Origin of the sequence: Aeromonas sp. QDB11 (assembly GCF_027705265.1) — a bacterium.
GTDB classification, from domain to species: domain Bacteria; phylum Pseudomonadota; class Gammaproteobacteria; order Enterobacterales; family Aeromonadaceae; genus Aeromonas; species Aeromonas allosaccharophila.
Genome location: NZ_JAPDBM010000013.1, coordinates 1 through 83,224, shown reverse-complemented (window position 1 = coordinate 83,224; position 83,224 = coordinate 1). Strand labels below are relative to the sequence as shown.

79 protein-coding genes, 1 tRNA gene and 1 rRNA gene are annotated in these 83,224 nt (G+C 59.2%); 46 read left to right on the top strand and 35 right to left on the bottom strand.

Annotated elements, in window-relative coordinates:
• Window positions 1-174 precede the first annotated feature (174 nt).
• Window positions 175-456: a type IVa secretion system protein TapY2 gene (gene tapY2 / locus OKC40_RS06655; protein ID WP_058053944.1), complete on the top strand. Its 282-nt coding sequence runs from the start codon at window positions 175-177 to the stop codon at window positions 454-456.
• A 27-nt stretch (window positions 457-483) separates the two neighbouring features.
• Here the strand turns inward: tapY2 and OKC40_RS06650 are convergent, their stop codons facing one another.
• Window positions 484-1,011 carry a GspH/FimT family protein gene (locus OKC40_RS06650; protein ID WP_058053945.1) on the bottom strand — a complete coding sequence of 176 codons (528 nt, stop codon included), beginning with the start codon at window positions 1,009-1,011 and terminating at the stop codon, window positions 484-486.
• Between the two features lie 98 nt (window positions 1,012-1,109).
• Complete coding sequence (locus OKC40_RS06645; RefSeq protein WP_270794551.1) at window positions 1,110-1,763, bottom strand: GspH/FimT family pseudopilin; 654 nt, start codon at window positions 1,761-1,763, stop codon at window positions 1,110-1,112.
• A gap of 11 nt (window positions 1,764-1,774) precedes the next feature.
• On the opposite strand from OKC40_RS06645, the gene OKC40_RS06640 reads away from it, so the two are divergent.
• From OKC40_RS06640 to luxS, 4 genes are read left to right on the top strand one after another with little or no spacing between them, the layout of a single operon-like run.
• Window positions 1,775-3,397 carry an NAD+ synthase gene (locus tag OKC40_RS06640; protein ID WP_270794549.1) on the top strand — a complete coding sequence of 541 codons (1,623 nt, stop codon included), beginning with the start codon at window positions 1,775-1,777 and terminating at the stop codon, window positions 3,395-3,397.
• A gap of 9 nt (window positions 3,398-3,406) precedes the next feature.
• Window positions 3,407-3,745, top strand: coding sequence for a nitrogen regulatory protein P-II (glnB, locus tag OKC40_RS06635; RefSeq protein WP_005308848.1), 339 nt, complete (start codon window positions 3,407-3,409; stop codon window positions 3,743-3,745).
• Between the two features lie 59 nt (window positions 3,746-3,804).
• Complete coding sequence (locus tag OKC40_RS06630; RefSeq protein WP_322112510.1) at window positions 3,805-4,398, top strand: transglycosylase SLT domain-containing protein; 594 nt, start codon at window positions 3,805-3,807, stop codon at window positions 4,396-4,398.
• Between the two features lie 18 nt (window positions 4,399-4,416).
• On the top strand, window positions 4,417-4,926 hold the full coding sequence (gene luxS / locus OKC40_RS06625; RefSeq protein ID WP_005340462.1) for an S-ribosylhomocysteine lyase: 510 nt from the start codon (window positions 4,417-4,419) through the stop codon (window positions 4,924-4,926).
• Between the two features lie 324 nt (window positions 4,927-5,250).
• Here the strand turns inward: luxS and OKC40_RS06620 are convergent, their stop codons facing one another.
• Window positions 5,251-5,892 carry a type II secretion system protein gene (locus tag OKC40_RS06620; RefSeq protein ID WP_270794548.1) on the bottom strand — a complete coding sequence of 214 codons (642 nt, stop codon included), beginning with the start codon at window positions 5,890-5,892 and terminating at the stop codon, window positions 5,251-5,253.
• A gap of 41 nt (window positions 5,893-5,933) precedes the next feature.
• On the opposite strand from OKC40_RS06620, the gene OKC40_RS06615 reads away from it, so the two are divergent.
• The 7 genes from OKC40_RS06615 to deoD all read left to right on the top strand — a co-directional run bounded on the left by OKC40_RS06615 (window position 5,934) and on the right by deoD (window position 13,154).
• On the top strand, window positions 5,934-6,713 hold the full coding sequence (locus OKC40_RS06615) for a TatD family hydrolase (protein ID WP_270794546.1): 780 nt from the start codon (window positions 5,934-5,936) through the stop codon (window positions 6,711-6,713).
• A 216-nt stretch (window positions 6,714-6,929) separates the two neighbouring features.
• On the top strand, window positions 6,930-8,204 hold the full coding sequence (locus tag OKC40_RS06610; protein ID WP_058053950.1) for a NupC/NupG family nucleoside CNT transporter: 1,275 nt from the start codon (window positions 6,930-6,932) through the stop codon (window positions 8,202-8,204).
• A 125-nt stretch (window positions 8,205-8,329) separates the two neighbouring features.
• Entirely contained in the window at window positions 8,330-8,500 is a 171-nt protein-coding gene (locus OKC40_RS06605) for a XapX domain-containing protein (RefSeq protein WP_005340467.1), read from the top strand.
• A gap of 424 nt (window positions 8,501-8,924) precedes the next feature.
• Complete coding sequence (gene deoC, locus OKC40_RS06600; RefSeq protein WP_058053951.1) at window positions 8,925-9,698, top strand: deoxyribose-phosphate aldolase; 774 nt, start codon at window positions 8,925-8,927, stop codon at window positions 9,696-9,698.
• Window positions 9,699-9,807: 109 nt separating this feature from the next.
• Window positions 9,808-11,139, top strand: coding sequence for a thymidine phosphorylase (deoA, locus tag OKC40_RS06595; protein WP_042656279.1), 1,332 nt, complete (start codon window positions 9,808-9,810; stop codon window positions 11,137-11,139).
• A 14-nt stretch (window positions 11,140-11,153) separates the two neighbouring features.
• Window positions 11,154-12,362: a phosphopentomutase gene (locus OKC40_RS06590; protein WP_270794545.1), complete on the top strand. Its 1,209-nt coding sequence runs from the start codon at window positions 11,154-11,156 to the stop codon at window positions 12,360-12,362.
• Between the two features lie 75 nt (window positions 12,363-12,437).
• Window positions 12,438-13,154, top strand: coding sequence for a purine-nucleoside phosphorylase (gene deoD / locus OKC40_RS06585; protein ID WP_033135484.1), 717 nt, complete (start codon window positions 12,438-12,440; stop codon window positions 13,152-13,154).
• A gap of 75 nt (window positions 13,155-13,229) precedes the next feature.
• Here the strand turns inward: deoD and OKC40_RS06580 are convergent, their stop codons facing one another.
• Window positions 13,230-15,095 carry a sensor domain-containing diguanylate cyclase gene (locus tag OKC40_RS06580; RefSeq protein ID WP_270794544.1) on the bottom strand — a complete coding sequence of 622 codons (1,866 nt, stop codon included), beginning with the start codon at window positions 15,093-15,095 and terminating at the stop codon, window positions 13,230-13,232.
• A 66-nt stretch (window positions 15,096-15,161) separates the two neighbouring features.
• A complete protein-coding gene (locus tag OKC40_RS06575) occupies window positions 15,162-15,773 on the bottom strand; it encodes an AhpA/YtjB family protein (protein WP_042656282.1) in 612 nt (203 codons plus the stop codon).
• Window positions 15,774-15,893: 120 nt separating this feature from the next.
• Here OKC40_RS06575 and serB point away from each other — a divergent pair, with 120 nt between their 5' ends.
• Window positions 15,894-16,904: a phosphoserine phosphatase SerB gene (gene serB / locus OKC40_RS06570; RefSeq protein ID WP_270794543.1), complete on the top strand. Its 1,011-nt coding sequence runs from the start codon at window positions 15,894-15,896 to the stop codon at window positions 16,902-16,904.
• A 28-nt stretch (window positions 16,905-16,932) separates the two neighbouring features.
• Window positions 16,933-17,838 carry an alpha/beta fold hydrolase gene (locus OKC40_RS06565; RefSeq protein ID WP_270794542.1) on the top strand — a complete coding sequence of 302 codons (906 nt, stop codon included), beginning with the start codon at window positions 16,933-16,935 and terminating at the stop codon, window positions 17,836-17,838.
• A 55-nt stretch (window positions 17,839-17,893) separates the two neighbouring features.
• Here the strand turns inward: OKC40_RS06565 and OKC40_RS06560 are convergent, their stop codons facing one another.
• Entirely contained in the window at window positions 17,894-20,272 is a 2,379-nt protein-coding gene (locus OKC40_RS06560) for a PilZ domain-containing protein (RefSeq protein ID WP_270794540.1), read from the bottom strand.
• Window positions 20,273-20,372: 100 nt separating this feature from the next.
• Here OKC40_RS06560 and radA point away from each other — a divergent pair, with 100 nt between their 5' ends.
• On the top strand, window positions 20,373-21,740 hold the full coding sequence (radA, locus tag OKC40_RS06555) for a DNA repair protein RadA (protein WP_270794539.1): 1,368 nt from the start codon (window positions 20,373-20,375) through the stop codon (window positions 21,738-21,740).
• Window positions 21,741-21,819: 79 nt separating this feature from the next.
• On the opposite strand, the gene OKC40_RS06550 is transcribed toward radA, so the two are convergent.
• On the bottom strand, window positions 21,820-22,200 hold the full coding sequence (locus tag OKC40_RS06550; protein ID WP_042063002.1) for a PilZ domain-containing protein: 381 nt from the start codon (window positions 22,198-22,200) through the stop codon (window positions 21,820-21,822).
• A gap of 100 nt (window positions 22,201-22,300) precedes the next feature.
• Window positions 22,301-22,783 (bottom strand): Rsd/AlgQ family anti-sigma factor, encoded by a 483-nt coding sequence (locus OKC40_RS06545; RefSeq protein WP_042063003.1) that lies wholly within the window; start codon window positions 22,781-22,783, stop codon window positions 22,301-22,303.
• A 330-nt stretch (window positions 22,784-23,113) separates the two neighbouring features.
• Between OKC40_RS06545 and OKC40_RS06540 the strand changes: the two genes are divergently transcribed.
• A complete protein-coding gene (locus tag OKC40_RS06540) occupies window positions 23,114-23,386 on the top strand; it encodes an HU family DNA-binding protein (protein ID WP_033135475.1) in 273 nt (90 codons plus the stop codon).
• Between the two features lie 142 nt (window positions 23,387-23,528).
• On the opposite strand, the gene OKC40_RS06535 is transcribed toward OKC40_RS06540, so the two are convergent.
• The 3 genes from OKC40_RS06535 to OKC40_RS06525 all read right to left on the bottom strand — a co-directional run bounded on the left by OKC40_RS06535 (window position 23,529) and on the right by OKC40_RS06525 (window position 26,328).
• On the bottom strand, window positions 23,529-23,972 hold the full coding sequence (locus OKC40_RS06535; protein WP_270794537.1) for a PACE efflux transporter: 444 nt from the start codon (window positions 23,970-23,972) through the stop codon (window positions 23,529-23,531).
• A 165-nt stretch (window positions 23,973-24,137) separates the two neighbouring features.
• Window positions 24,138-24,995, bottom strand: coding sequence for a hypothetical protein (locus OKC40_RS06530; RefSeq protein ID WP_270794536.1), 858 nt, complete (start codon window positions 24,993-24,995; stop codon window positions 24,138-24,140).
• Between the two features lie 109 nt (window positions 24,996-25,104).
• Window positions 25,105-26,328, bottom strand: coding sequence for an Nramp family divalent metal transporter (locus tag OKC40_RS06525; protein ID WP_182938784.1), 1,224 nt, complete (start codon window positions 26,326-26,328; stop codon window positions 25,105-25,107).
• Between the two features lie 237 nt (window positions 26,329-26,565).
• On the opposite strand from OKC40_RS06525, the gene rpsF reads away from it, so the two are divergent.
• From rpsF to OKC40_RS06505, 4 genes are all read left to right on the top strand, one after another.
• Complete coding sequence (gene rpsF, locus OKC40_RS06520; RefSeq protein WP_033135470.1) at window positions 26,566-26,952, top strand: 30S ribosomal protein S6; 387 nt, start codon at window positions 26,566-26,568, stop codon at window positions 26,950-26,952.
• Window positions 26,953-26,982: 30 nt separating this feature from the next.
• Window positions 26,983-27,213: a 30S ribosomal protein S18 gene (gene rpsR, locus OKC40_RS06515; protein WP_005313392.1), complete on the top strand. Its 231-nt coding sequence runs from the start codon at window positions 26,983-26,985 to the stop codon at window positions 27,211-27,213.
• Between the two features lie 49 nt (window positions 27,214-27,262).
• Entirely contained in the window at window positions 27,263-27,709 is a 447-nt protein-coding gene (gene rplI / locus OKC40_RS06510; RefSeq protein ID WP_042063007.1) for a 50S ribosomal protein L9, read from the top strand.
• A gap of 101 nt (window positions 27,710-27,810) precedes the next feature.
• The gene (locus OKC40_RS06505; RefSeq protein WP_139707683.1) at window positions 27,811-28,554 is read left to right on the top strand and encodes a ferredoxin--NADP reductase; all 744 of its coding nucleotides are present in this window, start codon (window positions 27,811-27,813) and stop codon (window positions 28,552-28,554) included.
• A 48-nt stretch (window positions 28,555-28,602) separates the two neighbouring features.
• On the opposite strand, the gene OKC40_RS06500 is transcribed toward OKC40_RS06505, so the two are convergent.
• Both OKC40_RS06500 and OKC40_RS06495 read right to left on the bottom strand, forming a co-directional pair.
• Window positions 28,603-28,929, bottom strand: a complete 327-nt coding sequence (locus tag OKC40_RS06500) for a hypothetical protein (protein WP_082034798.1) — start codon at window positions 28,927-28,929, stop codon at window positions 28,603-28,605.
• Window positions 28,930-28,969: 40 nt separating this feature from the next.
• Entirely contained in the window at window positions 28,970-29,266 is a 297-nt protein-coding gene (locus OKC40_RS06495) for a hypothetical protein (RefSeq protein WP_111807709.1), read from the bottom strand.
• Window positions 29,267-29,521: 255 nt separating this feature from the next.
• Here OKC40_RS06495 and OKC40_RS06490 point away from each other — a divergent pair, with 255 nt between their 5' ends.
• Window positions 29,522-30,532 carry a Preprotein translocase subunit SecY gene (locus OKC40_RS06490; protein WP_139707681.1) on the top strand — a complete coding sequence of 337 codons (1,011 nt, stop codon included), beginning with the start codon at window positions 29,522-29,524 and terminating at the stop codon, window positions 30,530-30,532.
• Between the two features lie 54 nt (window positions 30,533-30,586).
• Here OKC40_RS06490 and OKC40_RS06485 read toward each other — a convergent pair whose 3' ends face one another.
• Complete coding sequence (locus tag OKC40_RS06485) at window positions 30,587-30,754, bottom strand: hypothetical protein (RefSeq protein ID WP_005308905.1); 168 nt, start codon at window positions 30,752-30,754, stop codon at window positions 30,587-30,589.
• A gap of 56 nt (window positions 30,755-30,810) precedes the next feature.
• On the opposite strand from OKC40_RS06485, the gene OKC40_RS06480 reads away from it, so the two are divergent.
• The 4 genes from OKC40_RS06480 (at window position 30,811) to gshA (ending at window position 36,723) form a co-directional block, all read left to right on the top strand.
• Entirely contained in the window at window positions 30,811-31,788 is a 978-nt protein-coding gene (locus tag OKC40_RS06480) for an NADP-dependent oxidoreductase (protein WP_270794535.1), read from the top strand.
• A complete protein-coding gene (locus OKC40_RS06475) occupies window positions 31,785-32,222 on the top strand; it encodes a YqaA family protein (RefSeq protein ID WP_005340498.1) in 438 nt (145 codons plus the stop codon). Before OKC40_RS06480 ends, OKC40_RS06475 begins: the two co-directional genes overlap by 4 nt.
• A gap of 27 nt (window positions 32,223-32,249) precedes the next feature.
• The gene (locus tag OKC40_RS06470) at window positions 32,250-35,063 is read left to right on the top strand and encodes a M16 family metallopeptidase (protein WP_270794533.1); all 2,814 of its coding nucleotides are present in this window, start codon (window positions 32,250-32,252) and stop codon (window positions 35,061-35,063) included.
• 61 nt (window positions 35,064-35,124) lie between these two features.
• The gene (gshA, locus tag OKC40_RS06465) at window positions 35,125-36,723 is read left to right on the top strand and encodes a glutamate--cysteine ligase (RefSeq protein WP_270794531.1); all 1,599 of its coding nucleotides are present in this window, start codon (window positions 35,125-35,127) and stop codon (window positions 36,721-36,723) included.
• A gap of 46 nt (window positions 36,724-36,769) precedes the next feature.
• Here the strand turns inward: gshA and OKC40_RS06460 are convergent, their stop codons facing one another.
• On the bottom strand, window positions 36,770-37,492 hold the full coding sequence (locus tag OKC40_RS06460; RefSeq protein ID WP_270794530.1) for a lipopolysaccharide kinase InaA family protein: 723 nt from the start codon (window positions 37,490-37,492) through the stop codon (window positions 36,770-36,772).
• 155 nt (window positions 37,493-37,647) lie between these two features.
• Window positions 37,648-39,438 (bottom strand): AMP-dependent synthetase/ligase, encoded by a 1,791-nt coding sequence (locus OKC40_RS06455; RefSeq protein WP_270794529.1) that lies wholly within the window; start codon window positions 39,436-39,438, stop codon window positions 37,648-37,650.
• Window positions 39,439-39,623: 185 nt separating this feature from the next.
• On the opposite strand from OKC40_RS06455, the gene OKC40_RS06450 reads away from it, so the two are divergent.
• Window positions 39,624-40,169 (top strand): hypothetical protein, encoded by a 546-nt coding sequence (locus OKC40_RS06450; RefSeq protein ID WP_270794528.1) that lies wholly within the window; start codon window positions 39,624-39,626, stop codon window positions 40,167-40,169.
• A 37-nt stretch (window positions 40,170-40,206) separates the two neighbouring features.
• Here OKC40_RS06450 and rimI read toward each other — a convergent pair whose 3' ends face one another.
• Window positions 40,207-40,656, bottom strand: coding sequence for a ribosomal protein S18-alanine N-acetyltransferase (rimI, locus tag OKC40_RS06445; protein ID WP_042656300.1), 450 nt, complete (start codon window positions 40,654-40,656; stop codon window positions 40,207-40,209).
• A gap of 121 nt (window positions 40,657-40,777) precedes the next feature.
• Window positions 40,778-41,212, bottom strand: coding sequence for a DNA polymerase III subunit psi (locus OKC40_RS06440; protein WP_270794552.1), 435 nt, complete (start codon window positions 41,210-41,212; stop codon window positions 40,778-40,780).
• A gap of 318 nt (window positions 41,213-41,530) precedes the next feature.
• On the opposite strand from OKC40_RS06440, the gene OKC40_RS06435 reads away from it, so the two are divergent.
• The 4 genes from OKC40_RS06435 (at window position 41,531) to prfC (ending at window position 48,475) form a co-directional block, all read left to right on the top strand.
• Window positions 41,531-43,144 (top strand): ATPase RavA domain-containing protein, encoded by a 1,614-nt coding sequence (locus OKC40_RS06435; RefSeq protein WP_042656301.1) that lies wholly within the window; start codon window positions 41,531-41,533, stop codon window positions 43,142-43,144.
• A 9-nt stretch (window positions 43,145-43,153) separates the two neighbouring features.
• Window positions 43,154-44,608: an ATPase RavA stimulator ViaA gene (gene viaA / locus OKC40_RS06430; protein ID WP_270794525.1), complete on the top strand. Its 1,455-nt coding sequence runs from the start codon at window positions 43,154-43,156 to the stop codon at window positions 44,606-44,608.
• Between the two features lie 213 nt (window positions 44,609-44,821).
• On the top strand, window positions 44,822-46,669 hold the full coding sequence (locus OKC40_RS06425; RefSeq protein ID WP_270794523.1) for a diguanylate cyclase: 1,848 nt from the start codon (window positions 44,822-44,824) through the stop codon (window positions 46,667-46,669).
• A 216-nt stretch (window positions 46,670-46,885) separates the two neighbouring features.
• Window positions 46,886-48,475: a peptide chain release factor 3 gene (gene prfC / locus OKC40_RS06420; RefSeq protein WP_139406888.1), complete on the top strand. Its 1,590-nt coding sequence runs from the start codon at window positions 46,886-46,888 to the stop codon at window positions 48,473-48,475.
• Between the two features lie 243 nt (window positions 48,476-48,718).
• Here the strand turns inward: prfC and OKC40_RS06415 are convergent, their stop codons facing one another.
• The 4 genes from OKC40_RS06415 to mdtH form a co-directional block, all read right to left on the bottom strand.
• Window positions 48,719-49,630: a bifunctional helix-turn-helix transcriptional regulator/GNAT family N-acetyltransferase gene (locus tag OKC40_RS06415; RefSeq protein ID WP_270794521.1), complete on the bottom strand. Its 912-nt coding sequence runs from the start codon at window positions 49,628-49,630 to the stop codon at window positions 48,719-48,721.
• A gap of 157 nt (window positions 49,631-49,787) precedes the next feature.
• Window positions 49,788-51,467, bottom strand: coding sequence for a hypothetical protein (locus OKC40_RS06410; protein WP_270794519.1), 1,680 nt, complete (start codon window positions 51,465-51,467; stop codon window positions 49,788-49,790).
• A 17-nt stretch (window positions 51,468-51,484) separates the two neighbouring features.
• Window positions 51,485-51,892, bottom strand: coding sequence for a type III secretion system chaperone (locus OKC40_RS06405; RefSeq protein WP_270794518.1), 408 nt, complete (start codon window positions 51,890-51,892; stop codon window positions 51,485-51,487).
• A gap of 138 nt (window positions 51,893-52,030) precedes the next feature.
• On the bottom strand, window positions 52,031-53,227 hold the full coding sequence (gene mdtH, locus OKC40_RS06400; protein ID WP_042063034.1) for a multidrug efflux MFS transporter MdtH: 1,197 nt from the start codon (window positions 53,225-53,227) through the stop codon (window positions 52,031-52,033).
• 92 nt (window positions 53,228-53,319) lie between these two features.
• On the opposite strand from mdtH, the gene OKC40_RS06395 reads away from it, so the two are divergent.
• From OKC40_RS06395 to rimJ, 3 genes are all read left to right on the top strand, one after another.
• On the top strand, window positions 53,320-54,216 hold the full coding sequence (locus tag OKC40_RS06395) for a LysR family transcriptional regulator (RefSeq protein ID WP_234601964.1): 897 nt from the start codon (window positions 53,320-53,322) through the stop codon (window positions 54,214-54,216).
• 107 nt (window positions 54,217-54,323) lie between these two features.
• Window positions 54,324-54,878 (top strand): GNAT family N-acetyltransferase, encoded by a 555-nt coding sequence (locus OKC40_RS06390; RefSeq protein WP_111807561.1) that lies wholly within the window; start codon window positions 54,324-54,326, stop codon window positions 54,876-54,878.
• Window positions 54,878-55,429, top strand: coding sequence for a ribosomal protein S5-alanine N-acetyltransferase (gene rimJ, locus OKC40_RS06385; RefSeq protein ID WP_270794516.1), 552 nt, complete (start codon window positions 54,878-54,880; stop codon window positions 55,427-55,429). The genes OKC40_RS06390 and rimJ overlap by 1 nt, the downstream gene beginning before the upstream one ends.
• A gap of 62 nt (window positions 55,430-55,491) precedes the next feature.
• On the opposite strand, the gene OKC40_RS06380 is transcribed toward rimJ, so the two are convergent.
• The 3 genes from OKC40_RS06380 to OKC40_RS06370 form a co-directional block, all read right to left on the bottom strand.
• Window positions 55,492-55,740 carry a hypothetical protein gene (locus OKC40_RS06380; protein ID WP_042063080.1) on the bottom strand — a complete coding sequence of 83 codons (249 nt, stop codon included), beginning with the start codon at window positions 55,738-55,740 and terminating at the stop codon, window positions 55,492-55,494.
• Window positions 55,741-56,039: 299 nt separating this feature from the next.
• Window positions 56,040-57,101 (bottom strand): oxidoreductase, encoded by a 1,062-nt coding sequence (locus tag OKC40_RS06375; RefSeq protein ID WP_270794514.1) that lies wholly within the window; start codon window positions 57,099-57,101, stop codon window positions 56,040-56,042.
• A 135-nt stretch (window positions 57,102-57,236) separates the two neighbouring features.
• Window positions 57,237-58,400 (bottom strand): multidrug effflux MFS transporter, encoded by a 1,164-nt coding sequence (locus OKC40_RS06370; protein ID WP_270794513.1) that lies wholly within the window; start codon window positions 58,398-58,400, stop codon window positions 57,237-57,239.
• Window positions 58,401-58,638: 238 nt separating this feature from the next.
• Between OKC40_RS06370 and rdgB the strand changes: the two genes are divergently transcribed.
• Both rdgB and hemW read left to right on the top strand, forming a co-directional pair.
• On the top strand, window positions 58,639-59,235 hold the full coding sequence (gene rdgB, locus OKC40_RS06365) for an RdgB/HAM1 family non-canonical purine NTP pyrophosphatase (protein ID WP_005340539.1): 597 nt from the start codon (window positions 58,639-58,641) through the stop codon (window positions 59,233-59,235).
• 90 nt (window positions 59,236-59,325) lie between these two features.
• Window positions 59,326-60,471 (top strand): radical SAM family heme chaperone HemW, encoded by a 1,146-nt coding sequence (gene hemW, locus OKC40_RS06360; RefSeq protein WP_270794511.1) that lies wholly within the window; start codon window positions 59,326-59,328, stop codon window positions 60,469-60,471.
• Between the two features lie 226 nt (window positions 60,472-60,697).
• Here the strand turns inward: hemW and OKC40_RS06355 are convergent, their stop codons facing one another.
• Together OKC40_RS06355 and zntR are read right to left on the bottom strand one after the other, a co-directional pair.
• Window positions 60,698-60,937: an alternative ribosome-rescue factor A gene (locus OKC40_RS06355; RefSeq protein ID WP_163129758.1), complete on the bottom strand. Its 240-nt coding sequence runs from the start codon at window positions 60,935-60,937 to the stop codon at window positions 60,698-60,700.
• A gap of 214 nt (window positions 60,938-61,151) precedes the next feature.
• Window positions 61,152-61,607 carry a Zn(2+)-responsive transcriptional regulator gene (zntR, locus tag OKC40_RS06350; protein ID WP_005341244.1) on the bottom strand — a complete coding sequence of 152 codons (456 nt, stop codon included), beginning with the start codon at window positions 61,605-61,607 and terminating at the stop codon, window positions 61,152-61,154.
• A gap of 415 nt (window positions 61,608-62,022) precedes the next feature.
• Between zntR and purH the strand changes: the two genes are divergently transcribed.
• The 4 genes from purH (at window position 62,023) to OKC40_RS06330 (ending at window position 66,205) form a co-directional block, all read left to right on the top strand.
• The gene (purH, locus tag OKC40_RS06345) at window positions 62,023-63,615 is read left to right on the top strand and encodes a bifunctional phosphoribosylaminoimidazolecarboxamide formyltransferase/IMP cyclohydrolase (RefSeq protein WP_270794508.1); all 1,593 of its coding nucleotides are present in this window, start codon (window positions 62,023-62,025) and stop codon (window positions 63,613-63,615) included.
• A gap of 114 nt (window positions 63,616-63,729) precedes the next feature.
• Window positions 63,730-65,016 carry a phosphoribosylamine--glycine ligase gene (purD, locus tag OKC40_RS06340; protein ID WP_167573629.1) on the top strand — a complete coding sequence of 429 codons (1,287 nt, stop codon included), beginning with the start codon at window positions 63,730-63,732 and terminating at the stop codon, window positions 65,014-65,016.
• 276 nt (window positions 65,017-65,292) lie between these two features.
• A complete protein-coding gene (locus OKC40_RS06335) occupies window positions 65,293-65,667 on the top strand; it encodes a cytochrome b562 (RefSeq protein ID WP_167573630.1) in 375 nt (124 codons plus the stop codon).
• Window positions 65,648-66,205 (top strand): cytochrome b/b6 domain-containing protein, encoded by a 558-nt coding sequence (locus tag OKC40_RS06330; protein ID WP_058053985.1) that lies wholly within the window; start codon window positions 65,648-65,650, stop codon window positions 66,203-66,205. Before OKC40_RS06335 ends, OKC40_RS06330 begins: the two co-directional genes overlap by 20 nt.
• Before the next feature lie 164 nt (window positions 66,206-66,369).
• On the opposite strand, the gene OKC40_RS06325 is transcribed toward OKC40_RS06330, so the two are convergent.
• The 5 genes from OKC40_RS06325 to rpsU all read right to left on the bottom strand — a co-directional run bounded on the left by OKC40_RS06325 (window position 66,370) and on the right by rpsU (window position 71,263).
• Window positions 66,370-66,446, bottom strand: a tRNA-Ile gene (locus tag OKC40_RS06325).
• A 187-nt stretch (window positions 66,447-66,633) separates the two neighbouring features.
• A complete protein-coding gene (gene rpoD, locus OKC40_RS06320; protein ID WP_263718854.1) occupies window positions 66,634-68,529 on the bottom strand; it encodes an RNA polymerase sigma factor RpoD in 1,896 nt (631 codons plus the stop codon).
• Window positions 68,530-68,712: 183 nt separating this feature from the next.
• Window positions 68,713-70,500, bottom strand: a complete 1,788-nt coding sequence (gene dnaG, locus OKC40_RS06315) for a DNA primase (RefSeq protein ID WP_270794507.1) — start codon at window positions 70,498-70,500, stop codon at window positions 68,713-68,715.
• A gap of 88 nt (window positions 70,501-70,588) precedes the next feature.
• Window positions 70,589-71,032 (bottom strand): GatB/YqeY domain-containing protein, encoded by a 444-nt coding sequence (locus OKC40_RS06310; protein WP_005349081.1) that lies wholly within the window; start codon window positions 71,030-71,032, stop codon window positions 70,589-70,591.
• Window positions 71,033-71,047: 15 nt separating this feature from the next.
• The gene (rpsU, locus tag OKC40_RS06305; RefSeq protein ID WP_005309452.1) at window positions 71,048-71,263 is read right to left on the bottom strand and encodes a 30S ribosomal protein S21; all 216 of its coding nucleotides are present in this window, start codon (window positions 71,261-71,263) and stop codon (window positions 71,048-71,050) included.
• A gap of 179 nt (window positions 71,264-71,442) precedes the next feature.
• Here rpsU and tsaD point away from each other — a divergent pair, with 179 nt between their 5' ends.
• Complete coding sequence (gene tsaD, locus OKC40_RS06300; protein ID WP_139406915.1) at window positions 71,443-72,456, top strand: tRNA (adenosine(37)-N6)-threonylcarbamoyltransferase complex transferase subunit TsaD; 1,014 nt, start codon at window positions 71,443-71,445, stop codon at window positions 72,454-72,456.
• Between the two features lie 242 nt (window positions 72,457-72,698).
• On the opposite strand, the gene OKC40_RS06295 is transcribed toward tsaD, so the two are convergent.
• Both OKC40_RS06295 and aspA read right to left on the bottom strand, forming a co-directional pair.
• Window positions 72,699-74,018, bottom strand: a complete 1,320-nt coding sequence (locus tag OKC40_RS06295; protein ID WP_042063057.1) for an anaerobic C4-dicarboxylate transporter — start codon at window positions 74,016-74,018, stop codon at window positions 72,699-72,701.
• A 126-nt stretch (window positions 74,019-74,144) separates the two neighbouring features.
• Window positions 74,145-75,587, bottom strand: a complete 1,443-nt coding sequence (aspA, locus tag OKC40_RS06290; protein WP_042063058.1) for an aspartate ammonia-lyase — start codon at window positions 75,585-75,587, stop codon at window positions 74,145-74,147.
• Between the two features lie 442 nt (window positions 75,588-76,029).
• Here aspA and OKC40_RS06285 point away from each other — a divergent pair, with 442 nt between their 5' ends.
• Window positions 76,030-76,509: an FxsA family protein gene (locus OKC40_RS06285; RefSeq protein ID WP_075113974.1), complete on the top strand. Its 480-nt coding sequence runs from the start codon at window positions 76,030-76,032 to the stop codon at window positions 76,507-76,509.
• 46 nt (window positions 76,510-76,555) lie between these two features.
• Here OKC40_RS06285 and OKC40_RS06280 read toward each other — a convergent pair whose 3' ends face one another.
• Complete coding sequence (locus tag OKC40_RS06280; protein ID WP_232093648.1) at window positions 76,556-77,890, bottom strand: MATE family efflux transporter; 1,335 nt, start codon at window positions 77,888-77,890, stop codon at window positions 76,556-76,558.
• 260 nt (window positions 77,891-78,150) lie between these two features.
• Between OKC40_RS06280 and OKC40_RS06275 the strand changes: the two genes are divergently transcribed.
• The 5 genes from OKC40_RS06275 to OKC40_RS06255 form a co-directional block, all read left to right on the top strand.
• Window positions 78,151-78,444, top strand: a complete 294-nt coding sequence (locus tag OKC40_RS06275) for a co-chaperone GroES (protein WP_005340573.1) — start codon at window positions 78,151-78,153, stop codon at window positions 78,442-78,444.
• A gap of 43 nt (window positions 78,445-78,487) precedes the next feature.
• Complete coding sequence (gene groL / locus OKC40_RS06270) at window positions 78,488-80,122, top strand: chaperonin GroEL (protein ID WP_270794504.1); 1,635 nt, start codon at window positions 78,488-78,490, stop codon at window positions 80,120-80,122.
• Between the two features lie 101 nt (window positions 80,123-80,223).
• Complete coding sequence (locus OKC40_RS06265; RefSeq protein WP_162626883.1) at window positions 80,224-80,724, top strand: molybdopterin-binding oxidoreductase; 501 nt, start codon at window positions 80,224-80,226, stop codon at window positions 80,722-80,724.
• 23 nt (window positions 80,725-80,747) lie between these two features.
• Window positions 80,748-82,679 (top strand): putative bifunctional diguanylate cyclase/phosphodiesterase, encoded by a 1,932-nt coding sequence (locus OKC40_RS06260; RefSeq protein WP_111807542.1) that lies wholly within the window; start codon window positions 80,748-80,750, stop codon window positions 82,677-82,679.
• Window positions 82,680-83,157: 478 nt separating this feature from the next.
• Window positions 83,158-83,224 (top strand): 16S ribosomal RNA (locus OKC40_RS06255); the annotation flags it as partial.

Below are 83,224 nucleotides of genomic sequence, written 5' to 3'. Positions count from 1 at the left end.
CTCTGCTGTCTGAATGAACAATATTTGTTCGAATGTATGGGGTTGTTCAAAGTATAAACACTGATGCGTCAGCCCTGAACGTTGTACCGGCGAAGGTGAATGCTCTCAAGGTGCAGAGGAGGCAAAAATGGATATGTCTCCCAAGAAAATTTATCTCTATGAAGGAGAACAGGGATGAAACGCATGCTGCTCTGGTGTGTGGGCCTACCCTTGTTGGTTCAGGCTCAAACTGAAGACATAAAATGTTATGTCACTCTGGAAGGTGGCGTGCAGATGGTGTTGCAGCAACCGGTCGCTGATACCAGCAAGGCAAATCTGGTCAGGGTGTTTAAACAGAAAGGTTATGAAATTGATGGAGTAGTGCATCTTGTCACAGAGGTAATCGAGTGTGTTCCTTTGGCCGCCACTTTTTCGCTGGCTGATGCAAAAAAACAAGATGAAATCCAACCCAGATAACGCTGCTGGAAGAGTAGGGTATAGGGGCTAAGAACAACTCAGCCCCTTTTTTTCGCTTCTGTTTCTACCGGATGGCGAGATGATGATATCGACTCGGGGTGCCTGGTCGCTACAAAACTGGAGTGTCATGTTGGTGCCAATCGCAGTGCCATCTGGGCTAAAGCGTACAAATTGTCGATTTGCAGTGACGGTATGTTTTTCAAGAAAGGGTTCTGTTGCTGATAACAAGATATCGCCACTTGCAATATCGAATTGGCGATCCTGATTGGTGTCGATAAAAACAAGCATGCGCTGGGCGCCTGTTTGATTTGCGAGTACACAACCTTCTTTTGTGGAGTTCCTGACTGGCATGGCAAGACATGCTGTCACTGGTTGCTGCTGTGTGATGGCTTGCCGTTGACCGAAAATCAGATGATCCTGCAGGTTTCTGGTGTAGATGTCGCTGTCGGTTGTTGTCAGCAGATTCGCCAATGACGGCAGTCCCAAGGTCAGCAGGATGGTTGTCAGGCTTGCCGATATCAAAAACTCGAGTAAGGTAAATCCATTTCGTACCATAGCGTATGAGTCCTTGTTCAAAGGAGACTCTAATCATAGTTATTGGATTGAAATGGATCCTTTTGCGCTGGTGTGTTTTTAGCTGTAGCCAAATCCTGTCATGGGCATACAGCACCACTTGCCTGGCTATGGGCACGTCCGGCAGGCATAACTTCAATCTCAATGCCCTTTTCACCGCTGATACAGAGTGAAAAAGTGACTGTATTGTCAGAAGTAATGGTGCCATCCGGGATGAAGTGCAGTGCCTGTGCATCTGCAGAAATGGCCAGCTCTGCGGGAAACTCGGGACTTGCCGCAAGCGTAACCTCGCTGCCATTAAGCTTCAGATCACTATTGCTATCGATAAAGGCGAGTAGCCGATTCGCACCATGTTGAGCTGCTGGTATGCACTCCTCAGTAGCATTGTTGAGAGTGGTCAGGCAAAGAGTGACTGTCTGCTGGTTGGAGATGGCTTGTTGTCTGGCGTAGTTTAAGTGGTTGAGAAGGCTCTTTTCTTGGGTCGCCAAATTATTGCTGCCAAGCAGGTTGGAGAGGGAAGGAATACCAATCCCCAGCAGAATGACGCCCAGCGCAATGGCTATCATCAATTCCATAAGGGTAAATCCGGCGTTTTTCATATCTGCGAAGGCCTGTCGTTCCGTGACTACATACAGCTTATCTCTCCCGCTGATTGCTGTCACATGGTTACGCCCGTCTTGAACTGGCAGATTGCCCCCCTTTTCTTTATCATTCCCCATCATTTTCGAATTCAAGATGCATCGCCATGGCAAAAGCCCTCTCTCTGATGCTTGCCCAGTTGAATCTGACGGTAGGCGCCATCGAAGATAACACTGACAAAGTGCTCGCTGCGGCGGCTCAGGCCGAGCAGCAAGGCGCTGATCTGCTGGTCTGTTCCGAGCTGGCCCTGACCGGCTATCCGCCGGAAGATCTGCTGCTGCGTGCCGATCTGATGATCCGGGTGGAGGCCGCCTTAGCCCGCATCGCAGCATGGCAAGGGGCTTGCGCCATTCTGGTGGGTCACCCCTGGCGCGACGGGGAGGCACTCTACAACGCCGCCTCCTTCTACGAGCAAAGCAAGCTGGTCGCACGCTACTTCAAGCAGGATTTGCCGAACTACGGCGTGTTTGACGAGAAGCGTTACTTCACCGCTGCAAGCGAGACCTGCGTGGTGCCGTTCCGTGGTCACCAGCTGGGGCTGCTTATCTGTGAAGACCTGTGGCAGCCGGGCCCGGCGCTGGCCGCCAAGGCGGCTGGGGCAGAGTTGCTGCTCACCATCAATGCGTCGCCCTACGATCAGGAGAAACCCTGGATCCGCCGCGAGCTGATGGCTGAGCGCTGCGATCAGACCGGTCTGCCGCTGGTCTACCTCAATCAGGTCTGTGGCCAGGATGAGCTGATCTTCGACGGCTGCTCCAAGGTGTTCAGCAGTCAGGGTGAGTTAACCCACAAGCTCGCCCCGTTTGCCGAAGAGCTGGCGCTGGTGCGCTTTGTCGATGGTCAGCCGGTGAAAGAGTGTGAACCGGCTGCGCCGCTGGAGCCGTTGGCCGAAACCTATCAGGCGCTGGTGCTGGCGGTGCGCGACTATATAACCAAGAACGGCTTCCACGGCGCCGTGCTGGGCCTCTCCGGCGGCATCGACTCGGCTCTGACACTCGCTATCGCGGCCGATGCCATCGGCGCCGACAAGGTGCAGGCGGTGATGATGCCGTTCCGCTACACCGCCCAGATGAGTGTGGAAGATGCCAAAGAGCAGGCCGAGCGGATGGGGGTTGAATTCAACATCATCTCCATCGAGCCGATGTTCGAAGGGTTTATGACCCAGCTGGCGCCGCTGTTTGAAGGCACGGCCCGTGATACTACCGAAGAGAACCTGCAGGCGCGCTGCCGCGGTGTGCTGCTGATGGCGCTTTCCAACAAACGTCGTCGTATCGTGCTGACCACCGGCAACAAGAGTGAGATGGCGGTGGGCTACGCCACCCTGTACGGCGACATGGCCGGCGGTTTCGACGTGCTGAAAGATGTGCCCAAGACGCTGGTCTTCAAATTGTGCGAATATCGCAACTCTGTTGACTACGTGATCCCGCAGCGGGTTATCGACCGTCCTCCTTCAGCGGAGCTGGCGCCGGATCAGGTGGATCAGGACAGTCTGCCCCCTTACGACATTCTCGATGCGATCCTCAAGCGTTATGTGGAAGAGGATGCCTCGGTCGCCGACATGGTGGCAGAAGGCTTCGAGGAAGCGGTGGTGCGCAAGGTGATCCGGCTGGTGGATCTCAACGAATACAAGCGCCGTCAGGCGGCGGTCGGGCCCCGTATTACGGCTCGCAACTTTGGTAAGGATCGCCGTTACCCCATTACATCCGGGTTCGGCAAACAGAACTGGTAAGGAGTCACCATGAAGAAGATTGAAGCCATCATCAAACCGTTCAAGCTGGACGATGTGCGCGAGGCCCTGGCCGAGATCGGCATCAACGGCATGACCGTATCCGAAGTCAAAGGCTTCGGCCGCCAGAAGGGTCATACCGAGCTCTATCGCGGCGCCGAATATATGGTCGACTTCCTGCCGAAAGTGAAGGTGGAGCTGGTGGTGCAGGACGAGGATCTCGACGCCTGTCTGGAAGCCATCCAGAACACCGCCCGTACCGGCAAGATTGGTGATGGCAAGATCTTCGTCTGCGAGGTGGAGCGCGTCATTCGTATCCGTACCGGCGAAGAGAACGAAGACGCGATTTGACTTTGGCGATCTCTTTACCTGACCAGAGGTGCGAAGTGCGGCCTCATTTGATGGGGTGGATGCGCTTCGTGGTGGTGGCCAGCCTGTTGGCGGGCCTGACCGCCTGCAGTACCCGACCACCGGCTCAGCCGGAGAATCTGTGCCAGATCTTTCGCGAGAAGCCGGAGTGGCACAAGGCCGCGCTCAAGATGAACGAGAAGTGGGGGACGCCGATCCATGTGGTGATGGCAATGATGTATCAGGAGTCCTCTTACGTACATGATGCCCAGCCGCCGATGCAGTATTTCCTCTTCATCCCGACCGGGCGGGCCAGTTCGGCTTATGGTTATGCTCAGGTCAAAGATGAAACCTGGGCGGATTACCAGCGGGAAACCGGCAACAGCTGGAGTGACCGCGATGACTTTGCCGACGCCATCGATTTTATGGGTTGGTACACTAACAAAGCCCAGCGGCTCAATGGCACCTCCAAGTGGGATGCCTATGGCCAGTACCTCAACTATCACGAAGGGTGGGGTGGCTACCGGCGTGGCAGCTATCGCAGCAAGGGGTGGTTGATGAAGACCTCTCGCAAGGTGGAAGCTCGCGCCCAGCGCTACGGCGCCCAGTACCGTCAATGCAAGGAGCAGCTCTCCCGTGGGGGCTGGTTCTGGTAACCAAATCAGGAGTCAGAAATGCCGTTATTGGACAGTTTTACCGTTGACCACACCCGTATGGAAGCGCCAGCGGTGCGTGTGGCCAAGACCATGCAGACCCCGAACAAGGACACCATTACTGTGTTCGACCTGCGTTTCTGTGTGCCGAACCAGGAGATCCTCTCCGAGCGCGGTATCCATACGCTGGAGCACCTGTTCGCCGGTTTTATGCGTGACCACCTGAACGGCAACGGCGTGGAGATCATCGATATCTCCCCCATGGGTTGCCGTACCGGCTTCTACATGAGCCTGATCGGTGCGCCGGACGAAGCCCGTGTTGGCGCCGCCTGGCAGGCCGCCATGAGCGACGTGCTGACCGTGCAGGATCAGGCCAAGATCCCCGAGCTGAACGAGTATCAGTGCGGCACCTACAGCATGCACTCGCTGGAAGAAGCTCACGCCATCGCCCGTCATGTGCTGGAGCGCGGGATCGGTGTTAACCACAACGACGAGCTGGCCCTGCCGGAAGAGAAGCTGAAGAGCCTGTGAGGCGGATGAGTCGTAGCTCATCGGGTAATCTCTTCGTGGACTGTTAAAAGAGCCGGTCAGCTATGCTGACCGGCTCTTTTTATCTTGCCCGATCGCAAAAATGGGGATGACTTGCTCCCCTTGCTGACTCTGATTAGGATGGTTTTTGACCTGAACCTGTTGGCGGAGGTGTGACGATGAAAGGGGTATTGCTGCGTTGGCTGGCCCGTTACGACGCATGGTGCGAAGAGTGGGGGCTCACTCAGGAGAACCGGCGCTGCTGCACGCCGGTTCGTTATGATGATGATTCAAGCAAAGAGCGAGTTTGCGCTGAAGAGGCTGAACTCAATCAAAATTGCGGGTCACGACGCCGGTAACGCTGTTGTATTCAAAGCCGAGGCCGTTTCGATAATCCGAGCTGGTCTGGAAGCGGTTGATTGAGTCGCGCAGGATATAGCGGCAGTTGTTGTGTTTCTCGTTGTCTTCATCCTCATCTGGATGACCTGAACCAACTTGGGTGGATAGATAATCAAACCCTTCTGGGATATTCACAGCATTGGGAGCTATGGGTGTGACTGTTTGATCTCCATCAAGTAGGTCGTTGAATAGCAATTCACAGTCATCATCATTGCTGACTGATATATGGTTACCTGAGCCCGGCTGATATGGTTTATCGTTTCCCGCGCTCCCTTGGTCTTCCTTCGAGCCCGTTGGCCAACCATATCGATTAATATCCACTTCGCCTTTACCAAAGCTGCTCAGGTTGTAGAGCGCGATCGCTTGCCCCTGCACTTTCACCGCCCAGCCAGCATGAGCAAGCTGTACCGCACTGGCAAAGCTGCCAGCGGTCGCTGAGACCGTGCTTTTCAGGGCATCATCCTTGATATTGATAAAGCGGGGCAGGGCGGTGACGGCCAGGATCCCCAGCACTATGATCACCAGCACCAGTTCAATCAGGGTAAAGCCGTTGTTTCTGTTGTTCATCATGTTCAATGACCCATTAAAGACCGCAAACAGGTGTGAGTGATATGCAGCTGATAGATACCCATTGCCATCTCGACTTTCCGGTGTTTGACCATGACAGGGAGGCGCTGCTGGCCCGTTGTCGGGCATTGGGGGTGATGGAGTATATCATTCCTGCCATCGCAGAGGATAACTGGACTCGTGTGATGGCACTGGTAGATCAGCATGACGGCCTCTTTTATGGCCTGGGCATTCATCCCTGGTATGCCGGTGAGCAGCGGGAAGGGGTGATGGATCGGCTGCGAACGCTGGTGATGAGCCAGCCTGCCGGGTTGGTGGCCATTGGCGAGTGCGGGCTGGATCTGCGCTCTCAGGTGCCGCAGGAAGGGCAATTTGCGCTGTTTGAGGCTCAGATCCGGCTGGCCGCCGATGCCGGGCTACCCCTGATGATCCACTCGGTGCGCGCCAATGACACTGTGGTCAAGGTCTTGCGCCGCTTCAAGCCGCCATGTGGCGGGGTGATCCACGCCTTCAGCGGTTCGTTGCAGCAGGCGGAGGCCTTCTGGCAACTGGGCTTTCGACTCGGAGTGGGCGGGGTGATCAGTTTTGAGCGCGCGAACAAGACGCGAGAGGTATTTCGGGCCATGCCGCTTGAGGCCCTGGTGCTGGAAACCGACTCGCCCGATATGCCGCTGCAAGGTGAACAAGGCACCCGAAATACCCCGGAAGCGCTGCCGAAAATAGCGGAAATATTGATGACGTTGCGGAGGGAATCATCGGCGGATGTTGCAAAGGTGTTATTTGAAACTGCCCGGCATATTTTCCATCATGATCAATTGCCATGAAACAAACCCGCAACACATGATTAAGTTATCAGGAAAAAAAACGAGCGTAAAAATCGTTTGCTGTCTAATTTTGTGACGCTTGGACATTTTGATAACGATAAAATGTGACCAGCATTCTATTTTATCGGACTTTAATTAGTATAATGCGCTCCCCTTGATTAGTTGGGTTTAATAACAACTCGCTAACAAGCCAGGTGCTACTAGAGGAAGATAATAATGAATTTGTTCATGGGTCTGGTAGGGATGGCGACGCTCGTCCTTATCGCGGTGCTGTTCTCCAGCAATCGCAAGGCAATCAACGTGCGTACCGTTGTCGGTGCGTTCGTAATTCAAGCCGGTCTGGGTGCGTTCGTACTCTATGTGCCGGTTGGTCGCGATATCCTGGTCGGTGTGTCCGACGCGGTATCCAGCGTGATCAGCTACGGCCAGAACGGGATCGAATTCCTGTTCGGCGGTCTGGTCAGCAACAAGATGTTTGAAGTGTTCGGTGGCGGCGGCTTTATCTTTGCCTTCCGTGTTCTGCCGGTCATCATCTTCTTCTCTTCCCTGATTGCCGTGCTCTACTACCTGGGCATCATGCAGGTGGTCATCAAGTTGCTGGGCGGTGGCCTGCAGAAAGTGCTGGGTACTTCCCGCACCGAATCCCTCTCTGCAACTGCCAACATCTTCGTCGGTCAGACCGAAGCGCCGCTGGTGGTTCGTCCCTACATCTCCAAGATGACTGACTCCGAGCTGTTCGCCGTCATGTGTGGTGGTCTGGCTTCCGTTGCCGGTTCCGTACTGGCTGGTTACGCCTCCATGGGCGTCAAGATGGAGTACCTGATTGCTGCCTCCTTCATGGCTGCTCCGGGTGGTCTGCTGTTTGCCAAGCTGCTGGTTCCCGAGACCGAGACCCCGAACTACGACGAAAGCTCTGCCGATGCCGAGCTGGACGACAAGCCTGCCAACGTCATTGACGCTGCCGCTGCTGGCGCCTCTGCCGGTATGCAACTGGCCCTGAACGTCGGCGCCATGCTGCTGGCCTTCATCGGTCTGATCGCCATGATCAACGGCATCTTCTCCGGTGTGGGTGGCTGGTTCGGTTATCCGCAACTCTCCCTGGAACTGCTGCTGGGCTGGATCTTCTCCCCGCTGGCCTTCCTGATCGGTGTGCCCTGGAATGAAGCCATCGTGGCGGGTTCCTTCATCGGTCAGAAGCTGGTGGTGAACGAGTTTGTTGCCTACCTGAACTTCGCTCCGTACCTGAAAGATGAAGTGCTGATCAACGGCGTGGCCATGTCTGCCCACACCAAGGCGATCATCTCCTTTGCCCTGTGTGGTTTTGCCAACCTCTCCTCCGTTGCCATCCTGCTGGGTGGTCTGGGGTCGATGGCACCGAACCGCCGCGGCACCATTGCACGTTTTGGTCTGAAAGCCGTACTGGCTGGCTCTCTGTCCAACCTGATGTCTGCCACTATCGCAGGCTTCTTCCTGGCTCTCTCCGCTATGTAATAGCGGCCTGATTGACAGGGTATAAACACGAACGCCACGGCATCTGCCGTGGCGTTCGCGTATGGATCGGTGACAACCGTTTTCCTATCTAAACTAATAATAAAATGAGTCAAATCGGAGGTTATATGAATGAAGTGCTACTGGCGATGGTGGCTGGCTTTATAGTCGGTTTGTTGTTTTCTTTCCTCAAATTACCGATCCCTGCACCACCCGTTTTGTCCGGGGTAATGGGGATCGTCGGGGTCTATCTGGGGGGATTGGCCTACTCCTGGATCCTGACTCGCTTCTTTTCGTAAGGCTTTTTTAGACCTGGATTTGCCAGATGTGAGGTACCTCTGAAATTGGCAAATCCGGCTTGCAAACAGGGGGTATCTCGGCTGAAATAGGCGTTGCCAGCAGGGTGCTGGCAATGACTAATACTCGATGAAATCGGGTGTTGGCGGTCAAATGGAATTGATTGGGAAGTCGGGTCAGATGTTGTCGGCCTTTCTCAAGTCTTCATGGAACCAAGTCCGCACTTTTGTAAGAAAGTGACAGGGCTCTTGCCTTATTTACAGTCGCAGTGCCTGCAGGGTGCTTTGAATGGCATCCGGATAGTGGCGGTGCCTTCGCACTGTAATTCCATTCCCGTATAGCTGGGGATTACTGCCTGTGCATCCATCGCTGGATGGTCTGGTGGTGCCCGGTTATCTGGATTAAATCGAGACTTTGGAGAACAGAATGACTGATCTGAAAGTGGCCGCCCAGCGCGCCCTGAACCTGATGGACCTGACCACCCTGAACGATGACGACACCGATCAGAAGGTGATCGACCTGTGCCGCAAGGCCAAGTCACCGGCTGGCCTGACTGCCGCCGTCTGCATCTATCCCCGTTTTATCCCTATCGCTCGCAAGACCCTGCGTGAGATCGGCGCTGCCGACGTGCGCATTGCGACCGTGACCAACTTCCCTCACGGCAACGACGACATCGAGATCGCCGTGGCCGAAACCCGTGCCGCTGTCGCCTACGGTGCCGACGAAGTGGACGTGGTATTCCCGTACCGTGCCTTCATGGCGGGCAATGAACAGATCGGTTTTGATCTGGTCAAAGCTTGTAAAGAAGCCTGTGGCGCCAAGGTGCTGCTGAAAGTGATCATCGAAACTGGCGAGCTGAAAGAAGAGGCGCTGATCCGTCGCGCTTCCGAGATCTGTATCGATGCCGGTGCCGACTTCATCAAGACCTCCACCGGCAAGGTGCCGGTCAATGCGACTCCGGAAGCGGCGCGCATCATGATGGAAGTGATCAAGGCCAAGAATCCGAAAGTCGGCTTCAAGCCTGCTGGTGGCGTGAAAGACGCAGCCGTTGCCGGTCAGTACCTGGCCATGGCCGAAGAGATCCTCGGCAAGGACTGGGTATCCGCCCGCACCTTCCGCTTCGGCGCATCCAGCCTGCTGGCCAGCTTGCTGGCAACACTGGGGCACGGCGACAAGCCGGCCAACACCAGCGGTTACTAATAAGTTGATGAGAGGGCGGGGGACTCCCGCCCTGTCTAGCCCCCACCATGCGGTGTGCGGGCAAGGATCCAGGCTTGTTTGACGCCAGCAATGGCGGAGGGAATGAAAGATGTTTTTGCCTCAAGAAATTATTCGCAAGAAGCGCAACGGTGAAGCGCTCAGTACCCAAGAAATTCAATTCTTCATTCAGGGCATTACCAACAACACCATCGGCGAGGGGCAGATTGCCGCGCTGGCGATGGCGGTCTACTTCAAAGACATGACCATGGATGAGCGGGTTGCCCTGACCTGTGCCATGCGTGACTCCGGCATGGTACTGACCTGGGATCACCTGAACCTGGGTGGCCCGATTGTCGACAAGCACTCCACCGGCGGTGTGGGTGATGTGGTCTCTCTGATGCTTGGCCCGATGGTTGCGGCGTGCGGCGGTTTCGTGCCGATGATCTCCGGTCGTGGCCTGGGCCACACCGGCGGTACACTGGACAAGCTGGATGCCATTCCCGGCTACCAGACCTCGGTCGATAACGATCGTTTCCTGAAAGTGGTGAAAGAGGCGGGTGTCGCCATCATCGGCCAGACCGGCGATCTCGCCCCCGCTGACAAGCGTATCTATGCAGTACGGGACATCACCGCCACCGTTGAATCCATCGCGATGATCACCGGCTCCATCCTCTCCAAGAAGCTTGCCTCCGGGCTCGAAGCACTGGTAATGGATGTGAAAGTGGGTTCCGGCGCCTTTATGCCGACCTTCGAAGCGTCCGAAGAGCTGGCCAAGAGCATCGTGGCCGTGGCCAACGGTGCCGGTTGCCGCACCTCTGCGCTGCTCACCGACATGAACCAGGTGCTGGCCTCCAGCGCCGGTAACGCGGTGGAAGTGCGCGAAGCGGTGCGCTACCTGACCGGTGAATACCGCAACCCGCGCATCCACGAAGTGACCATGGCGCTGTGCGCCGAGATGCTGATCTCCGCCGGTCTAGCCAGCGACGACAGCGATGCCCGCCGCAAACTGCAGGCGGTGCTGGATAACGGCAAGGCGGCCGAGATCTTCGGTCGCATGGTGACTGGCCTCGGTGGTCCGGCCGATTTCATGGAGCGTTATGACGCTTACCTGCCGAAAGCGGCCATCGTGCGCCCGGTCTTTGCGGCCAACAGCGGTTTCGTGACCGCCATGGATACCCGCGAGCTGGGTCTGGCCGTGGTCGCAATGGGCGGTGGTCGCCGCGCTGCCGGTGACAAACTTGATTATGCGGTCGGTCTGACCGACTTTATCCGCCTGGGTCAAAGCGTCGATGCTGACAAGCCGATCGCGATGATCCACGCTCAGACTGAAGAGCAATATGCTCAGGCTGCCAGCATGGTGCAGGCGGCTGTCCGGATTGGTGGCGAGCGGCCACAGGCACTGCCTGAAGTGTACCGCCGTATCACCCTGGCTGATTTGTAACAAGGGGAAGACCCATGAAACGTACCTTTATTCTGATGATGGACTCTTTCGGTATTGGCGCTGCTGCCGACGCCGAGAAGTTCGGAGATGTGGGCGCCAACACCCTTGGCCATATCGCCAAGGCGTGTGCGGCAGGTGACATTGAAGGCCGCGGTGCCCTCAATCTGCCGAACCTCAACAAGCTGGGTTTGGGCCACGCCTGTGAGCAGGCCTCCGGCTACTTCCCGGAAGGACTGAACAAAGATATCGAGGTGGTCGGTGCCTATGGCTTTGCTCAGGAGCTCTCCTCCGGCAAGGACACCCCGTCCGGTCACTGGGAGATCGCCGGTGTGCCCGTGCTGTTCGAGTGGGGCTACTTCAAGGATCACCACAACAGCTTCCCGCAGGAGCTGCTGGACGCCATCGTCGAGAAGGCCGGTCTGCCGGGCTATCTGGGCAACTGCCACGCCTCCGGTACCCAGGTGCTGGATGATCTGGGCGAAGAGCACATGAAGACCGGCAAGCCGATCCTCTACACCTCTGCCGACTCCGTGTTCCAGATTGCCTGCCACGAAGAGACCTACGGCCTCGAGAAGCTCTATGAGCTGTGCCACATCGTGCGCGAGCTGCTGGAGCCCTACAACATCGGGCGCGTGATTGCGCGTCCGTTCGTGGGCACTGGCAAGGGCAACTTCAAGCGTACCGGCAACCGTCACGACTACTCAGTGCTGCCGCCGGCGCCGACCGTGCTGGACTACATGAAAGATGCGGGTGGCCAGGTGGTCTCCATCGGCAAGATCGCCGACATCTATGCCGAGCAGGGCATCACCAAGAAGGTGAAAGGTACAGGTCTGGTTGAGCTATGGGATCGTACTCTGGAAGAGGTGAAAGCCGCCGGTGACAACACCATCGTCTTCACCAACTTTGTGGACTTCGACTCCTCTTACGGCCACCGTCGTGACGTGAAGGGTTACGCCGATGCGCTGGAGTACTTCGACTCCCGCCTGCCGGAGCTGTTCGAGCAGATGCAGGATGGCGACGTGGTGGTGCTGACCGCTGACCACGGTTGCGACCCGACCTGGGGTGGCACCGACCACACCCGTGAATACATTCCGGTGCTGTTCTTCGGCAAGCCGGTCAAGGCCGGCTCCGTCGGTCGTCGCGAGACCTTTGCCGATATCGGCCAGAGCATCGCGGCTTACCACGGTCTGCCGAAACTGGCATACGGTACCAGCTTCCTGTAATTTACCCGCCCGCCACTTCGGCGGCGGGCAATTTATAAAACAATAAAACTCAACCTGTGTGAAGGAATCAAGAGAATGGCAACTCCTCATATCAATGCGAAAGATGGCGCCTTTGCTGATACCGTGCTGATGCCGGGCGACCCCCTGCGCGCCAAGTACATCGCTGAAACTTTCCTGGAGAACGTCGAGCAGATCTGCGACGTGCGCAACATGTTCGGCTTTACCGGTACCTACAAGGGCCGTCGTATCTCCGTCATGGGTCACGGCATGGGTATCCCGTCCTGCTCCATCTACGCAAAAGAGCTGATCACCGATTACGGTGTTAAGACCCTGATCCGCGTGGGCTCCTGCGGTGCCGTGCGTGAAGATGTGAAACTGCGTGACGTGGTGATCGGTATGGGTGCCTGCACCGATTCCAAAGTAAACCGTCTGCGTTTCAAGGATCACGACTTCGCTGCCATCGCCGACTTCGACCTGGTTGCCAATGCTGTTCAGGCTGCCAAGAACAAGGGCACTCCGGTGCGCGTTGGTAACATCTTCTCCGCCGACCTGTTCTACACCCCGGATCCCTCCATGTTCGACGTCATGGAAAAATACGGCATCCTGGGTGTCGAGATGGAAGCGGCCGGTATCTACGGCGTGGCTGCAGAGTACGGTGCCAAGGCTCTGACCATCTGTACCGTCTCCGACCATATCCGTACCGGCGAGCAGACCACTGCCGAAGAGCGTCAGCTGACCTTCAACGACATGATCGAGATCGCGCTGGACTCCGTCCTGCTGGGCGACAAGTAATCTGTCGTAGTGGCATGACAAGTTGAATGAAAACGGCGGCCTTCGGGCCGCCGTTTTGCATTTCTGAGGCTGGAGTCATAGGTCGAGGGCGAAGCGCCCCTTGCCTGCCAGCTTGGCCCGATACATGGCGGCATCCGCCCGATGCAGCAGCTCGTCGATGTGGCAGTGCTGCCCTGAACGGCAGAGCGCCCCGCCAATGCTGCCCGCCAGCGGCAACCGGTGGCCAGCCACATCCCAGGGTTCGGCCATGGCGGTCAGCAGCCGCTCGCAGAGGGCTGGCAGCTCCTGCTCCGGGTGGCGCAAGTCGGGCAGTATGATGGTGAATTCGTCGCCTGCGAGGCGGGCCACCATGTCGCCGGGACGCACTTCGGCACAGAGCACGCTGGCGAAGCGGTGCAGCAGGGCGTCCCCCACATGGTGTCCCAGCCGGTCGTTGATCTCCTTGAAGCCATCCAGATCGAGAAACAGCAGGCCGAGCGCCTCCCCGTCATGGTGTACCCGCTCCAGCTCGCGGGTCAGGCGCAGGGTGAACGCGCGCCGGTTGGGCAGGGTGGTGAGCGGGTCGTGGCTGGCATCATGTTCAAGCTGGCTCTGCAGCGCCTTGAACTGGGTGATATCGGCACCCAGGATATAGATCCCGGCCTCGTCGCCCCGGCTCGGGATCATGGTGATCTTGAGATCGCGCGGGCCGATGGGCAGCTCGAAGCGGTATTCGAAGCTCACCTGCTCCCCCGCCTGTGCCCGGGCGAGATAGGTCATGGCATTGGCATAGGCGGCTTCACCGATCACTTCCCGCGCGCTCATATCCAGCATACGTTCGGGATCGAGCCCGAAATAGCGGCAGTAAGCCTGATTGGCAAACAGGTAGCGCCCCTCTGGCGAGAGCATGCTGATGGTGACCGGCAGGCCGTCGGTGATGGCGCGCAGTCGGGCACGGTTGCGCTCCACCTCGGCCACTGCGATGTGCAGTTGCTCGACGGTTGCCGACTGCTCGCGGGTGCGTTCTCGCACCTGCATCGCCAGCCCCAGCTGCAGCTGTAGCAGCTTCTCTTCGGCCAGCTTGCGCTCGGTGAGATCGGCAAACACGGCGATCAGATGGGGGGCCACGGTGCGGCTCTTGCACAGGGTTACGCTCAGTTGTACCCAACAGTGGCGGCCATCGGCACGCAACATCCGCTTCTCCAGCCGGTAGTGCTGGCGCTTGCCATCGATCAGCTCTTGAAAGAGCGGCAACTCTCGCGGCAGATCGTCGGGATGGGTCATGGCTTGCCAGGTTTGATTCAGCATCTCCTGTTCGCGATAACCGAGCAGCTGTTGCAGTCCCGGATTGGCTTTGAGCCACACCCCCTCCATAGAGGAGAGCGCCATGCCGACCGCCGACTGGTTGAAGGTCTGGGTGAAGAGATGCTCCTGATCTTCCAGCACGTTGCTGAGGCTGCGTACCTGATGGCGCCGCTCGAGATCGTGCAGGGTGCTCTCTACCAGCAGGCCGAAATCATCGAGATCCTGGCGCTGCGCCTCATCGAGGGTGCGCGGCTTGCTGTCTACCAGACAGAGGGTGCCGAGCACCACCCCGTCCAGCGCCCGCAGGGGGCGACCGGCGTAGAACACCACATGGGGTGGGCCGAGCACCAGCGGGTTGTCGGCAAAGCGGGGATCGATACGGGCATCCGGCACCTGCATGATGCCGGGCTGCAAAATGGCGTGGCCACAGAAGGAGTGCTCCCGGCTGATTTCGCACAGCGGGATGCCGGTGTGGGAGAGAAACCACTGGCGATCCACATCGGTCAGGGAGACCAGTGCCACGGGCAGATCAAAATGGCGGCTGATGAGGCGGGTCAGGCGATCCAGCTGGGCGATGGGCTCGCGGTCGAGCAGCCCGAGGATCCGCAGTCGTGCCAGCCGACTCTCTTCATCCACGGGTAAAGTGGGGGCAATCATGCAGCTCTCCTGCTGGTTGTGCCATCAAGGATATATATACAAGGTGGCAGGGGGATCTGCGCCGGTCTACGGCTGATCGGCAGGTTTGCTCTTTTTCTTGTGTTTGCGCACCCGCATGTAGTTGCGACGCACGCCATAGGAGATGAGTAGCCCGGCCAGCAGGGCAACCAGCAGCATCAGCCGCTGTTTCTCCTGCACAACTTTGAGCCGGGTATCCTTGTCTGCCAGCAGCTTTTGCTCTTCCAGGGTGATGCGCAGGTAGCCGATGGTCTGAGCGCCATCGAGGATCTCCTGTACGAACTGGATCCGCCCCTTGCCCAGATCCGGCAGCGACTTGTTGTCACTGCCGATGGGCAGCAGGCTCTCCAGCGGCACCGCTTGCTCAGACTGGGCGAGGGGAATGCCGCGTCCGTCATAGAGGGTGACATCGAGGATCTCCGGCTCGGCCGCCAGATCCCGCGCCAGCCGCTCCAGCTCGCTGCTTTTGTCTTCCTTGATCCAGCGTTTCATGTCGCGGGCGGCATAGGCGACCAGCGCCTGCGCCCGGTTGCGCGCTTCGCTGTGCAGTGACGCCTGGCTTTCACCCTGCATATGGATGAGCACGCCGAGTACCCAGCAGCCGAGCAAAATGCCGGCGGCCAGGCTGAGAACACGTTTGATGGGAAGATGACGCTGCAAGCGTGAGACCTCATGGTGACAAGGAGTGGCGGGATCTTGGCGCTTGCCTGTACAAAAAGCAATACGCTACTCTGGGCCAGCATTGTTAACCCCCTGATCACCAAGGAAGGCGTATCCCTTATGTTGTTGTCCCGGCTCCCCCCTCAGTTATCCGATTGGCCCGCGTTGTTGTCCGGCGCACCCTGCTGGCAGCTCAGCGCAGATGCGTTGCAGCCGACAGAGACCCCGCAGGCAGACGGCTGGCTGGTGCTGTTTGGCAAGGGGCTGGGCGCATCCCATCTGGCGCGGCTGTCGCCACTGTTGGCCGCGCAGGGGCTGGCGGCCACCCTCTATCCTCCCACCGAGGTGGCGGGCGTGCCGCTGCTGCTGTTTGGCTGCGATCGCTTCTCCCCCGAGCTGGTAGCCGAGCTCAAGGGCGGTGAGTGGGAGATCGATCTCTGTCATTTGCCCGCGCTTCCGACCCTGAGCGAGCCCGGCCTGTTGGTGATGGACATGGATTCCACCGCGATCCGCATCGAGTGTATCGACGAGATTGCCTGCCTTGCCGGGGTGGGGGAGCAGGTGGCGGCGGTAACGGCCGCGGCCATGCAGGGCAAGCTGGAGTTCTCCGACAGCCTGCGCAATCGGGTGGCCCTGTTGGCAGGGGCGCCGGTCACTATTCTCGATGAGGTGGCCGCCAACATGCCGTGGATGCCCGGCTTGCAGTTGATGGTCGATACCCTCAAAGGGGCGGGTTGGAAGGTGGCCATCGCCTCCGGTGGTTTTACCCGTTTTGCCGGTGAGCTGCAGCAGGCACTTGGGCTCGACGCCATCTTCGCCAACGAGCTGGCGGTGGAAGGGGGTCAGTTGAGCGGCGAGGTGAGCGGGCGCATCGTCGATGCCAGCGTCAAGGCCGAGGTGTTGCTGCAGTTGGCGCAGGAGTATGGTATTGCTGCCGCCCAGACCGTGGCCATCGGTGATGGCGCCAACGATCTCAAGATGATGGGGGTGGCCGGGCTTGGCATCGCCATTCACGCCAAACCGCTGGTGCGGGCGCAGGCGGCGGCCACCCTCAATCATCACGATCTGGAAGGGGTGATCTGCCTGTTGGCGGCACGGGCCTGCAGCGAGCGAGGTTGGGACCAGCGCTGATCGTGTTTCAAGGAGGAAACCCATAAAAATGGAATTGTTGCAGCAGTCTCTGTTTATCCCCTGTGGCGCCCATCAACTGCATGTTCGCCACATCAAACCCCGGGTCGCCGTGCATGGCGACCCGATCCTGATGGTGCACGGCGCCATCGAGAACGGCCGGATCTTCTACACCGAATCTGGCAAGGGGCTGGCCTGCTTTCTGGCCCGCCACGGCTATCAGGTCTATGTGGCTGATTTGCGGGGGCGGGGGCTCAGCACTCCGGCCATCGCCGAGCAGGCGGAGCACGGTCAGCACGAACTGATCACCGAGGATCTGCCCGCCCTGCACCGCTGGATTGCCGCGCGCCATGGCGGCTTCAAGGTGCACTGGGTGGCCCACTCCTGGGGCGGTGTCATCATGGCCTCGACTCTGGTGCGTTTCCCCGAGTTGGCAGATCAGGTGGCCAGCCTGCTGTTCTTTGGTACCAAGCGCGGAGTATCGGTGCACAATCCCGAGCGCTGGCTGAAGGTGGATCTGATCTGGAACCGGTTGGCCCCCTGGCTGGCCCTCCGCCGCGGTTTTCTGGCGGCTCGCAATCTGAAGATCGGGGCTGACGACGAGCCGCTGCGCTATCTGCAGGAGACCATCCCCTGGGTCAAGTGCGGCCCCTGGCAGGATCCCTACGACGGTTTTGCCTATGACGAGGCGGCAGTACGGGTCAACTGGCCGCCACTCTGGATGATTTCGGCCAAAGCAGACAAGGTGCTGGGGCATCCGACCGATGTGCGCCGTTTCAGCGCCGAGATGGGCTCGGCCACCCGCCACACCCGTCTGGGGCGGGATAATGGTAACCGCCTCGATTATGACCACATCAACATGCTGACCGCCCCGCAGGCGCAGGAGGATCACTTCCCCCAGATCCTTGACTGGCTGCTCAATCCACAGGCGGCATGACAAGAAACAGGGCGCATCGTGCGCTCTGTTTCATTTGGGGGGGGGGGCGGGATGTTCAGTTCAGCGGCGGCGTGATGCCAAAGCGGAACAGGGTGGCCCGGGTAGTATCGGTCAGCTCGCCGACACCCACCACGCTCCACAGCTCCTCTTCCAGCTTTTTGGCCTTGTGGATGGCGAACTTGGCTATGTAGTCCAGCTCGTTGGCGATGAAGTTGGTGTCGGGCCGCCCGGTGCGGGAGATACCGACCAGTACCGAGTAGAACTCTCCCTGTTGTTGTGCCAGTTCGATGAACTGGCGCTTCTCCTTGCTGCTGACAAAGCTGCTGGCCAGTCGGCTGTTGAAGATGGGCAGGCCTGCCTTGGTCTGGATGCTGGCGATGTAGACCTCGTCTTCTCTCGGTTTGTCCTCCCGCTCGATGGCGCGCAGCGGGTTCATCAGCAGCTCCTTGAGCAGCTCCCCCTGAAACAGCGGGTAGAGGTTCTCCTGCTCCGGCAGCTCGGCACAGGCTTGCAGCAGCCGCTGCAGACTGCGCGGTTGCAGGGACTTGCCGATGGAGGCGGGTTTGGGCGCCCCTTTCAGCTTGTTGACGTAGACCGGCGAGTTGAACAGGTGATGGGTGTAGATGTTGCGCAGTGCGCGCGCCAGCCCACGATAGCGGCGCTGCTCCTGGGCCGCCTTGAGCTTGTTCTGGTTGCTCTCGATCAGCAGGCTGAAGAATTGGCGGCCGGTGTGGCGATCTGAATCCCCCTCGATGCAGAGGTGCAGCACGGTGCGGGTCATGTTGAGGCTGACCAGCCGGTAGGAGAGGTGCTGCAGATCCATGCTCTTGGAGAGCTCCTGCAAGCGGGGTAGGGCGATAGTCACCACATCATTTTTCTCGCCGACGAAGGCCTCTTCCAGCTCGATTTGCAGGCCGTGAGTCGAGATGTCGCGGGTCCAGCCGATCCAGGATTTGCCATTGTGGTGGATGGCGACCGCCGTCTTGTGGATGTAGCGCAGCTCCTTGCGCAACTGGACATAGTGCAGGGTTTCGAGCTCGAACGGGGCGACGCCCTGTTCGTGGCCAAAGCGCTGCAGCTCGTTGGCATTGTTGCTGACCCCTTCCTGATGGAACTCTTCCCGCTGGGACTCCTGGCCTATCTCCTGTAGCAGGCCGCAGTAGCCGATCTGCTTGAGCCGCTCGAGCAGCAGGATATCTTGCAACTGCGGGTTGTCCTGCCCCTGCAGTTGGCCCACATCTGCCTCGACCAAATCGCACGCCTCCAGCGAGAATTTGTAGACGCGCCAGCTGGGGCGGCGCGAGCCCACCTGGAAGAAGAGGGCGGTAAGGCCACTCTGGCGCAGCTCCTCGGCGGTCGCGGAGAAGAAGTAGATATGGCTGCGCACCGTGTGGGTAAAGCAGTAGATGATGGCCTCGGTGGTGGTGCCGGGGGCCGGGCAGAGCCGTTTCATCCGCTCGGCGTTGAAGAGGCCCGCGAGGGCATCGCGGTTCTTTTCGTCGCGCCAATACTCCAGCAGGTGCTGGTTGTTCTCGGTACGCAGGGCGATCTCGAGGTTGGGGCTGTCGCCGGTGCCGAAGAAGAGCGGCATGCCGGTCATCCGCGGCAGGTAGAACTGCTCATACCCCTTGATGATGGCGGCGGAGAGCAGGTAGTCGACGCTGACCCGATAGCGGATCTTGTTGGCCTCGATAAAGTCGCTGAGGAAGGCATCGAAGGCGGGCTGCTCGCCGGAGCGCACCAGTCTCAGCCAGTATTTTCCCTCTTTGCTCTCTTCGCCGAGGATCTGGTAGCCGACCGGTTGGTGCAGCACCGGATTGGGGGTGTCCCGCTCCAGCCCGGTAAAGAAAACCTCTACCTGGGCGCCGGTGTGGTAGTTGGGCAGATAGGGGACCGAGACCCGCATGCCCCCCAGCGAGAGATCGGAACTCTTGGCGAACAGTTTCTCCCCGTCCCGAAGCTTGATCAGCACCGGCGAGCTGAAGTGCATCCGTTCCTGACGGCGGCCGTAGTAGCTGGCAAAGGCGATAGTATTGACGTCATATTGCCGGAAGGGGCTGGCCGGGGGAGAGAGCTGACCATCCACGCGGGCGTGGTGGTGCTGTTTTTGCCACTGTTGCAGCGCCTCGTAGACGCCGAGAGTATAGATATCGCGGTAGAGATAGCATTGGGACTGAAACAGGCCGATCGCCTCGGCAGGCATGAAGTGGGTGATGCCGTCGAATTCATGCACCAGGCACTCATCCCCCAGCTCATCGCGCATGTCGATGACCCTGCGGCAGGGGGAGCACTTGCGCTTGAGCTCCATCTTGATCAGAAAACGGCTGTTGCTATTTTCCGCTTGGGTCATGCGGTTGAAGATCTCGTCGAAATCTTTCTCCCGCAACAAGGGGACGAGTTGTTCAATCAGATGTTGCTGGTGTTCTGAATCCATGTGTTCCTGCCACGGAAAGTCACTTTTCCGATTCTGGGTTTGATCTGTCGGTCGCAAACAAGTATATCAAGCAGGAATTCATCCTGTCCCCGAGTTATCAATGGCCAAAAATAAAACTGCTTATGTTTGTTCCGAATGTGGTGCCGACTTCACACGCTGGCAAGGTCAATGCAGCGAGTGCAAGGAGTGGAATACCATCACCGAGGTGCGTCTCGGGTCGGTGAGCCCCGCTGGCAAGAGTGCCCGATACACCGGTTATGCCGGCGCGGTCGGCAGTCAGGTACAAACACTGGCAGAGATCGCCACCACCGAAATCCCCCGTTTTACCTCAGGTTTCAAGGAGCTGGATCGGGTGCTTGGCGGTGGCGTGGTGCCCGGTTCGGCCATTCTGATCGGCGGCAACCCGGGGGCGGGCAAGTCGACCCTGCTGCTGCAGACCATGTGTGGTCTGGCTGAACGGATGAAAACCCTCTATGTCACCGGCGAGGAGTCGCTCCAGCAGGTAGCGATGCGGGCCAACCGCCTCGGGTTGCCCACCGACAAGCTGCGAATGCTCTCCGAAACCAGCGTCGAGCAGATCTGCCTGATTGCCCAGCAGGAGCAGCCGCAGATCATGGTGATCGACTCCATTCAGGTGATGCATGTGGCGGATGTGCAATCATCCCCCGGTTCGGTCTCACAGGTGCGTGAGGCGGCAGCGCTGCTGACCCGCTACGCCAAGCAGAACCATGTGGCCATCTTCATGGTGGGCCACGTGACCAAGGATGGCAGTCTGGCGGGCCCCAAGGTTCTGGAGCACTGCATCGACTGTTCTGTGTTGCTCGATGGCGGCCATGATTCCCGTTTTCGGACTTTGCGCTCCCACAAGAACCGCTTTGGGGCGGTCAACGAGCTGGGAGTCTTTGCCATGACCGAGCAGGGGATGCGCGAGGTGAGCAACCCCTCCGCCATCTTCCTCAGTCGGGGTCAGGAGCAGGCGCCCGGCTCCATCGTCATGGTGATCTGGGAGGGAACCCGGCCGCTGCTGGTGGAGTTGCAGGCGCTGGTGGACTACTCCCAGCTCTCCAACCCGCGCCGGGTGGCGGTGGGGATGGATCACAACCGACTCGCCATGCTGCTGGCGGTGCTGCACCGTCACGGCGGGCTGCAGATGGCGGATCAGGATGTCTTCATCAACGTGGTCGGCGGGGTCAAGGTCGAGGAGACCAGTGCGGATCTGGCGCTGCTGCTGGCGATGGTTTCCAGCTTCCGGGATCAGGCACTGCCCAAGGATCTGGTGGTGTTCGGCGAAGTGGGTCTTTCCGGTGAAATTCGCCCGGTGCCGTCCGGTCAGGAGCGGTTGCAGGAGGCGGCCAAGCACGGCTTCAGTCGCGCCATCGTGCCGCACGCCAATGCCCCCAAACACCCCATCGAAGGGATGGAAGTGGTGCCGGTCAAGAAGCTGTCCGAGGCACTCGAGGCGCTGTAATCGTCCCGCATTGCAATCGCGAGAGCAGAACCACGAAAAAGAGCGCCTCGGCGCTCTTTTTACGGGGCGGGACCTGCTATCAGGGTTGGCTATGTTCCAGATGCTCGCTCAGCAGTTGCTCCAGCTCGCGGTGGAGCAGCTCTTCGTCGCCGACGTTGAGCTCGATCATCCGCTTGAGGTGGGTGGCGCTGTCGATGTCGATGTGGTGGCAATAGAAACCCAGCTTCTTGCTGGCCTCGTGGGTCAGCTCGACCTGCATCTTGATCTCGATATCGCTACCGCTTAGCACAAAGCTGAGTTGGTACTCCTTGTTGTCACGACTCTCCCAGTCGTCGGGGCGGATCAACAGGGCTCCCTGCAAGGAGACATCGACCAGCTGAGTCTGCCACTTCTGTTCCCCCTGAGTTAGTTCTGCCATGGTCAAGTAGAGGATCCGTGCAAAACGGCGGCGCTCAGACATGCTCATCTCCTGTATGCAATAAGTGTGGACGCTAGGGTCATTGCTCTGAGTGTAATCCACCTTGGTTGCCAGTATCTTGAACTTGCTCCGAAAATGGCGTTCAGGCTTGCTGGGTAGTCAAGGATTCCACCACATGGAGCGCCTTGACCAGACGATCTTCCTGTTTGAAGCGCTCTTCCAGTACCGGGCCCAGCTCGTTGAGATCGTCATCCAGCAGCAGCAATTGTGCTTCGTCGGCATCACTGTATTTGTCATTGAACTCGAGAGCGAATTCGGTGCTGGTACGAATGTGGGGATAGATGCGCTTGGCCAGCTCCAGCGTTTCGCCGCTGGCTTGCTCGAAGGCGGTGACCACATGGTGGTAGATCTCGAAATGACCTGCGCTGACATAGTCGACCAGCTTTTCGCAAAAGTGCTGCAGCTCTTCCGTTTTTGGCAGGTTGCGCTGCTTGGTGCGGGCCGGGGTGAGGCCTGCCAGCCGCATATACTCGACCAGCAAGGCTTGCCTTGCATCCAGCCAGTCATCGATAGCCTTATGCTTGCCAGCCAGCGCCTGTTTGGTCTGTTCCAGTTTCGTCAACATAATCCCTCCGTGGGGCAAAGGCTGGGCGTTTGATGGGCTTCCGAGCCGTTTGAGCAGTGACATTACCTATAACTAGGGAAAATCTGACCAAGCGTCAATAGCCATGCCGGGATATTGTTAAGTGACGAAGAAATAGGCTCTCTATCGTTTCCCCATGCCTGCAGCTTTCAGGCCGGTCCGCGGTTTTTCTGGTGTGGAATGTGACTATTTCCGCAGATCTTGATGAAAACCCCAGCGTTTGACGCGTTCGGCTCGATAAAGGCTTTGCCTGTGCGTTTTTTTTTGCATAGAGTGACCCAGCGCTAAATGCCCGATCATAAAGGAAATGTTATGAACAAAGCTCAACTTGTCGATGCGATTGCCGCCAAAGCAGATCTGAGCAAAGCTCAGGCCAAAGTGGCTCTGGAAGAGATCATCAATGGTATTACCCAGAGCTTGAAAGAAGGCGATGCTGTGCAACTGGTCGGTTTTGGCACCTTCAAGGTCACCCACCGCGCAGGCCGCACCGGTCGTAACCCGCAAACTGGTAACGAGATCCAGATTGCTGCTGCCAACGTGCCTTCATTCGTGGCTGGCAAGGCTCTGAAAGACGCCGTCAAGTAAGTCCGAAAGTCTGTTTTGTCCAATGCCAGTCAGCTTGCTGACTGGCATTGTTTTTATGGGGTTCTCCCATCCTTCCTATTAGTTCTTCCTGACTTTTCCTGCTGTGCCAGTTCCTTCTGTCAGCCTTGCTGTGGCTGAGGATTCATGCCGTCTGCGGGCGGGATGGCAGCGGCCAGATCCGCTCATAGGCCCAGGTAAAGAGCATGATGTAGACGAGGTAGAAGGCGACGAAGCCGAGATCCAGCATCAGGGCGTCCCACACTCCCAGATCGAGCCAGAACATGACGCAGGGGAGGGAGAGCATCATAAAGCTCGCCTCATAGCCAAATGCGTGCAGGAAGCGGTCGAGGGGGCGCTTGTTGGTGCGCCCGCAAAGTTTGAGCAACCCCTTGTCGAACAACAGGTTCCAGCCGTAGGTCCAGGCGGTGGCGACGATGGAGAAGAAGATGGCCAGCGAACCGACCTCTGCGACGCTCTGACCGAACAGTTGGCTGATCAGCGGTGCGACCAGCGCCAGCCCGATGCCTTCGTAGAGAACCAGATAACGAAGTCGATCCGGGGTGGTGCGCAGTTGGGTACTACTCATGTGATGTGCCTCCTGTGGGAGGCGCATTCTAATCAGGGAGCGGTTAAAAGAGAAGCACCCCGGCCCGTCATGGCTGGTGTTGAGGGGGCATGATGATGCCCCCTCTTTGCGGTACTTCTCTATTGCCAAATCTGAGTGTTTACCCCAGGTGGTGAAGTCTGCGACTCAGGCGCCGGTTGGCGTGACCCGGGTCAGCATGGCAAAGCCCTCTTCCACTTGAGTGAGCTCTACCCTGACCTCTCCCAACTCGGCGAGCGAGGCGACATGGGTGCCGCCACAGGGGATGGTCACCTCCTGGCCTTCCAGCGTGCAGTGCCAGTAGCGGGAATCGATGATTGCCTCACCAGCGCGGCTACGGCGGATCTCGCCCCCGGCGGCGATCCAGTCGGCCAGTTGCTGATTGATCTTCTCTTCAATCAGCGCCAGATCCGCCAGCAGCGCTTCGCTGTTGACCCCCTTCTTGCGCAGGCTCTTGCCGATGCGGTACTGCTCGCGTGAGCCCATGGGCTCGACCCGTGAACTCTGGATGGCAAGGCGGTCGAAGTCGGGTTGGCCCAGCGCATCACGCTCGCTTACCTCCTTGCGCCAGTAGGGGATAAGTACCCGATTGAGTGCCAGCGCGGCCAGATGGCAGCCGCTATGGCCCAGACTCAGGGCGTGGCGGGCAGCGCTATCCACTTGCAACTCGACCAGGCTGCCGGCGGCCAGTGTGTGGTCACCGGTCAGCGGATGGACCACCACGAAACGCCACCCTTCTGCGCCCCGTTTGACCGGAATGGCAGTATCGACAAACAGCTCGCCATCCGGGCTGATGGCTCCCATCCGGCAAGGGCCAATCGTGGCTTCGCCCCCTTCCCAGCGAACATGGCCCACATCCCCCGGCTGATCGGGCCAGAGATGGCTCTGGGGATGAAAGGGGGTGAGGTCGGTGACCAGCAGCGTGGTATCACCGCGCTGGCAGCAGACCACGCTGGCCTGCTCCTGATGATGGCCCAGCACGAAGCTGGATCGAGTATGTTCCATGGCAAGGCTCCCGCAACGAGAAATGAGAAGAGAAAGCGGCAGCATACGCCAAAGTGCGAAGGGGCTCATTAACCAGCGTTAATGAGCCCCTCTGTTGCTTGACGGTTTGCTAGATCATGGCAACCAGCAGGTAGGCGTTGAGGCCGATCACCAGCGCGACGATAAGGCGGCCTACCGCCTGGGTGACGGGGTGGTTGCGATGTTCCCCCATCAGCGCCCGATCGCCGGTCAGCATCAACAGCGGAATGAGGGCCAGTGCGATACCAAAGCTCAGGACCACCTGACTCAGCACCAGAATGTCGGTGGTGTTGAGCCCCATGGCGATCACCACGAAGGCGGGAGCCATGGTGATTGCGCGACGCAGCCAGAGTGGGATGGTAAAGCGGACAAAGCCCTGCATCACCACTTGCCCGGCCAGGGTGCCCACCACAGTAGAGCTGATGCCGGAGGCGACCAGAGAGAGGCCAAACAGGGTGGCAGCCGCCTGACCCAGCAGCGGGGTGAGGGTCTGGTAGGCAGATTCCAGCTCCGCAACCTGCTGGTGGCCCGAACTGTGGAACGCTGCAGCCGCCATCGCCATCATCGCCAGATTGACGAAGCCTGCGATGGTCATGGCAATCGCCACATCGACCCGGGTGGTGTGCAGCCGCTGGCTGACCGAGCCCTGATCCTGCGTGTGCTGGGTCAGTGCCGAGTGCAGGTAGATGACGTGGGGCATCACGGTGGCACCGAGCACCCCGGCGGCCAGATAGACGGCATCGCTGTTGGGCAGGCCGGGGAAGAGGGCGCCCTCCAGCAGGCTGGGCAGATGGGGGCGGGAGAAGATCAGCTCAACGATGTAGGCTGCCGCAACGAACAGCAGCAGGCCACCGACTACGAACTCCAGCGGTTTCTGGCCGCGGGATTGCAACATCAGGATCCCCCAGGTCACCACGGCGGTGATGCAGGCCCCCTCCAGCAGGGTGACGCCAAGCAGCAGCTTGAAGCCTACTGCGGCGCCAATGAATTCGGCGAGATCGGTGGCTATGGCGATGATCTCTGCCTGCACCCAGTAGGCCCACACCGCCGGCTTCGGCAGTCGGTCGCGAATGTGCTCCGCCAGATTCTTGCCGGTGACGATGCCGAGCTTGGCCGAGAGGGTCTGCACCACCATGGCCATCAGGTTCGCCCACACCACCACCCACAGTAGCTGGTAGCCGAAGGTAGAGCCCGCCTGGATATTGGTGGCGAAGTTGCCCGGATCGATGTAACCGATGGCGGCGATAAAGGCAGGCCCGAGCAGGGTCAGTTTGAATTTGCGGGCCGGGATCGTTGTCGTCAGTGCGGGTTGCATGGCATCACCCTCCATAAGGATATGGAGAGAGAATAGATCTAAATGATAATTATTATCAATTGGTCTTTTGTATCATTTCCATCGGGAAAAACATTTGAGGCAGTCAGTTGCAGTGAAGGATGTGATTTTGTACAATATGCCGCCCTAGAAAAGCAGCGACTAAACACCTTTATGTTCCTTGCCTCCGAGGTCTGGCTGCACCCGGGCGGAGGCTGAATTAATCCGTAAGGAGCTAAAATGCGTCATTACGAAATCGTCTTCATGGTTCATCCGGACCAGAGCGAGCAAGTACCCGGCATGATCGAGCGTTACACCGGCGCTATCACCACCTCCGGTGGCACCATTCATCGCCTGGAAGATTGGGGCCGTCGTCAGCTGGCTTACCCGATCGACAAACTGCACAAAGCCCACTACGTTCTGATGAACGTAGAAGCAGAGCAAGCCGTTATCGATGAGCTGGAAACCAACTTCCGCTTCAACGATGCCGTTATCCGCAACATGATCATGCGCACCAAGCACGCTGTGACTGAAGTTTCTCCGATGGCCAAGGCCAAGGAAGAGCGTTTTGTCCGTCGTGACGACGAGCGCCGTGAAGAAGCTACTGAAGCTGCTTCCGAAGAGTAATTCTGGATCACTGAATAGAGGATAAAGGCCATGGCACGTTATTTCCGTCGTCGTAAGTTCTGCCGCTTCACCGCCGAGAACGTTACCGAGATCGACTACAAAGATATCGTTACTCTGAAAAACTACGTCACTGAATCTGGCAAGATCGTACCGAGCCGTATCACCGGTACCCGCGCCAAGTATCAGCGTCAGCTGGCACGCGCCATCAAGCGTGCTCGTTACCTGGCTCTGCTGCCGTACACCGATCTGCACAACAAGTAAGAATCGGTCCGGCACTTAAGCCTAACTCAACTTCTCTAGAGGAAAGGTAATGCAAGTTATCCTGCTCGACAAAATCGCCAAACTGGGCGGTCTGGGTGATCAAGTCGCTGTTAAAGCTGGCTACGCCCGTAACTATCTGATCCCGCAAGGCAAAGCTGTTATGGCTACCAAGGCTAACATCGAATCTTTCGATGCTCGCCGTGCTGAACTGGAAGCCAAACTGGCTGCCGGTAAAGCTGCCGCTGAAGAGCGCGCTGCCAAGCTGGCCGAACTGGCTGCCGTTGTTATCGCCTCCAAATCTGGCGACGAAGGCAAGCTGTTCGGTTCCATCGGTACCCGTGACGTGGCTGAAGCCATCACTGCTGCTGGTGTTGCTGTTGCCAAGAGCGAAGTCCGTATGGGCAACGTTCTGCGTAACACCGGTGAGTACGAAGTTGCCGTTCAGCTGCACGCTGACGTTAAAGCAACCGTACAGATCCAGGTTGTTGCCCTGTAATAGCGATTCGCTTTTGCAGAAAAAACCCGCGCTCTTGCGCGGGTTTTTTATTTTGGGGCCCGGGGGTAGAGTGAAGGTCTGTTCCACTGGAGGAGATCCTTATGGCAGCCTGGGTCGAAGGTCGCGTCATCGAACGCATCGAATGGACACCCACCCTGTTCTCCCTGCGCGTAGCGGCCGATCTGGCCCCCTATAAGGCAGGTCAATTCACCAAGCTGGCCCTCGAGCAGGGCGATCGCCGCATTCAGCGCGCCTACTCCTTCGTCAATCCTCCCTCTGCGCCATACCACGAGTTCTATCTGGTCGAGATCCCGAGCGGTGAACTGACCCCCTCGCTCGGCTCGCTGCAAGCCGGTGATACCCTGCTGGTGCAATCCCAGGCGACCGGCTTCCTGACGCTCGATGAGGTGCCCGCCGGGCGCGATCTCTGGCTGCTCTCGACCGGCACTGCCATCGGCCCTTTCCTCTCCATGCTGGCCGATGGCGAGGCCTTCAACCGTTTCGAGAATCTGGTACTGGTACACGGGGTGCGCAAAGGCGAAGAGCTGAGCTATCAGGCTTTGATCGCCAGCTTTGCCGAGCAGCATGGCGAGTGCTTTCGCTATGTCCCCTTTGTCAGCCGCGAGCCATGGCCCGACGCGATGGCAGGGCGGATCCCGGCTGCCATCGCCGAAGGTCGGTTGCAGGCGCGAGTAGGGTTGGATTTTGCACCCGAACGGAGTCAGGTGCTGATCTGTGGCAACCCGGAGATGGTGAAAGAGACCCAGCAGACCTTGCTGGCGCTGGGGTTGGCCAAGAATCTGCGGCGGGCGCCGGGCAATATCAGTGCGGAGAATTACTGGTAAAACAACAAGCACAGGGGCATCAAGCCCCTGCTGCATACAAACCGGGGGTCAGTTTTTCTTGCCGTTGCCCTTGTTCTTGTCATGGTGTTTGTCGTGACCCTGTCCCGGGTTATTGCCGCTGTGGATACTGCGGTTGTAGTGATCCCGGTACTTGCCATCCATCTTGTCGCAGTTGAGCTTGATCCGGCTGTCGCCAATGCCAAGATCCAGGCAGTTGTCCTGCCACCAGTCGTACTCTTTGTCATCCCAGTCGAGATTGAGCTTGATATCATCGCCGGAGATCTTGATACCATCACCACTCTTGTTGGGCGGGGCTGCAACAGCGATACCGTGCGCCATCAGCAGGGAGAGCAGCAGGGCGTTTTTGTTCAGCATGGTTCTGGTCGGTGCGCTCATATTGCAATACTCCATGACATTACTGGTTATTACCCTGAGGGGCGGAGAGCTGGTTGGTGCTGGGTGGCTGATTGCGGTTCTCTTCATCTTCCAGATTGAATTTGACCGCCTTGCAGTCGGCCGGAGCGGTTTCGCCGATCCCCAGATCGAGGCAGTCGTTCTGGGTCCAGCCGAACTGCTTGTCATCCCAGTCCAGATTGAATTTAAGCTCATCGACGGAGAATTCGGAGCCACTGCTCTCTTGATATTGCTGTGTCGCAGCGGCGCTGCCGGTAATCAGAAGAAGGGAGAGTAGCAAAGTGGTCTTACTGTTCATGATGGCCTCGGATAATTGCAACGGTGGATGAGTCTACTGATCGGGGCTGAACCCGAGCGGAACCGTAGTGCATCTCACCATTCGATTAAGTCAGGAGGGGATTGTATCGCGTTTCTGCTGCCGATTTGTCCGTTTTGGTCGCACTCTGGGCAGCTGGTTGTCAATCTGAAGGAATTCAGTCATTTGCCCTTCTCTACGCGGGCTCGACGACTATAATCGGCAGCCAACTTTTCCTGCACAGCACACCCCTTCATCATGACCACACAGGACTCCTCCGCGCTGCGCTACCCCAAGGGGTGGTTTGCTCTGACGACGGTATACAGTTTCACCGGGTTGGCCATTCTGGCCTCCATCATCTTCTCCCTGCTGCTGTTCCTCTCCATCGATGACAATCCGCTGATGAAGTGGCTGTTTGGCGGGCTGGCCATCATCTTCGAACTGGGCAAGTTTTACGTCTGGTACGAGTACGGTGAGCGCAAGGCGCGGCGGGATCTGGGCGGCGCTTTCTGGTCGCTGCTGTTCTACAGCGTGCTGGCGGCCATCTCCATTGGCGGCAGTATCGGCGGCATTAACAGCGCCACCAACACGGTACTGAGCCAGCAGGCGCGCCACGAGCGGGAGCTTGCTCGCTTCGACGAGCAGATCGCCAGCATCGAGCGGCAGATCCAGCTCAACGAAGAGGCGGCCCGCAAATATATCGAGCTGGAGCGCATCTCCAGCGGCGTCTCCTCGTTGCAGCACGCCAACACCAAGCTGCGCTTGCAGCAGGATGAGCTGCGCCAGCAGCGCGATGCCAGGCCGGTCAACGAACAATCCTCCATGCTGGGGCTGATGAGCAGTCTGGCGGACGGGGTGGGGATGAGCATCAGTCAGGTGCAGTTCCTGCTGGTCTGCTTCCTCTCGGTGCTGCTCGACGTGTTCGGCGCCTTCTTCGTCAGCCTGATCGGAGAGGAGAACCGCTTTCGCCGGATGTGGCGCTGGCAGCAGGAGCAAGCCCGCCTTGAGGCGCAGGAAGCACTGGCGATGGCGGCCCAGCACGAACCCATGATGCCCCCCGAGCCCGCCCCCGAGATGCTGGCGCAGGTGCGCGGTGCGCTGGTGAGCGGTGAGCTCAAGTGCAGCAAGCGCTCGGTGGCGCAGGCGCTGTCACTCTCGCTGGAGGAGGTGGATCGGGTGTTCCACCATCTGCTGTCGCAAGGGGTACTGGGGCAGGGGAGTAATCGCCACTACTACCTCAATCCGGCGCTGGAGCAGCAACCCGGATAATGAGAAGGCCACCGGAATGCGGTGGCCTTTGTCGTTATAAAGTGGTTGTGGCACTCAGTGAGTCAGCACCATCATCAGGCTGAGGAAGGCGGCCAGTCCGCCACCGATGCCGATTATCCAGTAAAACCCCTTGGCCCCCTGTTTGAGCGGGATGCGGAAGTAGAGCAGAAACGCCCACCACCCCAGTGCCAGCAACAGAGGAATAAGAAACATTCGAGCCATGGTGTCCTCGCTGTTATTCTGTTAACCCTTGATCAATCAACAGGATGGATTGTGCAATGACGCAACTACAGATTACCGCATTCGGTGACCCCTCGGTACTCAAGCTCAACCCTTCCCTCGATAAGGTGCCAGCCGATGGCGAAGTGCGGGTGCGCATCTGCTTTGCGGGGGTCAACCCCATCGATGCCAAAACCCGCGCTGGTCTTGGCTGGGCGGCGGCCCAGAACAAGGACAAGCTGCCCTGGACGCCGGGTTATGACGTCTCCGGCGTGGTGGAGAAGGTGGGCCTCGGCGTGACCTCGCTGGTCGAAGGGGATCGGGTGTGCGGCATGGTTGGGTTTCCCCTCACCGCCGGTGGCTACGGGGAGTCTGTGGTGGCAAGCGAGAGCGAGCTGGTCAAACTCGACGGGGTGAGCCTGCAGCAGGGGGCGGCGCTGCCGCTGGCCGGTCTCACCGCCTGGCAAGGGCTGCTTGAGCACGGCGCCCTCCAGAGCGGCCAGCGGGTGTTGATCCTCGCCGGTGCCGGTGGCGTCGGCCATCTGGCGGTGCAGTTTGCCAGCGCTTATGGCGCCGAGGTGGTGGCCACAGCCAGCCCGGACAACCATGGCTTCCTGCACGCTCTGGGGGCGCGCTGGATGGTGGACTACCACGACGCAAACTGGCCAGCACGGGTGGTGGCAGAGGCCGGTCAGGTCGATCTGGTGCTGGATCTGGTGGGCGGCGAGAGCGGCAAGGCGGCGCTCGCCTGCGTCAAGCCGGATGGCCGTCTGGTGACGGTGCCCACCATTACTGCTCAGCTGATCAAGGATGCTGGAGCTGCGGCGGGTATCGAAGTGATCGGCATGCTGGTGCACCCCGATCAGAAGCAGTTGAGTCAGATGTTGATGCTGCTGCGTCAGGGGGAGGTGAAGGTCACCCTCGCCGGTGAGTTCGCTCTGGCCGAGGGATCGCTGGCCCACCAGGCCATCGAAGGGGGCCATGTGCGTGGCAAGCTGTTGCTGCGGATGCCTGCGGCCGACGGCCTGCCCGGATGAATGGCATTACCGAGATGGGGCTGGGGTGGCTCTTTTTAAGCGCCTTTACCTCTGCCACTCTGCTGCCCGGTAGCTCCGAAGTGCTGCTGGGGGCCATGGCAGCCAAGGGGGAGTGGAGCATGGCGAGCCTGCTGCTGTGGGCGACGCTGGGCAATACCCTCGGCTCCATGACCACCTGGTGGCTCGGCTGGCTCGCCACCTTCAAGAAGAAACCGGAAGATTTTCAAGGCCGTGGGGAACAAAAAGCCTTAGGCTGGCTCAAACAACATGGTCACTGGTGTCTGCTGCTTGCCTGGACGCCGGTGGTCGGTGATGGTCTCTGTCTGTTGGCCGGTTGGCTGCGCCTCTCTTTCTGGCGCTCTCTCATCCTGATCGGGCTCGGCAAATTGTTCCGTTATGCCCTGGTTTTTCTGCTGGCCAGTCACATTTTCTAGCCTGTTTTTGTCACTCACGAGGTTACCGTGAACAAAGTCATACCTTTAACGATTCTGCTGGGCTTCACCCTGCCGGTGCTGGCGGCACCGACCCTGATCGCCGAACAGGGCAAGGAGGAGGGCAAGCTCGCCATCCCCTACCAGATGTACAAGCTGGACAACGGCCTGACCGTGATCCTGGCCCCCGACCGCTCCGATCCGCTGGTGCACCTCGATGTGACCTATCACGTCGGCTCATCCCGCGAGACGGTCGGCAAGTCCGGTTTCGCCCACTTCTTCGAGCACATGATGTTCCAGGGCTCGAAACACGTCGGTGATCAGGAGCATATGCGGATCATCAACGAGGCCGGTGGCGACATGAACGGCACCACCAACAAGGACCGCACCAACTACTACGAGACTGTGCCTGCCAACCAGCTGGAAAAAGTGCTCTGGCTGGAGGCGGATCGGATGGGCTTCCTGCTCGATGCGGTGAGCCAGAAGAAGTTCGAGATCCAGCGTGCCACCGTCAAGAACGAGCGGGCCCAGCGGGTCGATAACCAGCCATACGGGCTGGTGAGCGAGAAGGTGGGGGAGGCGCTCTATCCGCGCACTCACCCCTACTCCTGGCAGCCGATCGGTTACGTGGAAGATCTCGATCGGGTCGATGTGAACGACCTCAAGCAGTTCTTCCTGCGCTGGTATGGCCCCAACAACGCCACCCTGACTCTGGGCGGCGACTTTGACAGCAAGCAGGCCCTCGCGTGGATTGAGCAGTACTTCGGCGCCATCCCGCGCGGCCCGGATGTGGCCGAGCCGACGCCAAAGCCGGTGACTCTGCCCGAGACCCGCTACGTGACGCTGCAGGACAAGGTGCACCTGCCGCTGCTCTATATCAGCTACCCCACCGTCTCCCTTGGCGATCCGCAGGAGCCAGCGCTCGACATGTTTGCCGACGTGCTCGGCGGCTCGGCCAGCTCCATGCTCTACCAGTCGCTGGTGAAAACCGGCAAGGCGATCGATGTGGGGGCGTCCCATTACTGTGAAGAGCTGGCCTGTACCCTGACCGTCTACGCCTATCCCAACCCGTCGCAGGATGGCAGCCTCAAGACCCTCAAGGGGGAGGTGGACAAGGTGATCGGCGAGTTTGCCCAGCGCGGTCTCAAGCCGGAAGATCTGGAGAAGGCGATCGCCAAGTACCGTGCCTCCGCCATTTGGGGTCTGGACAGCGTCTCCGGCAAGGTGAGCCAGCTCGCCATGGGTCAGGTGTTTACCCAGGATCCCAACTATGTGTTCAAGACCCTCGATGCCATCGGCAAGGTGACCCCGGAGCAGGTGAAAGCCGCCTACGACCAGTTCATCGCCGGCAAGCCTGCGGTGGTGCTGAGCGTGGTGCCCAAGGGCAAGACCGAGTGGCAGGTCGCCACCCCGAACTTTACCCCCGCCAAGCGCGAGCTGCCGGATTACAGCAAGCATGATGAGGCGCTGGCCGAACGACCGGTAAAAGACAATTTCGATCGCAGCGTGCAGCCCAAGGCGAGCGAGGCGGTGAGCGTCAAGGTGCCCGCCATCTGGCACGGCAAGCTCGACAAGAACATCGAGATTATTGGCACCAAAAGTGACGAGATCCCCGCCGTCTCCATCATGATCGCCCTGCCGGGCGGCATTCGTGCCGAAGATAAGGGGCAACTGGGGCTGGCCAATCTGACCGCCGCCATGATGGGGCAGGGCACGGTGCGCCTGACCGAGGCTCAGCTCAGCGACGAGCTGCAAAAGCTGGGCTCTTCCATCGATGTCTCCAGCGCCCAGTACAACAACCTGATCACCGTCAGCTCTCTGGCGGACAAGTTGCCCCAGACGCTGGCGCTGGTGCGCGAGGTGCTGGAGCGTCCGGGCATGCGGGAGGCGGACTTCGAGCGGGTCAAGGCGCAGCTGCTGCAAGGGATGCAGCAGGCCCAGCAGCAGCCCGAGTGGCTGGCCGGGCAGGCGTTCCGCGAGCTGGTCTACGGCAAGCAGAACCGCCTCGGTCAACCTACCGACGGGGTAGCGGCTGATGTGGCCAAGCTGACCCTGGCGGACGTGAAGCACTTCTATCAGGCCTACTACAACCCCACCAACGCCAAAGTGGTGGTGGTCGGTGATGTGGACCAGAAGCAGATCGAGGAGCAACTTGGCTTCCTGACCGAGTGGAAGGGGGCCACGCCGACTCTGGGGGATCTCAAGCTCAAGGGTGAGCAGGCCAAGCCGGGCATCTATCTGGTCGACAAGCCGGGAGCACCCCAGTCGGTGATCCGTATCGGTCGTCGCGCCATGCCGTTCGATACCACGGGTGACTACTTCACCGCCGGGCTGATGAACTTCAACCTGGGTGGCAACTTCAACAGCCGCATCAACCTCAACCTGCGGGAAGACAAGGGCTACACCTACGGCGCCAGCTCCGGTTTCTCCGCCAACCGCGAGGTGGGCACCTTCGCCACCGGCGCCAATGTGCGGGCCGATGCGACCGTGGATGCCATCCGCCAGTTCCTCAAGGAGATGGACAACTACCGCAAGAGCGGCCCGACCCCGGTCGAGCTGGCCTATATGCGCAGCGCTGTCTCCCAGCAGGATGCTCTCTCTTACGAGACCTTGGGCCAGAAGGCGGGCTTCCTGCTGCAGATGGTGATGTATGACCTGAAACCGGACTATGTTCAGGCCCAGAACAACCTCATCAAGACGGTGTCGCCCGAGGTGCTGAAAGCCAGTGCCGCCCGTTGGCTCAATCCGGCCGACATGGTGATCGTGGTGGTGGGAGACAAGCAAAAGCTTGAAAAACTCCTGAAGGAGCTTCATCTTCCCATCTATCCGCTGCAGTTGCCGTAACTGACGCTTTATAAAAATCAAGAGCCGCCCCGGATGGGGCGGCCTCACATGAGCCGTGAATATGACTACAACAAGCTTGTCGCTCACCGAGTTGCTGAATGCGTTGGGATCACCGGAGCGCCTCACCGCGCTCAAGGGGATCCGGCGCGGGATCGAGCGTGAATGCCTGCGCATCACGCCGGATGGCCGACTCGCCCAGAGTGACCATCCACGGGCGCTGGGCTCGGCCCTGACCCATCCCAATATCACCACCGACTACTCGGAGAGCCTGCTGGAGTTCATCACCCCGGCCACCGACTCCATCGACAGCCTGATGGAGCAGCTCGGCGACATCCATCACCATGTGATTCAGCATCTGGGTGACGAGCGGATTTGGCCGCTCTCCATGCCCTGCTTCGTCGGCGGGGAAGAGAGCATCCGGCTGGCCCAGTACGGCAGCTCCAATATCGGCAAGATGAAGACTCTCTACCGTCAGGGCTTGAAGAACCGCTACGGCAGCCTGATGCAGGTGATCGCCGGGGTGCACTTCAACTTCTCCATGCCAGACAGCTTCTGGAGCGAGTGGCAGGATCTGGTGTGCGAAGGGTGCTGCAGCCAGCGCTTTATCTCCGACAAGTACATGGGGCTTATTCGCAACGTCTACCGCTTCGGCTGGCTGGTGCCCTACCTGTTCGGTGCCTCGCCGGCCATCTGCGAATCCTTCCTCAAAGGGCGCCAGAGCAACCTGCCGTTCGAGAAGACCGGCAAGGGCACCCTCTATCTGCCTTACGCCACCGCGCTGCGTCTCTCCGATCTGGGCTATACCAACAGCTCCCAGGCGGGGCTCAAGATCAGCCACGACAACCTGCCGGCCTATGTCAGCAGTCTGCGCCGCGCCATCAATACCCATGATCCCGAGTTCGCCAAGATCGGGGTCAAGGTGAATGGGGAGTATCGCCAGCTCAACGACAACGTGCTGCAGCTGGAGAATGAGCTGTATGCTCCGATCCGGCCCAAGCGTACCCCGCGCAGCGGCGAGAAGCCCTCGGATGCGCTGGAGCAGCGCGGCATCGAATACATCGAGCTGCGCACCGTGGACGTCAACCCCTTCACCCCTCTCGGCATCGATGCCGACCAGATCCGCTTCTTCGATCTGTTCCTGGTCTGGTGCCTGCTGCGCCCCTCTCCGGTGCTGAGTGACGAGGAGATTGCCCGCAACCGCCGCAACCAGAACAAGGTGGTGCTGGAAGGGCGTCGTCCCGGCCTGACGCTTGAAGATGAGCAGGGCAATGCCATTGGCCTCAAAGAGTACGGCCTCAAACTGTTTGACGAGCTGGCTCAGGTGGCCGACTTGCTGGATCGCTGCTGTGGCCGCAACCGCTATCGCGAGACGCTGGCGATGCACCGCGAGAAGCTGCTCAACCCCGAGCTCACCTATTCCGCCCGCATGCTCAAGGAGTTGCTGGAGAGCGGCAAGGACAACGGCTGCTATGGCGACAAGCTGGCGACCCGCTATCGCGAGGAGCTGCTGGCAGGGGAGCTGCAGTACTGGGATGAGGCCTACTTTGCCGGTGAGGCGAAGGATTCGCTGGCCAAGCAGCGCGAACGCGAGCGCAGCGACAGCGTGTCGTTTGACGACTTCCTGGCCGATTACTTCGGGACCAGCAAGACCCCGGCCTGACGGGATCCGCTGCTGCAAGCCGCTCGATGAGCGGCTTTTTTATTGGTTAAGGCTTTATGGATTGTGGCTGAGGCAGACCAGCCAGACGGCGCAGTTGGGCTAGCAGATAATCCCGGTAGAACTGCCCGAACAATTTTTTTGGCTCTAGTGAGTCTAAAAATGTCTGGCGCAGCCGCTCCAGATTGCTGGGCAGTCGGCGCACATGGGTATCGATCCAGACGATATTGCCGACAGGGGATAGCATCAGGTTGCCCAGATGAAGATCCCGATGATAGTAACCGTGCTTTGCCAGGTGATAGAGATCCTGGGCGAGCCGATGCAGCAGGGCCAGGCGATCGTTCTCCCCTGCCTGTTTGAAGTAGTGTTCGCCGGAGCAGTGCTCCGCCAGGTAGTGCACTGCCAGAAAAGAGGCATGGGGATTGAGCGGGTTGAGGGCGATCCCGGCGGCCTTGCAGGGAACCACCTGTAGCCCGGCCTTGCGCAGACGACGATTACTCTGCCACTCGCGCAGTGCATCGATATGACCCACCAGACGCTTGCCGAGCAGATCCCGACGCCACCAGCCAAGGCTCCAGCGCGGGTACTTGTCTGGCACTATCTTGCACAGGCTGTTGCTGGCGGGATGTAGCCAGAATTGGCTGCTGGCAATGGACTCCAGCCTGCGGGTCAGCTCGCTCTGTTGCAGGGCCCAGTGATCCAGACCGAGCTCGTCGTGGAGCAGCAGGTAATAGCGTTTCTTGCCGTGCAAGTCGAGAGTGGTCAGCGTCATGGCATCGGGCGTCAAATGGGGGGGTGAATATCATCCATGAGGGATGATGAATATCTGAACCACTTTATGCCCCCCTTGCTGACCGAGGCTGAATGAGCAACAAAAAAGCCATCCCGGGAGGGGACGGCTTTTTTGAGGAGGACGCAGAGGCGATATCAGACGTGGTTATACATGGCCTCGATCTCGCTCTGGTACTTGGCCTCGATGATCTTGCGGCGCAGCTTCATGGTGGGGGTGAGTTCACCCAGCTCCATGGAGAAGGCGCTCGGCAGCAGGGTGAACTTTTTCACCTGCTCGAACTTGGCCAGCTCTTTTTGCAAGTCGGCGATGCGTGCTTCGAAGAACTCCTTCACCCGGGAGTTGCGCAGCAGCTCGCTCTTGCACTGGTACTGCAGGTTGATGGAGCGGGCGTACTCTTCCAGCGACTCGAAGCAGGGGACGATCAGTGCCGAGACAAAGTGGCGGGCATCGGCGACGATGGCGATCTGCTCGATAAAGCGATCCTTGCCGATGGTCCCTTCCACCAGTTGCGGGGCCACATACTTGCCGTTGGAGGTCTTCATCAGCTCCTTGAGGCGCTCGGTGAAGTAGATATTGCCCTGGCTATCGAGCTCACCGGCATCGCCGGTACGCAGGAAGCCATCTTCGGTCATCACCTCGGCAGTGGCGTCCGGTTTGTTGTAGTAGCCGCGCATCACGGTGGGCGAGCGCACCAGCAACTCGTTGTTCTCACCCAGCTTCACTTCGATGCCGTTCAGTGCCGTGCCGATGGAGCCGAGCTTGAACTGGCTGTCTTCATAGCAGCAGACGGTGGCGGTGGTTTCGGTCATGCCGTAGCCGTACTTGAGATTGAGCCCCATCGCCTGGAAGAAGAGGTTCACATCGTCAGCCAGACGGGCGCCCGCCACCGGCAGGAAGCGGGTGCGGCCACCAAAGCGGGCACGCAGCTTGCGAAACACCAGTCGCTCCGCCAGCCAGAGCTGGGCATAGAGCAGCGGGGAGGCGGATTTGCCCGCCTGACGGGTAGCAACCATCTGCTTGCCAACTCGGGTCGCCCAGCCAAACAGGGCACGACGCAGGGCCGGCGCCTGAGCCACCTTGGCCTGAATCATGGCGTAGGCCTTCTCGTAGAGGCGCGGTACGGCGCACATCACGGTCGGTTGCACTTCGCCAATCACATCCATCACTTTCTGCGGGTCGCGGATATAGACGTTTTCACCACCGCAGTAGAGCACGTAGAAACTCCAGACCCGCTCGAACACATGGCTAAGCGGCAGCATGCAGAGCGACACATCCTGCGGATTGAGGTCGAGGCGGCTGTTGTGCATCTCGAAACAGGCGGCAACGTTGGCAAAATCGAGCATCACCCCCTTGGGTTCGCCGGTGGTGCCGGAGGTGTAGATCAGGGTCAGCAGGTCGTCCATCCGGTACTGGCTCTCGCGCTCGTGCAGCACCTGTTCGCTGGGCTGATGGTTGCCGGAGACCAGAAACTCCTGGAAGTGGCTCGCTTGCGGACAGCCGCGCAGGTTGACGTTGCTATCGAGGGCGACGATCTGGCGGATTTCGCCATCCTTTAACAAGTTGAGCGCCTGATCGAACTGGGGCTGTTCACCGACGAACAGCAGGCCGATGTTGGCATCGCGCACGATATAGCGCAGCTGTTCGAGGGTGCTGGTGGGGTAGATCGGGACACTGACACCGCGGGCGGCAAGGATGCCGAGATCGGCCTGGGTCCACTCCGGCATGTTGCGGGCGTAGATGCCGACCATTTCGGTTGGCTGGTGGCCGGCACGGATCAGCGCCTGTGCGCAATAGTCCATGGCCTGGCCCAGAGTACGCCAGCCGATGGCGCGCCACTGGCCATCTTGCTGAACCCGCAGGGCAGCCTTGTTGCCAAGCTGGGCAATACGTTCACGCATCAGTCGAACCAGATGAAGCTTCGGCATCAGTCAAACATCCTTTAATTACAGTTGTACGCCCGCGAGGGCACTAAAAATCGGGCTAGAGTTTAAACTCCAACATTACAGCTTACAAGTGTTCGCCGTTTGTCTTGGATCACAAAGAGTGCAAATAGCTACGCCTTCGGGCAGGCTGGCCGATACTGCAAGGGAGTGCAAAGAGGGTTAACGATATGAATCTGTGGGTGAAAGGGGCGTTGGCCGCAGTCGGGCTCATGGTGGTGGGGGGCGGTGCAGCCTGGTTCTTTTTTGGCAAGGGGGCACAGGGGCCCGCCAATCCCTGGTATCAGGGGGCCGAAGGGTATCATCAGGCCCAGCAACAGGCGCTGGCGTTGGGTTATCCGCTGCTCTATGTGCTGGAGACCCCCAAGTGCCGCCGCTGCGGCGATCTGGAGAAGAAATTCTGGCAGAGCAAGGAGATGACCGGCCCGCTCGCTCGGTTGGTGAAGGTGCGGCTCAACCCGGGCAAGGGGGATGGCAGCGAGCAGATCCTGCGCCGCTTTCCCAAGGTCGCCACACCGCCCGGTATCTATATCCAGCAGCCGGGTCAGCCCCTCAGACCCATCAAGGTCGTGGTGGATATCGACCAGATCTGGATGCCGGGAAAAACCTGGCTGCGGGGCTTCTATATGCCGCTCTCTGCCGCCGGATTCGAGGCGGTGGTGCACACTACCCTCTCCTTGCAGGATCCTGCGCTGGACAACGCCCCCCTCGATTGAGGGGGCCAAGACGTTTGAGCGCGGCGAACAGGCCGGATCAGCCGAAATCGAACAGCCGCGACATCAATACCGCATCTTCCCGATCGTTGCCGGTGCCGTAGTAGTCGGCGCGGCGGCAATATTCGGCAAAACCGGCGCTCTCGTAGAGGTTGATGGCGGTCTGGTTACCGGCCCGTACCTCGAGAAACCAGGCCTCTGCGCCAGCTTGTTTGCTGCGCGCCAGATAGGCCTGCAACAGCGCCCGTCCCAACCCCTTGCCCTGAAACGCCGGATGCACGCAGATGTTCATCAGCGAGCTGTCACCGGCCACCAGATCCGAGATATAGAAGCCCGCCGGGCGGCCATCGACCAGCATCAAGCCGTTGAGATAGCGAGGGCCGAAGCAGGAAAGCAGGTTGGCCTGACTCCACGGCTCCTTGTGGGCGGCTTGCTCGATGGGGTAAACAAGGTCGAAATCGCTCTCGAGCAGGGGACGAAACTCAGGCATGGGGGCTCCGGATGGCAGCATTGTGGGCACCAGGGTTGGCAGAGGCGGCGGCTGGGGCAGCGTGTGTAAAATCAGGTAAAAAGAACGGCATCACGGTGGGGCTCGGCGGCATGATGCAGGATCACGCCGCGCTGGCCGCAAGGTGTTGGCGCAGTTGTTGCCACAGGGCGCGCTTTTGCGCGGCGCTGGGGATGAGCGGGCAGATCAGCGCATCCGGCCGCTCGGGGTTGGCCTCCGTCAGCCAGAGCAGGGGGGAGGCGTCCGCCCTTTGCAGGTCGGCGGGCGGCAGCTCGCTGAGCAGGGAGACCTCATCGGGCGTCATGCCGAGCAGCTGGCAGATATCCGCCAGCAGCGTGGTGGCAGGCAGCCTAGGTGCCTGCAGCCAGAGTTTGCCGCTGGGCAACGGGGCGCTGGTGGCCGGGGGCGTCTGGCCAGGCTGAGCGGCATGTTGCTCAAGTTCGGGAGCAGGTTCTGCGCCCAGCAATGCCGGACGACGCAGCTGCCAGCTTTGAATGCCCATGCGGGCCAACATGCTCTGACGAACGGGATCTTGCATCTGGGGCGACTCACTCTTGATCTGCATTGGGGAAAATCGTGTTGCGCAGGGTACACTCGAACCGGTCTTGCTGCACCCTTTGCAACGTATCATCTGGCGTATGCGGGCATGACACGCTGGCCATGATGCTGATAACCACTCTGGCCACGCATGGGCGCTGCAACGGTATCGCACCGCCCTGGCGTTTTTTCCTGCCAGAGTCGAGTATTCTGCGGCAAGAGATACCAGAATAAACATCATAACAAGACAAAATCCAAGGTCGAACAAATGGATATCGCACCTTGGGGCTATCATCATCCCAGCTTCGGAACAGTCTCTATGTCGTCTTTAGCTCAAGCCCAGAACCCCGCGCGTCTTATTCCCATCCAGGAGCGGCTGCCCCGGCTGCTGGCGGCCCTTGGCGAGGGGCTCTACGAACGGCAGGATGCCCTGCGCCTCGGTCTGCTGGCCGCCCTCAGTGGCGAGAGCCTCTTCTTGCTGGGCCCGCCCGGCATCGCCAAGAGCCTGATTGCCCGCCGCCTCAAGCTGGCATTTCACGATGCCCGCCACTTCGAATACCTGATGACCCGTTTCAGTACGCCGGAGGAGGTGTTTGGCCCCCTCTCTATTCAGGCGCTGAAGGAGGATGGCAAATACCTGCGCCTCACCGCCGGTTATCTGCCGGAGGCCGAGGTGGTGTTCCTCGACGAGATTTGGAAGGCGGGCCCCGCCATCCTCAATACCCTGCTCACCGCCATCAACGAGCGGCAGTTCCGTAATGGCGACAGTCAGCACCCCATCCCGATGCGCTTGCTGGTGACCGCCTCCAACGAGCTGCCGGCGCCGGATAGCGGGCTGGAAGCGCTCTACGACCGGATGCTGGTGCGGATCTGGATGGACCGGGTGCAGGAGAAGTCGAACTTTCAGGCGATGCTGGCCAGTGATGGCCATGCCCACCAGAACTTGCCGGAATCCTTGCAGATCCGGGGCGATGAGTACGAGCAGTGGCAGAGCCAGATTGAGCAGGTGCGCCTGCCGGATGCCTGTTTCGAGCTGATCTATCAACTGCGCCAACAGCTCGACAGCCAGCTTGCCCATCGCTGTTATGTGTCGGATCGCCGCTGGAAGAAGGCGGTACGGCTCATCAAGGCGAGTGCCTTCTTCAATGGCCGCGACGAGGTGGCCCCCCTCGACCTGCTGCTGTTCAAGGATTGCCTCTGGCATGACGAGGAGTCCCGCACCACCCTGATGGAGATGATGACCGAGTTCTCCCGTCTCTATGGTTATCAGCAACTGGCGATGACCCGCCAGCTGCTGGCGCTGCGCGATCAGTTCAAACAGCTGAAACAGAGCGTGGCCCAGCGGCTCTGCACCAAAGCGCGCCAGCGCAAGCAGTGGTTTGGCCGCCGTGCCCGGGGCATCGAGATCCCGCTCGCCAATGCCAGGCCCTTTGGCAAGCAGGTGCACTTTCATCTGCTCACTCCGGCGCCGCTGGATGGCAGCGATCCCGAGCGCCTCACCCGCACGCTGGTGTTCGATCGTACCCTGCTCTCCCACTGGCGTCCCACCGGCGAGGCGCTGGTCGGTTATCAGTTCGGCAACCCGAAAGAGGGGCACTACGAGCTGGTGCTCGATGATGAACTGCGGCTTCAGGTGCTCGATATCCAGCGCCAGCAGATCCCGCTGGTATTGATGGAACGCAACGCCATTCCCGAGGTGGTGCTGGAGCCCTGGTTGCAGGCGCTCGACGAGCAACTGGTCCAGGTCGGCAAGGTGATGCAGGAGCTCAAGCAGCAGCGCAGCCTGTTTGAGCGTCATCAACAACACCTCTTTATCGCCTCACGCTGGCTGCAGCAGGTGGAGGACAGCTTCTTCGTGCTGAACCGGGATCTTGAACTGCTGCGCAGCGAGTTGGTGCAGTGGCGCGAACGGTTGCCAAGGCTGGACGAGTAAGGGGCGCACATGCTTGAGATTGGCATGCTGGATCTGGGGCTCCTGATGGGCGAAGGGGAGCTGGCGGGTGAGGTGGCGCTCCTGCTGGCAGCCTCGCCCAAGATATCCGAATTTATCAAACGCTCCCCGCTGCAAGGCAAGCTGCTGAAAAAGCGCCTGCAGAGCTGGGGCGAACAGCTCGGCGAGGAGATCCGCCACAAGCCGGTGCCGGTGGCGCTGGAGCAGGAGTACCTGCTCTATCAGGCACACCGGCAACTGCCGATGACCGAGTTGATTGGTCGCCTGCCCGGCCTGCTGGAGTCGCTGGATCAGTACAGCCCCTTCGCCGGTGAGGCCCGCTCCTTGGTGCGCCAGCTGATGGCTCACCCCACCGAGGGGCTGCGCCAGCTCTTTATCGACAAGTGGCGCGCCAGTCTGGTGGGGAGCCTGTTGCAGTTGCAGCAGCAGATCGCCGAGGCGGAGCGGGAGAAGCAGCGTCAGGAGATTGAAGATCAGCTGCTGGCAAGCCGCACTCTGGCTGATGCCCTCGATCCCAACCAGATTTCCGCGGGCGGCCTGTGGGATCTGGCGCAGGGACACTGGCACAAGCGCAGTCTGGTGCTGATCAAGCAATATGCCCGCATGTTGCAGCGCGAGCCCCTGCTGGCGGAGATCGCGGGTCTGCTCGGCCGTAGCGAACGGGATCGGCGGGCGCAGGAACAACCGGTGCCGCCGGTCGAGGTACTGGAGCTGGAGCCCGCCCCCAGCGATGATGTGCCGGACGATCTGGTGGGGATCCATCAGGCCAGCGATCTGATGCGGCTGCTGCCAAGCGAGGCGGTGATGCTGGGGCTGCCGGAGCTGGAGCTGGAGTTCTACCGCCGCTATCTGGAGCGGCGCCTGCTCAGCTATCAGTCGCGGGGTACCCTGCCGCGCCAGCGTATCATGCTGCGCACCCCGGAGCAGGGGGGCAAGCAGCTGCAGCAGCGCGGCCCCTTTATCGTTTGTGTCGATACCTCCGGTTCCATGGGCGGTTATCCCGAGGAGTGTGCCAAGGCGTTGTTTCTGGCGTTGCTCAAGGTGGCGATGGATGAGAAGCGCGGCTGCTACCTGATGCTCTTCTCCACCGAGGTGGCGACCCTCGAGATCACCGCAGATACCGGTCTGGAGAAGGCGGAGCGCTTCCTCTCCATGAGTTTTCACGGCGGTACCGATCTGGTGCCCTGTCTTGAGAAGGCGCTGGCCAAGCTCGATGATCCCGCCTTTGCCAAGGCCGATGTGCTGGTCATCTCCGACTTTATCGCCCAGAGCCTGCCGCACTCCCTGCTCGATCAGATGAACAGCTATCGCCAGCGCCAGACCCGTTTTCACGCCGTCGCCATGTCCCGCCACGCCAAACCGGCCTTGCTGCGGGTCTTCGACAACAGCTGGCTGCTCGATTGCGGCTTGCGTGGTCGGCTGCTGCGGCGCTGGCAGCATCACTAGTAACCGGGAGGGCCGGCGTTACGTTGTGCCCTCTTGCCGTCGTGATTGTCCCGCGAGCATCCAACATCAATGATGTCGCTGTAAAATGTGACCAGACAGCCATTCAGGCGGCAGCGCGGGACTCAGCTCTTTACAACCCTTGTTGCAGGGGAAAAGATAGTGATTTTCCGGCATCCACTGCCCGATGACCTCTCCCATTCACCCGGAGTCTTTATGCGTCACCTTGCTTTACTGCTGTTGCTGGCGGTGTTCGGGCTGGCGGCCCAACCCTTGTCACCCGCCCAGCTGGAGAGCGAACTGGATGATATGGAACGGGTCTATCAGCCGATAGAACTGTTACGCGAACGGATCGCCCGGCTGCTGCAGGATGGCGATGCCTATCCGCAGCCACAGCAGATGCGGATCCGGCGGTTGGCTTGCTGGGCGCAATCGGCTGATGACATGCAGGAGTCCCGTCGTGCCATAGCGTATGCCGACAGCCAGTTGGCGCTCGCTAAAAAGCGGGAAGATGGCGCCGCCATGGCCGATCTGACCATCTGCCGTGGCTGGTTCAATCAGTTGCTTGGCGAGGTGGCACAGGCTCGTCGTGACTTCGATGAGGGATTGCGCCTTGCGAGGGTGGCGGCCTTGCCAAAGCTGGAGGCGCTGGCGCTGTCCCGACGGGGGGCCATGCTGTCGTTTCAGGGGGCGTCCGGACAGGGGCTGGTGGATCTTACCAAGGCGCATGACATCTATGAAAAACTGGGGCTGGTCACCTGGTATCACCAGGCGCAGCTCGAGATCGCGGCAGCATTTCGCCGGATGGGGCTCTATACCGAGGCGCTCACCACTCTGCACCGGCTGGATGAACACTTTGTCAAGAACCACAACGGCTTCGGGGCGGCCAGGATGAGCGAGCAGTTGGCACTGGTCTATCTGGATACAGGGCGCTATCAGGAGGCGCAACAGGAGCTTGAGCGGAGCCTCGCTTTTTTCCACCAGCCGGAATACCGGATTGAACATGCCGATCGTCAGGTGATGCTGTCGGAGGCTCTGCTCGGTCAGGGGCGCACGGAGGAGGCTGGGCGCTTGTTGGGGCTGGCTGCACGGGTGCTCTCTCCGCAAGTGGATCTCATTCTCCACGCCCATCTCGAGCTGGTGATGGCCAAGCTGCAGGTAAAAAAGCGGGAGCCGGTTTCGGCCCTGCGCGCGCTTGCGACAATTGAACCGATCCTGAAGGCGGAGGGGCACATTCGTTACCTGATGGATCTCTACGGCGTGCGTAGCGAAGCATTCGAGTTGCAAGGGGACTATCCGGCGGCGCTGGCAGCGTTGCGGGATCATCTGGTACAGGAGCAGCGTCTCGATCAGTTGCAACGGGAGCAGAGCACCGCCTGGGTGCGTGGCGAGTTTGAACTGGCCCGCCAGGAGGTGGAGAACAAGCAGTTGCGGGTCGAGCAGCAGTTGCAGCAGCAGGAGCTGGCGCAGATCAAGGAGCGTCGCTTCTGGCTGTTGGTGGTGATAGTGCTCTGTGGGGGGCTGGCTTTGCTGACCATGGGGTGGCTGATTGAGCGCAATCGTCGGATGCATCGGCTGGCCTTTACCGATGAGCTGACCGGCATCAATAACCGGCGCCGGGTGTTGCAGCACGGCAGCGATATGTTTGCGCTGGCTCGCAGGCAGGGCTCCCCCTTTTGTCTGCTGGTGTTCGATATCGATCACTTCAAGCGGATCAACGACACCCTGGGCCATCATCAGGGCGACCGGGTGCTGCAATGGGTCTCGCAAGCGGTAGCGAGTCAGTTACGCCAGCATGATGTGTTGGGACGTATCGGGGGAGAAGAATTTTTGGTCCTGTTGCCGGATACCGGTATCGAGGAGGCGTGCCGGGTGGCTGAGCGGATCCGCGAGAGGGTGGCCAACCTGACGCTGCCCGGTCTCTCCCATCCGGTGACTATCAGCATAGGCGTCGCCTGCCAGCAGGCTGATGATCCGGATCTGGCTGCCCTGACCCGGCGCGCAGACGAGGCCCTCTATCGCGCCAAGGAGGCTGGGCGCAACCGGGTGGAAACAGACGACTGACGGGCTGGGTATTTTTCACTCGCGCGGGTATAATGTCGCGCAATTTTGCTTTGACTCAGGCGAGAAGACCCATGTAACGCAACCCTCCTCCCTCTCTCCATCAGGTTGGCAACACGCCAGCTGGCGTGGCTTTCGTTGCGTATACATGTGCCGTGAGCGGCATTCCGGATTTATTCCCACGGTGGCTGATGCCACCGCTCAATAGAAGAACGTTGAATTATGTCAGCTGAATTTCTGAGTGAAGTCTCCAAGAGACGCACTTTTGCGATCATTTCGCACCCGGATGCGGGTAAAACCACCATCACCGAAAAAGTCCTGCTGTTCGGACAGGCCATTCAGCGCGCCGGTACCGTCAAGGGCCGTGGTTCAGGCCAGCACGCCAAATCCGACTGGATGGAGATGGAGAAGCAGCGTGGTATCTCCATCACCACCTCGGTGATGCAGTTCCCCTATGCCGACTGTCTGGTCAACCTGCTCGATACCCCGGGTCACGAGGACTTCTCCGAAGATACCTACCGTACCCTGACCGCGGTCGACTGCTGCCTGATGGTCATCGACGCCGCCAAGGGTGTTGAAGACCGGACCCGCAAGCTGATGGAAGTGACCCGTCTGCGCGATACTCCCATCCTCACCTTCATGAACAAACTGGACCGCGAAGTGCGCGACCCGATGGAAGTGATGGACGAGGTGGAGCGCGAACTGAAGATCATGTGCGCCCCCATCACCTGGCCGATCGGCTGTGGCAAATCCTTCAAGGGGGTCTACCACCTCTACAAGGATGAGACCTATCTCTATCAGACCGGTCAGGGCCACACCATTCAGGAGAAGCGGGTGGTCAAGGGGTTGAACAACCCGGATCTGGATGCCGCCATCGGCGAGGATCTGGCTGCCCAACTGCGCGGCGAGCTGGAGCTGGTGCAGGGCGCCTCTCCCGAATTCGACCACGAGGCTTTTATCGCGGGCGAGATGACCCCGGTGTTCTTCGGTACTGCACTCGGTAACTTCGGTGTCGACCACATGCTGGACGGTCTGACCGACTGGGCGCCGTCTCCGATGCCGCGCAAGGCCGAGAGCCGCGAAGTCGAAGCGACCGAGGAGAAGTTCTCCGGCTTCGTGTTCAAGATCCAGGCAAACATGGATCCGAAACACCGCGACCGTATCGCCTTTATGCGTATCGTGTCAGGCACTTACAGCAAGGGCATGAAGATGCGCCACGTGCGCATCGGCAAGGATGTGAACATCTCCGACGCCGTGACCTTTATGGCTGGTGACCGGGAGCAGGCGGAAGACGCTTTCGCCGGTGACATCATTGGTCTGCACAACCACGGCACCATTCAGATCGGTGACACCTTCACCCAGGGTGAAGATCTCAAGTTCACCGGCATTCCGAACTTCGCACCGGAACTGTTCCGCCGCATCCGCCTGCGCGACCCGCTCAAGCAGAAGCAGCTGCTCAAGGGGTTGGTGCAGCTCTCCGAAGAGGGCGCGGTGCAGGTGTTCCGTCCGCTGATCAGCAACGATCTGATCGTGGGTGCGGTCGGTGTGCTGCAGTTTGACGTGGTGGTATCGCGCCTGAAGAGCGAATACAACGTCGAAGCGCTGTACGAGGCGGTCAACGTCTCCACCGCCCGCTGGGTGGAAGGGACCGACGTCAAGAAGTTCGAAGAGTTCAAACGCAAGAACGAGGTCAACCTGGCCCTCGATGGTGGTGACAACCTCACCTACATCGCGCCGACCATGGTCAACCTGCGCCTGGCCCAAGAGCGTCACCCCGACGTTCACTTCCGCCAGACTCGCGAGCACTGATCACCGCTGGTTTGCCTGTTGGCAGATGATCAAAGAGACCCCGCTTCGGCGGGGTCTCTTTTTTGTATCGTTTTGCCTGAAAGGAGAGATGCAGGTGGCAATGGCATGGCACCTGGCCGGTCGCCAGCGACCTTTGCTCTGGTCATCTCCCGGAGGGAACCATCCGATATCTGTCCGAAAGAGGGTGAAATCATCTTTGCTCCCTTCTCCCCTTGCGGGAGAAGGGGTGGGGATGAGGGGGCTTTACTCCAGCGTCAACACCATGCAGATCTCGCAATCCCCGTGGCCGGTACAGCCGAGGGGGCCGGGCAGGTGCTCAAACCCCAGCGATTCATAGAGCCCAGTGGCTTCCCGCAGCACCTCAGTGGTCTCCAGATAGCAGCGGCGATAGCCCAAGTCTCGAGCGGTATCCAGCGCTTGCAACACCAGCCGCTTGCCAAGGCCAAGCCCGCGCAGGGCGGGTATAAAGTACATCTTCTGCAGCTCGCAGACTCCCTCTTCCCCCGCCAGCGGCGCTATGCCGCCACCGCCGAGGATGGCACCGTCCGGCCCTTCGATCACCCAGTAGCGGCTCTTCTCCCCCTGATAGCTTCGGGAGAGAGTATCGAGATTGGGATCGGAGACCCCATAACCCTTGTCGGCGGTGAGGCCATATTCGGCCGACACAGCGCGGATCACCGTGGCGATCCGCGGATCATCTGCCGCCGTGATGGGGCGAATGCGGTAACCCTGCTGGCGGCGGGCGCGGGAGAGGGCGCTGCGGTAGAGCAGCAGGCCGCTCCACAACTGCTCACGCTCGGGCTGGCTTAACTGCGCCAGCATCTCCTCCATCGCCCCGTCCATCTCCCGGTGCAACTCCAGCAGCATCGTTTGCCCCTCGGCAGTGAGACGGGCCTCCTTGCTGCGCCCGTCGGAGGGGTGCGGGTGCCAGCTGATCAGCTCCCGTTCGGCGAGGCGAGCCAGCGGGCGGCTGGCATTGGATTTGTCGATGTGCAGTTTTTCCGCCAGTTGCTGGTTGGTGGCGGGGGCGTTTTCCAGCTCGATCAGCAGGTGAGCCTCGATGGGGGTGAGGGCCAGATTGCCGCACTGCTGGGAGAGCATGCCGAGTTCGCGGACCAGATCGCGCGACAGGGCGCGCAGGGGACGGGGATCCATATCGTGGTTTCCTTTTTAGTTGTGCATAACAACTAAAGTAGCGTAAAAGTTGTAATTCGCAACCTTTTTTCTCCGTCATGTTGGTCCGGGGGAGGCGGGTCAGGCCAACCCTGTGCCATGGGGTCGGCTCAGGGCTGGCTGCCGTGATTGCCCGATATCAGTCTCTGGCTACCGGAATGCCCCATTCGTTCAAAATCCCCCACTCGCTCAATCTGGCCTGCCACCGGGGGCGCCCTTCATTGATTCGAAATGGTCCGAGTTGCCATGGTGTTGGCATGGCTTGCTCCAGCGTGCGGGCCAGCAGCTGTTTGGCCCAGCCTGCGCGGTCTATCCCCTGCCAGCTGCCACCCTGTAACTGCAACTGGGTGATGACCTGCCGCAGCTCGTGCAACTTGCCGATGCTCTGCTCCTGTTTGAGCTGGCGCCCCCTGGCCTGAGCGGGCAGTAACCAGCCCAGCAAGCGGCCGGTGCGGCTGGTGGCCGGTTGCCGCAGTGCCTGGATGCCATCGTCCAGCACCTTGAGGTAGGGCTGGGTGAACGTTATGCCCAGCATGTCGAGGGTATGAGGGGAAAACCGATCCGCATCGGCGTGGGTCGGCAGATGCAGGGTATGCTCCTCGACCCGTCGCAGGTAGCGGTTGTTCTCCTCTGTCAGCTGGGCAGCCAACTCGCGTACCTGCGGCAGGGTGAGTGCTGCCAGGGTCGCCATATCGATATGGGTTACCGGAATGGATTCGGCTGGTGGCAGGTGCTTTCCATCCAGTTCAGCCTGCAGATTGGCGGCCGATCTGGTCAGCTTCGCCAGGATTTGGCAGGCAGGTCGGTTGCCCAGCTGGTGGGTGATCTCCTTTTCCAGATTGAGATGTTCTTCCGCCTCGAGGCGGCGTAGCTGTTCCGCCTGCTGTTGTGCCAGCGCCGGGTCTGCCGTTCTTGCTTGGGGGTCAGCGCGCTGGGCTGTGGATGGGGTGGCAACGACGGCTGGCGGCAGTGGTTCGGCTCGCACCGTGAAGCTGAGCGCCAGCATGCCTTCGAGTTTGAAGTGGCGGCCCAGCATGCCTGCCCGTCCGCTCTCTTGGGCGAAGGCGTGATAGAGCGCGCCACGGCCATGACCGGCCAGCAGGCGGTTCATCACGTTTGCAATCTCCTCCTTGCGGGAGGGAAGGGCGTTGATCTTGACCTGTGCGCCGTCGGGCGTGTCGAGCAAGCCAAGATAGCGGCCGATCTCGGGTTGTTGCAGGTAGTCGCGCAGATACTCCGTATGGCGTTCACGCTTGGCCGGGTTGGCATCCAGATAGTGCTGCAACACCTGTTTCAGCTCCAGCGCCAGTTGCTGCAGTTCGGGTTTGCCCAAGGCTCTCGGTGGAAGGGGCTGACTGCGTAATTGGCAGGATTTGCTGCCAAAGGATCCCTTGAGGGTGACATAGCGTCCGATCTCACCGGCAGGATCCTTGACCAGCGCGTTGCTGAGAGCCTTGCCATCCGGCAGTTTTTTCAGCCGGTTGAGCAGGGTGACCAGATGGGTCAGGGGATCTGCTGCCGCCAGCGTCGGCTTGCCGAGTTCATTGCGCATCTGTCCGGCACTCAGCAAGTCATCGAGTGCGGTTTGCTGTTCGGGGTGGTGTTGCACATAGCCCGTGAGCCCCTTGCGCAGTTCGCGATTCAACTGCTGCTGGCTATCGGGGGCCAGCGCTGGCGGGGTCGGCAGCGCCAGTTCGGGACGATCGGTGGTAGGTGCGGTCAGGTTGCGACACGGGTTCACAAAGCGACTGCCGGGATTGCTCCGGGGGCGGGAGGGCGTTGCGACAGTCGCGAGTGGGGCGGTGGGGTCGATTTTCATGGTGGGCTCCTTGCTTGCTACTGCTCTGCGTAGAGTCGGGGCGTGAGGTCGTGGGCCAGTTCGGCAAGCTGACCCATCAGGTTGTCGAGCAAGGGTTCATCGCAGTGGGCGAGAAAAATCTGGGCGTAGAGGGTGAGGGTGGGTAGATCCCCCTCCAGTCCGAGCCAGGCACCGCCCATCCGATTGACCTCGCTATTGAGGCTCAGCCAGTGCTGCAAGTTGGCGGGGGTCAGGCTATTGGCATCCAGCTGGCCTGTCATCGGGGTGGTGATGAGCAGCACGCTCTCATCGGGAGCGACCTCCAGCCACCACTCCCTGTCCTGCTGGTCGAGTAATAGAAACATCCGGTTTTTCCCATCCGGGGCCGCGGTAGCCTGCGTACCGGAGAGGCGTGCGATCCAGTGATAAGCATGGTGGTGTGACATGGTGTGCTCTCCCCTTGGCAAGGTGTCGGGAAGAGTATTCCATGGCGAGGCGGGGCCATCTGTCAGTGCTGGCCGCGATTATGGCGGGAAAGGACGAACGGCAGCCCCGTTGACGGGGCTGCCGCAGGCAAAGGGGGGTCAGGCGGCGGCTCTGATGGCCAGCTCCGGGCGGCGGGAGAAGCAGCGGGCGAGCAGCAGCATGGTGGCCACGCCTATGGTGCCCAGCACCAGCCAGGGGAGGGCCGGTTGCCCCTGTTGCAGCGAGAAGTCATAGAGGGAGCCGCCGCCCACGTAGCCGGTCATGCCGCCCAGCGCCAGCCCGAGGCGGCTGAAGCCCATGTAGCTGCCACGGGCATTGGGGTTGGCGAGCTTGGTCATCAGGGTCTCCCGCGCCGGTTCGCAGATGATGATCCCCAGATAGAAGCAGGCCAACAGTACGAAAATGCCGGAGAGGGTGCTGACAAACGCAACCAGCCCAATCCCCACCGTCATCAGCAGGATACCCGCCATCAGTCGGCTCTCCAGCCGGTAGCGTCGTTCACTGAAGCGGGCGATGGGGTAGAGCAGCGCCAGCGACAGCGCCGTCTCGAGGCTGTACATCCAGCCCACCGCCGTGGTGGTACCCGCCAGTTGCTTGACCAGAATGGGGAAAATCAGCATCACCTGTACCCACAGCATGTAGTAGCCGCTCAGGATCAGCACCAGCCGACAGAAGGCGCGATCGGCCAGCACCTGCCCCAACCCTTCCCGCATCGGCGTCGGTTTGACCGAGAGGCGATAGGCGGGCAGCAGGGTCCAGTTGCAGAGCGCCGCCAGGGTGAAGAGCCCGGCGCCCAGCAGGCAGACGTAGGTGAAGTCAAAGCGCAGCAGCCAGCTGCCGAGCAGGGCGCCGGTGACGGCCCCCGCACTCTCCAGCATCATCAGCAGGGAGATAAAGCGGCCCCGCTCATGGGGACGGGTAAATTTGATCACCAGTGCGGCCCGTGGCGGGTCAAACAGGCAGCCACCCAGGCCCGAGAGAAAACAGGAGAAGATCAGCATGGCGCCGCTGTCGGCCCAGGCCAGGGTGGCAAAGCCGACGGCGCGCAACAGCATGCCGGTGACGATGAGCGGGCGAGCGCCAAAGCGGTCGGCTAGCGAACCGCCGAAGATCCCCAGCCCCTGCTGGGTCAGCTGGCGCAGGCCGAGGGCCAGCCCCACCAGACCCGCCGCCCAGCCGAGTTGATCGACGAAGCGCAGGCTGATCATCGGCATCACCACAAAGAAACCCAGGATCACCAGTGTGGTATCCAGCGCCAGAAACCAGCGTCCCCAAAACCTCGCCCTATCGACCATAACACCCTCTCATTCACAGATAACTTCATTCTGGAGAGGGTTTAGATATAGTGGTAGACGACAACTACCTATATTTCATATCAGGATTATTTATGTCTATGGATCTGGACGATCTGCAACTGCTGCTGGATGTCGCCGAGTTGGGCAGTTTCAGTCAGGCGGCGGCCATTCGTGGCTGGTCGCAGCCGCTGGTGAGCCAGCGCATTGCCCAGCTGGAAATCAGTCTCGGTGCGCCGCTGTTTCAGCGCCATCGGCGCGGGGTGACGCCGACCCGTGCCTGCGAGCAGTTTCTGCCATCAGCCCGTTCGGCACTGGCCACCCTGAGTGAGGGACGGCTGGCACTGCAGGGGGCGCCGGCCTTGCCTTGCATCCGTCTTGCCAGCCTGCCCTCTCTGACGGCTGTGGTATTCGGTTCCTTGTTGATGGAGCTGGTGGACGAGCCCTTCGAGATCCGCTGCACCACGGATCACTCCGGGGTCATCATGCAGGAGTTGCTGACCGGGGTGACCGATATCGGCTTTGTGCTCAAGTGTCCACCGGTGGCAGGCCTGCAGATGGAGCTGCTCTGCTGCTCCCCCATCATCGCCATCGCCTCGCCGCTGCATCCCTTGGCGGGATGCCATGGCCTGACCCTGCAGGATATCGCCGACCAGCGGCTGGCACCTCAGGTGTGGGGGCCAGGGTGTGACGTCTTTATCCAGCAGTTGCGACGGCTGCGGCGGGCGGCCAGCCCATTGCATGCGGTACAGCCCGCCAGTGCGGCGCGCGATCTTGCGCTGGAGCACGGTTTTATCACCCTGATGCCGGAGCTCGCCATCAAGCGGGATCTGGAGGTGGGGCGGCTGGTTCGGCTCGATGTGCGCAATCTGCCGCAGGAGCATTGGGATGTGATGATGGCGTGGCGCGGTGGCAAGCGGCCCAATCCGGCACGCGAAGCGGTGCTCGCCACCGCCCGCACACTGGCGAAACGGTGGCGCAATGAGGGGTGAATGGGAAGAGGGGGGCTGCAGTGTAAAAGGGTTGGCGCGGCCAGTGGCGATTGGCTACATTGGGTGGCTGGTTCGCTATTTGATCACTGATTTGAAAGGAGAATCCCATGTTTTCATGGCAGTTGGACGACGAGCTTGCGCTGCTCTTCTTGCAGCCCGATATGGCGAGCGAACTGTTTGCCCTCTGCAATGACAACCGGGAGTATCTCTCCCAGTGGCTACCCTGGCCGCCGCTGATCCAGCGCCCCGTCGACAGCGCCCTCTTCATTCGCAGTGCCATCGAGAAGTTCGCCCGCGGCGAGGGGCTCACCACCGCCATCGAGTATCAGGGGGAGGTGGTGGGGGTTATCGGTTACAACAGCATCGATCACGACCTTGGCAAGGTGGTCATCGGTTACTGGCTGGCGGAGCGCTGGCAGGGCAACGGCATTATCACCCGGGCCTGTCAGGCCCTGATCCATCACGCCTTCGAGGAGATGGGGATGGAGAAGGTGGAGATCAGCGCCGCCACCGATAACGAATCCAGCAGAGCGGTCTGTGAACGGCTCGGGATGCAGCAGGAGGGGGTGACCCGGCGCGCAGAGCGGCTGGGCAACCGGATTGTGGACCATGCCCACTACAGCCTGCTGCGCGACGAGTGGCTAAGACAGCGGGAGTCCTGATGGCGCTGCCACATATCAAGACGGCCCGTACCCATCTGACCATACTGTCGCCGGATCAGGCCCCCATTATGCTCGACTTCTACCGGCGCAACAGCGCCCATCTCGCCCCCTGGGAACCGTTGCGGGACGAGCACTTTTACACCCTCTCTTATTGGCATGCCCGGCTGCAGGACAGTTACAGCCAGTTCTTCAACGGCACCGGTGTCAATCTGGTAGCGCTGGATCCGGCTGGCGAGCGGGTGATCGCCACCTGCAATTTCAGCAATATCCTGATGGGGGTCTTCAAGGCGTGTCATCTGGGCTATGCCATCGACCAGCAGCATCAGGGGCAGGGGGTGATGCGGGAGGCGTTGTCCGCCGCCATCGACTACCTGTTTCGGGAGCACGATCTGCATCGCATCATGGCTTGCTACATGCCTGCCAATCAGCGCAGTGGCGCCTTGCTGGCGCGGCTCGGTTTCGAGCGGGAGGGATTCGCGCGGGAGTATCTGATGATCAATGGCCGCTGGGAGGATCACATCCTCACCTCACTGATTAATCCGGCCCCCTGAACGACAGATAAAAAAACGGGCCCGAAGTTGCCTTCGGACCCGTCTTCGAATGAGGTGCAGGCTTAGTTGGCCTTGGCATCGCTCACTGCAGCTTCAACCTTGGTAGCCACTTCGTCAGCAGCTTTTTCTACGGTTGCAGTCGCTTCGGAGGTGGCCTTCTCTACGGTAGAGGTGGCTTCGCTAGCGGCTTTTTCTACAGTTGCAGCAACTTCGGCGGCCGGAGCAGCAGCAGGCGCGGCAGCTTTTTCTTCTTTCTGACCGCAAGCGGTCAACATCAGACCCAGGATACCGGCTACCAGTACTTTGTTCATGTGCATACCCTCAAAAAAAGATGGAGAGATGGTCTGTGCAACCATCACAGCGCCTACCGTTGCCCGGTATTGAAACAAGAGGCCGGGAGGCAGCAGGCGGGCGCAATATAGCCCCATTAGTTACCGATGAAAACGGATATCACAATGACATTTTTTCGTGCCGTGGATGAAAAGCACTACTGCAACGACTGATATCAATACAAGATGCCGAACAAAGGTCCATTCTGCACAATAAAACACCGCTTTGCTGCCATCTTCTGGCGGTTTAACAAGGCCAAGGCCAGCCGATGGCCAGCGCCTTAGTCAGACAGCTTCTGACAGGGCAGCCGTTTTCCCTCAAGGTGGCTCTGACGGGCCAGATCCAGCAGTGCCATCACCGCCAGTGCCTCGCATGCTGGCACCGGGTTGCTCCCTTCGCCCTTGATGGCGGCGCAGACACCGCGATAGTAGGCGCCATAATCGCCCGCTTCACCCACCACGCTCTGCTGCTGTAACTGACCCTCCACGATCCGGCTGAGCTGACCGGGCTCGCTATCCACGCCCCAATCCGCTGCCGGTGGCCGTTTGCCCAGTTTGAGCTGATCTTCCTGCACATCCATACCGAACTTGATGAACGAACCCTGGCTGCCGTGGACGATGAAACGCGGCATGGTGGCCGAGACCAAGCAGCTGCCATGCAGGATCACTCGCATCTCGCCAGACCGTTCACCATAGCCCAGCACTACGTGGAAATAGTCGTCCGCCAGTGCGCCGGGGCGCTGCTCGGCCAGATCGGCCTGTAGCCAGTCCGGCTGGCCGAACAGCTGCAGCGCCTGATCCAGTACATGGGGGCCGAGATCGAACCAGAGGCCGGAACCCGGGCCACCCGCTTCGCGCCAGCGCTGGCGCACCTCGGGGCGATAGCGATCGAAGTGCGACTCGAACTGGGCGATCTGCCCGAGCGTCCCTTCTGCCAGCAGACGGCGCACGGTGAGAAAATCCCCGTCCCAACGGCGGTTGTGGAAGATGCTGAGCAGCCGCTGCTGTTTTTCGGCCAGCTCGACCAGCGCTTGCGCCTCGGCCAGATCAAGTGCAAAGGGCTTGTCGATCACCACATGTTTGCCTGCCAGCAGCGCCTGGCGGGCGAGGGGGGCATGGGTGTCGTTGGGGGTAGCGATCACCACCAGATCGACGGTCTCATCGCTCAGAACCTGTTCCAGCGAACCAACCCGGCAGTCGGGCAGATCGGCCTGCACCTTGGCGGCATCGCGGCTCACCACCCAGCCGAGGGACAAGCCCGGCGTGGTGGAGAGGAAGGGGGCGTGGAAGGTCTTGCCTGCAAAGCCATAGCCCACCAGGGCTGCGTTGAGAGTGTGGCTCATCGGGAGTTCTCCGCTGACATCGAGTAAGTGGGGTTGCCATCGCAGGTTAGTTGCCGGATGGCCATACGCTGTAAAGGCGATACAAACGAGAAGGGGGCCGATGGCCCCCTGAGTGTGCCCATCAGAGCACAGGATTTATTGCAAACACAAGCGGCGACCGCGGCGAGTCATCAGCATCACCAGGGGCGGCAGCAGCAGCCACATATGCAGCGCCAGCTGGCTGAGCGGGTCGTGCATCAGGGCGCCGGTCAGGCCAACCAGCGCGCCGGAGCCGCTCATCTGGAACAGGCCGAGCAGGGCGGCGGCCGTACCGGCGCAGTGGCCGAACGGTGCCAGCGCCATCCCGGCAGCAGAGCCCAGGATCATGGCAAAGCCGATGCTGGAGAGGAACACCGGCCCCATCATCGCCAGCGGATGTTCGATGTGCATCGCCAGGGTCAGGGTGATGGCCGAGAGCATCAACACCAGCAGGCCGATGCGCAGGGTGCGTCTTGGCCCCACCTTGGCGATAAAGCGCGGCGCCATAAAGCAGGCCAGAATGTTGAGCGCGGCGTTGGCGGTAAACCAGTAGCTAAAGCCGCTCATATCCAGCCCCAGTGTCACCATCAGTTGCACCGGTGCGGCGGTGACATAGGCGAGGATCACCGCCATCGCCAGCATGCAGAGCGCCGCGTTGAACAGGAAGCTGGGGGAGCGCAGCACCGGACTATAGCGGGACCAGCTGATGAGGGCCCCTTCGCTGCGGGTCTCCTCCGGGCGAGTCTCCGGCATCCGCCACATCAGCCAGCTGCCGACGATGAGTGCATAACCGGCCATAAACCAGAAGTTGGCAGACCAGCCCGCCTTGGCGGTGAGCCAGCCACCGAGCAGGGGCGCCAGCGCCGGAATAAAGCAGATGGCGCCATTGAGATAGGAGATCATCTGGCCGCTCTTTTTCGGGCCGTAGCTGTCACGTACTACCGAGAAGGCGGCGACCGAGGTGGCGCAGGCGCCGAAGCCCTGCAGCACCCGGGCCAGCATCAATTCGCCGAGGCTGGCGGCAAAACCGGCCCCCAGCGCGCTCAGGCCATAGAGCAGCACGCCGCCCAGAGCGATGGGCTTGCGACCGTAGCGATCGGCCAGCGGCCCGACCAGCAATTGCCCCAGCCCCATGCTGAACAGGAACCAGGTGATGGTGCCCTGCATCAACGTCACTTCGGCGCCCAACTGCTCGGCCATCTGCGGAATGGCGGGCAGGTAGATGTCGATAGCCAGCGGACTGAACAGCACCAGTAGTACGAGCAAAAGTATCAATGGCATCTGTCACCTCTTTAGTCAGCCAGGTTAATGAATTGGGGCGCGAGTCTACTGACTCACAGTAATGAATAGAAATGGTATTTAATCACTTTGGTTATTCCATTATGGAAACATGTATTAAAAAGCCGGTTATTCCCTGCAATGGACTCCCCCGTAACCGCACGGCTGTGGGCGTAATTGGCGCTTTTACTAAACGCTTGCGCCGCATAGAATGCGCAGATTATTTTTGCGGAGGTGCTCGATGAACAAGCTTGTCCTGGCAACAGGTAACCAGAAAAAGGTGAAGGAATTGGCCGCCATGCTGGCCGATATGAAGATCCAGGTGATCCCACAGAGCGAGTTTGCGGTCTCCGATGCCGATGAGACCGGCACCACCTTCGTCGAGAATGCCATCATCAAGGCCCGCCACGCCGCCCGCATTACCGGTCTGCCCGCCGTGGCTGATGACTCCGGTCTGGAAGTCGATCTGCTGCAAGGGCGCCCCGGCGTCTACTCCGCCCGTTTTGCCGGTGTGGGTGCCGGTGACAAGGCCAACATCGAGAAGCTGCTCGGCGAGCTGCAAGGTGCCCCCGAGTATCTGAAGAGCGCCCGCTTCTGGTGTGTGCTGGTCTATATGCGCCACGCCGACGATCCCACCCCCATCATCTGTCAGGCTAGCTGGGAAGGGATGATCATCGACGAGCCGCGTGGTCAGCACGGGTTCGGCTATGACCCGGTCTTCTTCGTGCCGGATCACGACTGCACCGCCGCCCAGATGCCCGCCGAGCTGAAGAACCAACTCAGCCATCGCGGTCAGGCGCTGGCCAAGCTCAAAGCGGCGCTGGCTGCGGCGCACTGATTCACTTCGCCACCTTGTCGGTTACACACGGTCAATTACACATAGTCATCTACAATGGGGGCCTTGAGCCCCCGTTTTATTGGAAGCCCCATGCTGCAACTGCCGCCGCTCTCTCTCTATATTCATGTGCCCTGGTGCGTCCAGAAGTGCCCTTACTGTGATTTCAACTCCCATGCCCAGAAGGGGGAGTTGCCTCACCTCGAATATGTCGCCGCCCTGCTGGAGGATCTGGATCAGGATCTGCAGTGGGCGCAGGGGCGGCCGCTCTCCTCGATCTTTATTGGCGGCGGCACCCCCAGCCTGCTGACGGTGGAGGCGATGCAAGCCTTGCTGGACGGGGTGCGGGCCCGCATTCCGCTCACCGCAGATTGCGAGATCACCATGGAGGCCAATCCGGGCACGGTAGAGGCGGACAAGTTCGCCGGTTTCCAGCGCGCTGGCATCAACCGCATCTCCATCGGCGTGCAGAGCTTCCAGCAGGAGAAGCTGACCCGCCTCGGCCGTATCCACGGCCCGGAAGAGGCGCGCAAAGCCGCCGCACTGGCCCACGCCATCAAGTTGCCCACCTTCAATCTGGATCTGATGCACGGTCTGCCGGATCAGAGTCTGGATGACGCCCTTTATGACCTGCAGCAGGCTATCGACTGCGCCCCGCCGCACCTCTCCTGGTATCAACTCACCATAGAGCCGAACACGGCCTTTGCCTCCAAGCCGCCCAAACTGCCGGAAGATGACACCCTGTGGGACATCTACGAGCAGGGCCACGCCATGCTCACCGCCAGCGGTTATCGCCAGTACGAGATCTCGGCTTATGCCAAAGAGGGCTACCAGTGCCATCACAATCTCAACTACTGGCGCTTTGGTGACTATCTCGGGATTGGCTGTGGTGCTCACGGCAAGGTGACTGATCTCGCGGATCAGCAGATCCTGCGCACCGCCAAGGTGAAGCATCCGAAAGGGTATCTGGACAAGAGCCGCCCCTATCTGGACGAGCAGTGGCAGGTGACGGCAGACGATCTGCCGCTCGAATACTTTATGAACCGCTTCCGGCTGTTCGAACCGGCCCCCAAGGCGGAGTTCGAGGCCTATACCGGCTTGCCGCTGGAGCGGGTGGAGACGGTTCTGACCATTGCCCAAAGCAAGGAGCTGATCGAGGATCTGGGGGATAGCTGGCAGCTCACCTCCCTCGGCCATCGCTATCTCAACGTGCTGCTCGAACTCTTTATGGATGAGTGATACCAATCACATTAAAGATTCTCTCTCAACTTGAGAGAGGATGAGGAGAGGTAACCGTAGGGTGCAATGAAATTGCACCATTATTGGAGCCGCGAGGTTGCCGGTGCAATGCGCTTCGCTTATTGCACCCTACGTCTGTCGTGAGCCAGTTTTGGCGAGCCGTGTTTCGAGATAACAATCAGGGCGCCATTGGCGCCCTGATTGTTTATGGTCGGTAGAAACCCGCTCAGCAGCAGACGCGGATCATCTGCTGTTGGCCGGGCTCCCACCGCTTGCCAAATTTGGCCTTGCGCTGGTAACTCCCCTTGCCCTTCTTGTTGCGCTCGACCCTGCTGCGAAACAGGGGATCGGAGAGCAGGGCGTGCAGATGGTTATCCTTTATCTCGCCGCGCTGATGGGCATAGTTGCCCCCTTGCGCATGCTCCTCACGGGGGAGGGCGGGTTGGTCGACCCGAATCTTGGCCATGATGGCTCCTCTTCTTCTCTCTTGGTGTGTTGACTCTTGTGTCTGGATGGCTGTTTTCGCTGCGGGCGCCTGTTCAGGTGAGCGCCCGGCAACCGGATGCACTGGCACCGGTTAAAAACGCGGCGATTCTGTCACCAAATCGCCGCCGGAGCAATGCGTCGGCGGCGCCGAGTCAGTCACACTGAGCTAGGCACGCTCAGTCAGGCGTACCATGTCAGCCGTGAACCGGGTCATGCTGGTCGTGGCTGTGGTGCTCGTGATGGGCCGGGGCGCCAGATTCCAGCGTCTCGAGGATGGCGCAGTGCTCCGCCGAGCGGGGGCCGCCGCAGCAGATATTGGAGAGCTCCCGCAGGTTGTCGCGAAAGCGGGTCAGTTCGATGATCTTCTGCTCCACCTGGGCCAGCTTGGTGTCGGCCACCGCTTTCACCTCCTGACAGGTGACTTTGGCCTTGTTGGTATCGAGGTCGAGCAGCTCGCCGATATCGGCCAGCGAGAATCCCACCGACTTGGCGCGAATGATGAACTCCAGCCGCCGCTTGTCCTGTTCGCTGTAGAGGCGGTAGCCGGATTCGTTGCGGATCCCCGGTGAGATAAGCCCGTTCTTCTCATAAAAACGCAGGGTATCTGCCTTGACCCCGCACGCCTTGGCCAGTTCACCGATCCGATACATGCTCTCTCTCCCCCTGAATGTATGCCGCAACAAAAACCGGAATCCACTATCGCCCCTTTGCCCATGGATTGCCAGCCAAGGGCATAAAAGGGGCAGATAAACATCTCCTCGCGGCCCTTTTTTCCATAAAACACTGAAAGTGAAAACGTTTCGAGAAAATCAAGTGGAAAACGTTTAACGCCGCGCCAAATAAGGCTTTGCTGTTTCAAAAAATCCACCACAGGTCACATTTTTTGTGTAGAATACGCGCCCATAACAGAGCGCTGCGTCAAGCGGGCATTTCCTAAAACGCTTTTGCCGGTTTTCGGGGCGAGAGTAGTTTGTGAAATCCCCCACTTCCATTTATTTGGGGACTCTCTGTGTTGAGCCTCGCCTCCCATGGAACGGTCCCCGTTATGTTGAGGACGATAGTGTGATGGAACAAGCTCGACCCATTCGCCGTGCACTGCTGAGTGTGTCTGACAAAACTGGCATTCTGGAATTTGCCAAGGCACTCAACGAGCGTGGTGTTGCTCTGCTCTCCACGGGCGGTACCGCCAAGCTGCTTGGCGAGGCGGGTCTGCCGGTGACCGAGGTCTCCGACTACACGGGTTTCCCTGAAATGATGGATGGCCGGGTCAAGACCCTGCATCCCAAGGTTCATGGTGGCATCCTCGGCCGTCGGGATCAGGATGACGCCATCATGGCCCAGCACGCTATCTCCCCCATCGACATGGTTGTCGTCAACCTCTACCCCTTTGCTGCCACCGTAGCCAAAGCGGGTTGCACCCTGGCCGATGCGGTCGAGAACATCGACATCGGTGGCCCGACCATGGTGCGCTCTGCAGCCAAAAACCATAAAGATGTCGCGATCGTCGTCAAAGCTGCCGACTATGATCGGGTTATTCGCGAGATGGATGCCAACGGCAACAGCCTGAAACTGGCGACCCGTTTCGATCTGGCCATCGCAGCCTTCGAGCATACCGCCGCCTACGACGGCATGATCGCCAACTACTTCGGCACCATGGTGCCCTCTTATGGCGACAACAAGGAGGGTGACGAGGAGTCCCGCTTCCCGCGCACCTTCAACAGCCAGTTCATCAAGAAGCAGGACATGCGCTACGGCGAAAACAGCCATCAGGCAGCCGCCTTCTACGCCGAAGAGCATGCCGCGCCGGGTTCCGTTTCCAGCGCGACCCAGCTGCAGGGCAAGGCGCTCTCCTACAACAACATCGCCGATACCGACGCGGCGCTGGAGTGTGTGAAGGAGTTCAGCGAACCGGCCTGTGTCATCGTCAAACATGCCAACCCCTGCGGTGTGGCCATCGGTGACGATCTGCTGAGTGCCTACGATCGTGCCTACCAGACCGACCCCACCTCAGCCTTCGGCGGCATCATCGCCTTCAACCGCGAGCTGGATGGTGCCACTGCGGCCGCCATCGTGGCCCGCCAGTTTGTCGAAGTGATCATCGCCCCGAGAGTCAGCCAGGAGGCCCGCGATGCGGTCGCTGCCAAGCAGAACGTGCGTCTGCTCGAATGCGGCCAGTGGACTGCACCGGCGCAAGGCTTTGACCTCAAGCGCGTCAACGGCGGCCTGCTGGTGCAGGAGCGGGATCTCGGCATGGTGACGCTGGGTGACCTGACCGTGGTCAGCAAGCGCCAGCCGACCGAGGCCGAGCTGCAAGATCTGCTGTTCTGCTGGAAAGTGGCCAAGTTCGTCAAATCCAATGCCATTGTCTACGCCAAAGATGGCCAGACCATCGGCGTCGGCGCTGGCCAGATGAGCCGCGTCTACTCCGCCAAAATCGCCGGTATCAAGGCGGCGGATGAAGGGCTGACCGTGGCGGGCTCCGTCATGGCCTCCGATGCCTTCTTCCCGTTCCGCGACGGTATCGATGCTGCCGCGCAGGCCGGTATCTCCTGCGTGATCCAGCCGGGTGGCTCGATGCGCGATCAGGAGGTGATCGACGCCGCCGACGAGCACGGCATGTGTATGGTGTTCACCAACATGCGCCATTTCCGTCATTGATGGGTCAGGGGCTGCCGATGGCGGCCCTTTTGTTGTCTCTTTTCAACTGACTATTTCCACTGGCTGACGGCCCTTATGGCCGCCCAGTGACCACAAATAGAAGCGAGCGATACGATGAAAGTACTGATCATTGGCAACGGTGGCCGCGAACACGCCCTGGCCTGGAAGGCCAAACACTCCCCGCTGGTACGTCACGTTTTTGTGGCGCCGGGCAACGCGGGCACCCAGCTTGAGCCGGGTGTCGAGAACGTCGCCATAGAGGCGACCGATATCGAAGGGCTGCTGGCCTTTGCCAAAGAGAAGCAGGTCGGCCTCACCATCGTCGGGCCGGAAGCGCCGCTGGTGAAAGGGGTGGTCGATGCCTTCCGTACCGCCGGTCAGCCCATCTTCGGCCCGACCGCTGCCGCTGCCCAGCTGGAAGGCTCCAAGGCCTTCACCAAGGATTTCCTGGCCCGTCACGCCATCCCGACTGCCGAGTACCAGAACTTCACCGAAGTGGAGCCAGCACTCGCCTATCTGCGCGAGAAGGGCGCCCCTATCGTCATCAAGGCCGATGGTCTGGCGGCGGGCAAGGGGGTGATTGTCGCCATGACCTTGCAAGAGGCGGAAGACGCGGTGCGCGACATGCTCTCCGGCAATGCGTTTGGCGAAGCGGGCTCCCGGGTGGTGATTGAGGAGTTTCTGGAAGGCGAAGAGGCGAGCTTCATCGTCATGGTCGATGGCGAGCACGTGCTGCCGATGGCCACCAGTCAGGATCACAAGCGGGTGGGCGATGGTGATACCGGCCTCAACACCGGCGGTATGGGGGCTTACTCCCCGGCACCTGTGGTGACCGCCGAGGTACATCAGAAGGTGATGGAGCAGGTGATCATGCCGACCGTGCGCGGCATGGCGGCCGAAGGTAACGTCTACACCGGTTTCCTCTACGCCGGTCTGATGATCGACGGTGCAGGCAATCCCAAGGTGATCGAGTTCAACTGCCGCTTTGGCGATCCCGAGACCCAGCCCATCATGCTGCGGATGCAGTCCGATCTGGTGGAGCTCTGTCTGGCCGCTTGCGCAGGCAAGCTGGATCAGAAAGAGGCCATCTATGATCCCCGTGCCGCCATTGGTGTTGTGTTGGCTGCGGGGGGCTATCCCGGCGATTACAGCACCAATCACCCCATCAGCGGCTTGCCGGTGGATGAGGTGGCGGGCGAGAAGGTGTTTCATGCCGGTACCCGCCTGGAGGGCGATACCAGTCTGACCCAGGGTGGCCGTGTGCTGTGCGCCACCGCCCTTGGCCACACTGTGGCCGAAGCTCAGCAGCGTGCCTATCAACTCGCTGGCCGCATCAAGTGGGATGGCGTCTTCTACCGCAAGGATATCGGTTGGCGCGCCATTGCTCGCGAACAGGAGTAACTGACGCAAGCAAATGACCCGCTGATCCAGACCCCGCTGCGGCGGGGTTTTTTGTCCCTGTTTACCGCTTTCAACCATCCTTTTGCCGCGCGTCACCAGTGCTTAATCCGTTACCAAGTGCAAACAAGCACGGCATGCCTGTCACTATTTGCCACAAAAAACAGCATTTTTCACAAACATTTCACCATGAGTCATGGCATCATGCCCTGATGAATTCTTGTTGGGATTCATAAGTACCCCTAACAATTCGAGCATGTCGTTATATAAGGAAATCCCATGTTGAAAACCGTTCGCCCCCTGCTGCTGCCCCTGATGTTTGGCCTGATGACCCTGCCTGCCGTGGCGGGTGATCTGGAACAGCCGATGAAGAAGATTGGCTTCAACTACAAGCAGGCCGTCAAGGCTGATGATGCAGCCACCATGGAGCAGCACATCAACGAGATGAAGGCCCAGCTGGATGTGGCCAAGCAGAAGAACATGCCAGCCGCCAAGAAAGAGAAATTCCTTGAAGGGATGAACGAGGTACAGACCGAGCTGGACGCCAGCCTGGCCGCACTCAAGGTGGGTGATGAGGCCAAGGCGCGCGAGCATCTGGCCAAGGTCAACGACCTGAAGAAGGAGTACCACAAATATGCCAAGCAAAAAGGGTGAGCCCTTTCGCTGGGATCCGCTGGTTCGCCTGACCCACTGGGGCTTGGCGGCGATTTGCATCGGCAACCTCTGGGTTAACGAAGCGGGGGAGGAGTGGCACGAGTGGCTGGGTTACGGCGCCATTGGACTGGTTTCCTTGCGTCTGCTCTGGGGGCTCACCTTCGCCCGTGGCTACGCCCGCCTTGGCGCCCTCATCCCCAGCGGTGAGGATTTTCGCCAGCAGGCGCGCGAGATGCGTGAGCGGCAGCCTCCGGCACCGGGTCATCATGGCAGCGGCAAGCTAGCCGTGTGGGCGCTCTGGCTGGTCGTGCTGGCGACAGCAGGCAGCGGCTGGTTTCAAAATACCGAGACGGGATTTGAACTGGGGGCTGACGAGTGGCATGAGTGGTGCGTGGTGGCGTTGCAGGGGCTGATTGGTCTGCATCTGCTGGCCATCGTCTTCACCTCCTGGCGTCAGCGCAGCAATCTGGTCACCCGGATGCTGCCTGCTATCGGGCGTCGCTCATCCATCCAGAGCGGCAGCAACGAGCAAACCTGAGGCTCAGCATTAGGCTCCTTGTCTCTGAGTGAGGCGCCTGATCCGGACCCTGCCCAGACCCGCCCATGGCGGGTCTTTTCTATGACCTCATCGAGCTCATCACTGAACATTGCCCGATCCGCAGATGCAAAAAGGCCGCTCATCATGAGCGGCCTTTTTCAATTTGGTGGCCCCTGGGGGACTTGAACCCACGACCAATCGATTATGAGTCGACTGCTCTGACCAACTGAGCTAAGGGGCCAAATTGTGCGTTTAGCGGCGTGGATTATAGGGGAAGAGGAAAGGGCAGTCTATAGGCATATCAACCACTTGGCGACTAATTGTCCAGGTCGGTAGAGGGCGCAGAGCGGGTCGCAAGGGTAAATGCCAGACAAAACAAAGCCCCGCATGGCGGGGCTTTGGCAGAGCAGTTTGACACAGGGTCAGGACTATTCGTCCAGGAAGCTGCGCAGCACTTCCGAGCGGCTCGGGTGGCGCAGTTTGCGCAGTGCCTTGGCTTCGATCTGACGAATACGCTCACGGGTAACGTCGAACTGCTTGCCCACTTCCTCGAGGGTGTGGTCAGTGTTCATGTCGATACCGAAACGCATCCGCAGTACCTTGGCTTCGCGGGCGGTCAGGCCAGCCAGCACTTCGCGGGTGGCGTTGCGCAGGCTTTCGCTGGTCGCCGCATCCGCTGGCAGAGCCAGGGTGGTATCTTCGATAAAGTCGCCCAAGTGGGAATCTTCATCATCACCGATGGGCGTCTCCATGGAGATAGGCTCTTTGGCGATTTTCAGTACCTTGCGGATCTTGTCTTCCGGCATGCCCATGCGCATGGCCAGCTCTTCCGGGTTCGGTTCGCGACCCATCTCCTGCAGCATTTGACGGGAGATACGGTTGAGCTTGTTGATGGTCTCGATCATGTGTACCGGGATACGGATGGTACGGGCCTGATCCGCGATGGAGCGGGTAATGGCCTGACGGATCCACCAGGTTGCATAGGTCGAGAACTTGTAGCCACGACGGTATTCAAACTTGTCTACCGCCTTCATCAGACCGATGTTGCCCTCCTGGATCAGATCCAGGAACTGCAGACCACGGTTGGTGTATTTCTTGGCGATAGAGATAACCAGACGCAAGTTGGCCTCAACCATCTCTTTCTTCGCACGGCGGGCTTTGGCCTCACCGATGCTCATGCGACGGTTGATATCCTTGATCTGGGCAATCGACAGACCGGTCTCTTCTTCAATCTGCTGCAGCTTGCCGATGGCGCGCTGAATATCCTCGTCCATTTCAACCAGACGGGGAGACCAGGCTTTGCCAGCCTGCTTCTGGTATTCAAACCAGGCAGTTTCACACTCGTTGTTGGTGAAGGCCGCGACGAAGGTTTTCTTCGGCATCTTGGCCTGCTCAACGCAGAGCTTCATGATGATGCGTTCCTGCACGCGGACGCGCTCCATCATCTCGCGCATGTTGTTGACCAGGCGATCGAACTGCTTGGGCATCAGGCGGAATTGACGGAATACATCGGCCAGCTGGGCGATGGCAGCCTGGGTATCTTCGTGCGCGCGACCATTCTTCTGAATGGAGAGGCGGGTCACCTCATACTGGGCACGCAGTTCGCCAAACTTCTCGCGAGCGACTTCCGGATCCGGGCCACCGTCACCGTCGTCGTCAGAGCTGTCGCCATCTTCGTCTTCGTCTTCTTCGTCTTCTTCATCTTCGTCGGCCAGATCGTCTTCGCCGAGTTCGGAACCGATGTGCGTGGCGGTAGGTGCCATGTCTTCAGTTTCGTTCGGATCAATAAAGCCAGAGATGATGTCAGAGAGACGCAGCTGCTCGGCTTCGTACTTGTCGTACTGTTCGAGCAGGTAAGTAATTGCTTCAGGGTACTCGGCTACGGAGCTTTGTACCTGGTTGATACCGTCTTCGATCCGCTTGGCGATGTCGATTTCGCCTTCACGGGTCAGCAGTTCGACGGTACCCATTTCCCGCATGTACATGCGGACGGGATCGGTCGTGCGACCAATCTCAGATTCAACAGATGCCAGAGCCTGGGCCGCTGCTTCGGCAGCGTCCTCATCGGCGGTACCACCTTCAGCCATGATAAGGTCATCGGCATCCGGAGCGTTTTCAACCACTTGAATGCCCATATCGTTGATCATCTGAATGATGTCTTCGATCTGGTCTGAATCGACAATGTCTTGCGGGAGGTGATCGTTCACCTCGGCATAGGTCAGGTAGCCCTGTTCTTTACCTTTGGCAACGAGGAGTTTAAGCTGAGACTGCGGGGTTTGCTCCATAGAACTCATCCGGTTGGTGTTGCTAGGTTGCGCGTACAGTGCGCTGCTGCGCAAATAGCCAATTCTAATAGAAAACCGCCAGACATGCTATGTCTGGTTGCGGCGTCGGTCATGAGAAACCCCTGCCCGCAGTATTGTCGGGGCCAGGCGGTTATAAAATTTTTGCTTTTCATCCCGTCGATTCGGGCAACGCTATCCATATTGGGACTAATCACTCAAATATCAAGCCCCACTCTCATTTCTTTTCTCAATTTGCACCTCTCTTATCAGCATCATCAGCTCTTGGGTTTCTTCGGAGCTTAGTCCTTCCTGCACCACTTTTGCCTGTAATTCTTCGATCCGCTGTTTCAGAAACTGGTTGATGAAGCCGACGAAGGTGTCCTGCAATTCTCCCAGAATATCCGGCTCCTGGTCGAGCCTGACCTCTTCAAAGAGGTCGTGCATGGCCAGCTGAGCGAGGATCTCCCCCTCCTTGGTACCACGCCAGTGTTCCAGCAGGATACCTGTGGTGATACCCGGCTGCGCCAGGATCTGCTGGTGCAGTTGCAACAGGAACTTGATGCCCTGTACGCGCAGTCCGGCCAATTCCGGCATAGGGGGAAGTTCGGCCGTTACCGCCGGATATTGCACCATCAGTGCCAGCGCACGCCGTAGTGGCGTCAGCTTGGCTGCCTTGGGTTTGTTGACCTCGGCCTTGGGCTGACTGTTGCGGGCAAAGAGCTCGGCGATGCGCTGTTTGTTCTCGCCCCAGCGCATCATGCTGGAGAGGCGGGTGATCAACCCTTCGCGGGTAAACCCTTCCGGTACGCGGCGAATAAGTTCGGCGGCCTTGTTGGCCACTTCGAACTTGCCTGCCTCACCCGAAAGTGCGGCATCGCGGCCGAGACGCTCGAACATGAAGTCGGCGAACGGTTGGGCTTCATCGAGCAGGGCTTCGAAGCCCTCCTTGCCGATCTGGCGTACCAGCGAATCGGGATCCTCGCCATCGGGCAGGAACACGAACTTCAGCTCGCGGCCATCCTGCAGATGGGAGAGGGCATTATCCAGCGCCCGCCAGGCAGCTTCACGACCAGCGTTGTCACCGTCGTAGCAGCAGACTACCTCAGCGGTGGTGCGAAACAGGGTGTGGATATGGTCGCTGGTTGTTGCAGTACCCAGCGCAGCCACCGCATAGTCGATATCGTATTGACCGAGTGCCACCACATCCATGTAGCCTTCCACTACAAGGATCCGACGCGGATCCTTGTGTGCCTGCTTCACTTCGTAGAGGCCGAACAGCTCCCGCCCTTTATGGAAGATGGGGGTCTCCGGCGAGTTCAGGTACTTGGGTGTGCCATCACCGAGCACCCGGCCACCGAAACCGATGACCCGGCCCCGCTTGTCGCGGATCGGGAACATGATGCGATCACGAAAGCGATCATAGCTGCCCGGGCCATTGTCACGGGTGATCAGCATGCCGCCCGAGATGAGCAACTGCTCGTGATCCCGGCTGGCACCAAAGCGGCGGCGCACCTGATCCCAGTCACTGGGGGCATAGCCGATGTTGAATCGTTTGACCACTTCACCGGTCAGACCGCGCCCTTTGAGGTACTCCACCGCATGGGGAGCACTCTTGAGATTGCTCTCGTAGAAGCGGGCGATCTGGTTCATCAGCTCGAACAGATCCTTGCTGACGGCGGGCTGGCTATTGGCCGAGCCGCCGATGCTTTGCTCGCGAGGCACCTGCATGCCCTGCATGCTGGCGAGCTCTTCGATGGCATCGGGAAATTCGAGACCGTCGTACTCCATGACAAAGCCGATGGCGTTGCCGTGGGCGCCACAACCGAAACAGTGGTAGAACTGCTTCTCCTGGCTGACGGTAAAAGAGGGGCTTTTTTCGTTATGAAAAGGGCAGCAAGCCTGGTAGTTCTTACCGGCTTTTTTCAGCCGCACTCGCGAGTCGATCAGCTCGACTATGTCTGTGCGTACGAGCAGATCGTCGATAAAGGATTGGGGGATCCTGCCTGCCATAACCGTCCTGTTTCATTGCGGAGAAAATAAAAAAGCCGCGCATTCCAAGGGAAGCACGGCTTCTTCGACCAAACAAGAGAGTTGCCTGTTACGCCAAGCGGGTTTTCACCTGAGCACTGACGGCGCCGACATCGGCACGCCCCTGAATTTTCGGCTTCAAGACAGCCATGACCTTGCCCATATCAGCCATGACGGCAGCACCACTTTCAGTGATGGCTTGCTCGATCAGAGCGGCAATTTCATCTGCGGTCAGCTGTTGCGGCAGGAATTCCTGCAACACAACGATCTCGGCGGACTCTTTGTCGGCGAGATCCTGGCGACCGGCAGCTTCAAATTGGCTGATGGAATCGCGGCGCTGTTTGACCATTTTGGTCACGACAGCGAGGATATCCTCATCATTCAGCTCGATACGGGTATCGACTTCACGTTGCTTGATTTCTGCCATCAACAGGCGGATCGCTCCCAGACGTGCCTTATCTTTGGCAAGCATGGCGAGTTTTTGTTGATCCTTAAGTTGATCCTTCAGAGACACGGCAATATCTCCCGATTAGTACAGGCGGATACGACGTGCGTTTTCGCGAGACAGCTTCTTGGCGTGACGCTTGACAGCAGACGCTTTGGCGCGCTTACGAATGGTAGTCGGCTTCTCGTAGAACTCACGGCTACGAACTTCGGACAGGATACCGGCTTTTTCGCAAGAACGCTTGAAACGACGCAGAGCAACGTCAAACGGCTCATTTTCACGGACTTTGATTACTGGCATGTGCCTTTCACCTCAGTGATAAATTGTTAGCTGACCTTCAATCGATCAGCATGTCTTAAAATGGTGCGAAATTATACTCTGGACAGGGAATGAAAGTAAACCCGCAGAGATCGCTCTGGTTTAAAAAACCCGCGAAGGTTACCATAGACGTCTCATTTTAGCAGTGAAATTTTTTAGCAATGCGTGTATTGGGCATAGAGACATCCTGTGACGAAACCGGGATCGCGATCTTCGACGATCAAAAAGGGATCCTTTCCCATCAGTTATACAGCCAGGTCAAGCTGCATGCGGACTACGGTGGCGTCGTTCCCGAGCTTGCCAGCCGGGATCACGTTCGCAAGACGATCCCGTTGATCCAGGCCGCATTGCAAGAGGCGGGACTGGGCAAAGATGACATCGACGGCATCGCGTATACCGCGGGCCCAGGTCTGGTTGGCGCCATTCTGGTGGGGGCCACTATTGGTCGCTCACTGGCCATGGCGTGGAACAAGCCGGCCATCGCTGTCCATCATATGGAAGGCCACCTGCTGGCCCCCATGCTGGAGGAGAAGGCCCCCGAGTTCCCCTTCGTGGCGCTGCTGGTCTCCGGTGGTCACTCCATGCTGGTGCGGGTTGACGGCATCGGCAGCTATCAGTTGCTGGGGGAATCGATCGATGATGCCGCCGGCGAGGCGTTCGACAAGACTGCCAAGCTGATGGGTCTGGACTATCCGGGCGGCCCGCTGCTCTCCCGTCTGGCCGAGAAGGGCACCAGCGGACGCTTCCACTTCCCTCGTCCGATGACTGACCGTCCGGGGCTCGACATGAGCTTCTCCGGCCTCAAGACCTTTGCCGCCAACACCATTGCCGCCAACGGTGATGATGAGCAGACCCGTGCCGATATCGCCCGGGCATTTGAAGATGCGGTGGTCGATACCCTGGCCATCAAGTGCCGCCGTGCGCTGAAAGAGACTGGTCTCACGCGTCTGGTGGTCGCCGGTGGCGTCAGTGCCAACCGTCATCTGCGTGCCCAGCTGGCCGAACTGATGGAGAGCCTCAAGGGTGAGGTGTTCTATCCGCGCACCGAATATTGCACTGATAACGGCGCCATGATTGCCTACGCCGGTATGCAGCGCCTGAAAGCGGGCGTGTTTGAGCCGCTGGCGGTCAAGGCCGTGCCGCGCTGGCCGCTGGATACCCTGGATCCGGTCTGATCCGACGGATCCCGCCTTCTGGCGTGGTGGTGAGTACCATGGTGGCCTACGGCGCCTGCAATTCGGCAGCGGCGGTTATAGCGCCGCTGGCACGTGGTTACGCTGGCTGCTGTCGCCGTGGTTGAGCCATACGGATAAGAGGTCAGCCCTCTTGCTGGCAGACAGCCAAGCACACAGTAAAGAGATAAAAAAATCCCCGCCAGTTGGCGGGGATTTTTTTTGGCTATCGGCAGGCGATGCGATTACAGCAGGATGCCGCCGAAGAAGAAGCCCAGCGCCACGGCGATGGCGATGGTGGCGGTACCCGGTACGAAGAAGGGGTGGTTGAAGACCGCTTTACCGATACGGGTGGAGCCGGTGTCGTCCATCTCTACCGCGGCCAGCAGGGTCGGGTAAGTCGGCAGTACGAACAGGGCGCTTACGGCTGCGAAGGAGGCAATCGCAGTCAGCGGGCTGACACCCAGTGCCAGTGCGGCAGGCATCAGGGCTTTGGTGGTGGCGCCTTGTGAATAGAGCAGCATGGCAGCGAAGAACAGCACCACGGCCAGCAGCCAGGAGTACTGGTTCAGCAGGTCGCCAGCGATCAGCTGGATGGTGTCCATGTTGCCTTTTACGAAGACGTTACCCAGCCAGGCGACACCCAGCACACAGATACAGGCGGACATACCTGACTTGAAGGTCGGCATGTTGGTCACCTGGGTGGCGTCCAGTTTGCACACCAGAGTCATGATGGTGGCAGCAGCCAGCATGATGCCCATGATGGCGCCGTCACGGGGGATCGGCGGGTTGGCGATCAGGCCCACTTTACCGGAGATGGCAGTGGCATAGGCCATGACAGCTACGATGGCAGCGATGAAGATCCAGACAGAAACCTTGGCGTAAGGTTTCAGCTCAAGCTTGGTAGTACCACGCAGTTTGATCAGGCCCTTGGCTTTACGCTCCAGATAGACTTCGTCCTGATCCAGCGGCTTGCCCATCATGTTGGCAATGAAGGCGCCCAGGATACAGGCCAGGAAGGTAGAGGGGATGCAGATGGCCAGCAGGGTCAGGTAGTCAACACCGAACGGCTCGAGCATGCCGGAGAAGGCAACCACAGCGGCAGAGATCGGGGAGGCTGTGATGGCGATCTGGGAGGCGACAACTGCGATGGAGAGCGGACGGGATGGGCGGATCCCTTGCTCTTTGGCCACTTCAGCGATAACCGGCAGGGTGGAGAAGGCGGTATGACCGGTACCGGCCAGCATGGTCATCAGATAGGTGACGACCGGGGCGGCGAAGGTGATGTATTTGGGGTTCTTGCGCAGCGCTTTCTCTGCCAGGGAGACCAGGTAGTCCATCCCGCCAGCCAGTTGCATACAGGCGATGGCGCAGATGACGGACGCAATGATCATGATTACATCCCAGGGGATGTAAGTGACCAGTTGGTCGCTCGGGATGGGCATGCCCAGACCCCATGTCAGTACCAGTACCCCCAGACCACCGGCAAAGCCGATGCCGATGCTGCCTATCCGGGCCCCCAGATAGATAGCGGCGAGCACGACAAGTAACTCGATTCCAATCATAGCGATAACTCCATTTTTTAGTTTTTTGGTTTTTATTTGGCAAAAAGCCAATTCCCGATCGGGCTGGGGATAAAGACCAATCGGGAACTGACTTTATGGGCCGGGAAGATCCCGGCCCACACTCGCTTATACGGCAGCTTCGCGGGTGAAACGCTTGGCTTTGTATTGCGGGTTCATCAGGTTCTCGATGGAGAGAATTTCGTCCAGTTGCTCGGCGCTCAGCAGGCCGCGCTCCAGAACGACTTCGCGGACGTTCTTGCCGGTCTGGGCACAGATCTTGCCGACGATGTCACCTTCGTGGTGGCCGATGAAGGGGTTCAGGTAGGTCACGATACCGATGGAGTTCAGCACGTGGTTCATGCAGATTTCCGGGTTGGCAGTGATACCTTCCACGCACTTCTCGCGCAGGGAGATACAGGCTTTTTCCATCAGGCTCAGGGATTCGAACATCGCCTGACCAATCACCGGCTCCATGACGTTCAGCTGCAGCTGACCGGCTTCGGCGGCGAAGGTGATGGTGATGTCGTTACCGAATACCTTGAAGCAGGACTGGTTGACCACTTCCGGGATAACCGGGTTGACCTTGGCTGGCATGATGGAGGAACCCGCCTGCATTTCCGGCAGGTTGATCTCTTTCAGCGCAGTGCGCGGGCCGGAGGAGAGCAGACGCAGGTCATTACAGATCTTGGACATTTTCATGGCCAGACGCTTGATGGCGCCGTGCAGCATGACGTAGGCGCCACAGTCGGAGGTCGCTTCGATCAGGTCTTCTGCCGGCACATAGGCACGACCGGTGATCTCGGCCAGACGCTTGATGGCCAGCTCGGAGTACTCGGGCGGAGTGTTCAGACCGGTACCGATAGCGGTAGCGCCCAGGTTCACTTCCAGCAGCAGCTCCTGGCAACGCTTGATGGACTTGATCTCTTCACGCAGGGTGACGGCGAACGCGTGGAACTCCTGACCCAGGGTCATCGGAACCGCATCTTGCAGCTGGGTACGGCCCATCTTCAGGATATTTTTGAACTCTTCAGCCTTGGCATCGAATGCCGCGATCAGGTGCTCCAGCGCGTGCAGGGTCACATCGGTGCTGTTGACTACCGCTACGCGGAAACCGGTCGGGTAGGCATCGTTGGTGGACTGGCACTTGTTGACGTGGTCGTTCGGGTTGATGACGTCGTAACGGCCCTTCTCCAGACCCATGATTTCCAGGGCGATGTTGGCCAGTACTTCGTTGGTGTTCATGTTGACGGAGGTGCCGGCACCACCCTGGTAAACGTCGACCGGGAACTGGTCGAAGCATTTGCCGGTGTTCAGCATCAGGTCGCAGGCTTCTACGATCTTGTCAGCAATTTCAGGACGGATGGTACCCAGTTCGCCGTTTGCCAGCGCAGCCGCTTTCTTGGTCAGAACCATACCGCGGACGAATTCCGGAACGTCAGAAATCTTCTGAGAGCTGATCTTGAAGTTCTCGACAGCGCGCAGGGTGTGCACACCGTAGTAGAGATCATTGGAAACTTCTTTGGTGCCCAGCAGGTCTTCTTCAATGCGGACGTTCTTGATGTCGCTCATTGTAATGCCTCAGAAATCAGATAAATGGAAAAATCCTCACCGAGTGGTCGCGAGTTCCTTGCGCACAGCTCATCCTGAAGCACCACACATCGAGTGGGGCGGTAGGGAGAATGACCTCCCGAAAAACTAATCAATATACTACTCCAATTGAGGTATCGGTTATTAGAGGTGGATCACTAAATTTGAGACATTTTCAAATTACTTTGAGGAAAGTACACATATGTTATGACGCTTTTATCATGATGATTATTATAATTTTTTGTGAATTTTTGCCGTTTTTTTAGATGGTTGCTGACGTAGGTGTCATTTGAGAGGCTTGAAAAGGGCAGGGAAGACCCCACTTATTCAGGGTAAAAGTGGTGATGATGCGATGAACGCATCGCGTATGGGCCGCCCTTTGAAGGTTGCCACTTTTTCTCAATTTACCGGTGCTGGAGTGGATATGGGCAAGTTGTTTCTGTTGTTGGTGGGTCTGGTGGTACTGGAGCTCACCGTGATGATCGAGGTCGGCTCAGTGATTGGGGCGCTGCCGACAGTCGGCTTGCTCATACTGACCGCGGTATTGGGCTCCTCGCTGGTGCGCAGTGAAGGGATCAAGACCCTGTTCAGTGCCCAGCAAAAGATGCAGATGGGCGAGATGCCGGGCCGCGAGGTGATGGGTGGCATGATGCTGGCGTTGGCTGGTTTGCTGCTGATTATCCCGGGGTTCGTGACCGACATTTTCGGTGTGCTGTTGCTGCAACCCTGGCTGCGCAACAAACTGGCCGACAAGCTGATCGGCAGCAGCCAGTTCCGGATGCAGATGGGTGGTTTCCAGCAGGGAACACCATCGCCGTTTGGCAACGCGCCGTCAGATGATCATCTGGGTCACGCCAAGCAGGGCGGCACCACCATCGAAGGCGAATTTGAGCGCAAAGAGTGAGCGTAAAGAGTAATCGACGAGACGAAAACCCGAGGCGAGTGACTGATCAGGGTTTGCCCTGATGGCACAGCGCCTCGAAGCGGTGTCGGGCATACCACCACGCGAGGGTGCCTGCCGCCAGATTGGCCAGCAGTATCCCCAGATAGATCCCCTGTTCTCCCCCCAGCTTTGCCCCCAGCCAGGCTCCTGGCAACAGAAAACCAAATAGTCGCAATCCGTTGAACAAGAACGAGATACTGGATGCCCGCACGCCATTGAGTGCGGAGGCCAGTAGCATCACCATACCCTGAAAGCCGTAACCGATCGGCACCAGATGCAGATAGAGAATAATCAGGCGAATGACCTGCGGATGATCGCTAAACAGATTGGCGATCAGCGGGGCGAGCAGCCAGGTCAGGCCATAGATGGCGAGCTGGAACAGCAAGGCGAAACGCATGCAGCTTTGCAGCGCTGCCTTGGCGCGGGCCGGATTGCCTGCCCCGCAGTTTTGCGAAATGAAAGGGGCCAGCACGGAGGCGAGGGCCATCATCACGATCAGCAGCAGCGCCTCGACCCGCGATGCGGCGCCGTAAGCGGCCACAACCTCGGTACCCAGGCCCGCAAAAATTGTCATCAGCACCGCGTTGGCCAGGGGGTTGAGCATATTGGTAAAAGAGGCGGGAACGGCGACATGGAGCAGCGATCGCCAGTGGTATAGCAACCGTGCTCGCGGCGAGAGGCGCCAGAGCAGCAAGCCTTCCCGATGGCGCAGGATATAGAGGCTGACCAGCATCGCCATCAACCAGGAGATAGAGGTCGCGATGGCGGCCCCGCGGATCCCCCATTCGGGAAAGGGACCGATGCCGAAGATCAACAGAGGATCCAGCACCCCGTTGACCAGTCCGGCCACCGCCATCACCAGACTGGGGGTTTTGGTATCACCTGTCGCCCGGATGGCGGCATTGCCCACCATGGGCAGTACCAGCATGGGGACGGTGAGATACCAGATCAGCATGTAGTCATGGATGAGGGAGATAAGCTCGGCACTGGCGCCCAGCAGGGTAAACAGCGGTGTGATGGTGAGGGCGCCGCCCGTGGAGAGCAGGGCCACCATGATCACCGCCAGAAACAGACTGTCGGTGGTGAGGTGGGCCGCCTCATCGTGTTTGCCCTGTCCCAGGGTGTGACCGATCACCGCTGACAATCCGGCGCCCAATCCCATCGCCAGCGAGGTGACCACAAAGGTGACCGGAAAGGTAAAGCTGATTGCGGCCAGTGCCTGGGTGCCCAGCATGCCGATAAAAAAGGTATCGACCAGGTTGAAGGCCAGAATGGCGATGATGCCGAAGATCATGGGGCCCGTCATCTGGCGCAGTACGACCGGGATAGGGGCTGTCAGCATGGGGTTGGTGCGGGTCAAGGGCTCGTCTCTACAGCTGGCTTTGAAGGTTCTGGCATGAAAAAGGGGCGGGGTGAACCGACCTTGCACCAGGGTGCGGACATGAGTGAACCATCGAAGATATTCATAGTACGTGAAAAAATTTTTTTTGTATTTGCCCTTGAAGGGTTAGCAACTCTGCCCCACATCAGGGACATATCTAATTTGGCCTGGAACGGCCATTCCTCAAAGCAACAATGAGACTCATTTTGGGAGAGTTATCGATGAAAATTCGTCCACTGCACGACCGCGTCATCATCAAGCGCATCGAAGCTGAAGCCAAATCTGCCGGCGGTATCGTCTTGACTGGTACTGCGGCCCAGAAGTCCACCCGTGGTGAAGTGCTTGCCGTGGGGACTGGTCGCATCCTGGATAATGGCGAAGTCAAAGCGCTGGCCGTGAAGGTTGGTGACAAGGTGATCTTCAACGAAGGCTACGGTGTGAAGACCGAGAAGCTGGATGGTCAGGACGTCCTGATCCTCTCCGAAACCGACATCCTGGCGATTGTCGAAGAGTAATCCATCCTCCTTTTCCCCGAATTGATTTAAGGATTGAAGAAAAATGGCAGCTAAAGACGTTAAGTTTGGTAACGAAGCCCGCATCAAGATGCTGGAAGGCGTAAACATCCTGGCTGATGCCGTCAAGGTGACTCTGGGCCCGAAAGGCCGCAACGTGGTGCTGGACAAGTCCTTCGGCGCCCCGACCATCACTAAAGATGGTGTGTCTGTTGCGCGCGAAATCGAGCTGGAAGACAAGTTCCAGAACATGGGCGCCCAGATGGTCAAGGAAGTGGCTTCCAAGGCGAACGATGCCGCCGGTGACGGTACCACTACTGCAACCGTTCTGGCTCAGGCTATCGTCAACGAAGGTCTGAAAGCCGTTGCCGCCGGTATGAACCCGATGGATCTGAAGCGCGGTATCGACAAGGCCGTTGTGGCTGCTGTTGCCGAGCTGCAAGCGCTGTCTCAGCCGTGTGCCGACAGCAATGCCATCGCTCAGGTGGGCACCATCTCCGCCAACTCCGACGAGAAAGTGGGCAAGCTGATTGCCGAAGCCATGGACAAAGTGGGTCGCGATGGCGTCATCACCGTTGAAGATGGTCAGGGTCTGGAAGATGAGCTGGCAGTTGTTGAAGGTATGCAGTTCGACCGCGGCTACCTGTCCCCCTACTTCATCAACAAGCAAGAGACCGGTTCTGTTGAACTGGACGACCCGTTCATCCTGCTGGTTGACAAGAAAGTCTCCAACATCCGCGAAATGCTGCCGGTGCTGGAAGGCGTTGCCAAAGCTGGCAAGCCGCTGCTGATTGTTGCCGAAGACGTAGAAGGCGAAGCCCTGGCCACTCTGGTGGTCAACACCATGCGCGGTATCGTGAAAGTGGCTGCCGTCAAGGCGCCTGGCTTCGGTGACCGTCGCAAGGCCATGCTGCAGGATATCGCCGTACTGACTGGCGGTACCGTCATCTCTGAAGAAGTTGGCATGGAGCTGGAAAAAGCGACTCTGGAAGATCTAGGTCGTGCCAAGCGCATCGTCATCACCAAAGAGAACACCACCATCATCGATGGCGTGGGTGATGCCGGTGTGATCGAAGGTCGTGTTGCCCAGATCCGTCAGCAGATCGAAGAGACCTCTTCCGACTACGATCGTGAGAAGCTGCAAGAGCGCGTAGCCAAGCTGGCTGGCGGTGTTGCCGTGATCAAGGTTGGCGCAGCCACCGAAGTCGAGATGAAAGAGAAGAAAGCACGGGTTGAAGATGCTCTGCACGCTACCCGCGCCGCTGTTGAAGAAGGTGTGGTTGCCGGTGGTGGTGTGGCGCTGGTGCGCGTAGCAGCCAAGCTGACTGGCCTGCGTGGTGACAACGAAGACCAGAACGTGGGTATCAAGGTTGCGCTGCGCGCCATGGAAGCCCCGCTGCGTCAGATCGTGATCAACGCCGGTGAAGAAGCTTCCGTCATTGCCAACGCAGTGAAGAACGGCGAAGGCAACTTCGGTTACAACGCATACACCGAGCAGTATGGCGACATGCTGGCCATGGGTATCCTGGATCCGACCAAGGTAACCCGTTCTGCCCTGCAGTTTGCCTCTTCCATCGCCGGTCTGATGATCACCACCGAGTGCATGGTCACCGAACTGCCGAAGAAAGATACCCCTGCCATGCCTGACATGGGCGGCATGGGTGGCATGGGCATGATGTAATCATCACCCTTGCTCTGTTTGAGAAACGGCTCGCCCAAGGCGAGCCGTTTTTTTATATCTGACTAAACTGAGTCTGTTGAGACAGCAAATTTGGGGGCGATATGAAGATGTTTGGTTGGCTGGCACTACTGTGTTCATTGGTCATCATGCCGGTTATGGCTGCTGAGGCACTGACCGGGCCGGTGATCCTGAAAGTGGGTGGCAACATCAGCTCGGCAGACGAAGTTGATGGCAAGGTGTTGTTTGATCTGGCCAAACTGCAGGCACTGCCGCAACATGAGATAGTGACCGGCAACCCCTGGGTGGATAAGCCGCACACCTACAGAGGGCCGAAACTGGCCGATGTATTGGCTGCGGTCGGCGCGGATGGCAAGACCATTACGCTGACGGCGCTGAACAGTTTCCAGATCCGCATTGAATGGGACAAGGTCGCCAAATATGACCCGATCCTTGCATGGGAAGACAATGGCGCTGTCATGCGGGTGCGTGACAAGGGGCCGGTCTGGTTTATGCTGCCTCTTGATCAATATCCGGAATTGAAGCGATCCGAATATACCGACATGATGATCTGGCAACTTGATTTGATAGACATTCAGCACTGATAAAAATTGCACGGGAGCATAGGGTGAAAGGAAAGACTAGGGCGTGGCCACTGCTCGTCATTCTGTATGTATCCATCCTGTCGTTTACCGGGAGCACTCTCTATTGCCTGATGCAGATCCAGAATGCGACCAGAGCGATGGAGAAATACACCTACGATGTTTCCTGGGCGCTGATGCAGTTGCAGTTGGAGCTCGGGCGTTTCCTCAATGCGGTCGAGGTCTATCACTATGGCGGGATTGATCATGACACCTTGATGCTGCGTTATGACATTCTCTGGAGTAGAACGCCCATCCTGTTGAGCGGTCAGTTGCGCAAGAGCATGCAGGACAAGCAGAAAACCTTGCGTCTGGTGCAGCTGATTGAAACCAATATTCGCCAAATAGAACCCGATATCACCAAGTTGCAGAGCGGGGCGCCCGATTATCAGCAGATCATGATGCGCCTTGCCCCGCTGCAAGAGCCACTCTCCTACTCCCTCGCCTCTGTGATGCAGAAGAACATCAACGTCTACTCCGAGAACGATCGCCATTTTGGCCAGCTGCGCAATGCTTTGTTGCTGATGGTCTCCGGTCTGGTTATCTCGGTGCTGCTGCTCAGTATGCTGCTTATATATGAAGGGCGTCGTCATTTCAGGGCGGCCAGACGGGATCCGTTGACCGGGTTGTCCAATCGAGTTGCCTTGCTGGAGCGGATGGAGCTGTATGCCACTCAGGAAGTACCGTTCGGGCTGGTGTTGGTCGATATCAACGACTTCAGGGATATCAACAGCAAGTTTGGCTATGACACCGGTGATCATCTGCTCAGCGAGTTTGCCAAACGGATCAAGGTGCTGTGTGAGGAGGGCGAGTGGAGCGGGCGCTTGGGAGGCGATCAATTTGCCATTATTCAGCGTGGCAGCAGTGACCTGCGTCAGGTCAGGGAGCTGGTCGCGCGCCTGCTGCACGCGCTGAAGCAGGATATCGTCTATGACGACTATCCCTTCCGGCTGGAAGTCGGGATCGGTATTGCCTTCTATCCGATGGACAGCGACAAGACTCAGGAGCTGTTGAGTCGGGCGGAACAGGCCCTGTTCCATAGTCGCAAGACCCATGTTCCCTATGTGATTTACGATAACTCCCTGCTCAACGAGACGGCTCGGCGCAAGCATCTGGCCTCGGACATGATCATGGCGCTGGAGCACAATGCGCTGGAGCTCTATTACCAACCCATCGTCAATCTCGAGAGTGGCCGCTGCGAAGCTGTCGAGGCACTGCTGCGCTGGCGGCATCCGGAGCTCGGCTTTATTCCGCCAAACGAAGTGATCATGGTGGCAGAAGAGTTCCAGCTTGCCGAACGGGTTGGTAGCTGGGTGCTGAACACCGCTTGCGAGCAGCTCTATCAGTGGCACCAGCTTGGTATGGTCGATCTGCAGATGTGCGTGAATATTTCGCCGGGCATGTACCAGCGCAATTTGCTCAAACTGGTGGCCAAGGCATTGATGGAGCACCACCTGCCTGCCAGTAGTCTGGTTCTGGAGGTCACGGAAGATACCACCATGCGGGAAGTGAAGAACTCGCTGCAACTGATGCAGGATCTCAATCAGCAGGGGGTGCTGCTGGCATTGGACGATTTTGGTACCGGTTATTCATCGTTGAGTTATCTGCAAAAACTGCCGGTCAGTAAGGTGAAGATCGATCGCTCCTTTATACAGGGCATTGACACCTCAATGGAGGCATCCGAACTGGTCGCCAATATCTGCCGTATGGGATCCATGCTGGGCAAGAGTTTGGTTTGTGAAGGAATTGAGACTCAGGCCCAGCTGGATGTGCTGCAATCTCTGACCGATATCCATCTTTATGGGCAGGGGTATCTGTTCAGCCGGCCAGAGCAGGCGGAGAAAATCTATCAAACCTTGCTGGAGATGGAGGAGCTTTGGCTGGCGCGTCAACAATCTGAAATGGTTTATATGAGCTGAAGGGGGGGGGGACTTGGCTGTCATCTACCTCCGGAATGTGTGATTCGGTTCAAATTTCCCTCTCATTGTTTGTTGTTTGAACGGTTGTGCGGTTTTATCAAAAAAACATGCAATTTACCCTTGCCAGAAAGATTCAACTCCCTATAATGCGCCTCCATCGACAGGGCAAGCGGCAACGCAGAAAGCCAAGTCGATAACCTCGAAAAGCCTTTGAAAATAAGGCTTGACTCGAGAAGGCGGTTGAGTAGAATTCCACTCCCGCAGCAACGAACTGTTGCGTCGCTCTTTAACAATTTGAATCAAGCAATCTGTGTGGGCACTCACAGCATCGAACATCAAACAATTTTGTTGATTTTCAATGTCTGGTGAAGTGACCAAGACGATTTCTTAGCAATAAGAAGTCGAACAGTTTATTTCAGCAATTCATTGAGCCGCTGAAGTTCATTGCCTCGGTAATGAATGAACGCAAACCAAACTTAAATTGAAGAGTTTGATCATGGCTCAGATTGAACGCTGGCGGCAGGCCTAACACATGCAAGTCGAGC

Coding starts and splice junctions, on each gene's coding strand:
- tapY2 (WP_058053944.1), top strand. CDS start 175: ATGAAACGCATGCTGCTCTGGTGTGTGGGCCTACCCTTGTTGGTTCAG.
- OKC40_RS06650 (WP_058053945.1), bottom strand. CDS start 1,011: ATGGTACGAAATGGATTTACCTTACTCGAGTTTTTGATATCGGCAAGC.
- OKC40_RS06640 (WP_270794549.1), top strand. CDS start 1,775: ATGGCAAAAGCCCTCTCTCTGATGCTTGCCCAGTTGAATCTGACGGTA.
- glnB (WP_005308848.1), top strand. CDS start 3,407: ATGAAGAAGATTGAAGCCATCATCAAACCGTTCAAGCTGGACGATGTG.
- OKC40_RS06630 (WP_322112510.1), top strand. CDS start 3,805: ATGCGCTTCGTGGTGGTGGCCAGCCTGTTGGCGGGCCTGACCGCCTGC.
- luxS (WP_005340462.1), top strand. CDS start 4,417: ATGCCGTTATTGGACAGTTTTACCGTTGACCACACCCGTATGGAAGCG.
- OKC40_RS06620 (WP_270794548.1), bottom strand. CDS start 5,892: ATGATGAACAACAGAAACAACGGCTTTACCCTGATTGAACTGGTGCTG.
- OKC40_RS06615 (WP_270794546.1), top strand. CDS start 5,934: ATGCAGCTGATAGATACCCATTGCCATCTCGACTTTCCGGTGTTTGAC.
- OKC40_RS06610 (WP_058053950.1), top strand. CDS start 6,930: ATGAATTTGTTCATGGGTCTGGTAGGGATGGCGACGCTCGTCCTTATC.
- OKC40_RS06605 (WP_005340467.1), top strand. CDS start 8,330: ATGAATGAAGTGCTACTGGCGATGGTGGCTGGCTTTATAGTCGGTTTG.
- deoC (WP_058053951.1), top strand. CDS start 8,925: ATGACTGATCTGAAAGTGGCCGCCCAGCGCGCCCTGAACCTGATGGAC.
- deoA (WP_042656279.1), top strand. CDS start 9,808: ATGTTTTTGCCTCAAGAAATTATTCGCAAGAAGCGCAACGGTGAAGCG.
- OKC40_RS06590 (WP_270794545.1), top strand. CDS start 11,154: ATGAAACGTACCTTTATTCTGATGATGGACTCTTTCGGTATTGGCGCT.
- deoD (WP_033135484.1), top strand. CDS start 12,438: ATGGCAACTCCTCATATCAATGCGAAAGATGGCGCCTTTGCTGATACC.
- OKC40_RS06580 (WP_270794544.1), bottom strand. CDS start 15,095: ATGATTGCCCCCACTTTACCCGTGGATGAAGAGAGTCGGCTGGCACGA.
- serB (WP_270794543.1), top strand. CDS start 15,894: ATGTTGTTGTCCCGGCTCCCCCCTCAGTTATCCGATTGGCCCGCGTTG.
- OKC40_RS06565 (WP_270794542.1), top strand. CDS start 16,933: ATGGAATTGTTGCAGCAGTCTCTGTTTATCCCCTGTGGCGCCCATCAA.
- OKC40_RS06560 (WP_270794540.1), bottom strand. CDS start 20,272: ATGGATTCAGAACACCAGCAACATCTGATTGAACAACTCGTCCCCTTG.
- radA (WP_270794539.1), top strand. CDS start 20,373: ATGGCCAAAAATAAAACTGCTTATGTTTGTTCCGAATGTGGTGCCGAC.
- OKC40_RS06550 (WP_042063002.1), bottom strand. CDS start 22,200: ATGTCTGAGCGCCGCCGTTTTGCACGGATCCTCTACTTGACCATGGCA.
- OKC40_RS06545 (WP_042063003.1), bottom strand. CDS start 22,783: ATGTTGACGAAACTGGAACAGACCAAACAGGCGCTGGCTGGCAAGCAT.
- OKC40_RS06540 (WP_033135475.1), top strand. CDS start 23,114: ATGAACAAAGCTCAACTTGTCGATGCGATTGCCGCCAAAGCAGATCTG.
- OKC40_RS06535 (WP_270794537.1), bottom strand. CDS start 23,972: ATGAGTAGTACCCAACTGCGCACCACCCCGGATCGACTTCGTTATCTG.
- OKC40_RS06530 (WP_270794536.1), bottom strand. CDS start 24,995: ATGGAACATACTCGATCCAGCTTCGTGCTGGGCCATCATCAGGAGCAG.
- OKC40_RS06525 (WP_182938784.1), bottom strand. CDS start 26,328: ATGCAACCCGCACTGACGACAACGATCCCGGCCCGCAAATTCAAACTG.
- rpsF (WP_033135470.1), top strand. CDS start 26,566: ATGCGTCATTACGAAATCGTCTTCATGGTTCATCCGGACCAGAGCGAG.
- rpsR (WP_005313392.1), top strand. CDS start 26,983: ATGGCACGTTATTTCCGTCGTCGTAAGTTCTGCCGCTTCACCGCCGAG.
- rplI (WP_042063007.1), top strand. CDS start 27,263: ATGCAAGTTATCCTGCTCGACAAAATCGCCAAACTGGGCGGTCTGGGT.
- OKC40_RS06505 (WP_139707683.1), top strand. CDS start 27,811: ATGGCAGCCTGGGTCGAAGGTCGCGTCATCGAACGCATCGAATGGACA.
- OKC40_RS06500 (WP_082034798.1), bottom strand. CDS start 28,929: ATGCTGAACAAAAACGCCCTGCTGCTCTCCCTGCTGATGGCGCACGGT.
- OKC40_RS06495 (WP_111807709.1), bottom strand. CDS start 29,266: ATGAACAGTAAGACCACTTTGCTACTCTCCCTTCTTCTGATTACCGGC.
- OKC40_RS06490 (WP_139707681.1), top strand. CDS start 29,522: ATGACCACACAGGACTCCTCCGCGCTGCGCTACCCCAAGGGGTGGTTT.
- OKC40_RS06485 (WP_005308905.1), bottom strand. CDS start 30,754: ATGGCTCGAATGTTTCTTATTCCTCTGTTGCTGGCACTGGGGTGGTGG.
- OKC40_RS06480 (WP_270794535.1), top strand. CDS start 30,811: ATGACGCAACTACAGATTACCGCATTCGGTGACCCCTCGGTACTCAAG.
- OKC40_RS06475 (WP_005340498.1), top strand. CDS start 31,785: ATGAATGGCATTACCGAGATGGGGCTGGGGTGGCTCTTTTTAAGCGCC.
- gshA (WP_270794531.1), top strand. CDS start 35,125: ATGACTACAACAAGCTTGTCGCTCACCGAGTTGCTGAATGCGTTGGGA.
- OKC40_RS06460 (WP_270794530.1), bottom strand. CDS start 37,492: ATGACGCTGACCACTCTCGACTTGCACGGCAAGAAACGCTATTACCTG.
- OKC40_RS06455 (WP_270794529.1), bottom strand. CDS start 39,438: ATGCCGAAGCTTCATCTGGTTCGACTGATGCGTGAACGTATTGCCCAG.
- OKC40_RS06450 (WP_270794528.1), top strand. CDS start 39,624: ATGAATCTGTGGGTGAAAGGGGCGTTGGCCGCAGTCGGGCTCATGGTG.
- rimI (WP_042656300.1), bottom strand. CDS start 40,656: ATGCCTGAGTTTCGTCCCCTGCTCGAGAGCGATTTCGACCTTGTTTAC.
- OKC40_RS06440 (WP_270794552.1), bottom strand. CDS start 41,212: ATGCAAGATCCCGTTCGTCAGAGCATGTTGGCCCGCATGGGCATTCAA.
- OKC40_RS06435 (WP_042656301.1), top strand. CDS start 41,531: ATGTCGTCTTTAGCTCAAGCCCAGAACCCCGCGCGTCTTATTCCCATC.
- viaA (WP_270794525.1), top strand. CDS start 43,154: ATGCTTGAGATTGGCATGCTGGATCTGGGGCTCCTGATGGGCGAAGGG.
- OKC40_RS06425 (WP_270794523.1), top strand. CDS start 44,822: ATGCGTCACCTTGCTTTACTGCTGTTGCTGGCGGTGTTCGGGCTGGCG.
- OKC40_RS06415 (WP_270794521.1), bottom strand. CDS start 49,630: ATGGATCCCCGTCCCCTGCGCGCCCTGTCGCGCGATCTGGTCCGCGAA.
- OKC40_RS06410 (WP_270794519.1), bottom strand. CDS start 51,467: ATGAAAATCGACCCCACCGCCCCACTCGCGACTGTCGCAACGCCCTCC.
- OKC40_RS06405 (WP_270794518.1), bottom strand. CDS start 51,892: ATGTCACACCACCATGCTTATCACTGGATCGCACGCCTCTCCGGTACG.
- mdtH (WP_042063034.1), bottom strand. CDS start 53,227: ATGGTCGATAGGGCGAGGTTTTGGGGACGCTGGTTTCTGGCGCTGGAT.
- OKC40_RS06395 (WP_234601964.1), top strand. CDS start 53,320: ATGTCTATGGATCTGGACGATCTGCAACTGCTGCTGGATGTCGCCGAG.
- OKC40_RS06390 (WP_111807561.1), top strand. CDS start 54,324: ATGTTTTCATGGCAGTTGGACGACGAGCTTGCGCTGCTCTTCTTGCAG.
- rimJ (WP_270794516.1), top strand. CDS start 54,878: ATGGCGCTGCCACATATCAAGACGGCCCGTACCCATCTGACCATACTG.
- OKC40_RS06380 (WP_042063080.1), bottom strand. CDS start 55,740: ATGAACAAAGTACTGGTAGCCGGTATCCTGGGTCTGATGTTGACCGCT.
- OKC40_RS06375 (WP_270794514.1), bottom strand. CDS start 57,101: ATGAGCCACACTCTCAACGCAGCCCTGGTGGGCTATGGCTTTGCAGGC.
- OKC40_RS06370 (WP_270794513.1), bottom strand. CDS start 58,400: ATGCCATTGATACTTTTGCTCGTACTACTGGTGCTGTTCAGTCCGCTG.
- rdgB (WP_005340539.1), top strand. CDS start 58,639: ATGAACAAGCTTGTCCTGGCAACAGGTAACCAGAAAAAGGTGAAGGAA.
- hemW (WP_270794511.1), top strand. CDS start 59,326: ATGCTGCAACTGCCGCCGCTCTCTCTCTATATTCATGTGCCCTGGTGC.
- OKC40_RS06355 (WP_163129758.1), bottom strand. CDS start 60,937: ATGGCCAAGATTCGGGTCGACCAACCCGCCCTCCCCCGTGAGGAGCAT.
- zntR (WP_005341244.1), bottom strand. CDS start 61,607: ATGTATCGGATCGGTGAACTGGCCAAGGCGTGCGGGGTCAAGGCAGAT.
- purH (WP_270794508.1), top strand. CDS start 62,023: ATGGAACAAGCTCGACCCATTCGCCGTGCACTGCTGAGTGTGTCTGAC.
- purD (WP_167573629.1), top strand. CDS start 63,730: ATGAAAGTACTGATCATTGGCAACGGTGGCCGCGAACACGCCCTGGCC.
- OKC40_RS06335 (WP_167573630.1), top strand. CDS start 65,293: ATGTTGAAAACCGTTCGCCCCCTGCTGCTGCCCCTGATGTTTGGCCTG.
- OKC40_RS06330 (WP_058053985.1), top strand. CDS start 65,648: ATGCCAAGCAAAAAGGGTGAGCCCTTTCGCTGGGATCCGCTGGTTCGC.
- dnaG (WP_270794507.1), bottom strand. CDS start 70,500: ATGGCAGGCAGGATCCCCCAATCCTTTATCGACGATCTGCTCGTACGC.
- rpsU (WP_005309452.1), bottom strand. CDS start 71,263: ATGCCAGTAATCAAAGTCCGTGAAAATGAGCCGTTTGACGTTGCTCTG.
- tsaD (WP_139406915.1), top strand. CDS start 71,443: ATGCGTGTATTGGGCATAGAGACATCCTGTGACGAAACCGGGATCGCG.
- OKC40_RS06295 (WP_042063057.1), bottom strand. CDS start 74,018: ATGATTGGAATCGAGTTACTTGTCGTGCTCGCCGCTATCTATCTGGGG.
- aspA (WP_042063058.1), bottom strand. CDS start 75,587: ATGAGCGACATCAAGAACGTCCGCATTGAAGAAGACCTGCTGGGCACC.
- OKC40_RS06285 (WP_075113974.1), top strand. CDS start 76,030: ATGGGCAAGTTGTTTCTGTTGTTGGTGGGTCTGGTGGTACTGGAGCTC.
- OKC40_RS06280 (WP_232093648.1), bottom strand. CDS start 77,890: ATGCTGACAGCCCCTATCCCGGTCGTACTGCGCCAGATGACGGGCCCC.
- OKC40_RS06275 (WP_005340573.1), top strand. CDS start 78,151: ATGAAAATTCGTCCACTGCACGACCGCGTCATCATCAAGCGCATCGAA.
- groL (WP_270794504.1), top strand. CDS start 78,488: ATGGCAGCTAAAGACGTTAAGTTTGGTAACGAAGCCCGCATCAAGATG.
- OKC40_RS06265 (WP_162626883.1), top strand. CDS start 80,224: ATGAAGATGTTTGGTTGGCTGGCACTACTGTGTTCATTGGTCATCATG.